At 68.9% G+C, this 111,376-nt stretch carries 112 protein-coding genes, 1 tRNA gene, 2 pseudogenes and 1 riboswitch (2 of these 116 only partly in view); of the genes and pseudogenes, 36 read left to right on the top strand and 79 right to left on the bottom strand.

Annotated features, from left to right (window positions below; all coding sequences use genetic code 11):
- The 3 genes from ygfZ to ACQ3HE_RS05315 form a co-directional block, all read right to left on the bottom strand.
- On the bottom strand, positions 1-85 hold the 5' end (the start) of the coding sequence (gene ygfZ, locus ACQ3HE_RS05305; RefSeq protein WP_430891601.1) for a CAF17-like 4Fe-4S cluster assembly/insertion protein YgfZ. The gene continues 1,082 nt to the left of window position 1, outside the view; only the first 85 of its 1,167 coding nucleotides appear in the window; the start codon lies at positions 83-85; its stop codon lies beyond the left edge, outside the window.
- 1 nt (position 86) lies between these two features.
- Positions 87-791: a heme-binding beta-barrel domain-containing protein gene (locus ACQ3HE_RS05310; protein WP_079705349.1), complete on the bottom strand. Its 705-nt coding sequence runs from the start codon at positions 789-791 to the stop codon at positions 87-89.
- 133 nt (positions 792-924) lie between these two features.
- Positions 925-1,215, bottom strand: coding sequence for a hypothetical protein (locus ACQ3HE_RS05315; protein WP_064296602.1), 291 nt, complete (start codon positions 1,213-1,215; stop codon positions 925-927).
- Positions 1,216-1,325: 110 nt separating this feature from the next.
- Here ACQ3HE_RS05315 and ACQ3HE_RS05320 point away from each other — a divergent pair, with 110 nt between their 5' ends.
- From ACQ3HE_RS05320 to pstB, 8 genes are all read left to right on the top strand, one after another.
- The gene (locus ACQ3HE_RS05320; protein WP_175116223.1) at positions 1,326-2,015 is read left to right on the top strand and encodes a response regulator transcription factor; all 690 of its coding nucleotides are present in this window, start codon (positions 1,326-1,328) and stop codon (positions 2,013-2,015) included.
- Complete coding sequence (mshD, locus tag ACQ3HE_RS05325; RefSeq protein ID WP_430891603.1) at positions 1,987-2,892, top strand: mycothiol synthase; 906 nt, start codon at positions 1,987-1,989, stop codon at positions 2,890-2,892. Before ACQ3HE_RS05320 ends, mshD begins: the two co-directional genes overlap by 29 nt.
- 90 nt (positions 2,893-2,982) lie before the next feature.
- The gene (locus ACQ3HE_RS05330; RefSeq protein ID WP_079705346.1) at positions 2,983-5,178 is read left to right on the top strand and encodes an RNA degradosome polyphosphate kinase; all 2,196 of its coding nucleotides are present in this window, start codon (positions 2,983-2,985) and stop codon (positions 5,176-5,178) included.
- A 52-nt stretch (positions 5,179-5,230) separates the two neighbouring features.
- The gene (locus ACQ3HE_RS05335; RefSeq protein ID WP_085510315.1) at positions 5,231-6,169 is read left to right on the top strand and encodes an NUDIX hydrolase; all 939 of its coding nucleotides are present in this window, start codon (positions 5,231-5,233) and stop codon (positions 6,167-6,169) included.
- A 193-nt stretch (positions 6,170-6,362) separates the two neighbouring features.
- Positions 6,363-7,454: a phosphate ABC transporter substrate-binding protein PstS gene (gene pstS / locus ACQ3HE_RS05340; protein WP_236555389.1), complete on the top strand. Its 1,092-nt coding sequence runs from the start codon at positions 6,363-6,365 to the stop codon at positions 7,452-7,454.
- 130 nt (positions 7,455-7,584) lie between these two features.
- Positions 7,585-8,529 carry a phosphate ABC transporter permease subunit PstC gene (gene pstC, locus ACQ3HE_RS05345; RefSeq protein WP_079705344.1) on the top strand — a complete coding sequence of 315 codons (945 nt, stop codon included), beginning with the start codon at positions 7,585-7,587 and terminating at the stop codon, positions 8,527-8,529.
- Positions 8,529-9,629, top strand: a complete 1,101-nt coding sequence (gene pstA / locus ACQ3HE_RS05350) for a phosphate ABC transporter permease PstA (protein WP_086474391.1) — start codon at positions 8,529-8,531, stop codon at positions 9,627-9,629. Before pstC ends, pstA begins: the two co-directional genes overlap by 1 nt.
- Before the next feature lie 20 nt (positions 9,630-9,649).
- On the top strand, positions 9,650-10,429 hold the full coding sequence (gene pstB / locus ACQ3HE_RS05355; RefSeq protein ID WP_056007815.1) for a phosphate ABC transporter ATP-binding protein PstB: 780 nt from the start codon (positions 9,650-9,652) through the stop codon (positions 10,427-10,429).
- Between the two features lie 128 nt (positions 10,430-10,557).
- Here pstB and ACQ3HE_RS05360 read toward each other — a convergent pair whose 3' ends face one another.
- From ACQ3HE_RS05360 to ACQ3HE_RS05370, 3 genes are all read right to left on the bottom strand, one after another.
- A complete protein-coding gene (locus ACQ3HE_RS05360; protein WP_430891605.1) occupies positions 10,558-11,406 on the bottom strand; it encodes an anti-sigma factor in 849 nt (282 codons plus the stop codon).
- Positions 11,403-11,993, bottom strand: coding sequence for an ECF RNA polymerase sigma factor SigK (gene sigK / locus ACQ3HE_RS05365; RefSeq protein WP_229940357.1), 591 nt, complete (start codon positions 11,991-11,993; stop codon positions 11,403-11,405). Before sigK ends, ACQ3HE_RS05360 begins: the two co-directional genes overlap by 4 nt.
- A 348-nt stretch (positions 11,994-12,341) precedes the next feature.
- Positions 12,342-12,971 carry a DNA-directed RNA polymerase subunit beta gene (locus ACQ3HE_RS05370; protein ID WP_430891607.1) on the bottom strand — a complete coding sequence of 210 codons (630 nt, stop codon included), beginning with the start codon at positions 12,969-12,971 and terminating at the stop codon, positions 12,342-12,344.
- Positions 12,972-13,100: 129 nt separating this feature from the next.
- Between ACQ3HE_RS05370 and ACQ3HE_RS05375 the strand changes: the two genes are divergently transcribed.
- Positions 13,101-13,176 (top strand) — tRNA-Lys (locus ACQ3HE_RS05375).
- A gap of 70 nt (positions 13,177-13,246) precedes the next feature.
- Here the strand turns inward: ACQ3HE_RS05375 and ACQ3HE_RS05380 are convergent.
- The 3 genes from ACQ3HE_RS05380 to ACQ3HE_RS05390 form a co-directional block, all read right to left on the bottom strand.
- Positions 13,247-13,939, bottom strand: coding sequence for a ScbR family autoregulator-binding transcription factor (locus ACQ3HE_RS05380; protein ID WP_430891609.1), 693 nt, complete (start codon positions 13,937-13,939; stop codon positions 13,247-13,249).
- A gap of 301 nt (positions 13,940-14,240) precedes the next feature.
- Positions 14,241-15,044: a hypothetical protein gene (locus ACQ3HE_RS05385; protein ID WP_430891611.1), complete on the bottom strand. Its 804-nt coding sequence runs from the start codon at positions 15,042-15,044 to the stop codon at positions 14,241-14,243.
- A gap of 4 nt (positions 15,045-15,048) precedes the next feature.
- A complete protein-coding gene (locus ACQ3HE_RS05390; RefSeq protein ID WP_430891612.1) occupies positions 15,049-15,660 on the bottom strand; it encodes a TetR/AcrR family transcriptional regulator in 612 nt (203 codons plus the stop codon).
- A gap of 106 nt (positions 15,661-15,766) precedes the next feature.
- On the opposite strand from ACQ3HE_RS05390, the gene ACQ3HE_RS05395 reads away from it, so the two are divergent.
- Positions 15,767-17,263 (top strand): MFS transporter, encoded by a 1,497-nt coding sequence (locus tag ACQ3HE_RS05395; RefSeq protein ID WP_159878047.1) that lies wholly within the window; start codon positions 15,767-15,769, stop codon positions 17,261-17,263.
- Between the two features lie 81 nt (positions 17,264-17,344).
- On the opposite strand, the gene ACQ3HE_RS05400 is transcribed toward ACQ3HE_RS05395, so the two are convergent.
- Positions 17,345-17,701 carry a DUF2200 domain-containing protein gene (locus ACQ3HE_RS05400; protein ID WP_079705322.1) on the bottom strand — a complete coding sequence of 119 codons (357 nt, stop codon included), beginning with the start codon at positions 17,699-17,701 and terminating at the stop codon, positions 17,345-17,347.
- A 117-nt stretch (positions 17,702-17,818) separates the two neighbouring features.
- Between ACQ3HE_RS05400 and ACQ3HE_RS05405 the strand changes: the two genes are divergently transcribed.
- A complete protein-coding gene (locus tag ACQ3HE_RS05405) occupies positions 17,819-18,907 on the top strand; it encodes a CPBP family intramembrane glutamic endopeptidase (RefSeq protein WP_430891614.1) in 1,089 nt (362 codons plus the stop codon).
- Here ACQ3HE_RS05405 and ACQ3HE_RS05410 read toward each other — a convergent pair.
- Positions 18,849-19,364 carry a YbaK/EbsC family protein gene (locus ACQ3HE_RS05410; RefSeq protein ID WP_159878041.1) on the bottom strand — a complete coding sequence of 172 codons (516 nt, stop codon included), beginning with the start codon at positions 19,362-19,364 and terminating at the stop codon, positions 18,849-18,851. The genes ACQ3HE_RS05405 and ACQ3HE_RS05410 overlap by 59 nt on opposite strands.
- A 77-nt stretch (positions 19,365-19,441) precedes the next feature.
- Entirely contained in the window at positions 19,442-20,254 is an 813-nt protein-coding gene (locus tag ACQ3HE_RS05415; protein WP_430891616.1) for a DeoR/GlpR family DNA-binding transcription regulator, read from the bottom strand.
- Positions 20,255-20,337: 83 nt separating this feature from the next.
- Between ACQ3HE_RS05415 and galT the strand changes: the two genes are divergently transcribed.
- The 3 genes from galT to ACQ3HE_RS05430 all read left to right on the top strand — a co-directional run bounded on the left by galT (position 20,338) and on the right by ACQ3HE_RS05430 (position 23,697).
- On the top strand, positions 20,338-21,489 hold the full coding sequence (gene galT, locus ACQ3HE_RS05420) for a galactose-1-phosphate uridylyltransferase (protein WP_430891617.1): 1,152 nt from the start codon (positions 20,338-20,340) through the stop codon (positions 21,487-21,489).
- On the top strand, positions 21,486-22,646 hold the full coding sequence (gene galK / locus ACQ3HE_RS05425; RefSeq protein WP_430891619.1) for a galactokinase: 1,161 nt from the start codon (positions 21,486-21,488) through the stop codon (positions 22,644-22,646). The genes galT and galK overlap by 4 nt, the downstream gene beginning before the upstream one ends.
- A gap of 133 nt (positions 22,647-22,779) precedes the next feature.
- Positions 22,780-23,697 (top strand): hypothetical protein, encoded by a 918-nt coding sequence (locus ACQ3HE_RS05430; protein WP_430891621.1) that lies wholly within the window; start codon positions 22,780-22,782, stop codon positions 23,695-23,697.
- Between the two features lie 26 nt (positions 23,698-23,723).
- Here ACQ3HE_RS05430 and ACQ3HE_RS05435 read toward each other — a convergent pair whose 3' ends face one another.
- Positions 23,724-24,596 carry a bifunctional methylenetetrahydrofolate dehydrogenase/methenyltetrahydrofolate cyclohydrolase gene (locus ACQ3HE_RS05435; protein ID WP_430891622.1) on the bottom strand — a complete coding sequence of 291 codons (873 nt, stop codon included), beginning with the start codon at positions 24,594-24,596 and terminating at the stop codon, positions 23,724-23,726.
- Between the two features lie 11 nt (positions 24,597-24,607).
- Positions 24,608-25,879, bottom strand: coding sequence for a serine hydroxymethyltransferase (gene glyA / locus ACQ3HE_RS05440; RefSeq protein ID WP_064296623.1), 1,272 nt, complete (start codon positions 25,877-25,879; stop codon positions 24,608-24,610).
- A 42-nt stretch (positions 25,880-25,921) separates the two neighbouring features.
- A riboswitch (ZMP/ZTP riboswitch) is annotated at positions 25,922-26,040 on the bottom strand.
- A gap of 159 nt (positions 26,041-26,199) precedes the next feature.
- Here glyA and ACQ3HE_RS05445 point away from each other — a divergent pair.
- Positions 26,200-27,702, top strand: a complete 1,503-nt coding sequence (locus tag ACQ3HE_RS05445) for a beta-N-acetylhexosaminidase (protein WP_430891624.1) — start codon at positions 26,200-26,202, stop codon at positions 27,700-27,702.
- A 404-nt stretch (positions 27,703-28,106) separates the two neighbouring features.
- Complete coding sequence (locus ACQ3HE_RS05450) at positions 28,107-30,350, top strand: sigma-70 family RNA polymerase sigma factor (RefSeq protein WP_430891626.1); 2,244 nt, start codon at positions 28,107-28,109, stop codon at positions 30,348-30,350.
- Between the two features lie 38 nt (positions 30,351-30,388).
- Here ACQ3HE_RS05450 and ACQ3HE_RS05455 read toward each other — a convergent pair whose 3' ends face one another.
- The gene (locus ACQ3HE_RS05455; RefSeq protein WP_430891628.1) at positions 30,389-31,615 is read right to left on the bottom strand and encodes an MFS transporter; all 1,227 of its coding nucleotides are present in this window, start codon (positions 31,613-31,615) and stop codon (positions 30,389-30,391) included.
- A gap of 184 nt (positions 31,616-31,799) precedes the next feature.
- Here ACQ3HE_RS05455 and ACQ3HE_RS05460 point away from each other — a divergent pair, with 184 nt between their 5' ends.
- The 5 genes from ACQ3HE_RS05460 (at position 31,800) to ACQ3HE_RS05480 (ending at position 36,022) form a co-directional block, all read left to right on the top strand.
- Entirely contained in the window at positions 31,800-32,192 is a 393-nt protein-coding gene (locus ACQ3HE_RS05460; RefSeq protein ID WP_159878020.1) for a MerR family transcriptional regulator, read from the top strand.
- 66 nt (positions 32,193-32,258) lie between these two features.
- Positions 32,259-33,116, top strand: coding sequence for a formyltetrahydrofolate deformylase (purU, locus tag ACQ3HE_RS05465; RefSeq protein ID WP_430891917.1), 858 nt, complete (start codon positions 32,259-32,261; stop codon positions 33,114-33,116).
- A gap of 40 nt (positions 33,117-33,156) precedes the next feature.
- Complete coding sequence (locus tag ACQ3HE_RS05470) at positions 33,157-33,513, top strand: YrdB family protein (RefSeq protein WP_234993927.1); 357 nt, start codon at positions 33,157-33,159, stop codon at positions 33,511-33,513.
- Complete coding sequence (gene nagA, locus ACQ3HE_RS05475; RefSeq protein WP_430891630.1) at positions 33,510-34,664, top strand: N-acetylglucosamine-6-phosphate deacetylase; 1,155 nt, start codon at positions 33,510-33,512, stop codon at positions 34,662-34,664. Before ACQ3HE_RS05470 ends, nagA begins: the two co-directional genes overlap by 4 nt.
- 2 nt (positions 34,665-34,666) lie before the next feature.
- Entirely contained in the window at positions 34,667-36,022 is a 1,356-nt protein-coding gene (locus ACQ3HE_RS05480) for an FAD-binding oxidoreductase (RefSeq protein ID WP_430891919.1), read from the top strand.
- Positions 36,023-36,202: 180 nt separating this feature from the next.
- On the opposite strand, the gene ACQ3HE_RS05485 is transcribed toward ACQ3HE_RS05480, so the two are convergent.
- The 6 genes from ACQ3HE_RS05485 to ACQ3HE_RS05510 form a co-directional block, all read right to left on the bottom strand.
- On the bottom strand, positions 36,203-37,357 hold the full coding sequence (locus ACQ3HE_RS05485; RefSeq protein ID WP_430891632.1) for a mannitol-1-phosphate 5-dehydrogenase: 1,155 nt from the start codon (positions 37,355-37,357) through the stop codon (positions 36,203-36,205).
- Entirely contained in the window at positions 37,357-37,791 is a 435-nt protein-coding gene (locus ACQ3HE_RS05490; RefSeq protein ID WP_064296632.1) for a PTS mannitol transporter subunit IIA, read from the bottom strand. Before ACQ3HE_RS05490 ends, ACQ3HE_RS05485 begins: the two co-directional genes overlap by 1 nt.
- 117 nt (positions 37,792-37,908) lie before the next feature.
- Entirely contained in the window at positions 37,909-39,495 is a 1,587-nt protein-coding gene (locus ACQ3HE_RS05495) for a PTS mannitol transporter subunit IIBC (RefSeq protein WP_085510292.1), read from the bottom strand.
- Positions 39,492-41,171 (bottom strand): phosphoenolpyruvate--protein phosphotransferase, encoded by a 1,680-nt coding sequence (gene ptsP, locus ACQ3HE_RS05500; protein WP_082916226.1) that lies wholly within the window; start codon positions 41,169-41,171, stop codon positions 39,492-39,494. Before ptsP ends, ACQ3HE_RS05495 begins: the two co-directional genes overlap by 4 nt.
- A gap of 4 nt (positions 41,172-41,175) precedes the next feature.
- Positions 41,176-41,451: an HPr family phosphocarrier protein gene (locus ACQ3HE_RS05505; RefSeq protein WP_064296634.1), complete on the bottom strand. Its 276-nt coding sequence runs from the start codon at positions 41,449-41,451 to the stop codon at positions 41,176-41,178.
- A 4-nt stretch (positions 41,452-41,455) separates the two neighbouring features.
- Entirely contained in the window at positions 41,456-41,779 is a 324-nt protein-coding gene (locus ACQ3HE_RS05510) for a PTS sugar transporter subunit IIB (protein WP_071259442.1), read from the bottom strand.
- A gap of 187 nt (positions 41,780-41,966) precedes the next feature.
- On the opposite strand from ACQ3HE_RS05510, the gene ACQ3HE_RS05515 reads away from it, so the two are divergent.
- A complete protein-coding gene (locus tag ACQ3HE_RS05515) occupies positions 41,967-43,889 on the top strand; it encodes a BglG family transcription antiterminator (RefSeq protein WP_430891633.1) in 1,923 nt (640 codons plus the stop codon).
- Positions 43,890-43,931: 42 nt separating this feature from the next.
- On the opposite strand, the gene ACQ3HE_RS05520 is transcribed toward ACQ3HE_RS05515, so the two are convergent.
- Positions 43,932-44,504: a helix-turn-helix domain-containing protein gene (locus ACQ3HE_RS05520; protein ID WP_086474425.1), complete on the bottom strand. Its 573-nt coding sequence runs from the start codon at positions 44,502-44,504 to the stop codon at positions 43,932-43,934.
- Between the two features lie 66 nt (positions 44,505-44,570).
- Between ACQ3HE_RS05520 and ACQ3HE_RS05525 the strand changes: the two genes are divergently transcribed.
- Together ACQ3HE_RS05525 and ACQ3HE_RS05530 are read left to right on the top strand one after the other, a co-directional pair.
- Positions 44,571-45,260 (top strand): AzlC family ABC transporter permease, encoded by a 690-nt coding sequence (locus tag ACQ3HE_RS05525; RefSeq protein WP_430891635.1) that lies wholly within the window; start codon positions 44,571-44,573, stop codon positions 45,258-45,260.
- Complete coding sequence (locus ACQ3HE_RS05530; RefSeq protein ID WP_430891637.1) at positions 45,257-45,580, top strand: AzlD domain-containing protein; 324 nt, start codon at positions 45,257-45,259, stop codon at positions 45,578-45,580. Before ACQ3HE_RS05525 ends, ACQ3HE_RS05530 begins: the two co-directional genes overlap by 4 nt.
- A 4-nt stretch (positions 45,581-45,584) precedes the next feature.
- On the opposite strand, the gene ACQ3HE_RS05535 is transcribed toward ACQ3HE_RS05530, so the two are convergent.
- Entirely contained in the window at positions 45,585-46,364 is a 780-nt protein-coding gene (locus ACQ3HE_RS05535; RefSeq protein WP_191940656.1) for a glucosamine-6-phosphate deaminase, read from the bottom strand.
- Positions 46,357-47,268 carry an ROK family protein gene (locus ACQ3HE_RS05540; RefSeq protein ID WP_430891639.1) on the bottom strand — a complete coding sequence of 304 codons (912 nt, stop codon included), beginning with the start codon at positions 47,266-47,268 and terminating at the stop codon, positions 46,357-46,359. The genes ACQ3HE_RS05535 and ACQ3HE_RS05540 overlap by 8 nt, the downstream gene beginning before the upstream one ends.
- 259 nt (positions 47,269-47,527) lie before the next feature.
- Here ACQ3HE_RS05540 and ACQ3HE_RS05545 point away from each other — a divergent pair, with 259 nt between their 5' ends.
- Positions 47,528-47,908, top strand: a complete 381-nt coding sequence (locus ACQ3HE_RS05545) for a hypothetical protein (protein ID WP_430891641.1) — start codon at positions 47,528-47,530, stop codon at positions 47,906-47,908.
- 101 nt (positions 47,909-48,009) lie between these two features.
- Here the strand turns inward: ACQ3HE_RS05545 and ACQ3HE_RS05550 are convergent, their stop codons facing one another.
- From ACQ3HE_RS05550 to ACQ3HE_RS05565, 4 genes are all read right to left on the bottom strand, one after another.
- A complete protein-coding gene (locus ACQ3HE_RS05550; protein WP_430891921.1) occupies positions 48,010-48,834 on the bottom strand; it encodes a carbohydrate ABC transporter permease in 825 nt (274 codons plus the stop codon).
- Between the two features lie 89 nt (positions 48,835-48,923).
- Positions 48,924-49,877 (bottom strand): carbohydrate ABC transporter permease, encoded by a 954-nt coding sequence (locus ACQ3HE_RS05555; protein ID WP_370582582.1) that lies wholly within the window; start codon positions 49,875-49,877, stop codon positions 48,924-48,926.
- The gene (locus ACQ3HE_RS05560) at positions 49,874-51,211 is read right to left on the bottom strand and encodes an ABC transporter substrate-binding protein (protein ID WP_159878005.1); all 1,338 of its coding nucleotides are present in this window, start codon (positions 51,209-51,211) and stop codon (positions 49,874-49,876) included. Before ACQ3HE_RS05560 ends, ACQ3HE_RS05555 begins: the two co-directional genes overlap by 4 nt.
- Before the next feature lie 149 nt (positions 51,212-51,360).
- Positions 51,361-52,575 (bottom strand): NADP-dependent isocitrate dehydrogenase, encoded by a 1,215-nt coding sequence (locus ACQ3HE_RS05565; RefSeq protein ID WP_064296642.1) that lies wholly within the window; start codon positions 52,573-52,575, stop codon positions 51,361-51,363.
- Positions 52,576-52,856: 281 nt separating this feature from the next.
- Here ACQ3HE_RS05565 and ACQ3HE_RS05570 point away from each other — a divergent pair, with 281 nt between their 5' ends.
- Together ACQ3HE_RS05570 and ACQ3HE_RS05575 are read left to right on the top strand one after the other, a co-directional pair.
- Positions 52,857-53,309 (top strand): GNAT family N-acetyltransferase, encoded by a 453-nt coding sequence (locus tag ACQ3HE_RS05570; protein ID WP_430891642.1) that lies wholly within the window; start codon positions 52,857-52,859, stop codon positions 53,307-53,309.
- A gap of 4 nt (positions 53,310-53,313) precedes the next feature.
- Positions 53,314-53,508: pseudogene (locus ACQ3HE_RS05575) on the top strand (MGMT family protein); the annotation flags it as partial.
- 47 nt (positions 53,509-53,555) lie between these two features.
- On the opposite strand, the gene ACQ3HE_RS05580 reads toward ACQ3HE_RS05575, so the two are convergent.
- The 6 genes from ACQ3HE_RS05580 to sucC all read right to left on the bottom strand — a co-directional run bounded on the left by ACQ3HE_RS05580 (position 53,556) and on the right by sucC (position 59,712).
- Positions 53,556-53,891 carry a hypothetical protein gene (locus ACQ3HE_RS05580; RefSeq protein ID WP_430891644.1) on the bottom strand — a complete coding sequence of 112 codons (336 nt, stop codon included), beginning with the start codon at positions 53,889-53,891 and terminating at the stop codon, positions 53,556-53,558.
- A gap of 109 nt (positions 53,892-54,000) precedes the next feature.
- The gene (gene purH / locus ACQ3HE_RS05585) at positions 54,001-55,608 is read right to left on the bottom strand and encodes a bifunctional phosphoribosylaminoimidazolecarboxamide formyltransferase/IMP cyclohydrolase (RefSeq protein WP_159877997.1); all 1,608 of its coding nucleotides are present in this window, start codon (positions 55,606-55,608) and stop codon (positions 54,001-54,003) included.
- On the bottom strand, positions 55,605-56,231 hold the full coding sequence (gene purN, locus ACQ3HE_RS05590) for a phosphoribosylglycinamide formyltransferase (protein WP_085510275.1): 627 nt from the start codon (positions 56,229-56,231) through the stop codon (positions 55,605-55,607). The genes purH and purN overlap by 4 nt, the downstream gene beginning before the upstream one ends.
- Before the next feature lie 9 nt (positions 56,232-56,240).
- Positions 56,241-57,518 carry a cell division protein PerM gene (locus tag ACQ3HE_RS05595; protein ID WP_430891646.1) on the bottom strand — a complete coding sequence of 426 codons (1,278 nt, stop codon included), beginning with the start codon at positions 57,516-57,518 and terminating at the stop codon, positions 56,241-56,243.
- A gap of 125 nt (positions 57,519-57,643) precedes the next feature.
- Positions 57,644-58,534: a succinate--CoA ligase subunit alpha gene (gene sucD / locus ACQ3HE_RS05600; protein WP_064296653.1), complete on the bottom strand. Its 891-nt coding sequence runs from the start codon at positions 58,532-58,534 to the stop codon at positions 57,644-57,646.
- Positions 58,535-58,548: 14 nt separating this feature from the next.
- A complete protein-coding gene (gene sucC / locus ACQ3HE_RS05605) occupies positions 58,549-59,712 on the bottom strand; it encodes an ADP-forming succinate--CoA ligase subunit beta (protein WP_124768842.1) in 1,164 nt (387 codons plus the stop codon).
- A 160-nt stretch (positions 59,713-59,872) separates the two neighbouring features.
- Here sucC and ACQ3HE_RS05610 point away from each other — a divergent pair, with 160 nt between their 5' ends.
- Together ACQ3HE_RS05610 and ACQ3HE_RS05615 are read left to right on the top strand one after the other, a co-directional pair.
- Positions 59,873-60,673, top strand: coding sequence for an oxygenase MpaB family protein (locus ACQ3HE_RS05610; protein ID WP_159877991.1), 801 nt, complete (start codon positions 59,873-59,875; stop codon positions 60,671-60,673).
- Between the two features lie 104 nt (positions 60,674-60,777).
- Positions 60,778-62,352: a hypothetical protein gene (locus tag ACQ3HE_RS05615; protein WP_430891648.1), complete on the top strand. Its 1,575-nt coding sequence runs from the start codon at positions 60,778-60,780 to the stop codon at positions 62,350-62,352.
- On the opposite strand, the gene ACQ3HE_RS05620 is transcribed toward ACQ3HE_RS05615, so the two are convergent.
- The 3 genes from ACQ3HE_RS05620 to ACQ3HE_RS05630 all read right to left on the bottom strand — a co-directional run bounded on the left by ACQ3HE_RS05620 (position 62,279) and on the right by ACQ3HE_RS05630 (position 66,912).
- On the bottom strand, positions 62,279-63,280 hold the full coding sequence (locus tag ACQ3HE_RS05620; protein ID WP_430891650.1) for an SseB family protein: 1,002 nt from the start codon (positions 63,278-63,280) through the stop codon (positions 62,279-62,281). The genes ACQ3HE_RS05615 and ACQ3HE_RS05620 overlap by 74 nt on opposite strands.
- Positions 63,281-63,350: 70 nt before the next feature.
- Positions 63,351-65,819, bottom strand: a complete 2,469-nt coding sequence (locus ACQ3HE_RS05625; RefSeq protein ID WP_079705283.1) for an ATP-dependent helicase — start codon at positions 65,817-65,819, stop codon at positions 63,351-63,353.
- A 13-nt stretch (positions 65,820-65,832) separates the two neighbouring features.
- A complete protein-coding gene (locus ACQ3HE_RS05630; RefSeq protein ID WP_430891923.1) occupies positions 65,833-66,912 on the bottom strand; it encodes a glycerophosphodiester phosphodiesterase family protein in 1,080 nt (359 codons plus the stop codon).
- Positions 66,913-67,106: 194 nt separating this feature from the next.
- Between ACQ3HE_RS05630 and ACQ3HE_RS05635 the strand changes: the two genes are divergently transcribed.
- Positions 67,107-67,964 (top strand): Bax inhibitor-1/YccA family protein, encoded by an 858-nt coding sequence (locus tag ACQ3HE_RS05635; protein ID WP_064296659.1) that lies wholly within the window; start codon positions 67,107-67,109, stop codon positions 67,962-67,964.
- A gap of 240 nt (positions 67,965-68,204) precedes the next feature.
- Here the strand turns inward: ACQ3HE_RS05635 and guaA are convergent, their stop codons facing one another.
- The 8 genes from guaA to guaB all read right to left on the bottom strand — a co-directional run bounded on the left by guaA (position 68,205) and on the right by guaB (position 77,726).
- A complete protein-coding gene (gene guaA, locus ACQ3HE_RS05640) occupies positions 68,205-69,809 on the bottom strand; it encodes a glutamine-hydrolyzing GMP synthase (protein WP_124768837.1) in 1,605 nt (534 codons plus the stop codon).
- Positions 69,806-70,249, bottom strand: a complete 444-nt coding sequence (locus ACQ3HE_RS05645) for a DUF3817 domain-containing protein (protein WP_056778703.1) — start codon at positions 70,247-70,249, stop codon at positions 69,806-69,808. Before ACQ3HE_RS05645 ends, guaA begins: the two co-directional genes overlap by 4 nt.
- 37 nt (positions 70,250-70,286) lie before the next feature.
- On the bottom strand, positions 70,287-71,063 hold the full coding sequence (locus tag ACQ3HE_RS05650; protein ID WP_430891652.1) for an SURF1 family protein: 777 nt from the start codon (positions 71,061-71,063) through the stop codon (positions 70,287-70,289).
- Between the two features lie 64 nt (positions 71,064-71,127).
- Positions 71,128-72,504 (bottom strand): cation:proton antiporter, encoded by a 1,377-nt coding sequence (locus ACQ3HE_RS05655; protein WP_079705280.1) that lies wholly within the window; start codon positions 72,502-72,504, stop codon positions 71,128-71,130.
- 2 nt (positions 72,505-72,506) lie between these two features.
- Positions 72,507-73,034 (bottom strand): cation:proton antiporter regulatory subunit, encoded by a 528-nt coding sequence (locus tag ACQ3HE_RS05660; RefSeq protein WP_056008027.1) that lies wholly within the window; start codon positions 73,032-73,034, stop codon positions 72,507-72,509.
- 109 nt (positions 73,035-73,143) lie between these two features.
- Complete coding sequence (locus ACQ3HE_RS05665) at positions 73,144-74,877, bottom strand: glycerol-3-phosphate dehydrogenase/oxidase (protein ID WP_430891654.1); 1,734 nt, start codon at positions 74,875-74,877, stop codon at positions 73,144-73,146.
- 140 nt (positions 74,878-75,017) lie between these two features.
- Positions 75,018-76,136: a GuaB3 family IMP dehydrogenase-related protein gene (locus ACQ3HE_RS05670; RefSeq protein WP_064296664.1), complete on the bottom strand. Its 1,119-nt coding sequence runs from the start codon at positions 76,134-76,136 to the stop codon at positions 75,018-75,020.
- Between the two features lie 87 nt (positions 76,137-76,223).
- Positions 76,224-77,726 (bottom strand): IMP dehydrogenase, encoded by a 1,503-nt coding sequence (gene guaB, locus ACQ3HE_RS05675; protein WP_079705279.1) that lies wholly within the window; start codon positions 77,724-77,726, stop codon positions 76,224-76,226.
- A 315-nt stretch (positions 77,727-78,041) separates the two neighbouring features.
- Between guaB and ACQ3HE_RS05680 the strand changes: the two genes are divergently transcribed.
- The 5 genes from ACQ3HE_RS05680 (at position 78,042) to ACQ3HE_RS05700 (ending at position 83,406) form a co-directional block, all read left to right on the top strand.
- Positions 78,042-79,259, top strand: a complete 1,218-nt coding sequence (locus ACQ3HE_RS05680) for a branched-chain amino acid ABC transporter permease (protein ID WP_079706237.1) — start codon at positions 78,042-78,044, stop codon at positions 79,257-79,259.
- 10 nt (positions 79,260-79,269) lie between these two features.
- Positions 79,270-80,250: a branched-chain amino acid ABC transporter permease gene (locus ACQ3HE_RS05685; RefSeq protein WP_124768833.1), complete on the top strand. Its 981-nt coding sequence runs from the start codon at positions 79,270-79,272 to the stop codon at positions 80,248-80,250.
- Positions 80,240-81,211 (top strand): ABC transporter ATP-binding protein, encoded by a 972-nt coding sequence (locus ACQ3HE_RS05690; protein WP_064296668.1) that lies wholly within the window; start codon positions 80,240-80,242, stop codon positions 81,209-81,211. The genes ACQ3HE_RS05685 and ACQ3HE_RS05690 overlap by 11 nt, the downstream gene beginning before the upstream one ends.
- The gene (locus ACQ3HE_RS05695; protein WP_064296669.1) at positions 81,208-81,984 is read left to right on the top strand and encodes an ABC transporter ATP-binding protein; all 777 of its coding nucleotides are present in this window, start codon (positions 81,208-81,210) and stop codon (positions 81,982-81,984) included. Before ACQ3HE_RS05690 ends, ACQ3HE_RS05695 begins: the two co-directional genes overlap by 4 nt.
- Positions 81,985-82,461: 477 nt before the next feature.
- Positions 82,462-83,406 (top strand): hypothetical protein, encoded by a 945-nt coding sequence (locus ACQ3HE_RS05700; protein ID WP_426737225.1) that lies wholly within the window; start codon positions 82,462-82,464, stop codon positions 83,404-83,406.
- Positions 83,407-83,746: 340 nt separating this feature from the next.
- Here the strand turns inward: ACQ3HE_RS05700 and ACQ3HE_RS05705 are convergent, their stop codons facing one another.
- From ACQ3HE_RS05705 to groES, 3 genes are all read right to left on the bottom strand, one after another.
- The gene (locus ACQ3HE_RS05705) at positions 83,747-85,024 is read right to left on the bottom strand and encodes an ABC transporter substrate-binding protein (RefSeq protein WP_079705276.1); all 1,278 of its coding nucleotides are present in this window, start codon (positions 85,022-85,024) and stop codon (positions 83,747-83,749) included.
- A 211-nt stretch (positions 85,025-85,235) separates the two neighbouring features.
- Positions 85,236-86,144 (bottom strand): EamA family transporter RarD, encoded by a 909-nt coding sequence (gene rarD, locus ACQ3HE_RS05710; protein ID WP_430891924.1) that lies wholly within the window; start codon positions 86,142-86,144, stop codon positions 85,236-85,238.
- A 201-nt stretch (positions 86,145-86,345) separates the two neighbouring features.
- Complete coding sequence (groES, locus tag ACQ3HE_RS05715; protein ID WP_056008047.1) at positions 86,346-86,642, bottom strand: co-chaperone GroES; 297 nt, start codon at positions 86,640-86,642, stop codon at positions 86,346-86,348.
- Positions 86,643-86,800: 158 nt separating this feature from the next.
- On the opposite strand from groES, the pseudogene ACQ3HE_RS05720 reads away from it, so the two are divergent.
- Positions 86,801-88,005, top strand: a pseudogene (locus ACQ3HE_RS05720) (class I SAM-dependent methyltransferase).
- A 39-nt stretch (positions 88,006-88,044) separates the two neighbouring features.
- On the opposite strand, the gene ACQ3HE_RS05725 reads toward ACQ3HE_RS05720, so the two are convergent.
- From ACQ3HE_RS05725 to rplE, 31 genes are all read right to left on the bottom strand, one after another.
- A complete protein-coding gene (locus ACQ3HE_RS05725) occupies positions 88,045-88,818 on the bottom strand; it encodes a DUF4190 domain-containing protein (RefSeq protein ID WP_430891656.1) in 774 nt (257 codons plus the stop codon).
- Between the two features lie 93 nt (positions 88,819-88,911).
- Positions 88,912-89,970 carry a tRNA (adenosine(37)-N6)-threonylcarbamoyltransferase complex transferase subunit TsaD gene (gene tsaD, locus ACQ3HE_RS05730; RefSeq protein ID WP_430891657.1) on the bottom strand — a complete coding sequence of 353 codons (1,059 nt, stop codon included), beginning with the start codon at positions 89,968-89,970 and terminating at the stop codon, positions 88,912-88,914.
- A complete protein-coding gene (gene rimI, locus ACQ3HE_RS05735; RefSeq protein WP_430891658.1) occupies positions 89,967-90,503 on the bottom strand; it encodes a ribosomal protein S18-alanine N-acetyltransferase in 537 nt (178 codons plus the stop codon). Before rimI ends, tsaD begins: the two co-directional genes overlap by 4 nt.
- Positions 90,500-91,129 (bottom strand): tRNA (adenosine(37)-N6)-threonylcarbamoyltransferase complex dimerization subunit type 1 TsaB, encoded by a 630-nt coding sequence (tsaB, locus tag ACQ3HE_RS05740; protein ID WP_430891660.1) that lies wholly within the window; start codon positions 91,127-91,129, stop codon positions 90,500-90,502. Before tsaB ends, rimI begins: the two co-directional genes overlap by 4 nt.
- A 10-nt stretch (positions 91,130-91,139) precedes the next feature.
- Positions 91,140-91,640 (bottom strand): tRNA (adenosine(37)-N6)-threonylcarbamoyltransferase complex ATPase subunit type 1 TsaE, encoded by a 501-nt coding sequence (tsaE, locus tag ACQ3HE_RS05745; RefSeq protein WP_274499530.1) that lies wholly within the window; start codon positions 91,638-91,640, stop codon positions 91,140-91,142.
- A complete protein-coding gene (gene alr, locus ACQ3HE_RS05750) occupies positions 91,637-92,788 on the bottom strand; it encodes an alanine racemase (protein ID WP_430891662.1) in 1,152 nt (383 codons plus the stop codon). The genes tsaE and alr overlap by 4 nt, the downstream gene beginning before the upstream one ends.
- A gap of 5 nt (positions 92,789-92,793) precedes the next feature.
- Positions 92,794-93,150 (bottom strand): holo-ACP synthase, encoded by a 357-nt coding sequence (locus tag ACQ3HE_RS05755; protein WP_159877967.1) that lies wholly within the window; start codon positions 93,148-93,150, stop codon positions 92,794-92,796.
- Positions 93,151-93,224: 74 nt separating this feature from the next.
- Positions 93,225-95,072, bottom strand: coding sequence for a glutamine--fructose-6-phosphate transaminase (isomerizing) (gene glmS / locus ACQ3HE_RS05760; RefSeq protein WP_430891664.1), 1,848 nt, complete (start codon positions 95,070-95,072; stop codon positions 93,225-93,227).
- Between the two features lie 126 nt (positions 95,073-95,198).
- Positions 95,199-96,152, bottom strand: a complete 954-nt coding sequence (coaA, locus tag ACQ3HE_RS05765; protein WP_064296681.1) for a type I pantothenate kinase — start codon at positions 96,150-96,152, stop codon at positions 95,199-95,201.
- 46 nt (positions 96,153-96,198) lie between these two features.
- The gene (gene glmM, locus ACQ3HE_RS05770; RefSeq protein WP_079705270.1) at positions 96,199-97,560 is read right to left on the bottom strand and encodes a phosphoglucosamine mutase; all 1,362 of its coding nucleotides are present in this window, start codon (positions 97,558-97,560) and stop codon (positions 96,199-96,201) included.
- 25 nt (positions 97,561-97,585) lie between these two features.
- Positions 97,586-98,071, bottom strand: coding sequence for a 30S ribosomal protein S9 (gene rpsI, locus ACQ3HE_RS05775; protein ID WP_064296683.1), 486 nt, complete (start codon positions 98,069-98,071; stop codon positions 97,586-97,588).
- 28 nt (positions 98,072-98,099) lie between these two features.
- Positions 98,100-98,546, bottom strand: coding sequence for a 50S ribosomal protein L13 (gene rplM / locus ACQ3HE_RS05780; protein WP_071259493.1), 447 nt, complete (start codon positions 98,544-98,546; stop codon positions 98,100-98,102).
- Between the two features lie 176 nt (positions 98,547-98,722).
- A complete protein-coding gene (truA, locus tag ACQ3HE_RS05785; RefSeq protein ID WP_159877961.1) occupies positions 98,723-99,667 on the bottom strand; it encodes a tRNA pseudouridine(38-40) synthase TruA in 945 nt (314 codons plus the stop codon).
- Complete coding sequence (locus ACQ3HE_RS05790) at positions 99,657-100,670, bottom strand: GNAT family N-acetyltransferase (protein WP_159877959.1); 1,014 nt, start codon at positions 100,668-100,670, stop codon at positions 99,657-99,659. Before ACQ3HE_RS05790 ends, truA begins: the two co-directional genes overlap by 11 nt.
- Before the next feature lie 94 nt (positions 100,671-100,764).
- Positions 100,765-101,322: a 50S ribosomal protein L17 gene (rplQ, locus tag ACQ3HE_RS05795; RefSeq protein WP_064296687.1), complete on the bottom strand. Its 558-nt coding sequence runs from the start codon at positions 101,320-101,322 to the stop codon at positions 100,765-100,767.
- 44 nt (positions 101,323-101,366) lie between these two features.
- Positions 101,367-102,359, bottom strand: a complete 993-nt coding sequence (locus ACQ3HE_RS05800) for a DNA-directed RNA polymerase subunit alpha (RefSeq protein ID WP_056008091.1) — start codon at positions 102,357-102,359, stop codon at positions 101,367-101,369.
- A 157-nt stretch (positions 102,360-102,516) separates the two neighbouring features.
- On the bottom strand, positions 102,517-102,915 hold the full coding sequence (rpsK, locus tag ACQ3HE_RS05805; RefSeq protein ID WP_056008094.1) for a 30S ribosomal protein S11: 399 nt from the start codon (positions 102,913-102,915) through the stop codon (positions 102,517-102,519).
- A 41-nt stretch (positions 102,916-102,956) separates the two neighbouring features.
- Complete coding sequence (rpsM, locus tag ACQ3HE_RS05810) at positions 102,957-103,331, bottom strand: 30S ribosomal protein S13 (protein WP_064296688.1); 375 nt, start codon at positions 103,329-103,331, stop codon at positions 102,957-102,959.
- Positions 103,332-103,493: 162 nt separating this feature from the next.
- Positions 103,494-103,607: a 50S ribosomal protein L36 gene (gene rpmJ / locus ACQ3HE_RS05815; RefSeq protein WP_021759549.1), complete on the bottom strand. Its 114-nt coding sequence runs from the start codon at positions 103,605-103,607 to the stop codon at positions 103,494-103,496.
- A gap of 80 nt (positions 103,608-103,687) precedes the next feature.
- Positions 103,688-103,909: a translation initiation factor IF-1 gene (infA, locus tag ACQ3HE_RS05820; RefSeq protein ID WP_017885304.1), complete on the bottom strand. Its 222-nt coding sequence runs from the start codon at positions 103,907-103,909 to the stop codon at positions 103,688-103,690.
- A 149-nt stretch (positions 103,910-104,058) separates the two neighbouring features.
- The gene (locus ACQ3HE_RS05825; protein WP_430891666.1) at positions 104,059-104,943 is read right to left on the bottom strand and encodes an aminodeoxychorismate lyase; all 885 of its coding nucleotides are present in this window, start codon (positions 104,941-104,943) and stop codon (positions 104,059-104,061) included.
- Between the two features lie 57 nt (positions 104,944-105,000).
- On the bottom strand, positions 105,001-105,840 hold the full coding sequence (map, locus tag ACQ3HE_RS05830; RefSeq protein ID WP_430891667.1) for a type I methionyl aminopeptidase: 840 nt from the start codon (positions 105,838-105,840) through the stop codon (positions 105,001-105,003).
- 21 nt (positions 105,841-105,861) lie between these two features.
- Positions 105,862-106,470, bottom strand: coding sequence for an adenylate kinase (locus tag ACQ3HE_RS05835; RefSeq protein WP_159877955.1), 609 nt, complete (start codon positions 106,468-106,470; stop codon positions 105,862-105,864).
- Complete coding sequence (gene secY / locus ACQ3HE_RS05840; RefSeq protein ID WP_064296691.1) at positions 106,467-107,795, bottom strand: preprotein translocase subunit SecY; 1,329 nt, start codon at positions 107,793-107,795, stop codon at positions 106,467-106,469. The genes ACQ3HE_RS05835 and secY overlap by 4 nt, the downstream gene beginning before the upstream one ends.
- A gap of 93 nt (positions 107,796-107,888) precedes the next feature.
- Positions 107,889-108,485, bottom strand: a complete 597-nt coding sequence (gene rplO / locus ACQ3HE_RS05845) for a 50S ribosomal protein L15 (protein WP_079705265.1) — start codon at positions 108,483-108,485, stop codon at positions 107,889-107,891.
- Positions 108,485-108,667: a 50S ribosomal protein L30 gene (gene rpmD, locus ACQ3HE_RS05850; protein ID WP_079001710.1), complete on the bottom strand. Its 183-nt coding sequence runs from the start codon at positions 108,665-108,667 to the stop codon at positions 108,485-108,487. The genes rplO and rpmD overlap by 1 nt, the downstream gene beginning before the upstream one ends.
- Positions 108,667-109,335, bottom strand: coding sequence for a 30S ribosomal protein S5 (gene rpsE, locus ACQ3HE_RS05855; protein ID WP_229939737.1), 669 nt, complete (start codon positions 109,333-109,335; stop codon positions 108,667-108,669). The genes rpmD and rpsE overlap by 1 nt, the downstream gene beginning before the upstream one ends.
- A gap of 38 nt (positions 109,336-109,373) precedes the next feature.
- Entirely contained in the window at positions 109,374-109,733 is a 360-nt protein-coding gene (gene rplR, locus ACQ3HE_RS05860; RefSeq protein ID WP_064296693.1) for a 50S ribosomal protein L18, read from the bottom strand.
- 2 nt (positions 109,734-109,735) lie between these two features.
- A complete protein-coding gene (gene rplF, locus ACQ3HE_RS05865) occupies positions 109,736-110,272 on the bottom strand; it encodes a 50S ribosomal protein L6 (RefSeq protein ID WP_064296694.1) in 537 nt (178 codons plus the stop codon).
- Positions 110,273-110,278: 6 nt separating this feature from the next.
- Positions 110,279-110,677: a 30S ribosomal protein S8 gene (rpsH, locus tag ACQ3HE_RS05870; protein ID WP_064296695.1), complete on the bottom strand. Its 399-nt coding sequence runs from the start codon at positions 110,675-110,677 to the stop codon at positions 110,279-110,281.
- 145 nt (positions 110,678-110,822) lie between these two features.
- Positions 110,823-111,376: the 3' portion of a 50S ribosomal protein L5 gene (gene rplE / locus ACQ3HE_RS05875; RefSeq protein ID WP_056008119.1), read on the bottom strand. The gene runs 31 nt beyond the window's last position; only the last 554 of its 585 coding nucleotides appear in the window; its start codon lies beyond the right edge, outside the window — the gene reads right to left on this strand; the stop codon is at positions 110,823-110,825.

Consider the following 111,376-nt stretch of genomic DNA (forward strand, 5'->3'; position numbering starts at 1 on the left):
CCGCCTGTTCGACGGCACCCGGCAGCGTGAGGAAGGGCGAACCCGGAATCGGTTCCGGTGTGACCGCTCCGTTGGGAATGGTCACGTCAGTCGGCTTTGGCCAGGCGCGCCGAGGCGTGCGTCCGGAGGTCCTGTCCCAGGGCGGCGATGTCCCAGGCCCAGAGCAGGTGGTTCTCGACGAGACCGTACAGGCGGGTCGCGGCGGCGTACTCCTTGGCTCCAGCGGTCCGGACGACGGCGTCGGTCGCGAGGTCGATCCGCGGGCCGTCGATCTGGCCGAGGTAGAGCTCGCTCACACCGTTCGGGTGGACGATCGAGACCTGCAGGGGGAAGGCGCCGGTCGACGTACGCAGGGTCTCGACCGATTGCGCTGTGCCGAACGGGCGGGGGCCTTGCCCTGGGAGCATGCCCGGGCCAGGGTCGCCCTCGATCAGCGGGCGTTCGAGGCGCCAGTAGCCCGTCTCGGTGACGAGCGGCTCGGGCACACCGGACTCGTCCGCCGAGGCTCCGTCAGGCGCGACGTCCGCAGCGGTGTCGTCCGACAGGGCGTCCTCGTCCGTGGACGAGGCCCCCTCGGCGTCGCGCGGGGGCTGCTCGGGCAGGAGCCAGGTGTAGGAGTTGTAGTTCAAGTACGGCAGGCCGTCGTGGCTGAAGCTCACGCGCTGACCGAACTCGCGGGTCACGGTCTCGTCGCCGACCTGGTAGTCGATGACGCCGGTGCCCTCCCAGACGCCGATGAGCCACGACAGCGGGACCAGTTCGCTCGGCAGGCCGCTCGGGATCTCGATCATCGAGGGACCCGGACTAGCGCTGACCGCGGTACAGGTTCTTCAGCACGACCACCGCGGTGAACGCGATGGCGAGGCTGGCGAGGACGAGCAAGCCGATGAAGAAGATTTCGAGAGCGAGCAGCATGGGGAAAGTCTACCCCGAGGCCAGGGCGATGAGGCCATACACGGCACCGCCGATGGCGAGGATGAGGACGGCGCCGGTGACGCTGGTGGACATCCGATCGACGAATCCCACCTTCTGTCGCGTCAACAGCTGTGCCGAGAACGCGGCCAGGGTGCAGAGGCCGAGCGTGGCCGACAGCCCGAAGAAGGTCTCCCCCGGGCTCCAGAGCAAGCCGGACACGACGACGCCGACGAGCGCGAGCGCCCAGATGGAGACGACACTGATCCAGCGCAGCCGGGGGGAGAGAGTGGTTTCGCTCACGGACCCATTGTCACAGAGCGGACGCCATCGGACCACCAGCGGGCGCCCGGTGCGACGTGGGGTGCGGTCGTTCGCCTAATATGGTTCCAAACTCAGTCGGGAGGATGCGCGTGGCGCAAATTTTGGTCTTGACCTCCATGGTCGGCACCGAGGTCCTCCCATCCCTCGGGCTCCTGAGCCACCGCACCCGGCAGATCCCAGCCGACCCCGCACAACTCGTGAACGCTCCGAGTTCGGACCTCGTGCTCGTCGACGCCCGCCAGGACCTCGCGAGCGCCAAGTCGCTCTGCAAGATCCTCGGTGCGTCCGGGCTGTCGGTCCCACTCCTCCTCATCCTGACCGAGGGTGGCCTCACCGCCGTCAGCGCCGACTGGGGCGTGAACGACGTCATCCTCGAATCCGCCGGACCCGCCGAGGTCGACGCTCGGATCCGGCTCGCGATCGGCCGCGCCTCCCAGGAGCACTCGGCGAGCAAGATCCAGGCGTCGGGCGTCGTCATCGACGAGGCCAGTTACTCCGCGAAGGTCCACGGCAAGCCGCTGGACCTCACCTTCAAGGAGTTCGAGCTGCTCCGCTTCTTCGCGACCCACCCCTCCCGCGTGTTCACGCGCGAGCAGCTGCTGAGCGAGGTGTGGGGCTACGACTACTTCGGTGGCACGCGAACCGTCGACGTCCACGTCCGCCGGTTGCGCGCCAAGCTCGGCGACCTCGAGCAGCTCATCGGCACCGTGCGCAACGTCGGCTACCGCTTCAACGTCTACGAGGACGATCATGCCCCGGCTGACGCTGTCGGTTCGTAACGTCGACGACGCCCGCACCAGGGATGCGCTCGAGCGCGTCGTGCGCACGGCGTCGCTCGTCGACGGCCAGCCGCCGTTCAGCGACCAGTCGCTCATCGACGCCGCGTCCGGCGCCCGAACACTGATCCTCGCCGTCGAACCACAGGACCCGCCGGTCGACCCCGACGACTTCGCCGTCGTGGGCGCGGCCATCCTCGGCCATGGCGAACTCGAGTTCGTCGTCGAGCCCGAGTGGCGGGGTCACGGCTACGGTCGCGCCGCACTGCGCGGCGTCCTCGCCAACTGTCCTCCGCAGGTGCGCATCTGGGCACACGGCGACCACCCCGCCTCCCGGGTGCTCGCACAGGAGTTCGGCTTCTCTCCGGTCAGGACGCTGCTGCAGCTCCGCCTGACCAAGGCGCCGACGAGCCGCGCACGACCGGCCACCACTGGGCACGCGGATGTCACGGTCGGCACGTTCCGGCCGGGAGTCGACGAGGAGGAGTGGCTCGAGGTCAACGCGCTCGCCTTCGCCGACCACCCCGAGCAGGGACGCATGACCCTCGACGATCTCCGCGCCCGGGAAGCCGAGTCCTGGTTCGACGCCGACGACTTCCTGCTCGCACGAGGCTCCGACGGCGACCTCCTCGGATTCATCTGGTTGAAGGTCGAGGACACGGTCGGCGAGGTCTACGCGGTCGGCGTGCACCCTGCGGCAAGTGGCCGAGGGCTCGGGCGACTCCTGATGGAGGCCGGCCTCGCCCGCCTGCGGGATCGACGCGTCGAGGCGGTCACGCTCTACGTCGAAGCCGACAACCTCCCTGCGGTGTCGCTGTACCGCTCGCTCGGATTCACCGACCACACGATCGACGCGCAGTACGCGAGAACCGACGCCTGATCCCCTCCACAGCGGCGCGGCGCGGCGGCATTTACACAGTGTTCACCGCAGTCGTCGCGACCACCCCCGCCACGGTGTCATGATGAAGACATGCCAGCAGACCCAACCGTGCTCGATGTCGGCCTCGATGGAGACGAAGAGGACTTCGACCCCGCCTTCGAGCGGAACGATCCCGCGCTGCCCGAACACCGCTACCTCGACCGCGAACTCAGCTGGCTCGCCTTCAACCAGCGTGTCCTCGAGCTCGCCGAAGACCCGGCGCTGCCCGTCCTCGAACGCGCCAACTTCCTCGCGATCTTCGCCTCGAACCTCGACGAGTTCTTCATGGTGCGGGTCGCCGGCCTGAAGCGCCGCATCCTCACCGGACTGGCTGTCCCGACGAACGTCGGCAACGCTCCGGCCGACGTCCTGTCCGAGATCTCGCAGCAGGCGCACGTCCTGCAGGAACGGCACGCGCGCGCCTGGCACGACCTCGTCCGTCCCGACCTCGCCGAACGCGGCGTCACGGTCGTCACCTGGGACTCACTCGACGCAGCCGACCGCGAGTACCTCAGCGAGTACTTCAGCAACCAGGTCTTCCCGGTGCTCATGCCGCTCGCTGTCGACCCGGCGCACCCGTTCCCCTACATCTCCGGCCTCTCGTTGAACCTCGCGGTCCGAGTGCGGAACACCCGCACGGGACGCGAGGAGTTCGCCCGACTCAAGGTCCCCCAGATGATGCCGCGCTTCGTCCGCGTCGGTCCGGCGGAGCGCCGTTCCGCGTCGCTGGACACCGCTCCCAGCGTGCGCTACATCGCCCTCGAGGAGGTCATCGCCAACCACCTCGGCCACCTCTTCCCCGGCATGGAGATCGTCGACCACCACGTCTTCCGCGTCACGCGCAACGAGGACATGGTGATCGAGGAGGACGAGACCGAGAACCTCATCCAGGCCCTCGAGAAGGAGCTGCTGCGCCGCCGGTTCGGGCCGCCCATCCGGCTCGAGATCACCGACGACATGGACGATGTCACCCTCGGACTCCTCGTCCGCGAACTCGACATCACCGAGCAGGAGGTCTACCGCCTGCCCTCGCCGCTCGACCTCGGTGGCCTCTTCAGCCTCGCCGGCATCGACCGCCCGGATCTCCAGTACCCGAAACGCGTCCCGACCACGGCGCTGCAGTTCCAGCCCGACGAGCCCAACGGCAAGCCCGACCTCTTCCGGTCGATCGCCCGTGAGGACGTCCTGGTCCACCACCCCTACGAGTCCTTCGCCACGAGCGTTCAGGCGTTCATCGAGCAGGCCGCCGCCGACCCGCACGTGCTCGCGATCAAGCAGACCCTCTACCGGACCTCGGGCGACAGCCCCATCGTCGAAGCACTCATCGACGCGGCCGAGGCCGGCAAGCAGGTCCTCGCGCTGGTCGAGATCAAGGCCCGGTTCGACGAGCAGAACAACATCTCCTGGGCCAGGAAGCTCGAGAAGGCCGGCGTCCACGTCGTCTACGGGCTCGTCGGACTGAAGACGCACTGCAAGCTCGCGCTCGTCGTCCGACAGGAGCGCGGCGTGCTACGCCACTACAGCCACATCGGCACGGGTAACTACAACCCGAAGACGAGCCGCATCTACGAGGACCTCGGTCTGTTCACGGCCGACGACCAGGTCGGCAAAGACCTCACCCGCCTCTTCAACGAGCTGTCCGGGTACGCGATCGAGAAGAAGTTCAAGCGACTCCTGGTCGCGCCGCGCCACCTGCGCAAGGGCCTCCTCAAGCACATCGAGCAGGAGCGCACGAACGCCGAGGAGGGCAAGCCCTCCGGGATCCGCATCAAGGTCAACTCGATGGTGGACGAGTCGATCATCGACGCGCTCTACCGGGCCAGCCAGGCGGGGGTCCCGGTCGACCTGTGGGTTCGCGGGATCTGTGCGCTGAAGCCCGGCCAGCCGGGGATGAGCGAGACGATCCGCGTGCGCTCCATCCTCGGGCGGTACCTCGAACACTCGCGCATCTTCTCGTTCCACAACGACGGCGACCCGCACGTGTTCATCGGCAGCGCCGACATGATGCACCGCAACCTCGACCGCCGCGTCGAGGCGCTCGTCAGGCTCACCGACCCGAAGCACCTCGAGGCGACCGCCGCGATGTTCGAGCAGGCCCTCGACGAGCAGACGTCGTCCTGGTGGCTCGACGCCGACGGCGTCTGGACGCGCCACGCGGTCGACGCTGACGGACGACCGCTCACGGATCTGCAAGACTCCCTCATGCTCGAGACCGCGGCGCGCCGCCGGCCGAGGAACCGTCGCTGACGACTTCGCACCGCGACCCACCCGAGCACCACGACACGACGAGGCAGTGACTATGACGACGACGGCAATCTATGCAGCCGGTGCCGTGTGCTGGCGTCTCATCGACGGCAAGGTCCACCTCCTCGTCATCCACCGGACGGTCTACGGCGACGTCACCATCCCCAAGGGCAAGGTCGATCCCGGAGAGACGCTCGCGCAGACGGCCGTGCGGGAGATCAAGGAGGAGACCGGCCTGAGCGTCCACCTCGGTGTGCCGCTTGGTGTCTCCACGTACCCCTTGTCGAGCGGACGCGAGAAGATCGTCCACTACTGGTCGGCCGAGGTCACCGACCAGGCCGTCCGCGAGAGCACGTTCATCCCCAACGGCGAGGTCGCCGCCCTGGAGTGGGTCACCATCAAGCGGGCACGGAGCTACCTCAGCTACGAACGCGACGTGGAGATCCTCGACGCCTTCGCCGCGCTGGTCGACGAGGGCGTCACAGCGACCTTCGCCCTCATCGCGATGCGCCATGGGAAGGCCACGTCCCCCTCCGAATGGTCCGGCGAGGACGCGACCAGGCCACTGGCGCCGCGCGGCGTCAAGCAGGCTGCGGGGAACGTCCCGACCCTGCTCGCCTTCGGTCCTCGCAAGATCGTGACGAGCACGGCCGTGCGCTGCGTCAGCACCGTCAGCCCGATCGCCGCGGCCGCGGGCATCGAGCCGAAACGCTCCGACCTCATCAGCCAGGACGCCTACGAGCGGGGCGAATCGGACGTCCGCCGGGTCGTCGGCCGCCGCGTCAGGGCGCTCAAGACGGCCATCCTCTGCAGCCACGGGCCGGTCCTCCCCGAGATCCTGCACGAGATCGCGCTCGCCACCGGGTCCACCCGAGGCTCCTACCTCGGGAGCGCCGCCGCACTCGAGACCGGGGCGTTCTCCATCGTGCACCTCTCCCGGACCAACCCGAGCTCCGGCATCATCGCCATCGAGACGCACGAACCCCGCGTCTGACCCATCCGCGCGAACCCCCTGAACAGGGGGCGTTCGTCGCGCATTCGCGGCATCGCCACGTCGGCCGCCATGAAGCCGTCGATATCCGTTCACCCGTTGTTTACCATCACGGGGGATGCTCGTCATGCCACGTGGTTAGCGTCACTGACGAGCCAGCACCGGCTCGCACCCACACCAATGAATGGACATCCCTGTGAAGTTCTCACGTTTCGGCCGCGTCGCGGTCGTAGCAGCAGTCGCAGCCGTCGCACTGACCTCCTGTGCGGCCAACGAAGGCGGCGCCACCGCCACGAGCGCAGCCGCCAGCGACCTCAAGGGCAGCCTGGCCGGTAGCGGCGCATCGTCGCAGGGCAGCGCCCAGGAAGCCTGGGTCGCCGCCTTCCAGACGTCGAACCCGGACGTCACCATCAACTACTCCCCCGACGGCTCCGGCGCCGGCCGCAAGGCGTTCATCGCCGGCGGCGTGCAGTTCGCCGGTTCGGACTCGGCCCTCTCCGACGAAGAGCTCTCGAGCACCTTCGCCGCATGTGCAGCCGACACCAAGGCGATCGACCTCCCGGTCTACATCTCCCCGATCGCGGTCATCTTCAACGTCGAGGGCGTCGACGAGCTCAACCTCGACGCAGCGACCATCGCGAAGATCTTCGCCGGTCAGATCACCAGCTGGGACGACCCGGCGATCGTCGCGCTGAACCCCGAGGCCAAGCTCCCCTCGACCCCCATCACCGCCGTCCACCGCTCGGACGACTCGGGAACGACGAAGAACTTCGCCGACTACCTGAACAAGAACGCTCCGGACGTCTGGACCGCTGAGCCGGCCGACACCTTCCCGTTCCAGTCGGGTGAGGGTGCCAAGGGCACCTCCGGCGTCGTCGACACCGTCAAGGGTGGCACCGGCACCATCGGCTACGCCGACGCGTCGAAGGCCGGCGACCTCGGTGTCGCGAAGATCAAGGTCGGCGAGGAGTTCGTCGAGTACAGCGCCGAGGGTGCTGCCGCCGTCGTCGAGGGCTCGCCGCTCGTCGAAGGCCGCGAGGCGAACGACATCGCGATCAAGCTCGACCGCGAGACCACGGACGCGACCCACTACCCGATCGTGCTCGTGAGCTACCTCATCGCCTGCCAGGAGTACGCCGACCCGAAGGTCGCCGACCTCGTCAAGGCCTACGCCGGCTACATCGCCAGCGACGAGGGCCAGGAAGAGGCTGCGAAGTCGGCCGGTGCTGCGCCGCTCTCCGCCGACCTCGCCAAGAAGGTCCAGGACGCGATCGCGTCCATCAAGTAATCCAACGGTCGAGCGTGCCGGGTCCTGCCCGGCACGCTCGACCTGCGTCACCAGCACTCGCAATACCCGCAGTACCCGCTCCCCGAGTCTGTCGAGGGGCACCACCATCGCATCGAGAGAACGGGAACCCATGGCTGTCGAGGCCCTAGCTGCGAGACCCAAAGCCAAGCAACGAGTCGGCGACCGCGTCTTCTCGACGCTCTCCGTCGTCTCCGGATCACTCATCCTCGTCATCCTGGCGGCGGTCGCGATCTTCCTCATCGTCCAGGCGTTCCCGGCCCTCACGGCCGACTCCTCGTCGTTCACCGGTGCTCCGACGAGCTTCTGGGCCTACGTCGGCCCGTTCGTCTTCGGCACCATCTGGGCGGCCATCCTCGCCCTCGCGATCGCCGTGCCGCTCTCGCTCGGGATCGCCCTCTTCATCACCCACTACGCGCCGCGCCGACTCGCGGTCGCCCTCGGCTACGTCATCGACCTCCTGGCCGCCGTGCCGTCGGTCGTCTACGGCCTCTGGGGTGCGCTCGTCCTCGCGCCGTTCGTTCAGCCCTTCTTCGCCTGGCTGTCCGAGAACCTCGGCTGGATCCCGCTCTTCGGCGGCACGGTGTCCGGCACCGGTCGCACGATCCTCACCGTCGCCCTCGTGCTCGCGGTCATGATCATCCCGATCATCACGGCCATCTCCCGGGAGATCTTCCTCCAGACCCCGAAGCTCCACGAGGAGGCCGCACTCGCGCTCGGCGCCACGCGCTGGGAGATGATCCAGATGGCGGTCCTGCCGTTCGGACGCCCAGGCATCGTGTCCGCCTCCATGCTCGGCCTCGGACGCGCCCTCGGTGAGACGATGGCCGTCGCGCTCGTGCTCTCCCCCGCCGCCGTCTACTCGTTCTTCCTGCTCACCTCGAGCAACCCGAACACCATCGCGGCGAACATCGCCCTGAACTTCCCCGAGTCCTTCGGCATCGACGTGAACAAGCTCATCGCCACCGGCCTGATCCTGTTCATCATCACCTTCGTGGTGAATTTCATCGCCAGACTCATCGTCAACCGTCGTAAAGAATTCTCGGGAGCGAACTGATGACCGCCACGACCGACCGCCGCCAGGCGTCCATCGCCACCCCGTTCTCGAACTCGCTCACCGCGGGCAAGCTGCCGAAGTTCGCGCCGCTCACCATCCTCGCGGGCAGCCTCATCGTCAGCGGCGTCATCTTCCTGCTGCTGCAGCAGTCCACGGCCGACAAGAGCTACAACGTCCCCGGAGCCGTCGTGCTCGGCGCCGCGCTCTACGCGGTGACCGTGTACGTCTCGTCGCTCATGGTGGAGGGACGCCGGAAGGCCAAGGACCGCCTGCTCACCACCCTGGTGACCGCGGCCTTCGTCGTCGCCCTCCTGCCGCTCGTCTCGGTCGCCATCACGGTGATCTCGGCCGGTGCCGCCCGCTTCGACATCGAGTTCTTCTCCCTGTCGATGCGGAACGTCGTCGGTGAGGGCGGTGGAGCACTGCACGCCATCACCGGCACGCTGCTCATCACCCTGGCCACGTCGGTCATCTCCATCCCGATCGGGATCCTGACGGCGATCTACCTCGTCGAGTACGGTCGCGGCAAGCTCTCCCAGGGCATCACCTTCCTCGTCGACGTGATGACCGGTATCCCGTCCATCGTCGCCGGACTGTTCGCCTTCGCCCTGCTGGCGATCTTCTTCGGCCCGGGCGTCCGGCTCGGCATCGGCGGCGCCATCGCGCTGTCGCTGCTCATGATCCCCGTCGTGGTCCGCTCCAGCGAGGAGATGCTGAAGCTCGTGCCGAACGAGCTGCGTGAAGCCTCCTACGCCCTCGGTGTGCCGAAGTGGCTGACCATCCTCAAGATCGTCCTCCCCACCTCGATCGCCGGCATCATCACCGGCGTGACGCTCGCCGTCGCCCGTGTCATCGGTGAGACCGCGCCCCTCCTGATCATCGCCGGCTTCACCCAGAGCATGAACTACAACCTCTTCGACGGCCCGATGATGACCCTCCCCGTCTTCGTGTACACCCAGTACGCGAACCAGGGCACCGACGGGGCCGCCTACGTGGACCGCGCCTGGACCGGCGCACTCGTCCTCATCCTCATCGTCATGGCGCTGAACCTCATCGCCCGACTCATCGCCAAGATCTTCGCCCCCAAGTTCGGCCGCTAGGCCGCGAGCAAAGGAACCCCGTGTCCAAGAGCATCGAAGTCAACGACCTCAACGTCTTCTACGGCAGCTTCATGGCTGTCGAGGGCGTCTCCCTCCAGATCCAGCCCCGCACGGTCACCGCCTTCATCGGCCCCTCCGGCTGCGGCAAGTCCACCTTCCTCCGCACCCTGAACCGCATGCACGAGGTCATCCCCGGCGCACGCGTCGAGGGCGAGGTCCTGATCGACGGCAACAACCTCTACGGCCCGGGCGTCGACCCGGTCCTCGTCCGTCGTCAGGTCGGCATGGTCTTCCAGCGCCCGAACCCGTTCCCGACGATGAGCATCAAGGAGAACGTCCTCGCGGGCGTCAAGCTCAACAACCGCAAGATGTCGAAGTCCGACCAGGACGCGCTCGTCGAGCGTTCGCTGCAGGGCGCCAACCTCTGGAACGAGGTGAAGGACCGCCTCGACAAGCCGGGCTCCGGTCTCTCCGGTGGTCAGCAGCAGCGTCTCTGCATCGCCCGTGCCATCGCCGTCTCCCCCGACGTCGTGCTGATGGACGAGCCGTGCTCGGCCCTCGACCCGATCTCCACGCTCGCCATCGAAGACCTCATCGAGGAACTCAAGCAGGAGTACACGATCGTGATCGTGACGCACAACATGCAGCAGGCGAGCCGCGTCAGCGACAAGACCGCGTTCTTCAACATCGCGGGCACCGGCAAGCCGGGCAAGCTCATCGAGTACGACGACACCACGACGATGTTCTCGAAGCCGTCCGTCCAGGCGACCGAGGACTACGTCTCTGGTCGCTTCGGTTGATCTGACGCCGGCATCACGACAGCCCCGCCCGGGAATCCCGGGCGGGGCTGTCGTCGTCTGCAGCGGCTCCGCGAGTCTGTCGAGGCGAAGGGCCTGCCGACACCCCCTCTCGGGCCGGATGGAACGGACTACGCCGTCTCGATGACCATGATCGGGTCGGTGGTGGGCTGCTTGGAGCCACCCTGCGGCTCGACCGTCACGCCGACCTTGTCGCCCGCGCTCATGGCGCCGTCGAGGACCCGCCAGGTGGTGCCGTTCGCTGCGGAGAAGGTGCCGGCCGAGACTGGGCCTCCCTCGCCGATGTACCAGAGTTCGTAGACCTTGTCTGACGGCAGGGAGCCGAGTCCGTCGACGAGCAGGGCTGACTTGCCGAGCTCGCCCGACCAGACGAGGGTCGCCGTCGCATCGTCCATGGACACCTTCGCGCGCTGGACGTCGGACGCCGCGTTGATCTCCGCGAGCGCGACCGTCTGCGTGAGGGATCCGCCACCGAAGGTGTTCGCGAGTCCGACACCCCCGAAGATGAGGCCGACCGCTGCTGCGGCGCCGACCACCATGCCGACGGCGCTGCGACGCCACCGTGAGGCGGCCTTGCGCTCAGCCGCACCGGCCACCGGGGTGGTCGCTGCTGCGGGGGCCGGCGTGGCGGTCGGTGTCGACACCGGCGTCTCGTCGACCTCTGGGACCGCGGTCGGAAGCGCCCGCACCTCGGCGACAGGAGCCTCGACGGGGGCGTCAGCGGGCAGCTGCGGCAGGTTCTGGATCGCAGCCATGAGCGAGCTCTTGAGCGCTGCCGACGGCTGCACGGGAGGTGCTGCGAGGTCGAGCATGGCGACGGTCTCCTCGAATTCCGCCGCTTCCTCGCGGACGGACTCGTGTTCGGCGCGCAGGCGGTCGAACCGCTCCTGCTCGCGCGGGGTCAGGGTGTGCAGCGCGTTTCCGGCTGCCAGGTCTGTTGCATCGTCTCGCTCGGTCATGTACGCACCCCCAACTCGTCTCGAAGTCTGATCATTCCGTCTCGCAACCTGGTCTTCACCGTACCGATCGGCACGCCGAGCAGGTTCGAGATCTCGCTGTGACTGTAGCCGCCGTAGTAGGCGAGCGAAACAGCTTCGCGTTGCAGCTCGCTCAACCGGACGAAGGCCCGCTTGACGCGTTCATGCTCGATCCGGATCTCGACCGTCTCCTGCACGTTGTCGACACGCTCATCGAAGTCGCGGATGCCGATCTTGAGATCGCGGTCGCGTCCGGCCTGTGAGGCGCGCACGCGGTCGATCGCACGACGGTGGGCCATGGTGAGCACCCAGGTCGTGGCCGTGCCCTTGCCCGCCTCGAACTTCTGAGCGTTCTGCCAGACCTCGAGGAACACCTCCTGGGTGACCTCTTCGGACTGCGCGTGGTCGACGAGCACACGCTTGACGAGTCCGAGGACCCGCGGCGCGATGTGGTCGTACAGCTCGCTGAACGCGACCTGGTCGCCGCCGGCCACGCGGATGAGCAGCGCGTCGAGCACGTTCGCCAAAGACACCTGCGGTGCAGCGTCGGCTTCCGGTCCCGTGGTCACAAGTCTTAGCTTCTCACGGACACCGGCCGTTTGCGCGACGCCCACCCGAGGTTGGGTCTGCGTGTACAGTGCGGCGGTCATACACGGAGTTCGGTGCCGACCCGGGATCCGATTGGAGGAATCGACGCGATTCGACACCCCAGTTCCGGTGTCATCACGGAACGGGCGGCAGGCGACTGAAGACTTCCGCACAAAGTAAGTGCCAGGCCGCAGGAACGCCTCTCGGCGCAAGGCCGCTCGAAGCGGCGATTTTTGGAGCCCGGGGTTACTGCGGCCCGGCTAGAACAGTGTAGCAAGGGATCACCTGTGGACATTCCCAGGCCGAAGGCCTTGACCAGGGCGCCTGGATCAGTCCAGGGAGTCGGTGCGCCACAGTCGGGCGCAGCCGGCGAGCTCCTCGGCGATGGTGCTGAACCGCGCGGCCTTCGTGGTGAGTCTCGCGGCGTCTGCGGGGTCGAGCGCGTCCCGGTCGTTCGCGAGGGAGGTGCAGCCGACCGCGTTGATCCGGCAGAAGGACGCCGCCCGCTCGAGGGCGATCGCGAAGTCGCCGGTGTACAGCCCACGGAGGATCTGGTCGGCGAGGACGATGATCTCCTCCGGCCCGGTCGGCTCGGCCGCGCCGGCGATCACGGGGTCGACGGTGGTGATGAGCTCGGTGCCCCGCTGGAAGCTGAAGCTCGTCCCCGCCGGGTCCTGCCGGATGAGCAGGCGCAGTAGGTAGATCCGCCAGAGGGCTCCTGGGAGGCTCCGCGGGCTGGCGTGCGACCAGAGTTCGGCGATCGCGTCGATCCCGTGCTCGTCCGTGTACGTCACGAGGCGATCGACCACGGCAGGGTCCGGGTCCGCCCGCACCCGGGTAAGAAGGGCGACGGCCGTCTCATGGGTGATCCTCGAGACGGCCTCCGGGTCGAGACCGCCCTGGATCGCTTCGAGCATCGACGGCGGGAGCTTCGTCGGACGATGGAATCCCTCGGTCATGCCTGCTCCTCCCTGCGACGCGCTTCGCGCACCCGACAACGGTACTCGCCCCGGCCCGCGATCCTCCCCTATGGCCCGGACCTGCGCGTCAACGGGTGCCGTCGAAATCTCGTAGAGTAGAGCGCGTATGGGCCTGTAGCTCAGTTGGCAGAGCATCGGACTTTTAATCCGCGGGTCGTGGGTTCGAGCCCCACCGGGCCCACCACAGACGCGGTAGTCGAACGCGTCACGTCGGGATGCAGGGTCGTCGCGCGCCCATCGCCCAGCGTTGAGAGCTACCTCGACGCGGCAGGTCGCGTCGGGCGCACATCGCCCGCAGCGCCGAAGGCGTCCTCCCGGACGCTCGTCGCCGCTGCCCGCCGCGGCTCGGGGACGATCGCGTCGATCGCGAGCCGCCACATGCGGTCGACCGACGCCGCGATGTCCGAGCGCCCGACCGTCGCCTGGGCGGTGAGCTGGACACCGGTGAAGAACCCGATCAGCGTGCGGGCCAGGTCCGGTGCCGACATCGAACTCACCAGGTCCCCGGCTTGCAGCGCCACGTCGAGCTGAGCGGCCGTCCCCGAGATCCAATCCTCGTAGAACGCACCGGCCGGTTGGCTCAGCGAACCCTCATCGAGCGTGAGTCTGATCCCGGCACGGACCACCGGGTCGTTCTCGAGTTGGTCGACGATGGCGCGCGACACCCGGATGAGCCGCTCGAGGACCCCGTCGTACTGTTCCGACACCCGTGCCATCAGGGGCATCGACCGGTCGTGCTGCTCGTGGATGACCGCGAGGGCGATCTGCTCCTTCGACTTGAAGTGGAAGTACATGGACCCCTGCGAGATCCCGGATGCTTCCGCGATCATCGACAGACTCGCGTTCCCGTAGCCGATGCGGTCGAAGACGGTCGCGGCTCCCTCGACGATCGCGTCCTGCGTCACCTGTCCGCGTTCCTGCGTGGGCGTTCGTCGCGTCCCCGGCATCCTGGCCTCCTCGGGCAGCCTGTGTTCCGGCCCCGATCCATCGGCGCCGTGTCCGTCGACCGTGGCCGGTCGGGGCCTCAGCCTAGAGGCTCGGAGCTCGCACAGCCGACCTCTTTTTGATAACTGGTACGAACGACTTATTCATGTCACACTGGTGGAGGTGATGCCGCCGCAGTCCACGCCTCAGTGGGCTGCGTATTCGCGACGGGGGTTTGCGACGCTCACCGCCTCGACCGGTGGGTCACGCAGGGATCGGGGGATCCAGCGCTGCGTGATCCACCCGGCCTCTCGCCCGACGTGATCAGCGCGCGAGCAGCTCCGGGAGGCCGGTCACCGTCGCTTCGTCCGCGAGGCTCGCGTCGACCGAGACGTACGACAGGACCGTGATCGCGACCCCGAGACGCGCGGCTGCTTCGAGCTTGTGGTGGCCGTCGAGGACGAAGTGCACGAGACCCGTGTGGGCGTCGGCGCTGTCGAACGGCTGTGTCCGGTCCAGCACGGAGACCGCGAGCACGGTCGCCGCTCCCCCGGTGCGAAGCCGCTCCTCATACGAGGCCACGCGCTCGCGGTCGTTCCAACCGGGCGGCACCATCGGCACGAGGAACTCGAAGAGGGTCTCGTGCTCGCCGGTCGTCCGGGTCGGGCCGCGGTAGTAGCCGGTCGCAGGGTCCTCCGGCGCCCCGAGCGTGGGGTCGATGCCGCGGTGCGCGACCTGCTCCCGCGAGAAGTAGTCGTGATCGTCACCCGGAGCGACCAGGACGGACTCGATGGACAGCAGGAGCGGCAGATAGGTCCCCTCGGGGAGGATCGTCGACACGAGGCCACGTAATGACGGATCGTCGATCGCGGGCACGCCCTCGTCGAGGTGATCGTGCAGTGCGTCTGCGGCGAGCGCCCGAGCGCCCTCGTCCAGACGACGGAACAGCAGCGCGCAGCTTCCGCAGGGGAAGCTCAACTCGAACGCCTCCGCGCCGTCCACGATGAGGTGGCGTCCGCCCGGCTCACGGAAGCCGGAGAAGCGCAATGCGGCGTCGAGCGTCCCGAGTTGGACCGGCGCCGCGTGATCGAGCAGCCCGATTCGAGATCGGGCGGGTCCGTCGGTCATCGAGCTACTTCCGGACGGCCGGGATGATGACGCCGTCGATCACCGAGATGAGGAAGTCACGCGTCACCGGCTCCCGCAGCATCAGCACGCGATAGCTCACCATCGCCTGGCTGATCAGCGCAAGGGTCTCCACATCGGCGTCCGCGCGGATCTCACCGCGGTCGATCGCGCGCTGCAACAGGTAGCGGTTGACCGCCATGCGGGGCTCCACGATCGCCGCGTGGATGGACTCGGTGAGCTCGGGCGCATCCGAGATCATCGACATCACGCCGGCGAACACTCGCATCTTGCGCTCACCCTCGGCGATGGACGGCGCCTTGATCATCGCGACGAGGTCGCCGCGGAGTGAGCCGGTGTCGGGCAGCTTCGAGAAGTCGGGATCGATCTGCTTCATGCAGGCGACCGCGTCGATCACGAGTTCGGACTTCGACGCCCATCGGCGGTAGAGCGTCGCCTTGCCGGCCTTCGCCCGCGCAGCGACCATGTCGACCGTCATCCCGGCGTAGCCCGTGTCGGCGAGGACGTCGAGCGCGGCGTCGAGGATATCAGCGTCCCGCGTGTGGTCGCGCTTCCGGCCGAGCTTCGGCGCTGCGGGTGGGGTCTCGAGCTGCGTCATCGCGGCTCACCTCCCTTTCGTCTCCGGGAACAGCATAGTTCAGGAACTCGAACGTTCTGGAACTATTCGGTTCCGAAACTGCTCAGTTCCGTATAGAGTCCTCAGCATGACTTCGAATCTCGCCGCCGGAACCCCGGCAGTCTCCTCACGCCGCTGGTGGACGCTCGTCACCGTCGGCCTCGCGCAACTCATGGTCGTGCTCGACGCCACCGTCGTGAACATCGCGATGCCCGCCGCCCAGGCCGACCTCGGGTTCTCCGACGGCGATCGCCAGTGGATCGTCACCGCCTACTCCCTCGCCTTCGGCAGCCTGCTACTGCTCGGCGGACGCCTGTCCGACCTCATGGGCCGGAAGCGGGCCTTCATCATCGGGCTCGTCGGGTTCGCGATCGCCTCGGCCCTCGGAGGCGCAGCGGACTCGTTCGGCACCCTCGTCGCCGCGCGGGCACTCCAGGGCGTCTTCGCCGCCCTCCTCGCACCGACCGCGCTCGCGATGCTCACGACCACCTTCACGATCCCGAAGGAGCGCGCCCGCGCGTTCGGCGTCTTCGGTGCGATCGCCGGCGCAGGTGGCGCGGTCGGTCTCCTCCTCGGCGGATTCCTCACCGAGCAGTTCGACTGGCGCTGGAACCTGTACATCAACGTCGTGATCGCCGTGGTCGCCATCGTCGGGGCGGCCCTCTTCATCACCACCCCGAAGACGACCGGCCCCCGCCCCAAGCTCGACGTTCCGGGCACCGTCCTCGTCTCGGGTGCGTTGTTCAGCCTCGTCTACGGCTTCGCCAATGCCGAGACCGACGGGTGGGACTCGCCGCTCAGCTGGGCCTTCCTCGCCGCCGCAGCCGTGCTCCTCGTCGTGTTCGTCCTCTGGCAGCGCCGGGCCGCGCACCCGCTCCTCCCGTTGTCGATCATCCTCGACCGCAACCGCGGTGCCGCGTTCATCTCGGTCATGATCGCCGGAGCCGGGATGTTCGGCATCTTCCTCTTCGTCACCTACTACCTGCAGGCCTCGCTCGGGTACTCACCACAGCAGACGGGCTTCGCCTTCCTCCCGATGATCGCGATGCTCGTGCTCGCCGCACAGCTGGGGACCAACCTCCTCGTCCCCCGCTTCGGGCCGAAGGTCATGGTGCCGTTCGGCATGACGCTCGGTGCGATCGGCATGCTCCTCCTCACCCGACTCGACCTCGACAGCTCCTATGTCGGCAACGTCATGCCCGCGCTCATGGTGCTCGGCTTCGCGATGGGATCGATCATGCCCGCCTCGATGCAGACCGCGACGCTCGGTGTCGACCGGGCGTTCGCCGGGGTCGCGTCGGCGACGGTCAACACGAGCCAGCAAGTCGGAGGGTCGATCGGTGTGGCGCTGCTCAACACCCTCGCGGCGAGCGCCGCCACGGCTTACGTGACCGACAACGCGCCGCCCACCCCCGAGGTGCTGGCGCAGGCTGCGATCCAGAGCTACCAGACCGCCTATTTCTGGGGCGCCGGGTTCTTCGCGGTCGGCGCCGTGACGGCGGCACTGCTGTTCCGCCGACGCAACCAGGGGCTCGCCCTGCACCACGCCCCGGAGGCGTCCGCGGAACCGGTGCTCGCGCACTGATCCAAGCGGGTCCCGAGCACACGGCCGTCGCGCACTCGCGCGGCGGCCGTCTGCGTCATCGGAGGGGCTCGCGTTCGGCCGTCAGGCGGAGGTGCGGAGGATCGACGTCATCTTCTTCCCCTTCGCGACCTCGTCCACGAGCTTGTCGAGCTGACGGATGCGCTGCATCAGGGGATCCTCGATCTCCTCGACGCGGATGCCGCAGATGAGCCCCGTAATGAGCGACGCGTTGGGGTGCATCGCCGGCGCTTCGGCGAAGAAGGTCTCGAAGTCGGTACCGTCGGCGAGCACCCGTTCGATCGCGGCGTCGTCGTAGCCCGTGAGCCAGGTGATGACCTGGTCCACCTCGTCCTTCGTGTGGCCCTTCCGCTCCGCCTTCGCGACGTAGAGCGGGTACACACTGGCGAAGCTCGTCGTGAAGATGCGGTGTCCGGCCATACCGGTCAGTCTCCCACCGTCGAGCGTTCGGGACCAGGCCGATCACCGGCCATCCGTCGCTCGTCGTCCATCGCTCGGGGGACGCGTCCTGCCGCGACGGCTGCCTACCCTGGCAGCATGACGAATCCTGGACAGCACCCGCAGACGCCTTCGCCATCACCCTCGACGCCAGCCTCGACGCCCGTCGATCCAGCCGTGCCCCAGCGGCAGCTCGCGACCTACGACCACGCCCTCCGCGCCGCACCGGCCTGGTGGCGCGGCGCCCTCGCACTCCTCCTCCTCGTCGTCGGGTTCCTGATCCTCTCGATCGTTCTCGGCGGCATCGCGCTCATCGTGGACGTGGCCACCGGGGCCTACACACTCGACGACGTCGCGAACGGCCTCATGACGCTGACGCCGGTGACGATGCTCGCGAACAACCTGTCGCTCGCCGCGCTCATCCCGGTGTCGATGCTCATCCAGTGGGCGCTCTTCGGCGTCCGGCCGCGGTGGCTGTCCTCGGTGGAGGGTCGCTTCCGCTGGCGCTGGTTCGGGCGTCTCGCGCTCATCATCGTCCCGGTGTGGATCGTGTACGTCGGCGCCTCCGTCCTGCTCTCCCCGCTCGATCCCATCGTGGTCGACGGCACCATGATCGCGATGCTCGCCGTCGTGATCCTCACGACGCCGCTGCAGTCGGCCGGCGAGGAGTACGGTGCGCGCGGCCTCATCCAACGTTCCGTCGGATCCTGGTTCAATCGACCGATGACGGCGTTCCTCGTCGGCACGGTGGTCTCCGGTGCGGTCTTCGCCTCGGTGCACTTCGCCGGCGACCCCTGGCTCATCGCCTACTACTTCGTGTTCGGCGCCTCGATGTCCTTCGCCGCACGCGGGACCGGTGGCCTCGAGGCTCCGGTGCTCATCCATGCGACGAACAACGTCCTGCTCCTCGTGCCCACGGCCCTCATGTCGCAGACCGACCAGGTCTTCGAGCGAGGCGAGGGCGCCGGCGGACCGTTCATGCTCATCCCGATGGCGCTCTGCGTGGCCGCAGCCGTCGTGAGCACCTGGTGGGGGCGCAGGAACGGCGTGACCGCGGCGGCTCCGCTGCCGCCGAGCCGGGTGACGAAGCAGCAGGGGACGCCGCCGGCCGCCATGGCCGCTCCGGTGGCTACACCGACGCAGCTGCCGACGACCCCGCAGGATCCTTCGGCGGCTCCACCGCGATGACCTGCCCGCCGGTCACCCGCACGAGCTCCTCGAAGGTCGTCGGGAACACCGTGTGCGCATGGCCGGCTGCGGCCCAGACCTCAGGGTAGGCGGCGAGCGCCTCGTCCACGTAGGTGCGGATCGGTTCCGGGTGACCGACGGGCGCGACGCCACCGATCACCTGTCCCGTCGCCGCCTTGACGACCTCGGCGTCAGCACGCTTCAGCCGTCCACCGAGCCGCTCGCCGACCCAGGCGGTGTCGACACGGTGGGCGCCGCTCGTGAGGATCAGCGTCGGCTCGCCGTCGAGCGTGAACACGAGGGAGTTCGCGATCGCCCCGACCTCGATCCCCAAGGCCTCCGCTGCGAGCGCTGCCGTTCGAGCAGCATCGTCGAGCCAGGTGACCTCGCCCTGAGCCCCACGATCACGCAGCGTCTGCTCGACGATTGACACGGCAGGATGCGCTCGATCACTCATGCGACCATGCTGCCGCATCGGGCCGTCGGCGCGCGAGTGCCGGGACGCCGCGCGGGACGGCAGGACGCGGCGCGAGGTCAGTCGCCGAGTGGAACCAGCGTCACCGCGAGTCCCGCTTCCCGGAGGAGCGCGATGGTCTCGGGCGCGGCCCCGTCGTCGGTCAGGAGGGCGTCGAAGGCCTCCAGCCCGGCGATCCGGCCGAGCTGCCGCACACCGAGCTTCGAGGCGTCGGCGACCACGACCACCCGCTCGGCGGCGCGCACCATCCTGGCCTTCACCTCGGCCTCGGGCAGGTTGACGTTGGTCACGCCATGGGCTGCGTCGACACCGTTGCACCCGATGAAGGCGAGATCGGCGTGGACCTGGCCGAGCAGTGAGCCGGCGAGCGGATCGACGAGCGAATGCTGGAGCGGCCGGAGCGACCCACCCGTGACGATCACCGAGAACCTCGGGATCTCCGACTCGAGTTCGAGCGCGATGGTCAGGCCGTTCGTGATGACCACGACGTCGACGAGGTCGCGGCGAGCCTTGAGCGCGCGAGCGAGGGCGAGGCCGGTGCTGCCGACGTCGACGATCACGCTCTGACCGGAGCGCACCATCGCGGCCGCCGCCTCACCGATCCGCTGCTTCGCATGCGCCGAGGTCGCGGTCGCGAGTTCGATCGGCGACTCCACGGCGCCGCGTCCCTGGACGGGCATCGCGCCACCGTGCACGCGGACGGCGTCGCCCTGGTCGACGAGGGTGTCGAGGTCCGTCCGGGCGGTCACCCGTGAGACACCGAAGTCGTCGGAGATGTCGGCCACGCGCACGAAGCCGCGCTCATCGAGGAGCTCGCGGATGCGGTCGCGTCGCAGCGGGGCGGGCAACAGCATCGGCTCGTCGTCGGACATGCTTGAATCTTCGCTGACTTGCCTATACTTTTCAAGGCGAAACGTTGTACGTTTCCTTTCGACAACCCGTTCTGAGGATCCCCATGCCCCCACTCGACGACACCTTCGTCATCGACCCGGCGATCGCGAGCTCGACCCAGCGCCTCGCCGACGGTCGCGAACTCATCTACTTCGACGACGTCGACACGACGCTGCCCGCGGAGCGCCTGCCCGACGCACGCGAACTCGCGCCACGACCACCGACCGCGTCCATGCGCCAGGACCCGCTGACGGGTGAGTGGATCTCGATCGCCGCCGCCCGCCAGAACCGGGTGATGCTGCCACCCGCGAACCTCGACCCGCTCGCGCCCGCGAGCCCCTCGAACCCCTCCGAGATCCCCGACCAGTACGACGTCGCGGTCTTCGAGAACAAGTCGCCGTCCTTCGGACCGCTGCTCGAAGACGAGAACGCACCGGTCGACCTCGCCGATCTCGAGGCGATCGGGATCGGCCGGACGCGCACTTCGGTCGGCCGCTGCGAGGTCGTGAGCTTCAGCCCGTCGAGCACCGGCTCCTTCGGTTCGCTGTCCCGCACCCGGGCGCGTACGGTGATCGAGGCGTGGGCCCGCCGGACGCACGCGCTGTCGCAGATCGACTCGATCCAGCAGGTATTCCCCTTCGAGAACCGCGGGGAGCAGATCGGCGTCACGCTCCACCACCCGCACGGACAGATCTACTCCTACCCCTACGTGACCCCGCGCACGCAGCGGCTCATCGCCGCGAGCGAGGCCTACGGTCCCGGGCTCTTCGCCGACATCCTCGCCGCGGAGCAGGCGGACGAGCGCGTCGTCCTCGCCGGCGAGCACTGGACGGCGTTCGTCCCGTTCGCGGCGCGCTGGCCAATCGAGGTGCACCTGCTCCCCCACCGCCACGTGCCCGACTTCGCCGCGACCTCGCTCGAGGAACGGGACGAACTCGCCCTCCTCTACCTGCGGCTGCTGCGCGGCGTCGACGCCCTGTACGACACCCCGACCCCGTACATCGCCGCCTGGCACCAGGCGCCGACCCGCGTCCACCGCGACGAGCTCCGACTCCACCTGCAGCTCACCTCCCCACGTCGTGGAGCCGACCGCCTGAAGTACCTGGCCGGCTCCGAGGCCGCCATGGGCGCCTGGATCGGCGACGTCCCGCCCGAGACCACCGCCACCGCCCTGCGCGCCGCGATCGCCGCAGCCGACGAGGAGAACTCCGTATGACCGACCTGCAGCGCACCGCCACGAGCGGATTCGAGAACGCCTTCGGCAGCGAACCGCACGGCCTCTGGACCGCGCCCGGCCGCGTGAACATCATCGGCGAGCACACCGACTACAACGACGGCTTCGTGTTCCCGATGGCGATCGACCGCCGCACCGTCGCAGCCGTCCAGCGTCGCGACGACGACCGCATCCGGGTGTCGAGCAGCTTCTCACCCGAGATCGTCGAGGTCTCGGTGCGCGCGCTCGATCCCGACGCCCTGCACGGCTGGTCCGCCTACCCGCTCGGCGTCGCGTGGGCGCTCGGCCAGTTCGGGGCGCCCTTGCAGGAGGTGCCCGGGGTCGACATCTACATCGACTCCGACGTCCCGGTCGGGGCCGGCCTCTCCTCCTCCGCGGCCATCGAGGCCTCGGTCGCCGTCGCACTGAACGAGATCTGGCACCTCGACCACGACCGCCGGACGCTCGCGAAGATCTGCCAGCTCGCCGAGAACCGGGCGGTCGGCGCACCGACCGGCATCATGGACCAGTCGGCGTCGCTCCTCGGCCGGCGTGGCTGCGGCGTCTTCCTCGACTGCCGCTCGCTCGAGACCGATGTCATCCCCCTCGGCTTCGAGGAGCACGACCTCGAGCTGCTCGTCATCGACACGCGCGTCGAGCACGCCCACGTCTCCGGCGGGTACGCGGCACGTCGGGCGTCCTGCGAGGCGGGGGCCGCAGCGCTCGGCGCCGACTCGCTGCGCGACGTCACGGTTGGCGACCTCGACCGCGCTCGTGAGCTGCTCGACGACGAGACCTTCCGTCGTGTTCGTCACGTCGTGACCGAGAACCAGCGTGTCCTCGACACCGTCCGGACCCTGCGCGAGCACGGCCCGACGTCGATCGGCGAGCTGCTCGTGGCCTCGCACGCGTCGATGCGTGACGATTTCGAGATCTCGGTTCCGGAACTCGACCTGGCCGTCGAGACGTCGATGGCGGCCGGTGCGATCGGTTCGCGCATGACCGGTGGTGGCTTCGGGGGTGCGGCGATCGCCCTGGTCCCCGTCGCCCTGGCATCGTCCGTGGCCGAGGCGGTCACGGCGGCCTTCGCCGAGGCGTCCTTCACCGCCCCGACCATCTTCCCCGTCCGCCCGGCCGCCGGCGCCACGCGAGAATCCTGACCTTCCCCTCCCCTGCCCGCGAACTGTCACTTCCGGCTAGTCCCGGCCGCTCGGACTAGCGTCGAGTGACAGTTCGCGGGCAGGGTGTGGAGAACTTCCGACGCCGAAGCGCCGCAGTCGGCACCGTGGTGGGATGGTCCGCCGACGTCCCCTCCCCCTCGAACTCAGCAAGCAGCCGTTCTCCATGGCCGACGCCGACGACCTCGGCGTGCCTCGATCGCGGCTACGAGCGGGCGACCTCGCCACGCCGCACCGAGGCGTCCGGGCACCGCTCGACCAGCCCACGGACATCGCCGGACGCTGTCACGCCTATGCCCCGCTCCTGCACGACGGGCAGTTCTTCAGCCACGTGAGCGCGGCGGCCCTGCACGGCCTCCCCGTGCCCACCTGGGAACACGAGGCACCACTCGATGTCGCCTCCATCGCGCCGGCACGCGCGCCTCGAGGAGCGGGGGTGCGCGGGCATCAACTCGACGGGGACCACTGGGAGGTCGTCGCCGTCGAAGGACTGCCGGTACTGACCGCCGTCGACGCCTGGTGTCAGCTCGGAACCCGGCTCCCCTTGGACGACCTGGTGGTCGCCGGCGACGTGCTGCTCCGCCGCAAGCGACCACTGGCCTCGGAGCAGCAGATCGTTCGCGGGCTGGCACGGATGAACGGCCGTCGCGGCGCGAAACGGCTGCGGCTCGCGTTCTCGATGATGCGGCCTCGGACGGATTCGCCGATGGAGACCGCCTTGCGCTTGCTGATCGTCCGCGCGGGCCTTCCGGAACCGCTCGTCAACGAGGTCATCTCAGACGCCCACGGACGGTTTCTGGCCTTGGGCGACCTGGTGTATCCCGAACAGCGGGTCCTCGTCGAATACGACGGCGGCACCCACTTCAGGGATGAACGGCAGATCTTCCACGACATCGATCGCCTCGACCGAGTCATGGCAGCGGGCTGGCGGGTCATCCGGGTGAATCGCTCACACCTGACGGACCCGTCGCCCATCCTCACCGCCCTGGCTCGCGAACTGTCACTTCCGGCTAGTCGCGGGGCGCCGGACTAGCGTCGAGTGACAGTTCGCGGGCTGGGTTAGGGGGTGGCCATGCGGACGACGTTGGCGAGGAGACCAACGCGGGTCATGGGGCCGACACCACCGGGGTTCGGGCTGATCCACGAGGCGACCTCGGCCACGTCAGGGGCGACGTCGCCGACGACCCGGGACTTGCCGGTCTCGGGGTCGGTCTCACGGCTCACACCGACGTCGAGGACGATCACGCCCGGCTTCACGGCATCGCGCGTGACGATCCCGGGGACACCCGCCGCGGCGACGATCACGTCGGCGGTGCGGAGGATGTCGTCGAGTCCGATCGTTCCCGTGTGCGTCAGCGTGACCGTCGCGTTGTATTCGCGACGGGTGAGCAGCGGGCCGATCGCGCGACCGACGGTGACCCCGCGGCCCACGACGACGACGTGCTTGCCCGCCCAGCTGATCCCGTGACGTTCCACCAGCTCGATGACGCCCTTCGGCGTGCACGGCAGCGGCGTGTGGATCGGACGGTTCACGTTGAGCACGAGACGACCGAGGTTGGTCGGGTGGAGCCCGTCGGCGTCCTTCTCGGGATCGATGCGCTCGAGGATCGCGTCGGTGTCGATGTGCTTCGGCAACGGCAGCTGCACGATGTAGCCGGTGCAGCTCTCGTCGGCGTTGAGCTCGTCGAGGACGGCCTCGAGCTCCTCCTGCGAGACCGTCTCGGGCAGGTCGCGTCGGATCGACTCCATGCCGACCTCGGCACAGTCGCGGTGCTTCCCGGCGACGTACCACTGCGAACCCGGGTCGGACCCGACGAGGACGGTGCCCAGCCCGACCGAGATGCCGCGCTCCTTGAGCGCGGCCACCTCGATCGCGAGTTCGGACTTGATGACGGCGGCCGTGGCCTTACCGTCGAGGATCTGTGCGGTCATGCGCCAGCGCCCTACTGCTGGAGGCCGGGGTAGAGCGGGAAGCGCTCGGCGAGCGCCGTGACGCGCTCTCGGAGGGCCCCGGCCTCGGCACCGTTGCGCAGCGCGAGAGCGATGATGTCGGCGACCTCGGCGAACTCGGTGTCGCCGAAGCCACGCGTCGCGAGTGCCGGCGTACCGATCCGCAGACCGGAGGTGACCATCGGCGGGCGCGGGTCGAACGGCACCGAGTTGCGGTTGACCGTGATGCCGACCTCGTGGAGGAGGTCTTCGGCCTGCTGGCCGTCGAGCTCGGAGGTGCGGAGGTCGGCGAGCACGAGGTGCACGTCGGTGCCGCCGGTGAGGACGTCGATGCCGGCGGCCTTCGACGCCTCGGAGGTGAGCGCCTCGGCGAGGAGCTTGGCACCGCGGAGCGTGCGCTCCTGGCGGTCCTTGAACTCCGCCGTGGCTGCGAGCTTGAACGCCGTCGCCTTGGCTGCGATGACGTGCATGAGCGGCCCGCCCTGCTGGCCGGGGAACACGTTCGAGTTGAGCTTCTTGGCGAGTTCCATGTCGCGGCTCACGATGAAGCCGGAGCGCGGGCCGCCGATCGTCTTGTGCACGGTGGAGGACACGACGTCGGCGAACGGCACGGGCGACGGGTGGACACCTGCGGCGACCAGGCCGGCGAAGTGCGCCATGTCGACCCAGAGCTTCGCGCCGACCTCGTCGGCGATCGCGCGGAACGCGGCGAAGTCGAGCTGGCGCGGGTAGGCGGACCAACCGGCGATGATGACCTGCGGCTTGTGCTCGAGTGCCTTGTCGCGGACGACGTCCATGTCGACGAGGAAGGTCTCGGGGTCGACGCCGTAGGAGACGGCGTTGTAGAGCTTGCCGGAGAAGTTGAGCTTCATGCCGTGGGTGAGGTGACCACCGTGGGCGAGCTCGAGACCGAGGATGGTGTCGCCGGGGGTGGCGATCGCCGAGAGGACCGCGGCGTTGGCCGTGGCGCCCGAGTGCGGCTGGACGTTCGCGTACGCGGCACCGAACAGGCTCTTGGCCCGCTCGATCGCGAGAGACTCGGCGATGTCGACGAACTCGCAGCCGCCGTAGTAGCGACGACCCGGGTAGCCCTCGGCGTACTTGTTGGTGAGGACGCTGCCCTGCGACTGCAGGACGGAGACGGGCACGAAGTTCTCGCTCGCGATCATCTCGAGGGTGTTGCGCTGGCGACCGAGCTCCTGCTCGAGGACCGCTGCGATCTCGGGATCGACCTCGGAGAGTGGCGCGTTGAAGGTGTCGGACAAGACTGGCTCCCTTTTGTGACAGAACGGATGTCGGTGATGTGCCGTTTCGGCCCAGGCGTGCGGCCGAATCCGCCCTTGTCTTCAAGGTGCAGGGTCGCTCCCCGATGGTGAACCATCTGAGGCGGAGCGGAACTCCGTCTATACGCCAGTTGCGACTGCTAGCAGCATAGCAACGGGACGCCCGACGCGCACCGTCCTGTGGAGAGGTCGGGCAGCGGTGGGGGCCGGTGTGTCAGGATGGCCCGACGCTTGTTCACCCTCCGAACAAACCCCGTTCCAGCCCCCACGATCCCGCGTCGCCGACGCCGAAGGAACCGCCCATGAGCCTGCTGCCCCGCCCCGTCTCGCAGACCACCGACGCCTCCGCTCCCCCGTTCCGGTTGTCGGCGGAGTCGGTGATCCGTACCGACCCGTCGGTTGCGACCACGGCTCTGATCCTCGCCGACGGCCTGCGCACCTCGACGGGGTTCGCCCTCCCGGTCGAGACAACCGACACGGAGGAGGTCGTGGACTCCGCGGGTACGGTCATCACGCTGTCGATCGACCCCAGCCTGTCGACGACGAGCGGGGCCTATCGATTGACCGCCGCGGCCTCCGGTGTCGAGATCGTCGGCGCGGACGCCGACGGGGTCCACCACGGCACGCAGACGCTCAGGCAGCTCCTCCCGCCGGCCAACTGGGCACCGACGGCCGGCGCACAGGACTGGATCGTCTCCGCGACCGTCATCGACGACGCTCCACGCTTCGCCTACCGCGGCGCGATGCTCGACGTCGCGAGGCACTTCTTCACGGTCGCGCAGGTGCAGCGGTTCATCGACCAGATCGCCGCACTCAAGCTCAACCACCTGCATCTGCATCTCACCGACGACCAGGGGTGGCGCCTCGAGATCGCCGAGTGGCCGGAGCTCACCGGGATCGGTGCGGCGACCGCCGTCGGTGGAGGCACGGGTGGCTCGTACAGCGCCGACGACTACCGGGCGATCATCGAGTACGCCGCCGATCGCCGCGTCACGATCGTCCCCGAGATCGACGTCCCCGGACATACGAACGCGGTCCTCTCGGCGTATCCCGAACTCAACCCGGACGGCGTCGCCCGCGAGCCCTACACCGGCACGGAGGTCGGCTTCTCGAGCCTCGACATCCATGCCGAGTCCACTTACACGTTCCTCGAGGACGTGTTCACCCAGCTCGCCGCGATGACCCCGGGCCCCTATCTCCACCTGGGCGGCGATGAAGCGCTCGCCACCACTGAGGAGGACTTCCTCCACTTCGCCCGTCGGGTCTCCGAGTTGGTCGCCACGACGGGGAAGACCGCCATCGCCTGGCACGAGTTCGGTGCGTCACGCGACCTCGACCCCGGCACCATCGGCCAGTACTGGAACTACGTCTCCCCCGAGGACGGTCACGCCGACAAGCTGCGCTCGTTCGTGGATCAGGGCGGGCAGGTCATCATGTCTCCGGCGGACGCCGCCTACCTCGACATGCAGTACCCCGACGTCGCGACGGCCGGCCTCACCTGGGCGGACGGCCCCACGAGTGTCGAACGCTCCGCCGTCTGGGAGCCGACCGAGATCGTCGAAGGCGTCGGTGAGCAGGACATCCTCGGCGTCGAGGCCCCACTCTGGACGGAGACCGTGGCCGACGTGCAGACGCTCGAGTTCCTCGTCTTCCCCCGGGTCGCGTCCATCGCGGAGATCGGTTGGTCGGAGCGACGCGCGCCGGACTGGAGCGACTTCCGGGTCCGACTGGCCGAGCTTGCCCAGGGCTGGTCGGCCGCGGGCATCGCCTTCCACCGCTCCCCCGAGGTCAGCTGGCTCGACTGATCCGAGCGACGGTCGGAAAAGCGGCCGGGAGTGATGCTCGCCCCCGAGCACCACTCCCGGCCTGTCGACGGGTACGCACGAAGGCGCCCCCTCCCGTCGAGATCTGCAACGTTTCGGGTCCGTTGCCCGATGCACACCGGCCGTGGCGCGCATCGTGGCCGTCCGAGGACGACCCAGCAGGGTCCCCGTCGCCGGGAATCCTGCTGTTCATCCTGAGAGAGTGCCTCCCGAGCAAGTCATGACGCGGTTTCCCAGAACAATCGAAACGGATCTTCCTCGGCGCCAGCGGTTGTCCGCGAGACACCTCGTGCCAAGATGAGGAATCGGCGTCATGATCCCGCTTCACCCGACTCTCTTGAGCGGGCACGGTGCCCGGTAGTGCGCAGCTCGCAGACGGAGGCATCATGAGCCTGGACACATCCCCGGCTTCATCGCTCGCCGAGCGATCGGATGCCGAGCTCATCGAGCACACCCGCACGGGCTCGCAGGACGCCTACGCGGAGCTGTGGCGACGGCACTCGAACGCCGGACGGACCGTCGCCCGGTCCGTCACCTCGAGCCTCGATCCCGACGACCTCGTCTCGGAATCCTTCGCCCGCATCTATCAGGCGGTCCGTCGCGGGAAGGGACCCACCGGCGCCTTCCGCCCGTACCTGTTCACCACCATCCGGAACACGGCGGCCGCATGGGGCCGGTCGCGTCGGGAGACCTCACTCGACACCCTGGACTCCTTCGAGGACCCGGACACGAACGAGGCGTCCTCGATCGAGGCCCTCGACCGCAGCCTCAGTGCTCGAGCGTTCCGAAGCCTGCCGACCCGGTGGCAGGAGGTGCTCTGGTACACGGAGATCGAGGCGATGACGCCTGCGGAGGTCGCGCCGCTCCTCGGGATGAAGGCCAACTCGGTGGCCGCGCTCGCCTACCGAGCACGCGAGGGGCTGCGCGAAGCGTGGATCCAGGCGCACCTGCAGGCCGTCGACGACGATTCGGAGCACGCCTTCACGATCAGCAGGCTCGGATCGTACGCGCGCGGGAACCTCTCCGCGCGGGACACGGCCAAGGTCGAGTCGCACCTGGACGCCTGTCAGCGGTGCACCATCGTGGCCGCTGAGGCGAAGGAGGTCGGCTCGCGCATGGCGCTCGTCCTCCTCCCCCTCGTGGCAGGCGCCGCCGGTGCGGCCGGCTACACCGCGTGGTTGCAGACGAACGGTGCGTCGACGACCGCGGTCGCCGCGATGCCGGCCGGCGTCACCGGCGGGGTCGCACTGACGGCGCACCTGAGCACCTCGGTGGCGACCTCCGGCGGAGCAGCGGCTCCCGGTGCAGTCGGTTCCAGTGGCGCCGCGTCCGGTGCCGGCGTCGCGTCGGGTGCGGGCGTCGCGGGTGCTGCGACGGCAGGTCTCTCCGGTGGCCTCATCGCCGCGATCGGCGTCGGCGTCATCGCGGTGGTGACCGCCGCCGCGCTCGTCCTGGGTCCGGTGGTGTTCCCGCCCGGAGCAGACTCGGCGACCTCCGTCTCCGCCGACGAGACCAGCGACCCCGTCGCCGTGCCGACACCGGGCGCGACTCCGACCACGGGTCCGACGACGTCACCGTCCGCGCCGACGACCCCGACACCCTCGGCACCGGTGCCCACTCCCCGGCCGACGCCCGGCACGGGAGCAACGCCGCCTCCGGTCGCCGAGCCGCAGGTCCCGTCGCCGACGGCTCCGCCCGTCGCCCCTCCCGTCGATCCCGTCGACCCGGTGGACCCCGTGGATCCGACTGACCCCGAGGAGCTCCCGGCGCCGACGATGGCCGCCGACACCGGTGGCGGCTTCCTGTGGCCTGCCTTCAGCGGCACCGCCGCGGCCGGCGCCACCGTCGACATCCTCGACGGAGACGTGGTCGTCACGTCGACAGTCGTGCCGGCCTCCGCTCGGCGGGCGTCCGCGACAGCCCCTCCCGAGACCGGGACCTGGTCGACCGGCCCGGTCGACCTCGGCCGCACGGGCACCTTCGTCCTGACCGTCCGGCAGACCCTGGGCGACGAGGTCTCCGTGTCCGCCGAACCGGCCACCATGTCGATCAGCGGGCCGGCCGTCACCGGGCTCCGGACGGTGCTGTCGGTGCAGTTCCTCGATCCGACCGGCCCGCTCGTGGTCGTCGGTGCTCCCAACGGCGCGGTCGGATACACGGTCGACGGTGGTGACGAGCAACGCGTCGCGCTCGACGCCGACGGTCGAGCGACGCTCACCGGCGCCGCCGTCGCCGTCGGGTTCCACGAGCTCAGCGTCTGGAGCGTCGACCCGTCCGACCCATCGCGCGTGGGACCTGCGACCTCCGTCGAGTACCTCTCGCTGACCGGGCTCCTGAGTACCGACGCCGCCGTCGATCCGGCGACGGCCCCGCTCACGGAAGCGGTTCTGGACACCGCACCGGAGGCGGTTCCCGCTCCGGTCCCGGCTCAGGTCGTCGTCGACCCGATCGCGGACCAGACCCCGGTGGAAGCGGCTCCCCCGACGGAGACGGACGTGCCGAGTACGACCGAACCGGCTCCGACGACGGAGACAGAGACGCCGGTGGAGACCGCGCCCGACGTCACCGCGCCCACCGATGGCGCAGACGCCTCACCGGCGCCGACGACGGACGAACCGGCTGTACCGTAAGCGGTCCGCTCAACGCGTCCGCAACGGGTCGTGCTCGATCAGACGGACTCGCGCCTGCGTGTGCGCAGCACGTCCGCCGCGAGGAGCGAGGTCGCGACCACGGCCAGGGACACGTACACCCACGGCAGCACGCCGAGACCGATCTCGGCGAGGAGCAACGCGCCGAGCGCTGAGCCGCCACCGATACCCGTGTTGAACGCCGTCGTGTAGAACGCGTTCGCGGTGTCGCGAATGCGGGGGCTCGCCGCGTGCAGGAGGCGCGTCTGCATGAGCGGCGGCAGCATGCCGAAGGCCGTCCCCCAGAGGAAGAACGCGACGAGTGCGCCGGGAAGCCACCCTGCCGAGAGGGCGAGGACGCTCACCATGGCGGCAGACACGGTCAGGGCGACGAACAGGCCCGTGGTCGCACGCCTCGCGAAGACGCTGCCGGTGAGGATGAGGCCGATCGCGCCCGCGACGCCGTAGACGAGGAGGAGGATGCTGAGCTGGCCGGCCGGGACACCGACCTCGCCGATGAGGAACGGTGCGATGTAGGTGTAGAACGCGTAATGGCCCGCCATGATGACGCCGACCGCGATGCAGACGATCGCGACCGGGACGATGCTCGGATCACGGCCCGTCGCACCCGAGGCGGCCGCGTGCGACTCCTCCCGACCGACGGGCGGCAGCTTCCACCACACGACGAGGGCGCCGAGGAGCATGGCCGCGGCGAGGACGCCGAACGCGAGGCGCCAGCCGAGCGCGTGCCCGAGCGCGGTGCTGAGCGGGACGCCGAGGACGAAGGCGAGCGTGCCTCCCGCGATCGTCACTGACACGGCACGCGCGAGCTGCTCCTTCGGGACCAGGTGACCGGCGTACGCGCCGACGACCGCCCAGAAGACGCCATGGGCGAGCCCGCCGAGCACCCGGGTGGCGACGAGGAGTTCGTAGTTCGGGGCGAGCGCGCCGAGACCGGTGCTCACGCCGAGGACGACGATGACGGCCACGAGCAACGCGTGTCGCGGGACACGCCTGGTGAGGTGGATGAGCGCGGTGCTCGACAGCACCACCGTGAACGCGAACACGCTGACGAGGAGCCCGATCTGCGACTCGGTGACGCCGAGCGAGGTGCTCATCTCCGGGAGGAGGCCGGTCGGGATCATCTCGCCGGTGACGGAGAGGAAGGTGCCCGCCGCGAGCGCGATCAGGCCGACCCAGGGGAACGGCGGTGACGACGGCTTGGAGGGTTCGGCGGCGCGCGCCGAGGAGGGCGAAGAGGAGGTCATCGGATTGCTCCAACGATGGCGTTCACTCGTCGGCTGACGTGGCGGACGAGTTCGTCTACGCGCTGATGTGCGCGCCCAGGGTCAACCGACATCCGGCGACCGCGGACGAGTCTACCCGAGGGCGGGAATGCGGAGGGCTCGATCCGACGTTGCAGCTGACGTGAAGGTGACAGAGAGGCCGCTCATGCGCATTGCAGAACTCGCTGAACGAACGGGTGTCCCGGCCACCCGGCTCCGCTCCTACGAGGAGGAGGGACTCCTGGCGCCCGTGCGCGCGTCGCAGGCGCCCGACGAGTACGAACCGTCCGCCATCGACCACGTCGTCACGGTCGACAACCTGTTCGACGCGGGGCTCACGACCCGCCTCGTGCGCGTGGTCCTCGATCTCGACGACGCACGCACCTCGCGCGCCGTGCCCGACTGCTCCCGCGCGACGGCCGAGTCGCTCCACGCGCAGATCGCCTCGATCGACGCCCGCATCGACTGCCTGCGGCAGAGCCGCGAGACGGTGCGGTCGTACCTGCGTCAGTCCTCCCACGCCGACCTCGTCGACGAGCGGTCCGTCCCTGCGGCTTGAGCGGTCGGGTCCAGGTAACCTGAGTCGGTGACGAACTCGACCGATCCCTCCGCTGTGCCCTCGACCATGCACGAGCGCTCCGTCCACTGGGTGCTCTCGATCATCTGCGAGGACCGGCCCGGCATCGTGCACGCCATCAGCGGTGCGATCGTCGAAGCCGCCGGCAACATCACCGAGAGCCAGCAGTTCTCGAGCGATGACACCGGACGGTTCTTCATGCGGCTCCAGGTCGAGGCGGCGGTCTCGCGCGAGCGGTTCGAGGCGGCCATCGCACCCGTCGTCGAGCGATACGCCCTCCAGTGGCGGCTCGACGTCGTCGGTCGTCCGCTCCGGACGCTCGTCCTGGCCTCGACGGCGGCGCACTGCGTCAACGACCTCCTCTTCCGCCAGCGGGCCGGCCAGCTCCCGGTCGAGATCCCCCTCGTGCTCAGCAACCACGGTTCGCTCCGCGATCTCGCCTCCTTCTACGGCGTGCCCTTCGAGGCGCTGCCCGTGACGGACGCCGCATCGAAGGCGGCGTTCGAGGCCAGGGTCGTCGAGGCCGTCGAGGAACACGACATCGAGCTCGTCGTCCTCGCCAGGTACATGCAGATCCTCTCCCCCGAGCTCTGCGAGCGCCTCGCCGGTCGCGCCATCAACATCCACCACTCCTTCCTGCCCGGTTTCAAGGGCGCGAACCCGTACAAGCAGGCGCACGCGCGCGGCGTCAAGCTCATCGGTGCGACGGCGCACTTCGTGACGAGCGACCTCGACGAGGGACCGATCATCGAGCAGAACGTCGTCCGCGTGGACCACTCCCGCTCCCCCGCGGAGCTCGTCGCCATCGGTCAGGACGAGGAGAGCCGCACCCTCACCCAGGCGGTGAAGTGGTTCGCCGAGGACCGCGTTCTCCTCGACGGTGCGCGGACGATCATCTTCCGCTGACCCGGAGCGGGCTCGCGGCCACGCGCCGTAGAATCGTGTGGTGTCTGAACGAACTCCCGCCGACGTGAAGATCGGCCCCAACGAGATCCTGCGGTTCTTCCTCGAACTCTTCGCCTTCTTCTCGCTCGGCTTCTGGGGCGTCGCGGTGTGGCCGTTCCCGCTGAACGTGGTCGTCGGGATCGCCGCCCCGGTCGTGGCGATCATCCTCTGGGCGCTGTTCCTCTCGCCGCGCGCCGTGATCCGCATCGACCTCTACGGCCAGGCGGTCGTCGAGCTCCTCATCTTCGCGGCGGCGGCGCTCGCCTGGTTGCACCTCGGGCAGCCGATCATCGCGACCGTCTTCGCCGTGGTGGCCGTCGCCAGTGGTGTCGTCCGCGGACGGAAGCAGCTCGCATGACCGAGCTCCTGATCCACTCCGCCACCAAGGTCGACGTCGACGGCCACCAGGACGCTTTCTGGCTGCACGCGGTCGACGGCGTCATCCGCTCCACCGGCACCGGCGACGACTGGCGGTCCATCCCCGTCGGCGACGGCGCATCCGTCCACGACGCACACGGCGGCCACCTCACGCCGGGGTTCATCGACCTCCACGTCCACGGCGGCGGCGGTTCGTCCTTCGACGACGGACGCGACGCCATCGGACGCGCGCTCGCGGTGCACCGGGCACACGGGACCACGAGGACGCTCATCAGTCTCGTGTCGAACCCGGTCGACGCCCTCGTCGCGAGTCTCGAGGGGATCGCCGACCTCGTCGCCGAGGATCCCCTGGTCTTCGGCGCCCACCTCGAAGGTCCGTTCCTCTCACCGGCCAAGAAGGGCGCGCACGACCCCGGGGCGCTCATCGACCCGAGCCCGGCGGTCGTCGAACGCCTCATCGACGCGAGCCGCGGCACGCTGCGGCAGATCACGATCGCCCCTGAGCTGCCGAACGCCCTCGAGGCGATCCAGGTCCTCGTCGAGGCCGGCGTCATCGTCGCCGTGGGTCACACCGACGCCGACGAGGCACTGACGAAGACGGCGTTCGATCTCGGTGCCCGACTCGTCACCCACGTGTTCAACGCGATGAACGGGATCCACCACCGTGCACCCGGACCGATCATCGCCTCCTTCGCCGACGAGCGGGTCACGGTCGAGCTCATCCTCGACGGCGAACACGTGCACCCCGACGTCGCCAAGCTCGCCTTCGAGCAGGCCCCGGGCCGCGTCGCACTCATCACCGACGCGATGGCCGCAGCCGGCTCTTCCGACGGCCGTTACCTCCTGGGCGCGCTCGAAGTCCAGGTGACGGACGGTCTGGCGCGGCTCGTGGAAGGCGACTCGATCGCCGGCTCCACGCTGACGCTCGACCGGGCGCTCCGACTCGCCGTCGCGAGCGGTGTGGCGGCGGACGCGGCGGTCGGTGCCCTCACGAGCACCCCGGCCCGTGTCCTCGGCCTCGCCGACCGCTTCGGTCGGCTGGCCCCGGGATACGCCGCGGACGCCGTCCTCCTCGACCACCAGTGGAACGTCCAGGCGGTCTGGGCCGACGGATCAGCCCTGCCGCGATGACGATGCAGACCGTCCTCGACGCCCTCCGTGACGCCCTCGGCGACGCGGTCTCGACGACGGACGCCGTCCTGACGGACGCACGGTCCGATAAATCGGGTCACGTGTCCGACGCCCCACCGATCGCCGTGGTCTCCGCGCGTTCCATCGAAGACGTCCAGACGGTGATGCGCATCGCCACCGCGACCGGGACGCCGGTCGTGACGCGCGGCGCCGGTACCGGACTGGCGGGCGGCGCGCTCGGCGGCGCGGGTGAGATCGTCCTGTCGACGCTCGTGATGCAGCGCGTCCTGGAGATCAACGAACCCGACCTCCTCGCGGTCGTCGAACCGGGCATCATCAACGGCGCCTTCAACGACCTCCTGCTCGCCCGTGGACTCTGGTTCGCGCCCGACCCGGCGAGCCGCGCGATCTCGACCGTGGGTGGGAACATCGCGACCGGCGCCGGCGGCCTGCTGTGCGCCAAGTACGGCGTGACACGCGACGCCGTCCTCGCCCTCAAGGTCGTCCTGGCCGACGGACGGCTCATCAGCGTCGGGCACCGGAGCGTGAAGGGGGTCACCGGCCTCGACCTCACGAGTCTCATGGTCGGCTCCGAGGGCGTCCTCGGCGTCATCGTCGAGGCGACCGTCCGCATCCGGCGCGTGACGCCGGGCACCGTCGCGACCATCGCCGGGTACTTCCCGAGCGTGGTCTCGGCAGCGGAGGCCACCGCCGCCGTCACCGCGTCCGGTGTCCAGCCGTCGATCATGGAACTGCTCGACCCCGTCGCGCTCGTCGCCGTGCACCGCTACCTGCAGCTGCCGACCCCGACCAGCGGCGAGGCGCACGTCGTGATCCAGACCGACGGCCCGAACGCCGAGGCGGAGGCCGCCGCGATCCTCGAGGTGCTCCACGCCGGCGGCGGGCGTGCCGAGATGTCCACCGACCACGCGACGGGTGAGCACCTGTTGGCCGTCCGCCGCGCCCTGCATCCCTCGCTCGAGCAGTTCGGCACCCCGCTCATCGAAGACGTGTCGGTCCCCCGCAGTCAGTTGGCGGCGATGTTCACGGCGATCGGCGAGATCGAGCGCCGGTACGGCATCTCCATCCCCACGGTCGCGCACGCGGGCGACGGCAACCTCCACCCGAACTTCGTCTTCGAGGGTGTCGAGGTACCAGACCTCATCTGGCAGGCCGCCGACGACCTCTTCACCACCGCACTGCGGCTCGGCGGTACCCTCACCGGCGAGCACGGCATCGGCCTGCTCAAGAAGCGCTGGCTCGGCGACGAGCTCGGCGAGGATCAGCTCGCGCTCCAGCACGGGATCAAGCGGCTCTTCGACCCGGAGAACCTCCTCAACCCGGGCAAGATGTTCTGAGACCCTTCGACAGGCTCAGGGACCGGAATGAGGGGCGCTCAGGGACCGGAATGGGGCGCGCTCAGGGACCGACGACGGGCGGCCGGAGGCAGGCTCAGGGACCGGAACAGGCTCCGGGAACGGCGACAGGCCCAGGGTCCGGGTCCGGACGGATCCGGTCCCTGAGCCTGTCGAAGGGTGTTACGCGAGCGATGCCTGTTGGGCGACGACCTGCGCGAGCACCGCGGGAGCCAGCGGGTGCTCGGGAGCGAGGCCGGTGACCTCCTCGACGAAGGTGCCCGGCGCGAGCTCGTGGAGCTTCGCCTGCAGGTGGACACTCTGCTCGTCGTCGGCGACGTCGAACTCGAGCGCGGCACCGATGGCCGAGACGAGGGCGTCGTGGGCCATGCCGCGCTCCGCCAGCTCTGCGGCGGGTCCGATGAACCGCTCGGTCCGGCTCAGCTTGCGCAGCGGCTGCCGACCGACGCGTTCCACGGTGTCGGGCAGGTGCACGTTCGCGAAGCGACGGAGGATCGTCTCGCGGTACTCGCGTTGCGCGTCGACGTCGAGCCCGTGCTTGGCGACGAGCAGCGCGGAGGTCTCCTCCAGCACCGCACCGACGGCGACGGCGATGGACGGCTCGGCGAGTGCTTCGGCGATGGTCCCGATACCGGCGCGCGCACCGAAGTAGGCGACGGAGGCGTGGCCGGTGTTCACGGTGAAGAGCTTCCGCTCGATGTACGGCGCGAGCTCATCGACGAAGTGGGCACCGGGGATCGACGGCAGCGAGCCGTTGAACGCCGGGGTCTCGATGGCCCACTCGTAGAAGGTCTCGACGGTCACGTCGATGCCCTGCCCGGCGGGCTGGCCCGGGACGATGCGGTCCACGGCCGTGTTCGCGAACACGGCCCGGGTCGACAGCGACGCCCAGGCCTCGTCACCGACCGCCTGGCGCACCTCGGTGGCGAGGAGGTCGGTGGCGTTGATCGCGTTCTCGCAGGCCATGACGGCGAGCGGAGCGGCGTCGGCCGGACGGGCGGCGATCCCACGCGCGATGACCGGAGCGACGAAGCGCAGGATGGTCGGCCCGACGGCGGTGGTCACCACCTCGGCGGCGGCGATCTCCTGGACGAGGGCCTCCTCGTCGGTGGCGCTGTTGATCGCGCGGAACCCGGTGACGACCGTGTCCTTCGCGCCGTCGCCCACCTCGTGCACCGTGTAGCTGTCGGCCGCGGCGATCGCATCGATGAGCTCGGCGTTGACGTCCGCGAAGACGACCTCGTAGCCGCCCTCGTGGAGGAGCAGGCCGACGAAGCCGCGCCCGATGTTGCCGGCGCCGAAGTGGACGGCTCGCATCACTCGTTGACCTCGCTCAGGAGCGCGTAGAGCTCCTCAGGCGTCTCGGCTGCGAGCAGCTTGGCGACCTCGTCGTCCTCGGAGAAGATGATGGCGATCTTGGAGAGGATCTCCATGTGCCCGCCGTCCTTGCCGGCGATGCCGACGACGAAGCGGACCTCGTCGCCGTCCCAGTCGATGGGGGTCTCGTAGCGGGTGAACGATAGGGCGGAATCGCGGACCGCCTCCTTCGCGTCGTTCGTCCCGTGCGGGATGGCGAGGAGGTTGCCCATGTAGGTCGACACGGACTGCTCGCGGGCGAGCATGGCCTCGAAGTACTCGTCGGTCACGGCTCCGGCTGCTTCGAGGGCGTCGGCAGCGCGGCGGATGGCCTCCTCCTGCGTCACCGTCCCGGTGACGATGGTGATCCGATCCTGGGTCAGTACCTGCGACATGTCTTCCTCTGCATTCGTCGTGCGGGGCTCCGCCGGTGCGGTCCGGAGCCGGGTGAAGGGCGTTGGATGGAGCCCGGGGCGCACGCCCTTCGCGTGCGCCCCGGGATCGTTCCGTTGCTAGTGTGCTCCCTCTCCGCGGAGCAACTCCACCACTTCGTCGTACTTCGGAGAGTTCATGAAGTTGTCGACCGACATGTGCACGGCACTCGGGGTCTTCTCCTTCGCGCGCTCCGTCAGCTCGCGCTGGGTGATGACGAGGTCGACGTCGTCGGCGAGGTTCGCGATCGCCTTGTTGGTGACGGTGATCTCGTCGATGCCGGCCTTCTTGATCTTGTTGCGGAGCACCGAGGCGCCCATCGCACTCGAACCCATACCGGCGTCGCAGGCGAAGACGATGTTCCGGATCGGGCCGCGCTCGAGCGTCGTGACGACGCCCTCGTCGACGACGTCCGCACCGGCTGCGGCGCTTCCGGCGGAGAGGTTGCCGAGCACGCTCGACTTCTTGCCCTTGGCGGCTTCGGTCGCGGCGACGGCGGCCGAGAGGTCACCGGCGTTCTCGTTCTCGAGGTCGCGCTTCCGGCTGGCCCGCAGGATGATCGCGGAGATCCCGAACGAGACGGCTGCGGCGACGATGACCGACAGGATCACGCCGAAGTAGCTGTCGGGTGCGGTCTGGATGAGCACGGCGATGATGCTGCCGGGCGAGGCAGGGGCGCGGAGACCCGTGTTGAACGCGACGTTCGTCGCCACACCGGCCATGCCGCCACCGATCGCGGCCAGGACCAGCATCGGCTTCATGAGCACGTACGGGAAGTAGATCTCGTGGATGCCACCGAAGAACTGGATGATGACCGCGCCGGGGGCCGACGCCTTCGCGAGACCGATGCCGAAGAAGCAGAACGCGAGCAGGATGCCGAGGCCCGGACCGGGGTTCGCCTCGAGGAGGAACAGGATCGACTTGCCGGTCTCCTCGGACTGCTGGACACCGAGCGGGGTCAGCACACCGTGGTTGATGGCGTTGTTGAGGAAGAGGATCTTGCCGGGCTCGATGAAGATGCTCGCGATCGGCAGGAGCGAGTTGGCGACGAGCCAGTCGACGATGCCCTCGAGGAAGCTGCTGAGCGCGGTGACGATCGGTGCGATACCGAAGAAGCCGCCGATGGCGAGGAGGGCTCCGAGGATACCCGCGGAGAAGTTGTTGACCAGCATCTCGAAGCCGGCCTTGATCTTGCCGTCCCAGATGCGGTCCACCTGCTTCATGAGCCACGCGGCGAGCGGGCCCATGATCATCGCACCGATGAACATCGGGATCGCGCTGCCGACGATGACACCCATGGTCGCGATGGAGGCGACGACGCCGCCACGCTCACCGTAGATCATGCGGCCACCGGTGTTCGCGATGAGCAGTGGGAGCAGGTACGTGATCATCGGGCCGACGAGGCCGACGTACTGCGGGAAGGTCGTGCCGTCGTCGGCCTGCGCGAGCGCCGTCGCGGCACCCTGCCAGCCGATGAGGTCGGCGTTGCCGAAGCCGCCGAGGATCCCGTTCGGGAACCAGCCGGTCGCGATGAAGAACGCGGTGATGAGGCCCCAGGCGATGAAGGCCGCGATGTTCGGCATGACCATGCCGGAGAGGAAGGTGCCGAATCGCTGAACGCCGACTCGTGCACCTCCCGGCTTCTTGGGAGTAGACGTCGTTGTCATGATGATGTTGCCTCTTTCATTTCGGGAGTCGTTGCAGCGGTGGCCGCTGCCCTGGCTTCGGCCGCACCGTCGGCGGCCAGTGCTGCTGCTGCGATGCGCCGGGCATCGTCGAGCGTGTACTGCTGGAGGGAGTGACGGACGTCGGCGAGCGCCGACGGTGACATGGACAGGGTGGTGGCGCCGAGTCCGACGAGGACGACGGCGAGGAGCGGGTCGGCGGCTGCTTCGCCGCAGATGCCGACCGGCTTGCCGTGGTGCTGGCCGGCTTCGCCGACGAGCTGCACGAGGCGGAGGACCGCCGGGTGCCACGGGTCCTGGAACGCGCCGACGGAACCGAGCAGGCGGTCCGCGGCGAGCGTGTACTGCGTGAGGTCGTTGGTGCCGATCGACGCGAATCCGGCGTGGGCGAGGACGCGGTCGGCGAGGAGGGCGCTCGACGGCACCTCCACCATGACGCCGGGCGTCTTCAGGCCGTACTCGGCGGCGATCGCCATGAAGTACTTCGTCTCCTCGACGGTCGACACCATCGGGGCCATGACCCAGAGGTCGGCGTCCGTCGCGGCGTCGGCCTGGGCGAGCGCCGTGAGCTGCTCGCGCAGGATGTCCTCGCTCGCCCGCAACGCACGGAGGCCGCGGAGTCCGAGCGCCGGGTTGTCCTCGTGCGCGTCGTTCAGGAACGCCAACGGCTTGTCGGCACCGGCGTCGAGGACGCGCACGACGACCTTCTGGCCGGGGAAGGCGTTCAGGAGCTTCTCGTAGTGCGCCCGCTGCTGCTCGACCGTCGGCGCGAGCGCCTGGTCGAGGAAGAGGAACTCGGTGCGGAAGAGGCCGACGCCCTCGGCGCCGAGCTCCGCGGCGGCGTCGGCGTGCTCGGCCGAGCCCAGGTTCGCGAGCAGCGGCACGGGGGTGCCGTCGGCCAACGCACCGGGGACGACCGGTGCGTTCACGAGCGCGAGGCGGTCGGCGATGCGCTGCTCCGTGGCGGCGACGAGCTCGGGGGTCGGATCGACCGTGACTTCACCGGCTGCCGCGTCGACGACGAGGGTCGTGCCGTCGGTCAGCTCGGCTGCTCCGACGACGCCGACGATCGCGACGATCGACTTCTCGCGGGCGAGGATCGCCGTGTGCGAAGTCGGGCCGCCGTCGCTGGTGACGAGGCCGAGGACCAGGTCGAGGTCGAGCAGTGCGGTGTCGGCCGGCGCGAGGTCGCGGGCGACGAGGATGAACGGGTGGCCGGGCGAGGGGACGCCGGGGGCCGGCACGCCCATGAGGTCGGCGATGACCCGCTGCGACACGTCGTCGAGGTCGGCGGCGCGCTCCCCGAGGTAGCCGCCCATCGCAGCGAGCTGGTCGCGGAACGAGGCGAAGGCCGCGTGGACGGCCCACTCGGCGGTCTTGCCGTCCGCGAGCCGCGTGGCGATCTCCTCGGCGAGGGTCGGGTCCTCCGCCATCATCGCCTGGGCCTCGAGGACGTCACGAGCGGCACCACCGGCGGCGGCGCCTCGGGCCTCGAGCTCGCGGGCGACCGCGGCGAGGGAGGTGTTCGCGCGCTCGGTCTCGGTCGCGAGGTCGAGGGTGCTGGCGACGTCGGCGGGCGCGGGGAGCGGGTCGGCCATCCGGGCCACCGGGCCGACGGCGACGCCCTGGCCGATACCGATGCCCTGGAACGCGGTCATCGGACTACTGCTCGTCATGGTCGGTCACCAGGAGCTCGGAGAGCGTGTCGAGGGTGCCCTCGGCTGCGGCGCCCTCGCCGTCGACGGACAGGGTCACGTAGTCGCCGTGCTCGACGGCGAGCGCGATTACGCCGAGGATGCTCGCCGCGTTGACGGGCTTGCCGCTGCCCTTCGCGATCGTCACCGGGACCCCGGCGTCCTTCGCAGCCTGCGTGAACAGCTTCGCGGGCCTGGCATGCAGGCCGTGCGACGAGCCGATGCGGACGGTTCGAGTTGCCATGGGGTTACCTCCTGGTTGGTGATTGGATCGAGAGGACGAGTTCGAGGGCTCGCGCGCCACCCTCGACGCCGAAGACGTCGCCGGGCAGGACGGCGACCGCGGTGCCGGTGGGCTCGGCCGCAGCGCGCAGCGCGGCTTCGTGGTCGGCGAGGTGGGCGCCGACGAGCAGGACGTCGACACCGTCGAGGGCGATCGTGCCGCCGAGGACCTGTGATTCGGCACCGGCTGCGACGGAGACGTCGATCGATCGGTCGGCTGCTGCGCGACGCAGGCGTTGGGCCATGAACGTGCTCGACGCACCCGCGCCGCAAATCACCAGGATCTTCATCGAACCTTCTCCAGAACCGCCGATTGCCTACCAACCCATCATTCCGTCGCGCCCCTCGCGGCTCCACCAGAAGCTCTTCCGCCGGGGCGGAAAGGTCGTCGAACGCGCGGAAGCAGCCGGGAAGGTGGTTGACTCGGTGGAGCGGTTCGCCCGGACCGCGCGACGGCCGACCGACGGAGAGGGCATCGTGGCACGCGAGAAACACGACCGCATGCTCGGCTACCTCGCGGGACGGGACGGTTGGACGACGGCCACGGAGGTCGCGGAGGTGCTCGGCGTCACACCGCGCAGCGTCCGCAGCTACGTCACGGCGGTCAACACGCGCACCGCTCCGCACGATGTCGTCGAGTCCGGGCCGAACGGGTATCGGCTGAACGCCGACGGCTATGCGGTCTACCGGCGACGAGCCGCATCGGCGTTCGAATCGGAGACCCCGCGGGATCGGCTGTACGGGCTCGTCCGGCTGCTCATCAGTGCCCCCTCGGGAATCGACGTGCACGAGACGGCACAGCGGCTCCACGTCAGCGAGTCGACCGTCGAGGGCGACCTGGGCCGGGTCCGTGCCATGCTCGCCGACACCTCCCTCACGCTCGACCGTTCCGGATCGACGGTGACGATGGCGGGCGGCGAGACGGAGCGGAGACGTCTCCTCAGCCGGATGTTCCGCGACGAGACCGATCGCGGCATCGTCGAACTCGAGGCGCTCCAACGCGCGTTCGCGCCGAACGAGTTCAGCCCGTTCAAGGGCGAGCTGCTCGAGGCGTTGACCGCGCGCGGGTACTACGTCAACGAGTACGGCATCGCGAACGTCCTGCTCCACATCGCGATCGCCATCGACCGGGTCACGAAGGACCGTCCGGCGGAACCCGCAGACCATGCTCCGCGCTCCCCGGAGGTCGAGGCGGTCGCGGAGGATCTGGCGCGGCTCGTCGACGCCCACTTCCACGTCACACTCGGCGAGGGCGACCTCGTCTACCTCAGCTACCTGCTCGTGACGCGGGTGGTCACGCCGGGCAGCGGGGCTCCCGCCGAGGTCCTCGTCGACGACTACGTCAACCAGGACGACCTCGCCGCCGTCCGTCAGGCCGTCGACCGTGCCGGCCGCGAGTACCTCGTCGACCTCTCCGACGAGGACTTCATCGTCCGGCTCACCCTCCACGTCCAGAACCTCATCCGTCGTGCGCAGGACCAGTCCTACTCGCGCAATCCGCTGACCCGCTCGATCAAGACCTCGTACCCGATGATCTACGAGCTCGCGGTCTTCATCGCCAGCCAACTGCAGCGGCACGGCTCGATCATCATCAACGACGACGAGATCGCCTACATCGCGATGCACGTCGGCGCCCAGCTCGAGCAGAAGGCCCGCAAGGAGGCCCTGCTCGGCTCCACGATCGTCTCCGCCGGCTACTACGACATGCACGAGGTGCTGCGCCGACGCGTCGAATCGCAGCTGGGCGACGTCCTCGACGTCCGATCCGTCATCACCCGCACCGATGTCGACTGGGCCGCCATCGACACCGACCTCGTGCTCACGACGATCGAGCCACCAGCCCCTGCCGACGGCATCGTCGTCATCCAACCGTTCCTCACCGCGGCCGACGTTGAGCGCGTCCGCACCGCGGTCAGCCGCGTCCGTCGATCGTCCCGCTTGTCGGAGATCACCGACGAACTGCTGCAGTACTTCCACCCGGACCTCTTCCTCCGGAACGCGCATGCCGAGGACGAGGAGGGCATGATCCGCCTGCTCGGCGAGCGCATGATCGCCCGGGGGATCATCGACGAGAGCTACCTCACCGCGGCGATCGAGCGGGAGCGCATGTCGTCGACGGCGTTCACCGACACCCTGGCCGTGCCGCACGCCATGGCCATGACCGCGCACTCGACGGCCATCGCGATCGCCGTGAACGAGACGCCGATGGAGTGGGGCGGAGCGCGCGTGAGCGTCGTCGCACTCGTGGCGTTCAGCGAATCGGGTCGTGCCGCGTTCCAGACGGTGTTCGACCAGTTCGTCGAGGTGTTCTCCGAGCGCTCGAGCGTCGCCCGGATCATCCGCCGTTCCGAGGACTTCGCCGGCTTCATCGACGAGCTCGTGCACGTCATCGACGGCTGAGCACCCGTCGCGCGGTCCCGGTCACCGAGCTTGTCGAGGTGCTCAGACGTGCTCGGTGACCACCACCGCGGTCGTACCCGGCTCGAGTGCCTCGAAGACGTGCGGCACGTCCCCGGCGTGGGCGAGGTAGTCCCCCGGTCCGAGTTCGACCTCCTCGCCGACGGGTCCGACGGACGCGCGACCGGTGCTGAGGATCCAGTGCTCGACGACGCCCGGCATGTGCGGCTCCGAACGCCTCGGCTCCCCCGGTTCGACGACGATGCGGTAGATATCGCGTCGGGCGTTCGGCGGGCACGCGGACAGCACCGTCGCGACGTAATCCGCCCCGGACGCGGCGAGGGTCGGCCCCTCACCGGCACGGATCACCTGGACCGGTCGCCGCACCGGCTCGACCAGGCGGGCGAACGGGACGTCGAGGGTGACGCTGAGCGCCCAGAGGGTCTCGAGACTCGGGTTCCCGAGCCCCGCCTCCAGCTGCGACAAGGTCGACTTCGCGATCCCGGCCCGACGGGCCACCTCGGCGAGTGACAGGCCGGTGCGCTGCCGCTCGCGGGTCAGCGCCGCCGCGACCGCGGCGTGCGGTGCTCCGTCGTCGGATGGTTCGACCTGCGTCATGCGTTCGCTCCAGAGTGTTACGCGTTCGATTTGACGAACGCTTGATCGACGTTCAATATAGTGTACGTGCGTTCGATATGGAGTCACCTCGGTCGGCCGACCACGCGGGCCATCGCGCTGGTCTGCATCGCCGACGGGCTGGTCGGCATCTCCTACGGAGCCGTCGCCGTGCACTCGGGAATCCAGCCCTGGGTCGTGCTGGCGCTCGCCCTGCTCGTCCTCGCCGGCGCATCGGAGATCCTGTTCGTCGGGATCGTCGCGGCCGGCGGGAGTCCGCTCACCGCCGCCCTGGCAGGGTTGCTCGTGAACGCCCGTCACCTGCCGTTCGGCCTCGCGATCCACGAGGTCGTCGGTACGGGCTGGCGTCGCGTGCTCGGGACGCACCTCCTCAACGACGAGTCCGTCGTCTTCGCGCTCGACCAGGACACCCTGGATCGGAAGCGCGCCGCGTTCTGGGCGTGTGGCCTCGGCATCCTCCTCTGCTGGCCGGCGGGCGCGGCACTCGGAGCCTTCGCCGGCACGGTGATCGAGGACACGGACGCCTTCGGACTCGACGTGATGTTCCCCGCCGTCCTGCTCGCCCTCATCTTCCCCGCCCTCCGCGAGCGCCGGACGCGCCGAGCCGCGCTCGTCGGCGCCGTCGTCGCCGTCGCCGCGACGCCGTTCCTCCCTTCGGGGATCCCCGTCCTGTTGTCGCTCGTCGGTCTCCTCTTCGGCTTCGGCCGGAAGCAGCCGAAGGCGGAGGTCACCGCGTGAACCAGTCGATGCTCGTGCTGGTCGGGATCCTGATCCTCGCGGTGGGCACCTACACGTTCCGCCTGGCCGGGCCACTCCTGCGGACCCGCGCCGAGGTCTCGGAACGGGTCGAGACGCTGCTCGCGGACGCCGCCATCGTCCTGCTCATGGCGGTGCTCACGACCACGGCCCTGACCCAGGACCAGCAGTTCGCGGGATTCGCGCGACTTTCGGGCGTCCTGATCGCCGGCGTCCTCGCCTGGAGGAACGCGCCGTTCGTCGTCATCGTCCTCGCGGCAGCCCTCACCACGGCGCTCCTCCGCCTGGCGGGCGTCGCCTGAGCCGTCAGATGCCCTGCCAGGCGGGCTTGTTGGCGTACGCGTAGCGGTAGTAGTCGGCGTGCTGCAGCTCGGACGCCGCCGCTTCGTCGAGGACCACCGTGGCGCGCGGGTGCAGCTGCACCGCCGAACCGGGGAGGTTCGCGGAGAGCGGCCCCTCGAGCGCAGCGGCGATCGCAGCGGCCTTCCCCGCACCGAAGGCGAGGAGGACGAGGTGTCTCGCACGGAGGATGGTGCCGAGTCCCTGAGTGATGCAGTGCATGGGTACGTCGTCGATCGAGTCGAAGAACCGTGCGTTGTCCCGGCGGGTCTGCTCTGTCAGGGTCTTCACGCGGGTGAGCGAGGCGAACGACGAGCCCGGCTCGTTGAACCCGATGTGGCCGTCGGTGCCGATGCCGAGGATCTGCAGGTCGACGCCGCCGGCGGCCTGGATCGCCGCTTCGTAGTCGGCGCCGGCGTGCTGGATGGTCTCGGCCGCACCGTTCGGCACCTGGATGCGCTCGGGCGCGAGGCCGAGCGGCTCGACGACCTCACGCGTGATGACGGAACGGTACGACTCGGGGTGCCCGGCCGGCAGGCCGACGTACTCGTCGAGGGCGAACCCGCGCACCTGCGAGAGATCGAGGCCCTGCGAGCGTGCGGCGAGCGCCTCATAGACGGGGAGCGGTGTCGAACCCGTCGCCAGTCCGAGGACGGCGTCTGGACGCTCCTCGATCAGGGCGACGATCGCCTCCGCGACGAGGGCGCCTGCGGCACCGCTGTCCCCCACGATCACGACTTCAGCCATGCGACGATTCTCCTCTTCCCACGAGCGCTGCGCCGATGGCCGCGACGGGGGATCCCGTCGGCACGAGGCGCACGCGCTGTTCCAGTTGCAATGATGCGACGAATCGAGACCCGGCGGCGGATTCGGCCAGAGCCTCGCGGATGACGGCGAGCAGTCGCTCGCCGAGAGCGGTGAGTCCTCCTCCGAGGACGATGTCGTCGGCGTCGACGGTGAGGGTCAGGATGCGGACGGCCGCGGCCGCTCCGTGACCGAGGCGTGCGCGGAGCGCGATGGCCCGCGGGTCACCGGCGTCGGCATGGTCGAAGAGGTCGAGCACCGGCAGCGCCACGTCGGCTCCCCAGGCGGCGGAGACCGCACCACCGGCGGCCATGGTCTCGACGCACCCGCGCTGCCCGCACCCGCAGCGGTCGCCGAGCGGATCGACCGACAGATGCCCGACCTCGCCGGCGACCCCGCTCGAGCCCTGCCAGAGCCGGCCGTCCGTGACGATGCCGGCGGCGACGCCCGTGCCCAGATTGAGGTAGGCCATCGTGCCGGAACCGTCGAGCAGCTGCCAGGCGCCGAGCGCGGCCGCCTTCACATCGTTCTCCACGGCGACGGGGACGCCGAGGCGCTGGGCGAGGATCGCACCGAGCTCGAGTTCCTCCACGTCGAGGTTGACGGCGTGGGTCACGCGGCCGGTGCCCGGGACGATGAGGCCGGGGATACCGACGCCGACCGACGTGAACGCGTCGATCGGACGCGCGACGGCGTCGGAGAGCCGACTGACGGCCTCGACGGCGGTTTCGACGACCGCTTCCGGACCGCGTCCGGTGCCCAGCCTGAGCCGGTGCAGGAGCGCGCCGTCATCCGTCACGACGACGGCATCGGTCTTCGTGCCGCCGATGTCGAGTCCCACCCTCACGCGGTTCGTCTCCGGAGGGCGTCGTGGCGCGTCTGCATGCTGTGGTTCCTTCGATCCGTGATGCGACCCGCTCGCACCACCGGTTTGTTCGCCAAGCTTACAAATAAACGGGGCTCGCGTCCATGCCGACGACGACCACACATGATGATCGGGCCGCGCACGCCTGCGGGTGGCGGGCTCGACCGGGTAGCCTGGAGGCCGACCCGCAGCGCGCGGGCGGGCCCGCCACGGGCACCGAACACGGGGGAATCACACCACCATGAAGAAGAACGCAGCAGCATTCCTCGGCGCGATCGCCGTCTCGGGCCTGCTCCTCACCGGCTGTGCCGGCGGCGCCCAGAGCAAAGAGGATGCATGCAAGCTCATCCAGTCCGAGGTGACGGAGTCGGCTTCGCAGCTGCAGTCGGGCCTGAGCTCGCTGTCCTCCGACCCCGAGGCGGCCGTCACCCAGCTCGACGACTTCTCCGGAACGTTCAAGGCGGCGGCCGACAAGGTCACCAACGACGAGGTGAAGACCGCGGCGAACGACTCGGTGAAGGCGCTCAACGACTTCATCGACGTCGCGAAGACGGCTGTCGACGACCCGCAGAACGTCGACCAGACGGGGCTCACCGATTCACTCACGAAGCTCCAGGACTAGTTCACCACGCTCGGCAACACCTGCAGCCTCTAGCTCGACACGACTGACGACGGGCCCCGGATCGGCTGATCCGGGGCCCGTCGCCGTCTCCGGTCCGACGGCTACTTCACGGATCCCTCGGTGAGCCCGCCACGCCAGAAGCGTTGCAGCACGATCATCGCGATCGCCAACGGGATGATCGACAACAGCGCGCCGCCGGTCGTCAGCTCGTAGAACTCCGGCAGGCGGTCGACCTGGCTCCGCCAGTTGTTGAGGCCCAGCGTGATCGGGTACAGCGTGCTGTCGGACAGCATGACGAGCGGCAGGAAGTAGTTGTTCCAGATGCCGACCAGCTGGAAGAGGAAGACGGTCACGAGCGCGGGCGTGAGGATCTTCAGCCCCACGGTGTGGAAGATCCGCAGCTCGCTCGCGCCGTCGATCCGTGCCGCCTCGATGAGCGAGTCGTCGATCGTCGCTTCGGCGTAGATCCGGCAGAGGAACAACCCGAACGGCGAGACGAGCGACGGCAGGAGCACCGACCAGTACGTGTTCGCGAGCCCCATCTGACTGAAGAGCAGGAACAGCGGGAGCGCGGTGGCCGTCCCCGGCACGAGGACCCCACCGAGGATGGCGCCGAAGACGAGGTTGCGCCCGCGGAACCGGTACTTCGCGAGCGCGTATCCCCCTGCGGCGGCGAGGTACGTCGCGATGAGTGCTCCCACGCCCGCGTACAGCACCGAGTTGCCGAACCAGCGGACGAAGATGCCGCCGTCGTAGGTGAGCACCTCGTGGAGGTTCGACCACAATGAGAACTCGGAGCCGAGGAGGAAGCCGTTGCTGCCGAACAGATCCTCGGTGCTCTTGGTCGCAGCGATCACCACCCAGTACACCGGCACCAGGAAGTAGACCGCGACGACGACGAGGATGCCCGTCACGAGCACCCGCATCGCCCTGGATCCACCCGGCCGACCCTGCTGATCGCTCAGCCGCTGGGCTCGCTTCGACGAGGTCGCGGTCGTGATGCTCCGGGTCTCGCTCATGATGCCCTCCTCGACGTCAGACGCAGGAAGATGAACGACAGCGCGAACGCGACAACGGCGATGAGCACCGCCTGCGCTGCGGCGACGTTGTAGTCGTTGTAGGCGAACGCGGTCGTGTAGGCGCTGAGGTTCGGCGTGTACTCGTTGTCGATCGCGGGCGACACGGTCTGCAGCACCTGGGGCTCGGCGAAGAGCTGGAGCGTGCCGATGATGGAGAACACGGTCGTGAGGATGAGCGCCGGCCGGATGAGCGGGAGCTGGATGCTCATCGCGACGCGGAACGGGCCGGCGCCGTCGACCTTCGCGGCTTCGTACACCTCGCCGGGGATGGCCTTCAACTGGGCGACGATGATCATCATGTTGTAGCCGGTGTAGGTCCACGTCACGATGTTGGCGATGGACCAGAGCACGGTGCCTGCGCCGAGGAAGTCGAGCTCGATCCCCATCGCCCCGGCGATGTCGATGATCGGGCTGAGTCCCGGGACGTAGAGGAACGACCAGAGGATCGTCGCGATCACGCCGGGGATGCCGTAGGGCAGGAAGTACACGGCCCGGAAGAAGCCCGGCCATTTCGCGGAGGCGGACTCGAGGAGGAGCGCCAGCAGGGTGCACAGGGCGATCATGACCGTGACCTGCACGACGCCGAAGAGGAGCATCCGGCCGATCGAGGCGATGAAGTTGCCGTTCTCCAGGGCCTGGGCGTAGTTGGAGAACCACGCGAACTCGGTCGTGACACCTTCCTCGCCGAAGACGCCCTTCCGTGAGACCCGGAGGAAGCTGCTGCCGATCGCGACGATGATCGGCAGGATGAAGGTGAGGACGAAGAGCGCCAGGAACGGTCCGAGGAGCACCCACGGAGCCGCGACCGAGGTCCGGCGTCGTCGTTGCGCTCCCGACCGCGACGGGTCGTCCGCCACACCTCGCGCCGGGCGTTCCGTGACGGCGCTCACGACGCCGCCTCGATCCGGAGGCCCTTGTTGCGGAAGGCGGTGATGACGTCGCGCTGTCCCTGGACCACGGCGTCCACGAGGGTGCCGCCCGAGGCCTTGGCCCGGAACCCGTCGGCGAGGATGTTGAAGGTCTGCTGGGTGAGTGGCCACCACTGCCACTCGTTGTTCTGTTCCTTGGCCGCCGGCACGAAGACCTCCTCGTTGTAGTTCTGGCCACCGAAGAACTCGCTCGGTTGCTGTCGGCGGGCACCGATGTAGGCGTCGTTCGGCGACCACCCGATGCCGGAGTGCTCGATCATGGCGTCGATGCCGGCGTCGCTCGTGGTCATCCACACGGCGAATTCGAGCGCCTCCCTCGGGTGGGCGCTGTTCGCCAGGACGGCAGCCGTGGACCCGCCCTGGAAAGTCGAGCCGTACCCCTCGCTCCCCCACCGGGGCAACGGCGCGACCCGCCACTTGCCCTCGGCCCCCGAGACGCCCTGCAGGAGGGCGTCTCCCCAGCTGGCTCCGGCGAGCGACGCGATCGAGTCCTTCGCCGCAGCGGCGAACCAGGCCGGTGAGAATTGACTGTAGGAGGTGGTCATGACGCCCTCGTCGATGGCCCGGTCGAAGAATCTGGCCGTCTCCAGGGTCGCGTCGTCCGTCATGTCCACGATCCACCGGTCGCCGTCGACGCGGAACCAGGACGCGCCGGCCTGGGTCGCCATGGCCGCGAACCACGAGGCGTCGTCGAGGGCGAAGCAATCCAGGTACATGTCGGCCTCGCGCACCGCCCCCGCCACCTGCAACCACTCGTCCCAGGTGGCCGGGGGCTTCGCGCCCACCCGGTCGAGCAGGTCCGGGCGGTAATAGAGCGCCATCGGACCGGAGTCCTGTGGGATCCCGTAGACCCCGTCGACGTAGGAGACCTGGTTCCAGAGGGTCTCGTTGTACCGCGACGCGACCTCGTCCGCGCCGTAGCGCCGGAGGTCGACCAACCCGTTCACGAGCAGGAACTCGGGGAGCGTCCGCATCTCGACCTGCGCGAGGTCCGGACCACCACCCGCGGCGAGCGCCGAGTAGAGCTTCTGATACCCGCCGTCGTTGCCTCCGGGGATCCAGACCGCCTCGACCTGCACGTTCGGGTGGTCGGCGTTCCAGACGTCCGCGACCTTCTGGAGGTCCTTCAACCAGGCCCAGTACGTGAGCGTGATCCGTTCGCCGGCGGCTGCCGGGGCGATCGTCGGACCGGTGTTCGGCGACACCGTCCCCGGGGTGGAACAGCCCGCCAGGAGCGCGGTCGCACCACCCGCTGCAGCCCAGGCGAGCAACTGTCTTCTCGTCATCGGTGACATCGATGGTCCTCACTTCGTCGTCGAGGTGGTCCATCGACGCTAACACGACCGTCCGGACCGGCGTCGAGACCCGAACGGCGGACGGGGCCCGGGAGCGTGTGCTCCCGGACCCCGTCCGTGTGGTGCTGCTGTCGGTCAGGCCGACGTCATCAGGCCAGGCGTGCCTTGAGGTTCGCCGAGATGGTCTCGAGGAACTCCTCGGTCGTCTGGTAGGCCTGGTCGGGGCCGACGAGGAGCGCGAGGTCCTTCGTCATGGCGCCGGACTCGACCGTCTTGATGACGACGTCCTCGAGGGTCGCCGCGAACTCGATGAGCTCCTGGTTGCCGTCGAGCACGCCTCGGTGCTGCAGGCCACGGGTCCACGCGAAGATCGAGGCGATCGGGTTCGTCGACGTGGGCTTGCCCTGCTGGTGCTGGCGGTAGTGGCGCGTGACGGTGCCGTGTGCCGCCTCCGCCTCCACGATCTTGCCGTCGGGCGTGGCCAGCACGCTCGTCATGAGACCGAGCGAGCCGAAGCCCTGCGCCACGGTGTCGGACTGCACGTCGCCGTCGTAGTTCTTGCAGGCCCAGACGTAACCGCCCTCCCACTTCATGGCCGAGGCGACCATGTCATCGATGAGTCGGTGCTCGTAGGTGATGCCGGCAGCCTCGAACCGCTCCTTGAACTCCGCGTCGAAGATCTCCTGGAAGATGTCCTTGAACCGGCCGTCGTAGGCCTTGAGGATGGTGTTCTTCGTGGAGAGGTACACCGGGTAGTTGCGGTTCAGGCCGTAGTTGAGGCTCGCACGCGCGAAGTCGCGGATCGACGCGTCGAGGTTGTACTGCACCTGTGCGATGCCGTCGCCGGGCGACTGGAAGACCTCGAACTTCTGCGGCTCCGAACCGTCGTCGGGCGTGAACTCGACCGTGAGCTTGCCCTCGCCCTTGAACAGGAAGTCGGTCGCGCGGTACTGGTCGCCGAACGCGTGGCGGCCGATGATGATCGGCTTGTTCCACCCGGGCACGAGACGCGGGATGTTCGAGATGATGATGGGCTCGCGGAAGATGACGCCGCCGAGGATGTTGCGGATGGTGCCGTTCGGGCTCCGCCACATCTTCTTGAGACCGAACTCCTCGACACGGGCCTCGTCGGGGGTGATGGTCGCGCACTTGACGCCGACGCCGTGCTTCTGGATGGCGTGTGCGGCGTCGATCGTGATCTGGTCGTCCGTCTCGTCACGCTTCTCGATGCCGAGGTCGTAGTACTCGAGGTTCACATCGAGGTAGGGGTGGATGAGCGAGTCCTTGATGAACTGCCAGATGATGCGAGTCATCTCATCGCCGTCGAGTTCGACGACGGTGCCTTCGACCTTGATCTTCGACACTGGTTGTCCTTTCTGATGCCGCCCTGAGCCGAGCGGCCTACGGAGGTGCGCACGCGGTGGAGTGCTCCGCATGGCATGGAGGAGACCGCATCCGAAAGGTGGACGGCACGGCCACGCCCTAGCTTACAAGACCCGCCAGGTCTCTTGACATCGAGACAGTTGCGGATGGCCTGGTTCCGTCCACGACCCCAGCTGTGGGTCGGCCGTGGAAGTCGGCGGTCACCGCGTGTCGCCCGGGGGCCGGACTATCCGCGGTCGGCTCGACCGGTTAGCCTAAGGACATGGCTGAGCTGCGTCTGGAAGAACTGTCCGCATCGAAGATCGTGGCGGTCAACGCGCTCACCATGAAACCCGGGCAGGAGCAGTTCATCGCCCCGGTGTCCTACGCGGTCGCCGCCGCGGTCGTGAACCCCGCCACCTCCTGGCAGCGCGTCATCCTCGACGGCGACGAGGTCGTCGGCTTCATCTCCGCCAACTTCGACCACGAGTCGACGCAGGAGGAGTTCCGCTCCGCCCTGTGGCGCATCAACGTCGACGCCGACGACCAGGGCCGGGGCGTCGGCCGGTTCGCGGTGGCCTCGCTCATCGAGGAGGCCAAGCAGCGTGACTTCGACCACGTCAACGTCATCTACGAGCCCGGTGATCTCGGTCCGGAGGCGTTCTTCCTCCGCGTCGGGTTCACCCCCGTCGGCGAGACCCAGTACGGCGAGACCATCGGCAGCATCAGTCTCTGAGGCCGTGAGCGGGTCGTCACCGACGGACTCGGCTGAGGCGTTCGCCGAGGCCGTACTGGCCGTCGTCGCCGACATCCCCGAGGGTTGCGCCCTGAGCTACGGCCAGGTCGCGTCGATCATCGGGTCGAAGTCCGCGCGCGGCGTCGGTCGTGTGATGGCGCAGTACGGGCACGCCGTGCCCTGGTGGCGGGTCGTCCGGTCGGGCGGTCTCCCTCCGACGGGGCACGAGGATCGCGCGCTCGAGCACTACGAGGCAGAAGGCAGCACGGTGCTGTCGATGGGCTGCCCCGTCGTCGCCACCTGGACGATGAGCCCGAGGAGCGCTCCGATGACGGCGAGGGCGGCGCCGCCCAGCAGGGCGAGGAGTCGGTACCGGTAGAGGCCGACGACGCCCACGATCAGCAGCAGCACGAAGGTGATGATCGTGCTCTCGAAGAAGTACGGACTCGCCTGGGCGAAGATCGTCCCGGCGAACTGGTAGCCGACGAACGTGACGAACATGACCCCCAGGAAGCCCACGACGATGGTCGCGACGGCGGCGGCGGCGGATGCGATGAGCTTGCGGCTCCAGGTGGCAGTCATTCGACAACCGTAGCTCAACGACACAGCGGCGTCGGGCCACGGGGGCCCGACGCCGCTGGGAGATCACCAGGAGCCTGCCCAGAACCCCCACAGGGGCGGGCGGCACGGCCTAGTGGAAGAAGTGACGCTCCCCCGTGAAGTACATGGTCACGCCGGCGGCTTCGGCCGCAGCGATGACCTCTTCGTCGCGGACGGAACCACCGGGCTGCACGACCGCGCGCACACCGGCGTCGAGCAGGACCTGCAGGCCGTCGGCGAACGGGAAGAAGGCGTCCGAGGCCGCGACGGAACCCGCGGCACGGTCACCGGCTCGGCTCACGGCGAGGTGGCAGGAGTCGACGCGGTTGACCTGCCCCATGCCGACGCCCACGCTCGCGCTCCCCTTGGCGAGCAGGATGCCGTTGGACTTCACCGAGCGGCACGCCTTCCACGCGAAGATGAGGTCGAGCAGGGTGTCGTCGTCGGCGGGTTCGCCAGTGACGAGCGTCCAGCCCTTGGCGGTGTCCTGGGGGTCGTCGGCGAAGCGGTCCGCGTCCTGGTAGAGCAGGCCACCCGAGATCTGCCGGACCTCGCGGTCCTCGCGCACGAAGTCCTCCGGCAGCTGCAGGAGCCGCAGGTTCTTCTTCGTCTTGAGCACCTCGAGCGCGGCGTCCTCGAACCCCGGGGCGACGAGCACCTCGGTGAAGATCTCCTTGACCGTCTCGGCCATGCCGAGGGTCACGACGCGGTTGGCCGCGATGACGCCGCCGAAGGCGGAGACCGGGTCGCACTCGTGCGCCCGACGGTGGGCCGAGGCGATCGGGTCGGGTGCCTTCGGGTTCGCGAAGGCGATACCGCACGGGTTCGCGTGCTTGATGATCGCGACGGCGGGGTTGGCGAAGTCGTAGGCCGCGCGGACTGCCGCGTCGGCGTCGACGTAGTTGTTGTACGACATCTCCTTGCCGTGCAACTGCGTCGCCTGGGCGATCCCGGCACCGCCCGGACGGACGTACAGCGCCGCGGCCTGGTGCGAGTTCTCGCCGTAGCGCAGCACCGCCTCGCGACGACCGGTGACGGTCAGCGTGCTGGGGAAGGCCTCGGCTGCGGTCGTCTCCGTGCTCGCGAACCACGCGGACACAGCCGCGTCGTAGGAGGCGGTGTGGTCGAAGGCCTGCGCGGCGAGCGAGCGACGCTGAGCGAGCGTGGTGCCGCCGGCGGCGACGGCCTCGGTGATCAGCCCGTAGCGCTCGGGAGAGACCACGATCGCGACGTTGGCGTGGTTCTTCGCCGAGGCGCGCACCATCGCCGGTCCACCGATGTCGATCTGCTCGACGACGTCGTCACCGGCTGCGCCGCTCGCGACCGTCTCGACGAAGGGGTACAGGTTCACGACGACGAGCTGGAACGGCTCGATGCCGAGCTCGGCGAGCTGGGCCTCGTGGGATTCGAGCCGCAGGTCGGCGAGGAGTCCGGCGTGCACCGAGGGGTGCAGGGTCTTGACCCGACCGTCGAGCGACTCGGGGAATCCGGTGACCTCGGACACATCGGTCACCGTGTGGCCCGCACCGCGGATGGTCGCCGCGGTGGACCCGGTGGAGACGATCTCGACGCCCGCTGCGGCGAGTGCGCCGGCGAGCTCGAGCAGCCCGGTCTTGTCGCTGACCGAGATCAGCGCCCGGCGGACGGGGACGAGGTCGCGTTCGCGGTAGAGGCTGTGGTCGTGGCTGGGACCGCTCATGACTGGGGTGCTCCTTCTGCTGGCGGGCGGGACGCCGTGGAGAGCGCCTCGAGGTCGATGGTTCCGGTGGCGAGGTCGCGGACGGCCTGGACGAGGAGTCGACGCTCCACCGGCTTGATCCGCTCGTGGAGGCTGTGCTCCGTGTCTTCGGGCAGGACGGGGACGCGCTCCTGCGAGATGATCGGTCCCGCGTCGACGCCGTTGTCGACGACGATGATCGATGCCCCGGTCTGCGAGGCGCCTGCCGCCAGGGCGTCCCGGACGCCGTGCGCACCCGGGAACTCGGGGAGGTACGCGGGGTGCGTGTTGATGATGCGCGGCGAGAGGGCGTCGACGACCACGGGTGGCAGGAGGCGCATGAGGCCGCTGAGGACGAGGACGTCCGGGTTCCAGACCCGGATCTGCTCGAGGAGGGCTGCGCCCCACTCCGCCCGTGAGTCGAAGGACGAGTAGGGGACGGTGAACGACGGGATGCCGAACTCCTCGGCGTGAGCGAGACCGTCAGCCTCCCGATCGGCACCGACGGCGATGACGCGAGCGGGGAAATCCGCGTCGCGTGAGGCTTCGAGGAGGGCGCGGAGATTGGATCCGCCACCGGAGATCAGCACGACGAGTGACAGCACCAGAGCATCCTATCGGTCGCGGGCACCCTGGCCGCTCGGCTGGGCGTGCAGCTCCGGGAGGCGGTCCTCCTCGGCGAGATGCGTCGGACCGGCCGCCATGCCGACCACGGCCGCGATCCCGACCGTCAGCGTGGTCCACAGGCCCGTCGCCCAACCGTTCGGGCCGACCTCGATGAGGCGGCCTGGGCCTGCCGCGCCCGCCGAGAGGGCGGCGAGGACACCGACGATGATGCCCGCTGTGACCCCGACGCCGAGACCGACGACCGCCAGCCGCGCGAGCCCGCCACGCCCGTCGAGGTCGACGAGCAGACGACGGCGCAGGACCACGGCAGCGGCGAATCCGATGACGACCGGGACCACGAGGACCGCGAACCCGAGCGGGCTCTCCCCCGTCGGGATGGCGCCGAGGACCGGCACGGCCGGCATGGGCCCGACGAGCGTGCCGATCGGCGAGATCGCCGTGCCGCTCCCGATGGCGAAGCCCGCGCCGGTGATCCAGCTCATGGCCCAGATCACGAGGTTCGGCAGGTACAGGAGTTCGGCGCCGGTGACGATGGCACCGCCCAGGACGCCGAACTGCGCGCTCTCATGCAGGGAGATGATGGCGCCGTAGCCGACGGCGATGAGGATGGCGGTCAGGACCGCGGAGACCGCCACGAGTCCGGTGGCGGCGAGTGCTCCACCACGCAGCGCCGCGACGACCATCGACCAGGTCCCGTCCGGCATCCGGTCCCGCATCGCGCGGAGTCCGTCGAGGATCGGATCGACCGCGTCCTGCTCTCGGAACCGGACCCACAGCGCGGCGACCACGACCCCGCCTGCGAAGCGCACGGTCGGCGCGAGGGTCCCCTGGACGATCGAGGGACGCACCGCCGGGTGGAGGGCGGTGAGGGTCACGAGGAACGAGAGCAGGGCGAACACGAGCACCGACAGCACGACGCCACCCTGCCACCAAGTGCTGCGTGCCGCGCGGGCCCCGGTGCGCAGGCCGAACAGGACCGTGCCGATCGTGAAGGCGAGGGGCGCCAGGGAGACGAGGAACGGTTCCATCCCGGCAGGCAGGCCGAGCTGCGTGACGAGGGCCGTGTCGAGGGAGATGCGCATGCTCGAGCCGTTGCCGAGCGCCCAGATGTCGACGGCCCCCCGCCAGAGCGCGGCGGGGTCGACGTCCAACTGGAAGTGCAGGGCCCACAGGGCGAGGAGTGGGACGAGTGCGACACCGATGCCGATGGCCACGGCGAGGGTGGCATCGAGGGCGGCGAGGAGGGCGACGGTCAGACGGTTCATGCGCCTTCGACCCTACCTGGAGCCGCGCGTGCGGACGGTCAGGCACACGGCGTGCGTGGGCCGAAACGCCACGACGCGACGCCCGATCCGGGCGTCGCGTCGTGGTCGCAGTCGAGCTGCGGGTGTTACAGCGAGGCGATGATCTCGCGCATGAGGTCGGCGGTCTCGCTCGGCGTCTTGCCGACCTTGACGCCGGCGGCCTCGAGGGCCTCCTTCTTCGCCTGCGCGGTACCTGCGGAGCCCGAGACGATCGCGCCGGCGTGGCCCATCGTCTTGCCCTCGGGCGCGGTGAAGCCCGCGACGTAACCGACGACCGGCTTCGTGACGTTCGCCTTGATGAAGTCGGCCGCGCGCTCCTCGGCGTCGCCACCGATCTCGCCGATCATGACGATGGCCTTGGTCTCGGGGTCGGCCTCGAACGCGGCGAGCGCGTCGATGTGCGTCGTGCCGATGATCGGGTCGCCGCCGATGCCGATCGCCGTCGAGAAGCCGATCTCGCGCAGCTCGTACATCATCTGGTACGTGAGGGTGCCCGACTTCGACACGAGGCCGATCGGTCCCTTGCCGGCGATGTTCGCGGGCGTGATGCCCACGAGCGACTCCCCCGGCGTGATGATGCCGGGGCAGTTCGGGCCGATGATGCGGGTCTTCGAGCCCTTCGACTGGGCGTAGGCCCAGAACTCGGCGGAGTCGCCGACCGGCACACCTTCGGTGATGATGACGAGCAGCGGGATCTCGGCGTCGATGGCCTCGATGACCGCGTCCTTGGTGAATGCCGGGGGCACGAAGGCGATCGACACGTCTGCGCCGGTCTCCTTGATGGCCTCGGCGACCGTGCCGAACACGGGCAGCTCGACGCCGCCGTCGTGGGTCACGGTCGTGCCGGCCTTGCGGGCGTTCACGCCACCGACCACCTGGGTGCCGGCCTTCAGCATGAGCGCCGTGTGCTTGGTGCCCTCACCGCCGGTGATGCCCTGGACGATGACCTTGGAGTCCTTGTTGAGGAAGATTGACATGCTTGTGCGATCCCTTACTTCGAAGCCAGCTCGGCGGCCTTGTCGGCGCCTTCGTCCATGGTTGCGGCGAGCGTGATGAGCGGGTGCGCGGCGGCGGCGAGGATCTCGCGGCCCTCCGCGACCTTGTTGCCGTCGAGGCGGACCACGAGCGGCTTCGTCGCTGCGTCACCGAGGATCTCGAGCGCCTTCACGATACCGTTCGCGACCGCGTCGCAGGCGGTGATGCCACCGAAGACGTTGACGAACACGCTCTTCACCTGGGCGTCGCCGAGGATGACGTCGAGGCCTGCTGCCATGACCTCGGCCGAGGCGCCGCCGCCGATGTCGAGGAAGTTGGCCGGCTTCACGCCGCCGTGCTGCTCGCCCGCGTAGGCGACGACGTCGAGCGTGGACATGACGAGTCCAGCGCCGTTGCCGATGATGCCGACCTCGCCGTCGAGCTTGACGTAGTTGAGGTCGTTCTCCTTGGCCTTGAGCTCCAGGGGGTCCTCGGCTGCGGTGTCTTCGAGTTCGGCGTGGTTCGGGTGACGGAAGGCGGCGTTCTCGTCGAGCGAGACCTTGCCGTCGAGGGCGACGATGCGCCCCTCTTCCGTGAGGACGAGCGGGTTGACCTCGACGAGCGTCGCGTCCTCACCCTTGTAGACGTCGTAGAGCTTCACGAAGACGTCGGAGACCTGGTCGACGAGCTCCTCGGGGAAGTTCGCAGCCTTCGCGATCTCGACCGCGGCCGCCTTGTCGACACCGGTGAGCGGGTTCACCTCGATGCGCGCGAGCGCCTCGGGCTTCTCGACCGCGAGCTGCTCGATCTCCATGCCGCCCTCGACGCTCGTGAGCGACAGGTAGGACCGGTTGGCGCGGTCGAGCAGCACCGAGAAGTAGAACTCCTGGGCGATGCGTGCGCCGGCCGCGACCATCACGCGCTTGACGACGTGACCCTTGATGTCGAGTCCGAGGATGGCCTTCGCCGCCTCGTAGGCCTCGTCGGGGGTCTTGGCGACCTTGACGCCACCGGCCTTGCCGCGGCCTCCGACCTTCACCTGGGCCTTGACGACGACCACGCCGCCGAGACGCTCGGCCGCGGCACGCACCTCGTCCGGGGTGTCGGCGATGATGCCGGCGAGGACCGGCACCTCGTACTGCTCGAACAGGTCTCGTGCCTGATACTCGTAAAGATCCACGTGTCATTCCCATCCGCGCTTCGCGCGTTCTGCTGTGATTGTCGTGGCGATTTTCGGCCGCGCGTTATCTCGGCGGCGAGAGAAAAAGGGCCAGTGACGACTCTACCCCCAGCGCTGCGCCGCAACCGGACGTTCACAGTGAACGACTAAGGTCGGGTCCATGACCGGCATGGCGGACCTCGCTCGCGAGGGCATCCTCGTCGCCGGCGCCGGGCGGGCCATCCTGCTGCAGATCGCGGACCCCTCGGTCGCCGCCGGGGTGGCGCGGCACAGCGACTTCGGTTCCCGCCCGCTCGACCGGCTGCACGCCACCCTCACCTTCGTGTACGCGCTCGCCCTCGGCACGCCGGAGGAGCAGCGCAGCGTGGCACGGCGGGTGAACCACGCCCACGCGCCGGTCCGTGCCCGGCCGGGCGAGGCCGCTCCCGGGTACTCGGCGTTCGACCACGACGCGCAACTCTGGGTCGCGGCGACGCTGTACGACACCGCCGTCCAGGTCTACGAGCTCGTGCTCGGTCCGCTCGACGAGGAGTCGCGGGAGCGCCTGCACCGTGAGTACGCGATCGTGGGGACGAGCCTGCAGCTCCCGCCCGACCGCTGGCCTCCGACCCGGGCCGCGTTCGACGAGTACTTCGCAGCCCGGGTCGCGGGACTCCACGTCACCGCGGAGGCGCGCCGCGTCTCGATCGAGCTCCTGACCGCTCGCGCGGCACCGCTCCCCGTCCGGTGCCTGCTCCCGCTCGTCCGGCTCGTGACGGCGGGACTGCTGCCCGACGGCTTGCGGAGCGCCTACGGGTTCCGCTGGACGCCGCGGCAGCAGCGTCGCTTCGCGCGGCGGGTCGCCGTCGCGCGGGCCGTCTGGCCGCGTCTTCCGCAGCGACTCCGTGCGGCACCCTCCGCCTGGTACCTCCGGGTGATGCGAGAGCGGGATCGCACGGAGGCGGCCCGCCACCTCGGCTGACGACGTTCCAGCACCGCCCTCCACAGCCCATTGGCGGAGCCGTCCCGTCCACATTCGGATTCCCGCCCGGCTGACCGAGGTGCCGTGGTTCGCACGATGGGGGCATGACAACACACCACCTCCCCCAGACCGGCCGCCTCCTCGGCGGCAGACCGCGGATCCTCCGGCTCCTGGCAGCCGTCCCGATCCTGCTCACGCTCGTCCTCGGCATCGTCCTCGGCGGCGCGACCGCATCCTCCGCACTGACCGCCACCGGCGCCGCCTACGGTCACCGCGACGCGTCGAACGGCCGCTGGCTCGGCTCGTGGGCCTTCGACGACGGGACGGTCGGGTTCTGCATCAACCTCGACCTCCCGATCCCGCCGGGTCACGCCTACGAGCACGTCGACGGATCATCGCTCGGGTGGTTCACCCCCGAGGACGCCGCCCGCCTGGCCTACCTGTCGCGGCACTGGGGCGCCAGCCAGGACGCCGACGAGGCAGCTGCGGGCCAGCTCGCCACCTGGATCATCACCGGCCTGAACGGGTGGACGCCGGCGCAGATCGCCGCTCGGGCAGGAGCGAGCGCCGACCGCGTGCTCTCCCGGGCCCATCAGATGCTCGCCGAGGCCGACGGCCCCGGCGGCGCGAGTCGGGGAGCGAGCGCCACCATGTCCATCGAACGCGGCGAGGACGGATTCGACCTCGTCCGAACCGAACTCGCCGTCGACTTCATCTCCTCCGGCGTCACCACCCTGCCACCGGGCACCCACACCGGGACCGTCACCCTCGACGGCGCTACCTTCGAGGACGGCACGTCCGAGCGGGCCGTCGGGAACGGTGAGAGCCTGCGGATCCTGCCGAGCACCGATGCCGCCGTCGTGGCGTTCTCAGCGAACGCCACGTTCGGTGAGCTGCCCTACGGTGCCGGCCTCACGATCGCTCGAAGCGCCGCCAACGTGCAGAGCGTCCTCATCGCCCGCCCGATCACGGTCGCGGCCGGAGCGAGCGCCGACCGCGAGCGCCCCACGCCACTCCCCTTCCAGCCGGTCGTCGTCACCACCACCTCGCACGCGACGGCGACACCGGGAACAGAGGTCACCGACCGGCTGTCCGTCGGGATCGCGACCGACACCGGCCTCGCAGCGGAGTGGGGCCTCATCGGGCCGGAGGGTGGACCGTACACGCCGATCCCGGTGACCGTCCGAAGCCAGTTGCTCGGTCCGTTCGCGGAGCGCCCGGTCGAGGCACCGGAGGTCCCGCTCGGAGCACCGGTGGTCTGCGAGGTCGAGACGCTCGTGGATGCAGGCCCCGGCGAGTACACGACGCCGTCCTGCGTCCTCCCTGAGGACGGCTACTACGTCTGGGTCGAGCGCATCGAGCCGAGCGACACCCTGCCGGAGAACGGCGGCACGATGATCCGGCCCTGGCGATCCGCCTTCGGCGTCGCCTCGGAGATCACCCTCGCCTCGACGCCGACCGTGCCCGAAGCGCGCCTCGCCGAGACCGGCGCCGACGACCGCTCCCTGCTCCTGGCCGGCTCCGCGGCGATCGGAGCGCTCGCGCTCGGCGGCATCCTGCTCACCCTCCGTGGGCGGATCACTCCGAGTGGTGCGGGTGCGGCGCTCAGCGCACGTCGAGGAGGGGTGCGAGCTGGGCGCGGTCGACGTCCAGCCACGGCGCCGCAGGGTTCACGATGATGCCGGTGATGCCCTCGTCGCTGCGGAGCGCGGCCGCGAGTTCCGCTGCGGTGACCGGGTACGCGTCATCCCCTCGTCCCAGTGCGGCGATCTCGATGGGCGAGGTGAAGACCTCCAGCAGTCGACGGTCGCCGAGGCGGGTCTCCGCGATGCCGACGGTCTTGCGGTTGCCGTCCTCGTCGACCTCGGCGCGACCGGCTACGAACCCGCCATGTGCAGCGAGCGCGGCGACCAGCCGCTGGAGGGCATCGGGTTCTCGCGGCTGGGCGAGCGCCTGCTTCGCGAGGTCGTTGTTCCGGCCGTCCCCGAACAGACGCACGATCAGCGTCTTCGGGACGACCGCACTCGCCTTGCCGTCGGCGGGGTTCAGGACGATGCCGGCGTACCCTTCGCCGGTCGCCTGACGGAGTGCCCAGACGGCGTCCACCGCGACCCCGGTGACCGGCCCGTCCGCCGTCCGCGTCTTCTCGAGCTCACGCGACGAGGTGAAGGCGAGGAGGTAGACGGCGCCCTCCGGGTCGCGGTGGACGCCGAGCGGGATGCGCCCGGCAGCCTTGTCTTCCTCCGAGACGCCGTCGAGGCTGGTGGACAACAGCAGCTTGCCCTGGATGCTCTGCCGCAACACGTGCATCATCGCCCGTTCATCGCCACCCTCCGCCAGGGCCGTGAGCGCCTGCGCGAGGTCGACGTTGGAGTCAGGCTCGACGGGAGCGGACGCCCGGGCCGGCGCCGGGGCCGCAGCAGGCACGGAGACAGGCGCCTCCGGTGTCCGAGCGGCTGCGTTGACCGTCGTGACCGAGATCGACACCTGCGGCACGGTCTCCGGGGCTTCCGCGGCCGGATCCACCTCATCCTCAGGTGCCGATGTCTCGGCCTCCACGGCTGCAGATCGGGCATCGGACGCGTTGCGCTTGGAGAACAGACCCATGATGCATCAGCCTAGATGCTGGATTCCGCTCAGGGAACCGGCCGGACCGACGGTGCGCGCCTCAGCGCAGTCAGTCGAGCTTCTCGATGGGCGCGATCTTGATCAGCAGCTTCTTCGCTCCGGCTGACTCGAACTGGACATGGGCGATGCGCTTCGCGCCTTCACCGGTCACCGCGTTCACCCGGCCCGGTCCGAAGTCGGCGTGGGAGATGCGGTCGCCGGGAACGAGCTCGAGGTCGCCGTTGTCGCGGACCTTCGCGGTGATGCGATTGGCCCAGGCCGTCTCCGGCTTGCTCGAACCGCCGGAGAACCGCGTGTCGCCCGCGGAGGCGCCCTCGGGGAGCGAGCGGACCGACCAGCGGTCGCTCGAGGGGGCACGGCGGGCGTTCAGGGCACGCGACTGCGTGCCACCACGACCGTTGACGTTGCCGGGCGACTGACGCCACTCGATCAGTTCGGCCGGGATCTCCTGCAGGTAGCGGCTGGGCATGGCGACGGCCGTCTCGCCGTACTGGGCACGCGTCATCGCCAGCGAGAGGTACAGGCGCTTGCGGGCGCGCGTGATGCCGACGTAGAACAGGCGTCGCTCCTCGGCCGGGCCACCCGGCTCGTTCGCCGACATCCGGTGCGGGAGGAGGTCTTCCTCGATGCCGGTCAGGAAGACCGCGTCGTACTCGAGGCCCTTCGCCGTGTGCAGGGTCATGAGCGACACGCTGCCCGTCGCGTCGTCGAGGTCGTCGGCCGCGGCGACGAGCGAGACCTCGGTCAGGAAGTCGACGATGCCGCCGTCGGGGTTGTTCTTGGCGAACTCCTTGGTGACGGCGATGAGCTCGTCGACGTTCTCGGCGCGTGCCTCATCCTGCGGGTCGCGACTGTTGCGCAGCGAGTCGAGGTAACCGCTCTTCGTCATGAGGAGCGACAGGACGTCGCCGACGGCGGTCGCGGACGCCGTCGGGCGGTCGGCCGCGGCGGCGTCGTCGAGCGCGGCCTGCGCTTCGTCGAGGAGAGCCGACAGCTGCAGGATCGCGCTCGTGACCTTCGGCCCGAGCCCGAGGGCGTCGGCGCGCCGCATGGCCTCGCGGAAGGTGACGCCGTTGTTCTCGGCGAAGCTCGCGAGTGCCGTCTCCGTCGCCGGCCCGATGCCACGCTTGGGCGTGTTCAGGATGCGTCGCAGCGCCATGATGTCGGCCGGGTTCGCGACCGACACGAGGTAGGCGAGGGCGTCCTTGATCTCGGCGCGTTCGTAGAACTTGGTGCCGCCCATGATCCGGTACGGGAGGGCCGCACGGATGAAGATCTCCTCGAGCGCACGGGTCTGGGCGTTCGTCCGGTAGAACACCGCGATGTCGCTGTAGGCCGTTCCCGCGTTCCGGAGCTTCTCGATCTCGTCGGCGATGAACTGCGCCTCGTCGTGCCCGGAGTACCCGGTGAAGCCGACGATCTTCTCCCCGTCGCCGACGGCCGTCCAGAGCTTCTTGTCCTTGCGGTCGAAGTTGTTGGAGATGACCGCGTTCGCCGCCGAGAGGATGTTCTGCGTGGAGCGGTAGTTCTGCTCGAGCAGCACCACCTTGGCACCCGGGAAGTCGCGCTCGAACTCGGTGATGTTCCGGATGTCGGCCCCGCGGAACGCGTAGATCGACTGGTCCGAGTCACCGACGACGGTGAGCGAGGCACCCTCGGTGCGGGTGGTGGCGAGCTGATCCGTGCCGGCCTCAGGCGCGCGGGTGAGCTCCCGGATGAGCGAGTACTGGGCGTGGTTGGTGTCCTGGTACTCGTCGACGAGGATGTGGCGGAACCGCTGCTGGTACTGCGCCGCGACGTGCGGGAACGCCCGGAAGAGGAACACCGTCTGGCTGATGAGGTCGTCGAAGTCGAAGGCGTTCGCGTCGGCCAGCGCGCGCGTGTACTTCCGGAAGACCTGCAGGAACACGAGTTCCTGCGGGTCGTTCGTGTTGATCGTGCGGGAGTACGACTCGACGTCCGACAGCTCGTTCTTGAGCTTCGAGATCTTCGCCGAGGTGTTCGACGGCGTGAAGCCGTATGCGTCGGCCTCGAGCTCCTTGATGATGCGCTTCAGGAGGGCACGTTGGTCGCCGCTGTCGTAGATCGTGAAGTTCTTGGTGAAGCCGAAGTGCTCGGCCTCGCGGCGGAGGATGCGGACGCAGGCGGAGTGGAAGGTGGATATCCACATGCCCTGCGCGGCCTGGCCGACGAGCGCCTGCACCCGCTCGCGCATCTCGGCGGCGGCCTTGTTGGTGAACGTGATCGCCAGGATCTGGCTCGGCCAGGCCTCCCGCTGCTCGAGCAGCAGCGCAACGCGGCGGGTGAGCACACTCGTCTTGCCGGACCCGGCACCGGCGACGATGAGCAGGGCCTGGCCCCGGTACTCCACCGCGATCCGTTGCTGCGGGTTGAGCCCCTCCAGCAGCCGACTCCCGCCGGCACGCTCGTCGGAGGACGACTCGGGAACGGTTGCCGTGGGCCAGCCGACGATCACCGGTTGCACGGCGTCGGCGTTCGAAGAAGGAGAGCTCGCCATATCGCCTGCAAGTCTAGGCGCTGCCTCCGACATCGCTCGGCCGAGCACCGCCGTCGCGGTGATCCGCACGGTCGCCGACCGCCGACCGCGCGGCGACACCGAGGTCGGCCTGGTCGACGAAGCAGCCGTCGACCCCTGAGGAGAGCACCAGGACGAACTCCTCGAGCCAGCGGCCGACCGCTGCCGGATCGGACCCGTCCCGGAAGGGTGGCGCGAGGAACCGGTTCTCGGGGCGGAGCGTCCAGGTGTAGACGCGCAGGCCCACCGCGTGGGCGCGCTCCACGAGGTCCGTCGGGTGTGCGCCGTCGTCGTCGCCCAGGTCGATGAGCATCGCCTTGTCCACGCTGATGGCGTCGACTTCGAGGGCGAGTGCCGCGAGTCCTGCGTCGGTCATCGCGTCGGCGTAGGACGGGGCTGAATCCCCCAGCCGGGCGACGAGATCGCTCGGCCTGCCGGACCGCTCGATGAGGTACACGAACTCCGCCTGCACCCGACGGGCCTGCAACGCCATGAGGACCGACTGCTCGAACGACTCGACGATGAGCGGCTCCGCATCGGGATCGGTGCCGAACTCCAGGGCGGCGAGCTCCTCGGCGAGGAGCCGATCGAGCGGGAGGCCGATCGACGCGAAGTAGTCGGCGTGCTTCACCTCGGCCACGATGCCGACGGGTCGTCGGTGCGCTTCGGCCGCGCTGCGCACGACCGCGACGAGGTCGGCGAACCGCAGGATGCCCTCGGTACCGTCGAATCCCGCACTCACCGTCCGTACCTCGGGGATCCGCTCGCGTGCGGTCAGGGTCGACAGCTCGGCCCAGGTGAAGTCCTCGGTGAACCACCCGGTCAGCTCGTGGCCGTCGACGCGCTTCGTCGTCCGCCGGTCGGCGAACTCCGCTCGGGCGGCGACGTCGGTCGTCCCGGAGATCTCGTTCTCGTGTCGGACCACGAGGACTCCGTCCTTCGACGCGACGAGATCGGGCTCGACGGCGTCCGCACCGAGCGCGACGGCCAATCGGTAGGAGGACTCGGTGTGCTCGGGGCGGTAACCGGGAGCCCCGCGGTGTCCGATGACGAGCGGGTTGGGCAGGGAGTCGATGCGCACGCCATCAGCCTAGGACGACGCTCCGGCGTGCGCGCAGGGTGCCGGCTGTCAGCCCGCCGCGAACATCGGCGTCCGTTCGGGGTTTTCCACGCGCGACCCGGCTGATTCAAAGGGAACTCGGATACTCTGGGTGTCAGCAGCGCCGCTTGGCGCGACACAGCCTCCACGACTGAGAGTAGGAATCAGCCATGGCCCTCGACAATCCCGCGTTCTCGAAGAACCCGGCATTCGCGAAGCAGGGAGGCGGGACGCTGCAGGCAGCTCAAGCAGCGAACCCCTCGCTGACCGCCGAACAGCTCCGCAAGATGTACGAGCAGCCCACCGCACCGGCGGGCGTCGGCACCGCCGACCGCATGACGATCGAGAACACGCTCGTCAAGACCCTCGGCTCGTTCGCCGTCCTCGTCGTGTTCGCCGTCATCTCCTGGATGTGGACGACCTCCCTCCTGCAGGCAGGCAGCGGCTACGCCCTCCCCATGATCATCGGCATGATCGGCGGCCTCGGCCTCGGTCTCGTCAACTCCTTCAAGAAGGAGCCGGTCCCGGCGCTCATCCTCGGGTACGCGGTCTTCCAGGGACTCTTCGTCGGTGGCATCTCGCGCGTCTTCGAGGCGAACCCGGCCTGGTCCGGCGTCGTCGTCCAGGCGGTCCTCGCGACCCTCGCCGTCGTCGGCGTGACCCTCGCCCTCTTCGCGAGCGGCAAGGTCCGCGCCTCGAAGAAGCTGACGAAGGTCTTCCTCGTCGCCATCATCGGCTACGGCGTCTTCCAGCTCCTCAACCTCGTGCTCATGTTCACGGGCGTGCTGAACAACCCGTTCGGCCTCTACGGCGCGACGATCTTCGGCATCCCGCTCGGGATCGTCATCGGCATCTTCGCGGTGCTGATGGGTGCGTACTCGCTGGTGCTCGACTTCGACTTCATCCAGCGTGGCGTGCAGAACCGCGCACCCGCAAAGTACGGCTGGACCGGCGCCTTCGGCATCATGGTCACGGTCATCTGGATCTACGTCGAGATCCTGCGTCTGCTGGCCATCTCCCGCAACTAGGAGCGCACGCACTGCAAGGCCCGTCCCGTTCGCGGGGCGGGCCTTCGTCGTTCCCCGGGCCGGTCGAGGTACTGCCCTTCGACAGGCTCAGGGACCGAACCCCTCGGACCGAGGCACCATCCCCGGTCCCACCCACCCCGGTCCCTGAGCCACCCACCCGGTCCCTGAGCCTGTCGAAGGGCGCGGACGATGGAAGGCCGCCCCGCGAACGGGACGGCCTTCCGATGACTCAGGGAGCGATCACTCCCACTCGATGGTCCCCGGTGGCTTCGACGTGACGTCGAGCACGACGCGGTTGACGTCCTTCACCTCGTTGGTGATGCGGTTGCTGATGCGCGCGAGGACGTCGTACGGCAGGCGGGTCCAGTCGGCGGTCATGGCGTCTTCAGACGAGACCGGTCGCAGCACGATCGGGTGGCCGTAGGTGCGGCCGTCGCCCTGCACGCCCACGGAACGGACGTCCGCCAGCAGGACCACGGGGCACTGCCAGATCTCCTGGTCGAGCCCGGCCGCGGTCAGTTCCTCGCGGACGATCGCGTCGGCATCGCGAAGGAGGTCGAGACGCTCGGCCGTGACCTCACCGACGATGCGGATACCGAGTCCGGGACCGGGGAACGGCTGACGTCCGACGATCTCCTCCGGGAGGCCCAGCTCGCGACCGATCGCCCTGACCTCGTCCTTGAACAGGGTGCGCAGGGGCTCGACGAGTTCGAACTGGAGGTCTTCCGGCAGGCCGCCGACGTTGTGGTGGCTCTTGATGTTGGCCGTACCGGATCCGCCGCCGGACTCGACGACGTCGGGGTACAGCGTGCCCTGGACGAGGAAGCGGATGGGCTCACCCTCGCTCTGGGCCTCCTTCACGAGGTCGATCTCGGCCTGTTCGAAGGACCGGATGAACTCGCGGCCGATGATCTTGCGCTTCTGCTCCGGGTCGCTGACGCCGGCGAGCGCCGACAGGAACTGCTCGCGGGCGTCGACCGTGACCAGCCGGACGCCGGTCGAGGCGACGAAGTCCTCCTCGACCTGGCGTCGCTCGTCCTTCCGGAGCAGGCCGTGGTCGACGAAGATGCAGACGAGCTGGTCGCCGACGGCCTTGTGCACGAGCGCCGCGGCGACGGCCGAGTCGACACCGCCGGAGAGTCCGCAGATGACCTTGGCGTCGCCCACCTGGGCGCGGATGCGGTCGACCTGTTCGGCGATGACGTTGCCGCTGTTCCAGTCGGCCGGGATGCCGGCCGCCCGGTGGAGGAAGTTCTCGAGCACCTGCTGGCCGTAAGCGGAGTGCTTGACCTCGGGGTGCCACTGGACGCCGTAGAGGCCGCGTTCCGCGTTCGCGAAGGCGGCGACCGGGGTCGAGGCGGTCGAGGCGAGGACCTCGAAGCCCTCGGGGGCCTTGGAGACGGAGTCGCCGTGGCTCATCCAGACGTTCTGCTCGGTCGGGACGCCGTGCAGGAGGGTGCCAGGGACGTCGACGACGCTGGTCGCGTCGGTGGCGCCGTACTCCCGGAGACCGGTGTGCGCGACCTCTCCACCGAGCTGCTTGGCCATGACCTGGAAGCCGTAGCAGATGCCGAAGGTCGGGACGCCGAGCTCGAGGATGCCCTCGTCGAGCGACGGAGCGCCCGGCTCGTACACGCTGGACGGACCACCGGACAAGACGATCCCGACGGGGTTCTTGGCGGCGACCTCGGCGGCGGACACGGTGTGCGGCACGATCTCGGAGTACACGCCGGCTTCGCGGACGCGACGCGCGATCAGCTGCGCGTACTGCGCACCGAAGTCGACGACGAGGACCGGTCGGGCGGCGGTCTGCTCCGCTGCGGCGGCGGGGGTGGTTTCACTCACTGCATGGACTCCACGGGTTCGGCGGCCGCTGCTGCTTCGCGGCCGGAGAGGTAGCCCTTCACTTCCCGCGGGATGCGGCTCTCGAAGAAGAAGGACAGGAACGGGATGATGCCGCCGAGCGCGAGCCAGAGCAGACGCAGGACGTTCCACCGCATGAGGCTCCAGAGCCGGAACGCGGCGAACAGGTACACGACGTAGAACCAGCCGTGGATGATGAGGATGCCCGTGCTGAGGTTGACCGCGGTGGCGGTGCCGGAGGGCACGAAGGCGAGGAAGCCGTAAGCACCGCCGAGCTCGAGCTCGAGGCCGAACGCGTACTTCATGAGCATCTCGGCGCAGAGCGACAGGAGCAGCACACCGGTGATGGGGGCGGCCACCTGGTAGAACTTCAGCGCGCCTCGGATCGCGGGAAACGTCGACGGTTTCGGCTGGAGGGGCATGCCCCCATCTTACCCGCGGCCGCCAGGCGACCGGACATCACTGACGGAGCGCTGCGGCCTCCTCCTCGGCGTCCTCGAGCTCCTCGATCTCGCGCTCCCAGGCGTCCTTGGCGAGCCGGAACCAGAGGAACACGGCGAAGCACGCGAAGACGACCCACTCGGCCGCGTAGAAGATGTTCAACCAGTTGAGCTGGATCTCCTGGCTGGGCGCGGGCGACGAGATGGGCTCGAGTCCCTCGACGGCGACGTCGTCCACGACGAACGCGCTGAACACCCGCAGGCCGTCGGCGTCGTTCCAGCGGTTCAGCAGTGCGGCGACCGACATGTTGTCGAGGTCGGTCGGTGCGGCGTCCGCTGCCGGCTCCTCCGGGCCCTCCGGCGGGTTCAGCCGCCCTTCGAGCTCGACGGCGCCGGTGGGGGCGTCAGCGTTCAACGCCTCGGCGACGCGGTCGGCGGTCTCGCGGTCCTTCGTCCAGCCGAGCGCGACCGCGAGGCCGGCCTGGTCGGGGCGGTCCGTCGCGAGGTGGCCCGTCACCCAGTACCCGAGCGTGCCGTCGTTCACCCGGTTGCCCACCACGAGGTAGTCCTCCGGCACCCAGGTTCCCGACACGCTCACCCGCTGACCGGCGTCCGCCTCTCGGATCCCCACACCCGGTTCGAGGACGTCCGCGAGCGGCCTGACCGACTCGGTCTCGGTCGGCACCACCTGCCCGGATTCGATGGCGCGTGCGAGCTGCCACTGCCCGAGCGCGGCGAACGCGCCCGCGACGGCGAGACAGAGGACGAGGACGCCGATCCACCGGGGACGCAGCATGACGGAGCGGAGCGTCGGACGGACCTGTCCGTGGTTGTCGGGGCCTGGTGCCGACGGGGCGGTGCTAGTAATCGGGCTCTCGCTTTCGTGCTGGTGGTTCCTGGTCGTTCATGGCCTGTTCGACGAGTCGGTCGATGGCCGCCTGATCGGTGTCGGCGGGCGTCGTGTCCTGGTCGTCGCCTGCACCCTCGACGAGCGCGATGGCCTCCTCCGCCGTCGTGTCGACCTGCTCAGCTCGGCGCGCCTTCCGGCGACGCGGACGCAGGATGACGGCGCCGATCTGCTCGGAGCGACCGGCGACGATCGGGCCCATCACGGCCATGATGAGCACGTAGAGCCCGGCGAACGGCTGGATGAGCGGATTGAGCCCCGCGCTCAGCGAGAGCGTCGCGAGGATGAGGGCGAACTCGCCGCGATTCTGCAGGATGACCGCGGCGTTGATTCCGGCTTGCGGCCCGAGTCCGTTGAGCCAGGCGACGAACTGACCGGCCAGGACGTTGAGGACCACCGTCATGAGGACGGCGAGGAGCACCGGGACGAGGACGCTGCCGAACTTCGTCGCGTCGAGCGCGAGCCCGAAGTTCAGGAAGAAGAACGCACCGAACACGTCGCGGAGCGGGATCGCGATCTGCTCGATCTTGTTGCGGAACCGGGTGGCACCGAGGACCAGGCCGATGAGGAAGGCGCCGATCGCGTCGGTGACCCCCAGGAGCTCGCCGATCCCGCCGAACGCGACCGCGAGGCCGAAGAAGAGGATCGTGAAGAGCTCGTCGTCCTTGGTGCGGAACAGCCGCGACACGAACCGACCGCCGAACCGGGCGATCGCGAACATCACGAGGATGAACGTGAAGGCGATCGCGAGCTTGCCGATGACCGGCCACACCTCGGTCTCGCCGCTCAGGACGACACCGACGATGGCGAGGTAGATCGCGATGAAGATGTCCTCCACCACGGTGACGCCCAGGATCATCGGCGTCTCGTCGTTCGTCAGGCGTTTGAGCTCGATGAGGAGCTTCGTGACGATCGCGCTCGAGCTCGTCGCCGTGATGCCGGCGATGATGAGCGCCTCCCGCGTGCCCCACCCGACCAGGAACCCGAACACCAGCCCGGCGGCCATGTTGACGAGGATGTAGGAGCCGCCGGAGACGATGAGCTTTCCGGCGTTGCCGAAGAACTCGTCTTGATCGAACTCCAGGCCGAGGTTGAACAGCAGGAGCACGAGGCCGAAGACGGCGATGAGTTCGATCTGCGCGCTGGCGAAGTCGAGCGGGAACCAGCCCGTGTACGGACTCGCCAGCAGGCCGACGAGCATGTAGACGGGGATCGACGGGAGGCCGATCAGCTTGCCGAGGCGGCCGAGGATGTAGGCGATGACGAACAGGACGCCGAGGATGAGCAGATCCTGGCCGAGGTGGGGGTTGTCGGTCGCGGCGTGCAGCATGCCTACCCTCCGGGCGGAGCGTCGACGGCGACCTTCTTGACGGCGCCCGAACGGAAGTAGGCGAAGGCCTTGGCGACCTTCTCGGGACTGCCCGCGACGACGAGGGTGTCTCCCGGGAAGACCCGGAAGTCCGCAGCAGGGGCCGGGTTGGCGGAGTCGCCGCGCACGACTGCGACGACGGTCAGCCCGACCATACCCTTCTCGGCGGGGTTGCCGAGCGGCTGCCCGGCGATGTGGTCTTCGTAGTCGACGGTGAACCAGTCGATGCTGAGCCCGGGGATCTGGTCGAGCGCGCTGAGCGACTCGGTGATCTGCGTGCCACCGAGGAGTTCGGCCAGCGTGTGCGCCTCGTCCTCGTTGAGCCGGAGCGACACCTTGCCGGCATCGGCACCGTCCTCGTGGTCGGCGAAGGTGATGAGGTCGCTGTGGCCGGACCGGTGGGCGATGACGCCGACCTTGCCGCCGTCGTCCGTGACGAAGGTGTGGAGCACACCGACCCCGGGAAGTTTGACCCGCCGAACATCCACCATGGCTGTACTCCTCAGGCTTGTTGTGGCAGTCCTCCTAGTCTATCCGCCACACCTGGCCCGCTCGCCCGAGGCGCCCGCAGCCGTTGCGCTGCGGGCGATCACCGCCGGTTCAGGCCCCTGGGACGATGTCCGGTGCCTCCAGGCGCACGCGGTCGGCGGCCTCGTCGTTCGGCTGCTCCTGCGAGGCCCGCTCCGCCGCGACGCGCGTGAGGTAGTACGAGACCTCCTTCTCGATGCGCTCCTCGTCCCACCCCAGGACCCCACCCATGAGCTTCGCCGCGACCGGGGCCGCCGAGACACCGCGGTCCCAGGCCTCGATGGAGATGCGGGTCCGACGGGCGAGGACGTCGTCGAGGTGGAGGGCACCCTCGTGGGAGGCCGCGTAGACGACCTCCGCCCCGATGTAGTCGTCCGCCCCCGGCAGCGCTTCGGCGAGCGTCGGGTCCTCCTTGATGAGGTCGAGCAGTTCGTCCGTCAGCACGCCGTAGCGGTTCAGCAGGTGCTCGATGCGAGCAGTGTGCACCCCGAAGGCCCGCGCGATCTTGCCACGCTTGTTCCAGGCCGCCTGGTACCCCTCGGCTCCGAGGAGGGCGATGTTCTCCGTCGCACTGGCCGGGATCTTGCCGTCGAGTGCGTCCACCGCGGCGTCGATCGCGTCCTTCGCCATGACCCGGTAGGTGGTCCACTTGCCGCCGGCGATGACCACGAGACCGGGCACGGAGTGCGCGACCAGGTGCTCGCGCGACAACTTCGACGTCTGCTCCGATTCGCCGGCCAGCAGCGGACGGAGGCCGGCGTAGACGCCCTCGACGTCCTCTCGGGTCAGCGGCACGGCGAGGATCGTGTTCACGTGGTCGAGCAGGTAGTCGATGTCGGCCGCGGTCGCCGCCGGGTGCGCCTTGTCGAGGTGCCAGTCCGTGTCCGTCGTGCCGATGAGCCAGTGCCGGCCCCAGGGGATGACGAAGAGGACGCTCTTCTCCGTGCGCAGCAGGAGACCCATGTTCGACTGGAAGCGGTCGCGCGGGACGACGAGGTGGATGCCCTTCGACGCGCGGACCTTGAACTGGCCCCGCTCCCCCACCATCGACTGCGTGTCGTCGGTCCACACCCCGGTCGCGTTGACGACCTGCTTGGCACGGATCTCGAAGCGCTCGTCGGTCTGCAGGTCGTGCGCCTTGACGCCCACGACGCGCTGTCCGACCTTGACGAACCCCTCGACCCGCACGCGGCTCGCGACGTGCGCGCCGTAGGCCGACGCCGTCCGCGCGAGGGACGAGACGTATCGGGCGTCGTCGACCTGGGCGTCGTAGTAGGTGAGTCCGCCGACGAACGCGTCCGACTTGAGGCTCGGGATCGAGGTCAGGACCTGACGCTTGGACAGGTGCCGGTGGTGCGGGACGCCGGGCGGACGGCCACCGCTCCAGCTGAAGAGGTCGTAGAGCAGCATGCCGGCGCCGATGTAGAGGCGTTCGAAGACCGGCTTGTTGAGCGGGTACAGGAACCGGACCGGCTTCACGAGGTGCGGCGCGATGCGCTGCAGCAGCAACCCGCGCTCGATGAGCGCCTCCCGGACGAGTCGGAAGTCGAGTTGTTCGAGGTAGCGGATACCCCCGTGCACGAGCTTCGAGGAGCGGCTCGAGGTGCCGCTCGCCCAGTCACGCGCCTCGAGCAGACCGGTGCTCAGACCGCGCGTGACGGCGTCGAGCGCAGCACCGGTGCCCACGATGCCACCACCGACGACGAGGATGTCGAGCTCTTTCGACTTCAACGCGTCGATCGCGGCGTCGCGCTCCTCCATCCCCAGCTTGGTGGAACGTGACACGTTGTTGTGGGTGGTGGCCATCGTCGAACTCCGCTCGCTGGAACCGCCCTCGCGATGATCCTGCCGGAGGCAGGTGCTCGTCCACGAGGCTCTGCCTCAGAGGCTAGTCGGCGCGATGCGACCCGACAACCGCTTGCGGAAGCGACTCGCTTCCGGCAGCGCTAAGCGCCCTGGTACGGCGCGACGACGACCTCGACCCGCTGGAACTCCTTGAGGTCGGAGTAGCCGGTGGTGGCCATCGAGCGACGGAGCGCGCCGATGAGGTTGGCCGTGCCGTCCGACTTCGGCGACGGGCCGTAGAGGATCTCCTCGAGGGTCGCGACGGTGCCGACCTCGACACGTCGTCCGCGCGGCAGGTGCAGGTGGTGCGCCTCGGCACCCCAGTGCCAACCACCACCGGGTGCGTCCGTGGCGCGGGCCAATGCGGTCCCGAGCATGACGGCGTCGGCACCCATCGCGACGGCCTTGACGATGTCGCCCGAGGTTCCGAGACCGCCGTCGGCGATGACGTGCACGTAGCGGCCGCCGGACTCGTCGAGGTAGTCGCGACGCGCACCGGCGACGTCGGCCACGGCGGTCGCCATCGGGGCGTGGATGCCGAGCGAGGCCCGCGTGGTGGAGGCGGCACCGCCGCCGAAGCCGACGAGCACACCGGCCGCCCCGGTCCGCATGAGGTGCAGGGCCGCGGTGTAGGTGGCCGCGCCGCCGACGATCACGGGGACGTCGAGCTCGTAGATGAACTTCTTGAGGTTGAGCGGCTCCTGGTTCTTGGAGACGTGCTCGGCGGACACGGTGGTGCCGCGGATGACGAAGAGGTCGACCCCTGCGGCGACGACCGTCTCGTAGAGCTCCTGCGTGCGCTGCGGCGAGAGGGCGGCGGCGACGGTTACTCCGGCCGCGCGGATCTCGGCGAGCCGGGCCGTGACGAGTTCGGGCTTGATGGGCTCCGAGTAGATCTCCTGCATGCGCGCGGTCGCGCGGCCGACCGGCAACGACCGGATCTCAGCGAGCAGCGGCTCAGGGTCTTCGTACCGCGTCCAGAGGCCCTCGAGGTCGAGGACGCCGACGCCGCCGAGCTGGCCCATCATGATCGCGGTCGTCGGCGAGACGACGGAGTCCATCGGTGCTGCGAGCACCGGGATCTCGAACTGGTAGGCGTCGATCGACCAGGACACCGAGACGTCCTGTGGGTCGCGGGTCCGCCGCGACGGGACGACGGCGATGTCGTCGAACGCGTAGGCGCGCCGTGCGCGCTTTGACCGGCCGATCTCAATATCCATGCTCACCGCACCAGCCTACCGGTCGCCTGGAACGAGGACGGTCCGGCAGGCGGAAGCCTGCCGGACCGTCGGCGTTCGTGCGGGTGCTTACTTGCGGTAGTTGGGCGCCTCGACGACGATCTGCACGTCGTGCGGGTGCGACTCCTTGAGGCCCGCCGAGGTGATGCGGACGAACTTGCCCTTGGCCTTCAGCTCGCCGATGTTGCGCGCACCGACATAGAACATCGACTGACGCAGCCCGCCGATGAGCTGGTACGCGACGGCCGACACCGGGCCGCGGTAGGGCACCTGGCCCTCGATGCCCTCGGGGATCAGCTTGTCGTCGCTCGGCACGTCGGCCTGGAAGTAGCGGTCCTTCGAGTACGAGGTCTTCTCGCCTCGCGTCTGCATGGCTCCGAGCGATCCCATACCGCGGTAGTTCTTGAACTGCTTGCCGCCCACGAACACGAGGTCGCCGGGGCTCTCGTCGGTGCCGGCGAGGAGCGAGCCGAGCATGACGGTGTCGGCACCCGCGACGAGTGCCTTCGCGATGTCGCCCGAGTACTGCAGACCGCCGTCGGCGATGACCGGGACGTTCGCCTCGCGCGCCGCGAGCGACGCCTCGTAGACGGCCGTGACCTGCGGGACACCGACACCGGCGACGACGCGCGTGGTGCAGATGGAACCCGGACCGACGCCGACCTTGATCGCGTCCGCGCCGGCCTCGATGAGGGCCTGCGCGCCGGAGCGGGTCGCGACGTTGCCGCCGATGACGTCGACACCGGCGAACGCCGGGTCGGCCTTGAGCTTGCGGATGATATCGAGCACGCCGGCACTCTCACCGTTGGCAGTGTCTACCACGATGACGTCGACGCCGGCGTCGAGCAGCTGGCCCGCACGGGACCAGGCGTCGCCGAAGAAGCCGATGGCCGCACCGACCCGCAGACGACCGGTGTCGTCCTTCGTGGCCAGCGGGTACTTCTCGCTCTTGTCGAAGTCCTTGACGGTGATGAGGCCCTTGAGCTTGCCCGCCTCGTCGACGAGGGGCAGCTTCTCGATGCGGTGCTGCGCGAGGAGCGCCATCACCGCGTTGCGGTCGGTGCCGACGGGAGCGGTCACGAGACCGGTGCTCGTCATGACCTCGCTGACGCGGGTCGTGGCCTTCTCGAACGGCGACACGAAGCGCATGTCGCGGTTCGTGATGATACCGACGAGCACACCCTTGTCGTCGACGACCGGGAGGCCCGAGATGCGGAACTGACCGCACAGTTCGTCGACCTCGGCGACGGTGGCGTCGGCCGTGGTGGTGATCGGGTTCGTGATCATGCCCGACTCGCTCCGCTTCACGCGGTCGACCTGTTCGGCCTGGTCGGAGATCGACAGGTTGCGGTGCAGGATGCCGATGCCGCCCTCGCGAGCCATCGCGATCGCCATGCGGGCCTCGGTCACGGTGTCCATCGCGCTCGACAGCAGCGGCGTGTTCACGGTGATCCGCTTCGTCAGGCGGGACGAGGTCTCCGCCTCGCTCGGGATGACGTCGGTGTGCCCGGGCAGCAGCAGCACATCGTCATACGTGAGTCCTACGAATCCGAACGGATCAGGCTGGTCCATTTATCCCTCTCATAGCCACGAACACACCGGAGAAACGCAGACCTGCCGGTATCACCATCGTAACCGAGCAGGGCCTACCCCTATTCCACGATCCCGACAAATCGATGCGGAGAAATACGCACGGGCGAAACATGTAGGCAATAATCAGGTTCTATCGTCGAACAGCGTTGTCCGACGCAGGAGAACGGTCCACGGAAGTGGCCCGGCACTGGAGGTGCAGTGAAGTTCGCTGGAACGACCCGAAACCCGAGACTGGCACGGAGATTCGTGCTCCTCATCGCCCTGTTGTTCGGGGCCATCACCCTCACGTCCGTCATGAGCGCCGTCCCGGCCCATGCTGACGAGGTGGGCGAGGAGTACGACTTCTACTTCGCTGGGAACGTCAAGTACGACGACAAACCACTCGAAGGCGTGAACATCACGGTCGACGGCAACGGCTACAAGGCCGATGTCGACACCGACGCCGACGGCAAGTGGAAGATCGGCGTCCCCGAGAAAGGTACGTACAAGGTAACGCTCGACGAGGAGACCCTCCCGAAGGGCGTCATCGTCGCCGAGGGCGGCTCGACCATCGAGGCCGAGTTCGGTCTCACCCAATCGAAGTCGGTGAACTTCTTCCTCGGCGAGGGCGTCCGCGTCACCGTCAGCTTCTGGGATCAACTCGCAGAGCGACTCGTCAACGGCCTGAACTTCGGGCTCATGCTGGCCCTCGCTGCCATCGGAGCCTCCCTGGTGTTCGGCACCACCGGACTCAGCAACTTCGCCCACGCGGAGATGGTGACCTTCGGCGCGATCATGGCGCTCGTGTTCGGGGTGTTCCTGCAATGGCCGATCTGGTTGGCCATCATCATCGCCCTCGCGTTGAGTGCCGCGTTCGGCTTCGCGCTCGACGCCGGCATCTGGAGACCCTTGAGACGCAAGGGCGTCGGCATCGTGCAGGTGATGATCGTCTCGATCGGCCTGTCGCTGGCGCTCCGCTACGTCTTCCTCTACTTCGTCGGCGGCGGCACGTTCCAGCTGCCCGGTTCGGGAGAGGAGAACATCAAGCTGTTCGGCACGGTCTCGCTCAGCGTGACCGACATGATCAGCATGGCGGTCAGCGTCGTGGTGCTCCTCGGTGTGGCCTGGTGGCTCATCAAGACGAAGACCGGCAAGGCGACGCGAGCCATCTCGGACAACCCGAGCCTCGCAGCGGCCAGCGGCATCGACGTCGACCGCGTGGTCCGCATCGTCTGGATCCTCGCAGCGACCCTCGCCGGCCTCTCCGGCATCCTGTGGGCGTACTTCCGACCGGGCATCAAGTGGGACATGGGAGCGCAGCTGCTCCTCCTCATCTTCGCGGCCATCACCCTCGGCGGGCTCGGAACCGCCTTCGGCGCCATGGTCGGCGCCCTCATCATCGGCATCCTCGTCGAGGTCTCGACGCTCTGGATCCCGTCTGACATCAAGTACGTCGGCGCCCTCGTGGTGCTCATCGCGGTGCTCCTCGTGAGACCGCAGGGCATCCTCGGACGTCGCGAGAGAATCGGTTAGGGGCACGCGCATGGACTGGGGAAGCATTCTCTCGAACACGCTCGCTTGGGTCATCAGCCCGGAGACGATCGCGTACGCGCTCGCAGCACTCGGCTTGGCCGTGCACTTCGGCTACGGCGGTCTGTTGAACTTCGGTATGGCGGGGTTCATGGCGCTCGGCGCCTACGGCTACGCCATCTCGATCCTGAGCTTCAACCTCCCGTGGTGGGCGGGCATCATCGTCGGCTGTCTGGCCTCGGTGGTCTTCGCCTTCATCCTCGGCATCCCGACCCTGCGACTGCGGGCGGACTATCTGGCCATCGTCACCATCGCGGCGGCCGAGATCGTCCGACTCCTCTTCACCACGCAGGTCTTCGACGAGTTCACGAACTCGGCCGACGGACTCGGTAACTACCACGCAGGGTTCCGGGCCGCGAACCCGATCCCGGAGGGCATCTACGGCTTCGGCCCGTGGGAGCTCAACGCGAACCAGTGGTGGGTCCGCATCTTCGGCATCCTGCTGCTCGCCGTCGCCGCACTCCTCGTGTTCCTCCTCATGCGCAGCCCGTGGGGCCGTGTGCTGAAGGGCATCCGCGAGGATGAGGACGCCGTGCGCGCCCTCGGCAAGAACGTGTTCGCCTACAAGATGCAGGCGCTCGTCGTCGGTGGTGTCTTCGGCGCACTCGGCGGGGTGGTGCTGGCACTCCCCTCCGCGGTCGTGCCGAGCGTGTACGTCACGAGTCTCACCTTCTTCATCTGGACGATCCTCCTCCTCGGTGGAGCCGCGACGGTCTTCGGGCCGCTGCTCGGCTCGGTGATCTTCTGGGTGATCATGGCGTTCCTCTCGAACGTCCTCCCGGCGCTCGTGAAGGCGGACGTCCTGCCGTTCATGAGCTCGACGCAGGCGTCGACGCTCCGCTACGTGCTGGTCGGTGTCGCGCTCATGCTGATCGTCATCTTCAGGCCGCAAGGCATCCTCGGAAACAAGAAGGAGCTGACCTTTGTCAAGTAACAGCTCACCCACCTCGCGACCGGTCAAGACCACCGGCCTCCACGTCGGGGAGATCGTCCCGGGCGTCAAGAAGGTCGACCCGATCCTCATCGCGGACCAGGTCACCCGGACCTTCGGCGGCCTGCAGGCGGTGAACGTGGAGCACCTGGAGGTGCCCCGCAACGCGATCACCGCCCTCATCGGCCCGAACGGTGCCGGTAAGACCACGCTGTTCAACCTGCTGACCGGCTTCGACAAGCCGAACACCGGGACGTGGAACTTCGACGGCAAGAGCCTCGGAGGCGTCCCGGCGTTCAAGGTCGCCCGCATGGGCCAGGTCCGGACCTTCCAGCTGACGAAGGCGCTCGGCCTGCTCACGGTGCTCGAGAACATGAAGCTCGGCGCGACCGGCCAGACCGGCGAGGGCATCTTCTCCAGCCTGGTGAAGCCGCTCTGGCGGAAGCAGGAGGAGGACCTCGAGGTCAAGGCGATGGACCTCCTGCGCCGCTTCAAGCTCGACACCAAGCGTGACGACTACGCGGCCAGCCTGTCCGGTGGGCAGCGGAAGCTGCTCGAGATGGCGCGGGCGCTCATGAGCGATCCGAAGCTCGTCATGCTCGACGAGCCGATGGCCGGCGTCAACCCGGCGCTCACGCAGTCCCTGCTCGACCACATCCTGGCGTTGAAGGACGAAGGCATGACCGTGCTGTTCGTCGAGCACGACATGCAGATGGTCCGGCACATCGCCGACTGGGTGGTCGTCATGGCCGAGGGTCGCGTCGTCGCCGAGGGCCCGCCCGACACCGTCATGGAGGATCCCGCCGTCATCGACGCCTACCTCGGGAGCCACCAGGACGTCGACCTCGGGGTCGTGACCGGCAGGATCGCCGGAGAGGACAGCGCTGCGGCCGAGGAGCTGCTCGCCGAGATCGAGGACGAACGGCTCGCGGCTGGTGCCGAGCCCGAGGAGGAGCGGAAATGAGCGACGTGAAGGGTGCGCCGGTCGGCGGCACTGCGGTCAAGACCGCCGAGATGGTCGTGGAGGTCACCGATCTGACCGCCGGGTACCTCCCCGGCGTGAACATCCTGAACAGCGCCAACTTGACCGCCCGGAAGGGCGAGCTCATCGGCATCATCGGACCGAACGGTGCGGGGAAGTCGACCCTGTTGAAGGCGATCTTCGGACAGGTGAAGGTGCGCAGCGGACAGGTGCTGCTGAACGGCGAGGACATCACGGGGCTCCGGGCGAACAAGCTCGTGGCCCGCGGCGTCGGGTTCGTCCCGCAGACGAACAACGTGTTCCCGAGCCTCACCATCGAGGACAACCTCAAGATGGGGCTGTTCCAGAAGCCGAAGCAGTACAACGAGCGCCTCGAGTTCGTCACCGGGATCTTCAGCGAACTCGGCAAGCGGCTCAAGCAGCGCGCCGGTTCGCTGTCGGGTGGTGAGCGCCAGATGGTCGCGATGTCGCGGGCCCTCATGATGGATCCGCACGTGCTGCTCCTCGACGAGCCGTCCGCGGGATTGTCGCCGGTGCGCCAGGACGACGCGTTCATCCGGGTCTCGGACATCAACAAGGCCGGCGTCACCACGATCATGGTGGAGCAGAACGCACGTCGCTGTCTGCAGATCTGCGACCGCGGGTACGTGCTCGACCAGGGTCGTGACGCCTACACCGGGACGGGCCGCGAGCTCCTCTCGGATGACAAGGTGATCGGCCTCTACCTGGGCACGCTCGGCCAGGACGAGGACTGATCAGGGCGATCCCCACTCGCGGGTCGGCGGGTACTTCGGTACCCTCGAACATGCTCGTCCCGGCCGCGTGCCGAGCGACGGGCCAGAAGCCACCGGATCCCGACCGGTGAACGAACCACAACTCCTCCCTCCCCCGAGGGGCACCGTCGTACCAAGACGGCCTCCTGAGACGGGGACGGAGGAGTTGTGCATTCCCCCTCCTCCTTTCGCCAGCGCGGTGCGCTGACGCGAGCGCGGTCCTGGCGCGTGAGCGCGGGTCTCCGGAGGCGCGCGCTCACGCGCTGGACCCGCGCTCACGCCGAATCCCCGCCCCCGCGGCACAGCGACCCGCGCTGAGACCTACGACCCGCGCTGGCGTCAGCGCACCGCGCTGGGCGCCGCTCCACCCTCGCTCCACCGGAGGCCGGATGGGAGCAGTTCTCCACATCGCTTTCACGACACGAGGTGACGGCGGAGGCGAACGGGCACGGTGAGGCGATGGAATCCTTCGATCTCAACCTGCTCCTCCGCCCGAACGGACTCCTCCTCGTCCGCGACGCACGTCGGGTCGGTGCCGAGCGCCTGGTGAGCGCCGCCCACCGCGACGGCGACCTGGTGCGTCTGCGGAAGGGCATCTACGTCCCTGAACCGATATGGAGTTCCCTGTCCCCCGATGACCGCTACCGGGTCCGGATCGATGCGGCGGCCGTCGCGCTCCGCAAGGACGCTCTGTTCAGCCACTACTCGGCGGCGCGGTTGTGGGGACTTCCGATCGTGGGTCCGTGGCCTCCCGAGGTGCACACGCTGACGAGCGGTGATCGCGGAGGACGTTCGGCCCCCGGCATCATCCGTCACACGACGCAGGGCTCCGTCGCCCGACGGATGCGGTACGGGCTCGCGGTCACGGACCCGGCACGGACCGTCGTCGATCTCGCTCGGATCGCCCGCCTCGAGGACGCCGTCGCCGTCGCCGACGCTGCCCTCCGGCTCAAGCTCACCGACGAGACGGCGCTCCGCTCGCTCGCGCGAGACCTGCCGGGCCGTCGGGGAGGACGGCAGGTGCGCTTTGCGATCGAATTCGCGGACCCCCTCGCCGCGAACGGTGGTGAATCGAAGATGCGGGTCGTGATCGCGCAGCTCGGTTTCGCCCTGCCGGTGCTCCAGCAGGCGTTCTCCGACGCGGACGGACCAGTCGGTGTGGTCGATGCGGTCTGGCCGGACGAGCGCATCATCCTCGAACTCGACGGCCGGCAGAAGTATGTGCGGGAGGAGTTCACGCAAGGACGGGACGTGGCCGACATCGTCCTGGCGGAGAAGCATCGGGAGGATCGGCTGCGCGCGCTCGGCTACACGGTCGTCCGCGCCACCTGGGAGGACCTCGTCCATCCGAGCCGGCTCGCCGCGAAGCTCGAGCGCGCGGGACTGCAACGCGCATTCCGTTGACCCGGGCGCCCATCTGGTCGCTGTCAGCGCGGTGCGCCGGCGCGACCGCACCGCACCCTCCGTCAGCGCGGTGCGCTGGCAGGCGCCCCTCCCGTCGCCAGCGCGGTGCGTCGGCGTGAGCGCGCCCCGCTGTGCCGCATGGGCTCGGAATCGGCGTGAGCGCGACCTAGGCGCGTGGGCGCGGGTCTCTGGAGACCCGCGCTCACGCGCTGGACCCGCGCTCGCGTCAGCGCACCGCGCTGGCACCACCACACACGGCACACCACACGCGGGGTGCATCTGGGGCCGGGCACGACGAAGGCCCCGGATCACTCCGGGGCCTCGTCAGTCGCGTGGGCGACTAGTTGGTGCGGGTGTACTTGTTGTCGTCACCGTACTGGTAGATACCGATGGTCGCCTCGGTCGGGTCACCGTTCTCGTCGAACGTGATCGGACCGGAGTTGCCGTCGTAGTCGATCTTCTTGCCGTCGGCGATGGCCTTCGCACCCTCTTCGAAGGTGGTCACCTTCTCGCCCTTGTCCTTACCACCGGACACGGACTGGAGCTGGGCCGCCATGTCGGCACCCTCGGTCGAACCGGCCTGCAGCGCCGCGAGGGCGAGCAGGATGACGGCGTCGTAGGATTCAGCCGCGTAGCTGTAGTCCTTCAGCGGCTCGCCACCCTCGTCCTTCACGAACGCCTGGAGGCGGTCGGTGAAGTCACCGAGCTTCGCGGTGTCGAGACCGGGCAGCGTGCCCTTGGCGCCCGTCAGGGTGCCCGGAGCGAAGTCCGCGCTGTAGTCGGCGAGGTTGCCGTCGACGAAGTAGAGCTTGTCCGACGGGAAGCCTGCGAGACCGGGGACGATCGTCTTGGTCTCCTCGAACGCGATGATCGCGATCGCGTCGGGGTTCTCCGCCTTGACCGCGCTGATCTGCGCGTCGAACGAGGTGTCACCGGTGTTGTACGACTGCTCGGCGACCACTTCACCGCCGGCGCTCTCGAACGCCTCCTTGGTGAACTTGGCGAGGCCGGTGCCGTACGAGTCGTTCAGGTAGATGATGCCGAGGGTGGCGTTGCCGTCCTCTGCGATCAGGTTCCCGAGGACCTCGCCCTGCAGCACGTCGGACGGCGCCGTCCGCCAGTAGAGACCGTTGTCGTCCCACGTCGTGAAGTCCGCGGAGGTGTTCGCCGGGGAGAACTGGATGACGCCTGCGCCGGTGACTTCGTCGATGAAGAGCTTCGACACACCCGAGGACGCTGCACCGATGATGGCCGTGACACCCTCGGAGAGCAGACGGGGGACCTCGGTCGCGTACGCCTTGTTGTCGGAGTCACCCGAGTCGCCGAGCGTCAGGTCGATCTTGATGCCGAGATCGGCGTCGTTGACCTCCTTGACCGCGAGACCGACACCGGCCTCCTCGGGCGGGCCGAGGAACGCGAGGTTACCGGTCTGCGGCAACGCCGTGCCGAGCTTCAGGGTCAGGTCGCCAGCAGGCTTGCTGCTGCTGCCGCTGTCGCCGCTACCACTTGAGGCGCAACCGCTCAGAACCAGCGCGCTGGCTCCGATCAGTGCAATACCACCGAGAACGATGGAACGTGGGCGGGAGCGAGCGGCCGTGGCCTTCGAAAAGACGCTCATGGTACTCCTTGCTTGTCAGAAGAGTGGCAGCTCCAGGGGCTGCCGTTGAGTCAAGTTATCCGCTGGACGTGCGCTGGACAATGTCGTTGACGTTACAAGCGTGTAACACGACCAAATCGTTACCTCAGGAGGGCCTGTTTCGCGCTTTTCCTGCAGTGGTCGCGCGATCAGCGCTGGAATCCGCTGTTCAGACCCTCATCGAGCGGCGCCGTTAGGCCCCGGCGGCCCGACGACCCCGGGTGGAGGCGACGAGCATGTCGACGGTGAGGATCGCGAGCGCCAGCCACACGAGACCGAAGCCCAACCAGCGCTCCGGCGGCATCGCCTCGTGCAGGACCGCGACACCGACGACGAACTGGATGATCGGTGCGAAGTACTGGATGAAACCCATCCAGGTGAGCGGGAGGCGGCGGGCTGCCGCCGCGAACAGGAGGAGCGGGACGGCGGTGATGACGCCGGCGCCGACGAGCAGCAGTGCGTGCCCGACGCCCGCGGTGCCGATGGTCAGCCCACCGGTCACGCCGACCGCGATGAGCTGGGCGATCGCGACCGGCATCAGCCACACGGTCTCGAGCGTCAATCCGGACACGGCGTCGACCGAGCCGCCCACCAGCTTCTTGATGTAGCCGTAGAGGCCGAACGAGAAGGCCAGGATGAGGGCGATCCACGGGACGCTGCCGTGTCCGATCGCGAGGACCAGGACCGCGATCACGCTCACGACCACCGCAGCCCATTGGGCTGGACGCAGCCGCTCGCGGAGGAAGAAGACGCCGAGGAAGACGGTCACGATCGGGTTGATGAAGTACCCGAGCGACGCCTCGACCACTTGGCCGTTGAGCGCACCGTAGACGTACGTCTGCCAGTTGACGTAGATGAGCGCCCCGGCGAGACCCATCGTCAGGACGATGCGGCGCTGGCGGAGGATGCCGAACAGCCGACGCCAGGAACGGGTCGCCAGAATGAGGACGGCACAGAAGACGAGGGAGAAGAGGATCCGCCACGCCACCACCTCGAAGGCGCCGGCCGGTGCGAGGGCGATGAAGTAGAGCGGGAGCGCTCCCCAGAGGCAGTAGGCGGCGACCGCCGAGAGCAGTCCGGACCGGCTCCCCTGCTGGGGCACGGCGACGCTCGCACGTCGATCCCCTCCCCCGTCGACGGTGACGGGGTGGATGTCGACGTCGGCTGGATCGCTGGGGTTCTGCACTGGTCCAGGCTAGACCCGCGACTCCCCGCGACACCCTCCGGAAACGGACACAGCCCGAACGGCGAATGCCATTCGGGCTGTTGAGCGGCCTGAGCCGCCGGATCCGTGCGCTGGTGACTAGCGGACGACGACTGCGAGGACGTCGCGCGCGGACAGGACGAGGTAGTCCTCACCGGCGTACTTGACCTCGGTGCCACCGTACTTGGAGTAGATCACCTTGTCGCCGACGGCGACGTCGAGCGGGACGCGGTTGCCGTTGTCGTCGATGCGACCGGGTCCGACCGCCACGACCTCGCCCTCCTGGGGCTTCTCCTTGGCGGTGTCGGGGATGACCAGACCGGAAGCGGTGGTCTGCTCTGCCTCGACCTGCTTGATGACGATGCGATCCTCGAGCGGCTTGATGGAGACCGACACGGTTGACCTCTTTCTTGAAACGAAGACGTGGTTAGCACTCACACTGCGAGAGTGCTGATTCCAGTGTAGGCATGTTCTGGCACTCATGCAATGCGAGTGCCAATCAGCGACTGCTACCGTTGCCGGATGCATCCAGCTCCGCCCGAGGCCCGCTGACCATGGACCGTTCGGAACTCGTCGAACTCCTCACGGCCGACGGCCTCAGGCTCCTCGACTCCCTCCCGCCCTACCCGACGAAGGACGAGGCCGTCCGCCTGGTCGGGCGCCTGCGCAAGGAGGGCCACTCCCCCGAGCTGGTCGCGGCGGTCCTCACGCAGTCGCGATTGAGGCAGAAGGCTGTCGGCAAGTTCGGACCGTTCGCCGGCCGCATGCTGTTCACCGAGGCCGGGCTCGAACAGGCCACGCGCCTTCCCGTCGCCGCGCTGCACGCCGGGCGGTTCGCCCGGGCCGGCCTCACGCGCATCGCCGACCTCGGCAGCGGCATCGGCGCCGACTCGATGGCCATGGCCTCGCTCGACCTGGAGGTCACGGCGGTCGACATCGACGAGGTCACCGCGGCCATCGCCAGCTACAACCTCGCTCCGTTCCCCACGGCGACCGTGCGGAACGCCGCCGCCGAGGACGTCTCCCTCGACGACTTCGACGCGGTCTGGTTCGATCCCGCGCGGCGCACCGCAGGACACGCCGACACCGCGCGGCTGTCGAGTGCCGCCGACTACACCCCGTCCCTCGACCTGGTCTTCGGTGCGGCGACCCGCCTTCCCACAGGCGTCAAGCTCGGGCCCGGATTCGACCGCTCCCTCATCCCCGACGACGCCGAGGCGCAGTGGGTGTCGGTCGACGGACAGCTCGTCGAGATGGCGCTCTGGTTCGGCCCGCTGGCCCGTCCGGATGTCCGACGGTCCGCGCTCCTCCTCGCGGACGGCGTCCACCAGAGTTGCACGCCGAGGCCGACGCCGACGACGCCCCGGTGCGGGAGCTCGGCGACTACGTGCACGAACCCGACGGATCCGTGATCCGGGCCCGACTCATCGGCGACCTCGCCATCCGGTTGGAGGCCGGCATGCTCGGCCAGGGTATCGCCTACCTGACCTCCGACACGGCGACGAGCTCGCCGTTCGCCACGACCTTCCGGGTGCTCGAACGGCTGCCGATGGACGAGAAGGTCCTCAAGCGCACGATGCGTGATCGCGGGATCGGTGTCCTCGAGATCAAGAAACGCGGCGTCGACGTCGACCCCGCGGCGTTCCGGAAGCGCCTCGCGCTGAAGGGCGACGGCTCGGCCTCGATCATCCTCACGAGGATCGCCGGCAAACACAGTGCGCTGCTCGTCGAACGGGTGACGCCGGCCGCCGACGCCTGACCCGACGGCGTCCGTCGGGCCGCAGCGCCCCGAGGAGGATCAGGTCGAGACGTACCCGATGATCACGACGACGCTGTAGGCGAGCCAGCCGACCGAGCAGGCGAGGCCGACGAACCCGGTCACGAGGCCGGTGAGGGCGCGACCTCGGCCCCGCGGCTCGCGACGCCTGGCCCCGAACCCGAGCACGATCGCGGCGATCGACAGGGGGAAGCCCCAACCGACGAAGACGGAGACGACGAGCCCGACGACACCGGTGATGAGCGACCAGGTGCTCCGCGAGGTCCCGGTCGACGCGGCAGGGGTCTGCGTCTGCGACTGCTGGTACGCGGCGTAGCCACCCTGGCTCGGTGCCTGGTAGACCGCCGTCGGCACCGTCTGGAGATAGGTCGCGTGATCGCCCTGCCAACCCGCCGGAGGCGCCGAGGGGGACGCCCCCTGCTGGGCAGGGTGCGTCGGCGGCGCGACGGGCGCGTCCGAGCCGCGCTGCCAGTCCGTGGGCGGCGGGGAGGCCTGGCCCTGAGGCTGGTACGGCTGCTGGGGCTGAGGCTGATACGGCTGCTGCTGGGGCTGGGGCTGGGGCTGGGCCTGAGGCTGGTACGGCTGCTGCTGGGCCTGCGGCGCGACGCCGGCCTGCTGAGAGGGCTGTGGCGGCTGGTACGGCGACCAGGGCTGCTGGGCCTGGGGCTGGGGCTGCTGCCCCCACGGCTGCTGCGGCTGCCCGTTCGGCTGCTCGGCCTGCGGCGGGCGTGACTGCCCGTCCGCCGCACCGTCCTGGTGCTGAGGTCGTCCGTCGGGGTGCTCATGCTGATCCATCGCCGCTCCTTCGATCCGTGACCGGGTACCGGCCCATCCTATGCGCCGACGTCCGCGCACCCGGTCGAGGGCAGGACACGGCTGGTCGAGCGGTCAGTGCACCTGGATATCGGTGACCGGCAGGGTCGAGTCGGCGCCGAAATCGAGCGAGGACGGCTCGTGTCCGGCGGAGATGAGCTGCGCGGCGAGCGCGGCGATCATCGCGCCGTTGTCGGTGCACAGCTGCAACGGCGGGATGCGGAGTTCGATCCCGGCCGAGGCGGTGCGTTCGGCGGCCACCTCGCGGAGCCGCGCGTTCGCGATGACGCCACCCCCCAGCAGCAGGCGGGGCACGCCGAGCTCGGTGCACGCCTTGACCGCCTTCGAGACGAGCACGTCGACGACGGCCTCGCGGAAGCTGGCGGCGACGTCCGCGACAGGAACCGGCTCCCCAGCATCCTGCTTCGCCTCGACCCAGCGTGCCACGGCCGTCTTCAAGCCGGAGAAGGAGAAGTCGTAGCGATGCCGCTCCATGTCCTTCGGCAGGCTGAGTCCACGGGGGAACCGGATCGCCTTCGGGTCGCCGCCGACGGCCGCCCGGTCGATCTGCGGCCCGCCCGGGTAGGGCAGACCCAGGATGCGCGCGACCTTGTCGAAGGCCTCGCCCGCCGCGTCGTCGATGGTCTCGCCGAGCAGTTCGACATCCGACACGAGGTCCCGTACGAGGAGCAGCGAGGTGTGCCCACCGGATACGAGCAGGGCGATCGTCGGGTACTCGATCGTCCCGTCTTCGGAGTCGAGGACGTCCGCGCCGACGTGACCGACGAGGTGGTTCACGGCGTACAGCGGTTTGCCGAGGGACACGGCGAGCGCCTTCGCTGCGCCGACGCCGACCATGAGCGCGCCGGACAGGCCGGGGCCACTCGTCACCGCGACCGCGTCGAGGTCGGCCAGGGCGATGCCGGCCTCGGCGAGCGCCGCCGTGAGCGTCGGCTCGAGGGCCTCGAGGTGGGCGCGTGCGGCGACCTCCGGGACGACGCCGCCGTACCGTGCGTGCTCGTCCATGCTCGAGGCGATGGTGTTCGCCAGCAGGTGGTGTCCGCGGACGATGCCGATCCCGGTCTCGTCGCAGCTCGTCTCGATGCCGAGGACGAGCGGTTCTGCACGGTTCACGCGATGCTCCCGGGGTGCTGGTCGGTCTGGTCGAGCGGGGGCTGGCCGTGGGCGGGCATGGGTGGCCTCGGCTGGACCGTGAGTCGCATGACGATGGCGTCGACGTCGTCCGGCTGGTAATAGCCGGGGCGGACGCCGAGTTCCTCGAAGCCGAGACTCCGGTACAGCGCGATCGCCACGGGGTTGTCGGCCCTGACCTCGAGGAACACCTGGGTGACGTCCTGCTGCCGGGCCTGCTCGATGAGCGCCTGCATGAGGAGTCGTCCGAGCCCTCGTCCTCTGGCGCGCCCGGCGACGGCGATGGTCTGGATGTCGGCGTCGTCGGACCGGGACGGTGCGAAGAGCCCGCCGTAACCGGCGAGTGTCGCGTCGTCGGCGTCGACCTCCGTCGCGACGAGGTAGTACCCGTGCGGCGACGACAGTTCGGCGCGCATCATGTCCGCCGACCAGGCGTCGTTCACGAAGACGGTGTGCTCGAGCTCCATGATCGCGTCGAGATCGGCGACACCGGCGCGGCGCAGCGACCAGCTCACGCCGTCACCCGCTTGGCGCCCGCGGACATCGTGACGTCGGGCGAGCGGAGGTACAACGGCTCCTCCCCCGCGAACGCGCCATCGGTGGCGAGGAGTGCTGCGGCGACCTGGCCCAACGCCCCGGCGGGGACGACCAGCGCGTCGAGGCGCGCGGACTCGGAGGTCGGGAGGTTGTCGGGTCTCGCGAGGGCCGGCCCCTGCACGCGGATAGGGAGGCCGGCTGTGTCGAGTCCGGCGTAGCTCGTCCAGTAGCGTTCGCGACGGCGGGCGTCGGTGACGACGAGGAGCGTGGCGCCGGGTGCGGCGGAACCGGAACGGTAGGCGTCGAGCGCGATCGCATCGTGGCTCACCACGGGGTGCACCGGGAGGCCTGCGCCGATCCCGAAGCTGCGAGCCGCGGCGATCCCGATCCGGAGTCCGGTGAACGGCCCAGGGCCCATGCCCGCGACCAGCCCGGTGAGCGCGGCGACCTCGATACCGGCGTTGTCGAGGCATCCGGCGATGAGCGTCCCGATGACCTCGGCGTGCCGCATCGGGTCGTCGGAGGACCGTTCGGCCAACACCTCGCCACCCAGGGTGACGACGGCGACGCTCGAACCCGCGGATGTATCGATCGCCAACAGCACGTCGTCCAGCCTACCCGGCGTCGATGGCGGGGTGCCGCGAGAGCGTGAGGGTCCGGCGCTCGATCGGCTCCTCACCGGCGTCGTCCGTCGCGGGCTCGTCGCCGGCTCCGGTCGGACGCTCGATGACGAGCTCGAACCACGTGGGGACCACGCCGTCGAGCAATCCGGCTCCCCACTCCACGACGACGACGGACCGGGCGAAGTCGATGTCGAGGTCGTCGAGTTCGAGCGCCGAGCCGAGCCGGTAGGCGTCCACGTGGACGAGCGGCGGACCGCCGACGAGGCTCGGGTGCGTCCTGGCGAGCACGAAGGTGGGGCTGGTGACGGGGCCGCGGACGCCGAGTCCCTCGCCGATCCCGCGCGTGAGGGTCGTCTTGCCCGCTCCGAGCGGCCCGGTCAGGACCAGGAGCTGCCCGGCACGCAGTTCTGCGCCGAGCCGGACGCCGTACGCGTGCATCTCTTCGGGCGTCGCCACCTCGACGGTGCCCGGTGTGAGGACGTGATCGGTCATGACCGCTCCCCGGTCGTCCGGACCACGCGCGGCCCGATCCGGGTGACGAGTTCGTAGTTGATGGTGCCGGCGGCCTCCGCCCACTCCTCGACGCGCGGCGCGCCGGACACCGGATCGCCGAAGAGCACGGCGTCGTCACCCACGGCGACCGCGTCGTCACCGACGTCGACGACGAACTGGTCCATCGCGATCCGCCCGCACACCCGGTAGCGGCGTCCGTTGATCACGACCGGACCGGCGTTCGAGGCGCTTCGCGGCACACCGTCGGCGTATCCGAGCGGGATGAGGGCGAGCGTCGTCGGCGTGCTGGTCCGATAGCTGTAGTCGTAGGACACCCCGGCACCCGGTTCGACCCGACGCACGGCGGCGACCGTCGCCCGGAGGGTCATGACGGGCCGGAGGCCGAAGGCGGCGGCCGAGCGGTCGGCGTCCTCGGTGGGTTCGAAGGGCGAGAGACCGTACACGGCGAGTCCGAGGCGGACGGCGTCGTAGCGGAGGGACGGCTCGCCGAGCGCTGCCGCCGACGCGGCGAGGTGCAGACTCCGCGGGGCGAGACCGGCTTCCGTGGCGAGGGCCACACCGCGCTCGAAGCGCACGGCGGCGGCCCGGTCGTCGTCGGTGGAGGTGTTGGAGACGTGCGAGAACAGCCCGTCGACCCGGACGAGCCCGGCGGCCTCGGCGGCTGCGGCGGCTTGGAAGAGCTCCGGCCAGTCGGCTTCGGCCGCGCCGTTCCGACTGAGCCCGGTCTCGAGTTTGAACTGGACGACCGGCACGACGGACGACCGATCCCGAGCGGCCTCGATCACGCGGTCGAGCTGCGCGACCGACGACAGACCGAGGTCGATCCCGGCGTCGAGTGCGGCGCCGAAAGCGGCCTGCGGGCCGTGCAGCCAGGCGAGGATCGGTGCCGTGACACCGGCAGCGCGCAGCGCGACGCCCTCCGTGATGTCGGCGACGCCCAGGCGATCGGCCCCGGCCTCGACCGCCGCGCGGGCGATCGCCTCGGCACCGTGCCCGTAGGCGTCGGCCTTGACGACGACGATGAGTTCACCGACGCCGGTCAGCTCACGCAGACGACGGACGTTGTGGCGCAGGGCGTCGAGGTCGATGATCGCCTCGCGGGTCGGTCGCTCGTCGTGCTCGGACACGGGCGTCATCCCTCCCGCTCCGCGACGACGAACGCGACGGCGACCCCGGCGTCGTGCGTCATGCTCAGGTGCATGCTCGTGATCCCCCGCTCGGCCACGACACCCGCCGTTACGCCGGACAGCGCGAAGTCGGGCTTCCCCTCCGGGCCGTTCACGATCGCCATCTCCTGCCACCGGATACCGTCCGAGGAACCCAGTGCTTTGATGAGCGCCTCCTTGGCGGCGAACCGTCCGGCGAGGGACCGCAGCGGCAGGTCGCGTTCCGACGGGACGAAGAGCCTGGCCAGCAGGTTCGGGGTGCGCGTGATCGCCCGTTCGAACCGTGCGAGGTCGACCAGGTCCACCCCGATGCCGATGATCATCCCTCTACTCTACGGCCGTCCTGCGCGGCCCGGTGGCCCGCTCGACGGGCCACCTCGGACCCAGCGGACCGCCCCTACTCGACCGTGACGGACTTCGCGAGGTTGCGCGGCTGGTCGACGTCGAGGCCCTTCGCCGTCGCGAGCTCCATCGCGAAGATGTGCAGCGGGATGACGGCGAGCAGGGGCTCGAACAGCGGACCGGCGAGCGGGATCGGGATGACCTCGTCGGCCGAGGGCAGGACGGCGGCGTCGCCCTGCTCCGCGATCGCGATGACCCGGGCACCACGTGCGCGGATCTCCTCGATGGTCGAGATGACCTTCGGGTGCAGGATCGCCGAGCCACGTGGGCTCGGGACGACGACGAAGACGGGCTGGCCCGGCTCGATCAGGGCGATCGGGCCGTGCTTGAGCTCGCCACCGGCGAAGCCTTCAGCGTGGATGTACGCGAGCTCCTTGAGCTTCAGCGCACCCTCGAGCGCGATCGGGTACCCGACGTGGCGACCGAGGAAGAGCACCGCGCGGGAGTCGGCCATCCAGTGGGCGAGCTGCGCGATCTTCTCGGAGGCGCCGAGGATGCTGGCGATCTTGTCGGGCACGGCCTGCAGCTCCTCGACCTGCGACGCCAGGAACTGCGGAGTCTGGGTGCCGCGGACCCGCGCGAGGTGCAGCCCGAACAGGTACAGCGCCGTGATCTGAGCGGTGAACGCCTTCGTGGACGCGACCGCGACCTCGGGCCCCGCGTGGGTGTACACCACGGCGTCCGACTCGCGCGCGATCGTGGCGCCCTGGGTGTTGCAGATCGACAGGGTCTTCGCGCCGGACTCGCTCGCGAAACGCACCGCCATGAGCGTGTCCATGGTCTCGCCCGACTGGCTCACCGAGATGACGAGCGTGCGCGCGTCGATGACCGGGTCGCGGTAGCGGAACTCGTGGCTCAGCTCGACGGTGACCGGGATCCCGGCCCAGCGCTCGATCGCGTAGGTGCCGACCGTGCCCGCGTAGGCGGCGGTGCCACACGCGATGATCACGATGCGGTTGATGTCGAGGAAGAGCTCGTCGAGACCGGCGAGTTCGGGGATGACGACCTGGCCACCGTCGACCCGCCCGCGGATCGTGTTCGCGACCGCGTCGGGCTCCTCGCTGATCTCCTTCGCCATGAAGCTCGACCAGCCGCCCTTGTCGGCCGCCGAAGCGTCCCACTGGATCTCGAACGGCTCGGTCACGACGTGGTTGCCGGAGAAGTCGGTGACCGTCACGTCGTCGGGCGTGATGACGACCATCTGGTCCTGGCCGATCGCGACCGCGCGCTGGGTGTACTGCACGAACGCGGCGACGTCCGACCCGAGGAAGTTCTCGCCGTCGCCGAGCCCGATGACGAGCGGCGAGTTCCGACGTGCACCGATGACGACGCCGGGCAGGTCCTGGTGCATGGCGAGCAGCGTGAAGGCGCCGTCCAGGCGAGCGACGACGCGACGGAAGGCTTCGGTGAGGTCGCCGGTGGAACGGTACTCGCGGCCGATCAGCACAGCGGCGATCTCAGTGTCGGTGTCGCTCTCGAAGGTGAAGCCGTCTGCGAGGAGCTCTGCGCGCAACTCGGCGAAGTTCTCGATGATGCCGTTGTGGATGAGCGCGAGGCGTCCTTCGTCACCGAGGTGCGGGTGCGCGTTGCGGTCCGTCGGTCCACCATGGGTCGCCCAACGGGTGTGACCGATACCGGTCGAGCCCGGCGCGATGGGGTTCGCGGCGAGGTCCTCGGTGAGGACGGCCAGCTTCCCGGCGCGCTTCCGCGTGTTCAGCGAACCCGTCGCGTCGAGCACGGCGATCCCGGCGGAGTCGTACCCCCGGTACTCGAGCCGCTTGAGTCCGCCCATGAGGACGTCCACCGTCTTGTCGTTCCCGACGTACCCTACGATTCCACACATGTAGAGCAGCATAATCGGGCGATTTTGCGAGGATCCTGCACCAACCTCGAGGTGCCGGCGCTCAGCCTCGGAGCAGGACGGTCTTGCCGAGATCCACCGGTTCCCGGGCCCTTCCCCTGCCGCGGGTCAGAGCTTGCGGAGCAGCACCGAGGACACCGTGTGATCGGAGTCCTTCCGCAGCACCAGCTTGGCGCGTGAGCGGGTCGGGCGGATGTTGTCGATGAGGTTCGGCTCGTTGATCGAGCGCCAGAACCCACGCGCCTGATCGGCCGCCTCCTCATCGGAGAGCTCGGCGAACACGTTGAAGAAGGAGTTCGGGTTCGAGAACGCGCCCCGCTTGAGCGCCATGAAGCGGTCGACGTACCAGGACTCGATGTCGCGCGTCCGTGCGTCGACGTAGATGCTGAAGTCGAACAGGTCGCTGATCGCGAGTCCGCTCGCCGTCGCAGCCGGCTGCAGCACGTTCAAGCCCTCGACGATCAGGACGTCGGGGCGCCGGACGACGACCTGCGCCGTCGGGATGATGTCGTAACGCAGGTGCGAGTAGAACGGTGCCCGCACCTCGGCGGCACCGCTCTTCACCGCGGTGATGAACCGCAGGAGCGCGCGCCGGTCGTACGACTCGGGGAAGCCCTTGCGATCCATGATGCCGCGCCGCTGGAGCTCCTCGTTCGGGTAGAGGAAGCCATCGGTCGTCACGAGTTCGACGTGCGGGGTGTCCGGCCAGCGCGACAGCAGTTCGCGCAGCAGCCGCGCGATGGTCGACTTGCCCACGGCCACGGAACCCGCCACACCGATCACGAACGGCGTCCGGAGCGCCTGGTCGCCGAGGAACCGGCTCGTCGCTCGCCCGAGGTCCTGGGTGCCCTTCGCGTACAGGCTCAGCAGCCGGCTGAGCGGCACGTAGACCTCCTCGACCTCCCGCATGTCGAGACGGTCGCCGAGGCCACGGATCTGCACGACCTCGGTCTCGCTGAGCGGTGTGGCCGTCTCCGGAGCGAGTCGCGCCCATTCGGCACGGTCGATCTCCACGTAGGGCGTCGGCTGCCCGGAGGCACCGCCCGTCGTCGTCGAAGTCATGCGATCACTCTTCCACAGCTGAGGTGCCGACCCGCCGCCGGACGACTCAGATGGCGAGTCGCTCGCGGACGACGTCGGCGAGGCGGTGCGCCAGGCGATCGGCGGTCGGCTGGTCGGCCGCCTCGACCATGACCCGGACGAGCTGCTCGGTGCCGGACGGCCGCAACAGCACGCGTCCGTCGTCTCCGAGCTCGGCTTCGGCAGCCTGTACGGCAGCGTCGACGACCTCGTCGCCGACGAGGCGCGTGCGGTCGACACCCGTGACGTTGACGAGGATCTGCGGGTACACCTGCATCACCGCGGCGAGCTCCGCCAGCGTCTTCCCGGTGCGCGCCATCTCGGCCACGATGTGCAGGCCGGTGAGGATGCCGTCGCCGGTGGTCGCGTAGTCGGCCATGATCACGTGGCCCGACTGCTCACCGCCGAGCGAATAGGCGTTCGCGTTCATCGCCTCGAGGACGTAGCGGTCGCCGACCCCGGTCTGGACGACGTTGATGCCGTGCTCGCGCATCGCGACGTGCAGGCCGAGGTTGCTCATCACCGTGGCGACGAGCGTGTCGTCCTTGAGCTTGCCGCGCTCCTGCATCGACACCGCGAGGATGGCCATGATCTGGTCGCCGTCGACGACCTTGCCCGCAGCGTCGACCGCGAGGCAACGGTCGGCGTCGCCGTCGTGTGCGATGCCGAGGTCGGCACCGTGCTCGAGGACCGCCTTGGACAGGAGGTCGAGGTGCGTGGAGCCGACGCCGTCGTTGATGTTCATGCCGTCGGGGTCGTTGCCGATGATCGTGACCTTGGCCCCGGCGTCGCGGAAGGTCTCCGGCGACACTCCCGCGGCCGCGCCGTGCGCGCAGTCGAGGACGACATGGATCCCGTCCAGGCGATTCGGGAGGCTGCCGAGCAGGTGGAGGACGTAGCGGTCCTCGGCGTCGGCGAAGCGGATGATCCGGCCGACGTCTGCGCCGGTCGGGCTGAGCTTGGGGCGGTCGAGGTACTCCTCGATCCGGCGTTCCACGGCGTCGGGCAGCTTCGTGCCGCCGCGGGCGAAGATCTTGATCCCGTTGTCGGGCGCGGGGTTGTGCGAGGCGGAGATCATCACACCGAAGTCGGCGTCGATGTCGGCGATGAGGAACGCCGTCGCGGGCGTGGGCAGCACGCCTGCCTCGAGCACGTCGACGCCCGAGGACGCCAGGCCCGCCGCGACGGCGGCGGACAGGAACTCGCCGGAGATACGTGGGTCGCGTGCGAGCACGGCGACCGGACGCTTCCCGGCGGCACGGCGGGCCTCAGCACTACGGCCTTGCCCAAGCACCACTGCGGTGGCTTGGGCAAGGCCGAGAGCGAGGTCTGCCGTCAGGTCGGCGTTCGCGAGTCCGCGTACGCCGTCGGTACCAAACAGCTGAGGCATCGAGCTTCGCTTGTCCTGAGAGCGCTTAGCGCTTCGAGAACTGCGGAGCCTTACGGGCCTTCTTGAGTCCGGCCTTCTTGCGCTCCTTGACGCGAGCGTCACGGGAGAGGAAGCCGGCCTTCTTCAGGGTGGCGCGGTTGTTCTCCTCGTCGATCTGGTTCAGCGAGCGAGCGATGCCGAGGCGCAGCGCGCCGGCCTGGCCCGAGGGGCCACCACCGGAGATGCGTGCGATGACGTCGTAGCCGCCGGCCAGGTCGAGGACGGTGAACGGGTCGTTGATGAGCTGCTGGTGCAGCTTGTTCGGGAAGTAGTCCTCGAGCGTGCGGCCGTTGACCGTGATGGTGCCGCTGCCGGGGACGAGACGCACGCGGGCGATGGCCTGCTTGCGACGGCCGACGGCTGCGCCGGGGACGCTCAGCACGGCGCGAGGCGCGGTGACTGCTGCTTCAGGAGCCGACTCGGTGGAGTAGCTCTGCGGGGTCTCTTCGATGGAATCTGCGATGTTCGCCACTGTGTAATCCTTTTTTCTTGTCCGGTGCTTACTGGGCGACCTGGTCGAGCGTGAACGGCTTGGGCTGCTGAGCGGCGTGCGGGTGCTCGCTGCCCGTGTAGACCTTGAGCTTCTTCAGCTGGTCGCGGCCGAGCGTGTTCTTCGGCAGCATGCCGCGGATCGCCTTCTCGACGGCGCGGATCGGGTTCTTCTCGAGGAGCTCGGCGTAGGTGACGGCCGAGAGCCCGCCCGGGTAACCGGAGTGGCGGTAGGCCTTCTTCTGCAGGAGCTTGGCGCCGGTGAGGGCCACCTTGTCGGCGTTGATGATGATGACGAAGTCGCCACCGTCCATGTGAGGGGAGAAGGTCGCCTTGTGCTTGCCGCGCAGGAGCGCTGCAGCGTGGCTGGCCAGGCGGCCGAGGACCACGTCGGTGGCGTCGATGACGACCCAGTCGTGCGTGATCTCACTGGCCTTCGGGGAATACGTGCGCGTCACAATAGTGCTGCTTTCTGGTCGGAGTTGGTCGTTCGTGAATCCCGCTCCTGTTGGGTGTTCCGAACGGAACGCCCGAGGTGGAGGGCTCAACTTCGGGTACCGCGCCGCAGAAGGCGCAGGCACCAACGGGAAAGTCTACGCGACGACGTCCCGGCGGTCAATTCCCACCGGGAACCTCACTCGGCGCTCGCCTCCACCTGCTCGTGGCTCCGCCGCTGACGGGTCTCGGCGGCCCGCGCGTGCAGCAGCCCCGGCTCGGGGTAACCGATCTCGACGAGGGTGAGTCCGCGCGCCGGCATCACCCGGAAATCGATCTCCCGCCGCCCGCCGTCGCGGAGCCGGACGACCTCCTCGAGCGACATGCGCCCCTCCCCCACGGCGACGCAAGCGCCGACGAGCGCCCGCACCATGCTGTGGCAGAACGCGTCGGCGGTGAGGCTCGCCACGAGCACGCCCGCTTCGTCCCGCGCCCAGCTGAAGGACTGCAGGGTTCGGATGGTCGTCGCGCGTGGTCTCGGTTTGCAGTACGCCTGGAAGTCGTGGAGCCCGACGAGCGAGGTGGCCGCCCGGTGGAGCAGCTCGACGTCGAGCGACGCCGTCGTCCAACTCGTTGTCCGCCGGAGGATCGGGTCCTTGCGGACGTCGGCGTCCGCGAGGCGGTAACGGTAGTGACGCCAGACCGCCGAGAAGCGCGCGTCGAATCCCTCCGGCGCCGGTTCCGCCGTGTGGATCACGACGTCGCGGTCCATCCCGAGCACGCCGTTCAGTCGACGCACGAGGAGCGAGCTCGCGGTCTCGTTCCGCGGCGTACCGTCGTGGAACTCGGCGTGGCGCCCCTGCAATCGCGTGATCTTCGCGAGCTGCGGCTCGGTGAGGTCGAGGTGCGCCACCTGACCGGCCGCGTGCACCCCGGCATCCGTCCGTCCTGCCACCACGAACCGCGGCATCGGCGGGACGGTCTTGCCGAGCACGCGATACAGCGCCTCCTCCAGGACCCCCTCGACCGTCCGGAGCCCCGGCTGCTTCGCCCATCCGGCGAAGTCCGTGCCGTCGTAGGCGATGGCGAGCCGGAACCGCTGGGTCGGGAGGACGTCCGCTGCCGCGACCTGCTCAGCGCTCACGGACGTACGCCAGATCACGCGTCGTCGCGACGAAGCCCTGTCGTTCGTACAGCCCGAGTGCACCCGTGGGGCTGGCCGTGTCGACCTCCAGGGTCGCCCGCTCGAGGCCGGCTGCCTGGATCCGGCGAAGCGCGGTGGCCAGCAGAGCCGGTGCGAGTCGTCGGCCACGCCAATCGCGCACGGTCCCGACGAGGGCGATGTACGCGCTGGTGAACCCCTGCGCGGACCAGCTGTCCTCGTCCACCTCGGCCAGCGTGAAGCCGACGACCCGTCCATCGTCGTCGATCGCTACCACCGAGAGGTCGTCGCGGAAGTGGGATCCGCCGACGAACTGCGCCCACATCGCCGGGACCGTCTCCAGGCTGCCCCAGTGGTCCCGGAACGAGTCGTTCCGAGCCTCCCTCGTGCGTTCGGCCACGTCCGGGTGGTACGCCTCGAGTCGGACACCGTCGGGCACGTCGATCTCGTCGATGGGCGCGGAGAGGTCGCGTTCCATGATCGTGAAGTACCGCGCCACGCCGAAGCCGAACCGCTCCAACAGGCGCGCCGCCCCCGGGTTCCGTTCGTCGACGTAGGCACGGGAGGAAGCTGGAGCACCCGTCTCGACGGAGGCCAGCTGCTGCTTGGATCGTTCCAGCGACCACGCGAGCAGCACTCGGCCGATCCCCCGCTCACGCCATGCGGGATGCACGCCGCCGAAGACGTACGAATACACGGACACGTCTCGCGAGGGCGACAGGACCACCATCGCGTAGGCGACCAGCGTGCCGTCGGCGGCGATCGCCAGCAGGCTGTCCGCAGCCATGTCGATCCACGCGTGGTCGAACTGGTCCGCGATCTCATCGCGGCTCGTCACCCGGTGGGGGTTGTCGAACGGATCCATGGCACGGCACAGCGCCACGATGTCGTCGATGTCCGCGCGGACCGCCGGACGCCAGTGATCGACGTCGGGGTGCTGTGGCAGGGCCGGCAGGCCGGCCGGAACGGCGGGAGTGGTACTCATGTCTCCAGCCTAGGACACCGTCGCAGCGCCGCCAGGAACGACGGAACCCCGCCCTCCAGGTGGAGAGCGGGGTTCCGTTCGTGTGTCGCTGAACCTACTTGGCGTCCTTCGCGGGAGCCTCGTCGGTGGTCTCGCCGGCGTCGACGGACTCGCCGTCGGTCTCGGTCGCCTCGACGGCTTCCGTCGCCTCTGCGTCGGCTTCGACCTCGGCGGGGGTCTCCTCGGCCGGAGCCTCGTCGACCGGCGCTGCGGCGTGCTTCGCGGACTGCTTGGCCGGCTTCGCCTTCGGCGTGACGGGCTCGAGGACGAGCTCGATCACGGCCATCGGAGCGTTGTCGCCCTTGCGGTAACCGGTCTTGATGATGCGCGTGTAGCCACCCTGGCGGTCGGCGACGAGGGGCGCGATCTCCGTGAAGAGCTCGTGGACGACGCTCTTGTCGGTGATCGTCGCGAGCACCCGACGGCGGGCGTGCAGGTCGCCGCGCTTCGCGAAGGTGATCAGGCGCTCAGCGAGCGGACGCAGGCGCTTCGCCTTGGTCTCGGTGGTCTGGATGCGCTTGTGGGTGAACAGCGCAGCAGCGAGGTTGGCGAGCAGGAGACGCTCGTGGGCAGGTCCGCCTCCGAGGCGGGGTCCCTTGGTGGGAGTAGGCATTCTTGTCTCTCTTCAGGTTGGAAAGTCGTCAGGTGGATCGCGTGCTAGGAGACGGTCTCGTCGTCGTAGCCGCTGTAGAAGTGGGCGCCGTCGAACCCGGGAACCGAGTCCTTCAGGGAGAGGCCCATTTCGGTGAGCTTGTCGCGAACTTCATCCACCGACTTCTGTCCGAAGTTGCGGATGTTCATGAGCTGCGTCTCCGACAGCGCGACGAGCTCGCTGACGTTGTTGATGCCCTCGCGCTTGAGGCAGTTGTACGAGCGCACGGAGAGGTCGAGGTCCTCGATCGGGATCGAGAGCTCGCCCGGCAGCACGGCGTCGACCGGCGCGGGGCCGATCTCGATGCCCTCTGCGGCGGTGTTGAGCTCACGAGCCAGGCCGAACAGCTCGGTCAGCGTACGACCGGCCGACGCGATGGCGTCGCGCGGCGTGATGGCCGGCTTCGACTCGACGTCGACGACCAGGCGGTCGAAGTCGGTGCGCTCACCGGCACGAGTCGCCTCGACGCGGTAGGTCACCTTGAGGACGGGCGAGTAGATCGAGTCGACGGGGATCTGACCGGCTTCGCTGAACTCGTTGCGGTTCTGCGTGGCCGACACGTAGCCGCGGCCACGCTCGATCGTGAGCTCGAGCTCGAACTTCGCCTTGTCGTTGAGGGTCGCGATGACGAGGTCCGGGTTGTGGACCTCGACGCCGGCCGGAGCCGAGATGTCGGCTGCGGTGACCTGGCCTGCGCCGGTCTTGCGGAGGTACGCCGTGATCGGCTCGTCGTGCTCGCTGGAGACGACGAGGCCCTTGATGTTCAGGATGATCTCGGTGACGTCTTCCTTGACACCGGGGATCGTGCTGAACTCGTGCAGCACGCCGTCGATGCGGATGCTGGTGACGGCTGCACCCGGGATGGACGACAACAGGGTGCGACGGAGCGAGTTCCCGAGGGTGTACCCGAAGCCTGGCTCGAGCGGCTCGATGATGAACCGGCTGCGGAACTCCGAGATGGATTCTTCGGTGAGCGTAGGGCGCTGTGCGATGAGCACTATGGATTCCTTTCGGCTAAGTGTCCGCTATATGACACTTGCGTTGGCGAGGTAGTGAATGGTGTTCGCTGGCCCTGGTCACCAGGACCATGCCGTGATCCGTCCGCGGCGATCAGACGATCGCTACGGACGGATCACGGCCGGTGAACCGAAGGAATTAGACGCGGCGACGCTTCGGGGGGCGGCAGCCGTTGTGTGCCTGAGGCGTGACGTCGTTGATCGAGCCGACCTCGAGGCCTGCGGCCTGGAGGGAACGGATCGCGGTCTCGCGGCCGGAGCCGGGTCCCTTGACGAAGACGTCGACCTTCTTCATCCCGTGCTCCTGCGCCTGACGCGCAGCCGACTCGGCGGCGAGCTGTGCGGCGAACGGGGTCGACTTGCGCGAACCCTTGAAGCCGACGCCGCCGGACGAAGCCCAGCTGATGACCGCGCCCGAGGGGTCGGTGATCGAGACGATCGTGTTGTTGAACGTCGACTTGATGTGGGCCTGGCCCACGGCGATGTTCTTCTTTTCCTTCTTACGCGGCTTCCGAACGGCCGACTTTGGTGCTGCCATGAATATCTCCTGAGTCCTATGACGAGGCGACTAGGCGGGGCCTAGCGAGCCTTCTTCTTGCCGGCGACGGTGCGCTTCGGGCCCTTGCGGGTGCGCGCGTTGGTCTTGGTGCGCTGGCCGCGGACCGGAAGTCCACGACGGTGACGGATGCCCTGGTAGGACCCGATCTCCACCTTGCGGCGGATGTCGGCGGCGACCTCACGGCGGAGGTCACCCTCGACCTTGAAGGTGCCCTCGATGTAATCGCGCAGGGCGATCAGCTGGTCATCGGTGAGATCCTTCACGCGGATGTCTCCGCTGATGCCGGTGTCGGCGAGGGTCTTGAGTGACCGCGTGCGGCCAACACCGTAGATGTACGTCAGTGCAACTTCCACGCGCTTGTCGCGTGGGATGTCTACGCCGGCGAGACGTGCCATGGTGGCTTCTCCTAGGAGTTGTGGAGGTGTGGAGCAGTTCCGGTGCTCGGGCCTCCGACCCGAGGTGTCACCCGCGGCGCACGATGTGCTGCGGGATCTGGAACTGCCGTTAGAGGGGTGGTGCTGTGTTGCTCAGGGCTGCGTGCTGCAGATCCTCTGAGATCAACCCTGGCGCTGCTTGTGGCGCGGGTTCTCGCAGATGACCATGACGCGGCCGTTGCGACGGATGACCTTGCACTTGTCGCAGATCTTCTTGACGCTGGGCTTGACCTTCATAGTTCTCTCTTTTCGCTGTCATCGTGCCGGGCCCACCACCGGATGGTGGCGGCGCGTCCGGCCGTTACTTACAGCGCGACCTACTTGTAGCGGTAGACGATCCGACCACGGGTCAGGTCGTAGGGGGTCAGTTCCACGATCACGCGGTCCTCTGGGAGGATGCGGATGTAGTGCTGACGCATTTTGCCCGAAATGTGGGCAAGTACCTTGTGTCCGTTGGTCAGCTCAACGCGGAACATCGCGTTGGGCAGAGCCTCGACCACTTGGCCCTCGATCTCGATGACGCCGTCTTTTTTGGCCATAGCCTCACTGTCGCTCAGGTTGAGTCGCACTGGTCGTGCGGATGGATTGCGGTGCGGATGTCGGCTCGCCGAAGGCATGCAGAAAGCACCAAAGATCGATTCTATGCTATGTTTCCGGGTTTCGCCAACTCGACGTCGGCCAGGGCCCGTCAGTCGGTACGGGAGCGCAGCGCGTCGTTGATCTGCGCCGTGAGACCGGCGTCCATCGGCAGCGGACGTCCGTCCACGCCACGCACCGGCGCGGCCAGTCGGACGCTGGAGAGCAGCCAAGCCGCTTCCGCGTCGAGCACGTCCTCCGGTGTCAGCATCCGGTACTCGTGCGGGAGCCCCTGCTCCTCGAGATGGGCCCAGAGCGCGAGCTGCGTGGTGCCGGGCAGGATGCCACTGGACGGAGGCGGTGTCACGAATGTTCCGCCGATCCGGACGACCACGGTGGAGGTGGGGCCCTCGAGGACGAAGCCGTCGCTGCTGACGAAGAGCACGTCGTCCGCTCCACGTCGGTGCGCCTCACGGAGCGCGGCCATGTTGACCGCGTACGACAGCGTCTTGGCGCCGGCGAGCAGCCACGGCGAACGCTCCTGCACGTCGCTCGCGAGACCGCGGTCGAGCAGGACGACCTCGATGCCGTTCTCACGCTCGGGGAAGCCGTCAGCCGGTGTCGCCGAGATCCACGCGGTCGGGCGTCCGCCACTCCCCCGCGTCACGACGAGTCGGACGGCGCTCTGATCGACGTCGGGGAGTTCCGCGATCGCGCGCGAGATCGCGAGGCGCCACTGTGCGTGGTTCGGCGCGGGCAGATCGAGGATGGCCGCCGACTCGGTCAGCCGATCGAGATGCGCGTCGACCGACTGCGGGTGCCGGCCGACGACACCGATCGTCTCGAAGATCCCGTCCCCCCGCGCGGGGCCCAGATCGAAGACGCTCAAGACGCCGGACCCGTCGCCGGCCGGCGTGATCGTGGCCGCGAGGTCGGCGTCGTCGATGACGGTGTCCGCGGGGAGGACGTCGAGAAGGAACACGATCGGCACGCTCATGCCGAGCAACTCTACCGGGACGGACGAGGTCCGGACGGCGACCGGGCTGCCGCTCGGTCAGGCGGGACGGACGGGGGTGACGCCGAACGCGGCGAGAGCCGCGGCGCCGCCGTCGTGAGCGGTCAGGACCCAGATGCCGTCGCGGTGCACGGCGACGCTGTGCTCCCAGTGCGCAGCCGAACCACCGTCGAGCGTGGCGACGGTCCATTCGTCGTCGCGGACGAAGGTGTCGGCGCTCCCGGCGACCACCATCGGTTCGATGGCCACCACGAGTCCGGGCTTCACTTCGGGTCCACGCTGGCGGACCCGGTAGTTGAAGACCGGCGGTGCCTCGTGCATCGTGCGTCCGATGCCGTGCCCGACGTAGTCCGTGAGGATCCCGTAGGGCTTCCCCTCGGGTGAGTGGTCCTCGACGTACTCCTCGATCGCGGCACCGATCTGGTTGAGGTGTCGGGCGGTCGCGAGCTCGGCGATCCCGGCCCACAGCGAACCCTCCGTCACCGCCGAGAGGCGCTCGCGCTCGGTGACGAGCTCCGGGCGCGTGGGGTCGGGCAGCACGATGGTCATCGCGGAGTCGCCGTTCCAGCCGTCGATCTCGGCGCCGCTGTCGATCGACACGATGTCGCCCGCCTGCAGCACGCGAGACCCGGGGATGCCGTGGACCACGTCCTCGTTGACCGAGGCGCAGACCGTGTGGCGATAGCCGGGGACGAGCTTGAAGTTGGAGTGCCCGCCGGCCGCGACGATGGCCGCCTCGGCAGCCGCGTCGAGTTGCAGCGTCGTCACCCCGGGGGCGACGAGCGCGCGCACTGCATCGAGCGAGGCCGCGGTGGCCAGCCCCGGCGCGATCATGGCGCGGATCTGGTCAGGGGTCTTGTAGATCGACTTCCGGAACACCGTGGTTGACGTGTCGGTGCGTCAGACGGCCGGGACGATGATGCCGCGGGCAGCAAGGGCGGCGTCGATCCGCGCGGTGACCTCGTCGACCTCACCGAGGCCGTCGACCGCCACGACGAGCCCGCGAGCGGTGAAGACCTCGATCAGCGGCGCGGTCTCCTGTGCGTAGAGGTCGAGCCGGTGGCGGATGACCTCCTCCGTGTCGTCGGTGCGACCCTGCTCGGCGGCACGCTTGAGGAGTCGAGCGACGACCTCTTCTGTGTCGGCCTGCAGCTGCACGACAGCGTTGAGGCTCGCGTCGTTCTCCGCGAGTAGCGCGTCGAGCGCCACCACCTGGTCGGTGGTCCGCGGATACCCGTCGAGCAAGAACCCCTCGACGGCGTCGGGCTGGTGGAGCCGGTCGCGGACGATCTCGTTCGTCAACGAGTCGGGAACGTACCCGCCCTCGCTCACGATCGCCTGGACCTGCTTCCCGAGCGCCGTACCCTCCTTGATGTTCGCGCGGAAGATGTCGCCCGTCGAGATCGCGGGGATGTCGAAGCGCTCCGCGAGGAAGGCCGCCTGTGTGCCCTTGCCGGATCCCGGAGGACCGACGATGAGCAGACGGGGCTTGCCGGCTGCCGCGCTCAACGCAGGAGCCCTTCGTAGTGACGCTGCTGGAGCTGCGAGTCGATCTGCTTGACCGTCTCGAGCCCGACACCGACGATGATGAGGATCGATGCGCCGCCGAACGGGAAGTTGGCGTTCGCGCCCACCAGCGCCAGGGCGATGAGCGGAAGGAGGGCGATCAACCCCAGGTAGATCGATCCGGGCAGGGTCACGCGGGTCAGGACGTAGTCGAGGTATTCGGCCGTCGGGCGGCCGGCACGGATGCCGGGGATGAACCCGCCGTACTTCTTCATGTTGTCGGCGACCTCTTCGGGGTTGAAGGTGATCGCGACGTAGAAGTAGGTGAAGCCGACGATGAGCAGGAAGTACATCAGCATGTACAGCGGGTGGTCACCCTTGGTGAGGTACTGCTGGATCCACAGGACCCAGGGCGCCGGGGTGCCGGTCGTCGGCTGGTTGAACTGCGCGATGAGGGCCGGCAGGTACAGGATCGACGACGCGAAGATGACGGGCACCACACCGGCCATGTTGACCTTGATGGGGATGTACGTGTTGTTGCCGCCGTACGTCCTGCGTCCGACCATCCGCTTCGCGTACTGCACCGGGATGCGACGTTGCGACTGCTCGACGAAGACGACGAGTCCGACGATCACGAGGCCGACTGCGAGCACGAGGAGGAAGACCTCCGGGCCCTTCGCGGTCCAGATGGCGGCCAGCGAGCCCGGGAAGGTGGCTGCGATCGAGGTGAAGATGAGGAGCGACATGCCATTGCCGACGCCGCGCTCGGTGACGAGCTCGGCCATCCACATGACGAGGCCGGTGCCCGCGGTCATGGTGACGACCATGAGGAGCATGCCGTACCAGGTGCCGCCTTGGGCGGTGATGAGGTCGGCGCAGACGCCGCCCTGGTTGCCGAACAGTGCACCGCTCTTGGCGACCGTGATGAGCGTCGTCGACTGGAGGATGCCGAGGAAGATCGTGAGGTAACGCGTGTACTGCGTCAGCTTGCCCTGGCCGGCCTGGCCTTCTTTGTGCAGCGTCTCGAAGTGCGGAATGACCACGCGGAGGAGCTGGACGATGATCGACGCGGTGATGTAGGGCATGATGCCCAGCGCGAAGATGGAGAGTTGGAGGAGCGCGCCACCGCTGAAGAGGTTGACGAGCTCGTAGAGGCCTGACGCGCCGGCGGCCTGCTGGTTCGCGAGGCACTGCTGCACGTTCGGGAAGTTCACGAACGGAGCGGGGATGAAGGACCCCAGCCGGTAGATGGCGATGATCCCGAGCGTGAACCCGATCTTGCGACGAAGATCCGGGGTCCGGAAGATCCGGCCGATGGCGCTGAACAAAAGGGGCCTCCTGTGAGATGTTGCGGGGTCGGCCCGGGTGACCGGCATGATGCCGGCCACCCGAGTGAGCTCCTGTGCGGAGCCGGCCGAGGGCTACTTGACGCTGCCCCCGGCTGCCACGATCTTCTGCTCAGCTGAGCCGGAGACCTTGTCAACCGCGACATTCAGCTTAACCGAGATGTCACCGTTTCCGAGAACCTTGACCTTCTCGTTCTTCCGGACGGCACCCTTGGCGACGAGGTCGACCGTGGTCACGTCGCCACCCTTCGGGTACAGCTCGGCGAGCTTCTCCAGGTTCACGACCTGGTACTCGACGCGGAAGGGGTTCTTGAAGCCACGGAGCTTCGGGGTGCGCATGTGCAGCGGCATCTGCCCACCCTCGAAGCCGACCTTGACGTTGTAACGCGCCTTCGTACCCTTGGTACCGCGACCCGCGGTCTTACCCTTGGACGCCTCACCACGGCCCACGCGCATCCGGGACTTCTTGGCCCCGGCGGCCGGACGCAGGTGGTGCACCTTCAGGACCTGCTCGCGCTTCTCAGCGGGCTCGTCCTTCGCGGGCTTCTTGGCTGCAGCGGCCTTGGGGGCCGCCTTCGCCTTGGGCTCGGCCTTCGCGGCAGCCGTCTTCGGAGCTGCCTTGGCAGCGGCCTTGGGGGCCTTCTCCTCAGTGGTTTCGTTCTTCTCAGCCATTAGTCGATCTCCTCAACCTGTACGAGGTGAGCAACAGTGTTCACGTAGCCGCGGTTCTGCGCGTTGTCCGGACGGACGACGACAGCACCGATGCGACGGAGACCCAGGCTGCGAAGCGTGTCGCGCTGGTTCTGCTTCTCACTAATTCTGCCCTTGATCTGGGTGATCCTCAGCTGGGCCATCAGGCACCTACCTTCGCAGCAGCGGCCGCCTGAACGGCCTCTGCCTCTGCACGGAGCAGGCGGGCCGGAGCGACCTGGTCGAACTCGAGACCACGACGGGCTGCGACGGCACGAGGTTCCTCGAGCTGCTTCAGCGCCGTGACGGTCGCGTGGACGATGTTGATCGTGTTGGACGAACCGAGCGACTTGCTCAGCACGTCGTGGATGCCGGCGCACTCGAGGACGGCGCGGACGGGACCGCCGGCGATGACACCGGTACCAGCGGCGGCGGGGCGCAGGAGCACCACACCGGCTGCTGCCTCACCCTGGGTGGGGTGCGGGATGGTCGAGCCGACGCGCGGGACGCGGAAGAAGTTCTTCTTCGCCTCTTCGACGCCCTTCGCGATCGCGAGCGGGACTTCGCGAGCCTTGCCGTAGCCGACGCCGACCATGCCGTTGCCGTCACCGACGACCACGAGGGCGGTGAAGCTGAAGCGACGACCACCCTTCACGACCTTCGAGACACGGTTGATGGTCACGACGCGCTCCAGGAACTGGCTCTTGTCGCTGTCGCGGCTACCGCGGTCGCGGTTGGGGTTGCGCTCGCGGCCTCCGCGGCGCGCCTCGCGCGGCTCGCGGTCGCCGGTGGGCGCCGTCGATGCCGCGGTCTCGACCGGGGCCTCGGCCACGGTCGCCACAGGCTCTTGCTGCTGCTTGTTGTCTTCGCTCACAGGTTCAATCCGCCCTCTCGAGCACCATCGGCAATTGCTGCCACGCGACCTGCGTAGCGGTTGCCTCCACGGTCAAATACGACATCGTCGATGCCGGCTGCCTTGGCACGCTCGGCGATGAGTTCGCCGACCTTGCGCGACTTGGCGGTCTTGTCGCCGTCGAACGTCCGGAGGGTGTCCTCCATGGTCGAGGCGGAGACGAGGGTGTGACCCTTCGTGTCATCGACAACCTGCACGAACACGTGACGGGCTGAACGGTTGACGACGAGGCGCGGACGGACCGCGGTGCCCTCGACCTTCTTGCGCAGACGCGTGTGGCGACGGCCACGTGCGGCAGTCTTCGTTGGACGAGCCATGGTTACTTACCAGCCTTTCCGGCCTTGCGACGCACGATCTCGCCGGCGTAGCGCACACCCTTGCCCTTGTACGGCTCGGGCTTGCGGATCTTACGGATGTTGGCGGCGACCTCGCCGACGGCCTGCTTGTCGATACCGGCGACCGTGAGCTTGTTGTTGCCCTCGACGGTCAGCGTGATGCCGACCGGCGGCTCGACGGTGACGGGGTGCGAGAAGCCGAGCGCGAACTCGACGGCGCTGCCCTTCTGAGCGACGCGGTAACCGGTACCGACGACCTCGAGGCCCTTGGTGTAGCCCTGGGTGACGCCGATGATCTGGTTCGCGATGAGCGTGCGGGTCAGGCCGTGGAGCGAGCGCGAGTTGCGCTCGTCGTCGGGACGCGTGACGAGCAGCTGTGCGTCTTCGAGCTTGACCTCGATGGGGCTCGCGACGGTGAGCTGGAGCTCACCCTTCGGGCCCTTGACGGTGACGTTCTGACCGGCGACGTCGATGGTGACGCCTGCCGGGATGTCGATGGGGAGTCTTCCAATACGAGACATGACTGGCTACCACACGTAGGCGAGGACTTCCCCACCCACGCCCTTCTTCTCGGCCTGGCGGTCCGTGAGGAGGCCGCTGGAGGTGGACAGGATGACGACGCCGAGGCCGCCGAGGACCTTGGGGATCTCGTTCGACTTCGCGTAGACGCGGAGGCCGGGCTTCGAGACGCGCTTGATGCCGGCGATGGAACGCTCGCGGTTCGGGCCGAACTTGAGGCTCAGCGAGAGCGTCTGTCCGACGGCCGCGTCAGCGACCTCCCAGCCGGAGATGTAGCCCTCGGACTTGAGGATCTCGGCGATGTTCACCTTGAGCTTGGAGTGCGGCATCGACACGGTGTCGTGGTGCGCCGAGTTCGCATTGCGCAGTCTGGTCAGCATGTCTGCGACCGGATCTGTCATGGTCATATCGAGTGTTTCCTTTGTTCACCAGGTTTCGACATCCTGTGCAAGGGTGCCGACCTGTGGTGGTTGAACCGTTCTGGGCAGGAGTGCCCCGAACGGGCGGAAGCCCGGTCCTCGACATACACCGAGGACCGGGCAGAAGCTCAGCCTACTTGGACTCAGCCGCCTTGAACGGGAAGCCGAGCGCCTTGAGCAGCGCGCGACCCTCGTCGTCGTTCTTGGCCGTGGTCACGACGGTGATGTCGAAGCCGCGGACACGATCGATCTTGTCCTGGTCGATCTCGTGGAACATGGACTGCTCCTGGAGACCGAAGGTGTAGTTGCCGTTGCCGTCGAACTGCTTGTCCGAGAGACCGCGGAAGTCGCGGATACGCGGAAGAGCGAGGCTCAGCAGGCGGTCGAGGAACTCCCAAGCGCGGTCGCCACGAAGCGTGACGTGGGCGCCGATGGGCTGACCCTCGCGCAGCTTGAACTGCGCGATGGACTTGCGTGCCTTGGTGACCTGCGGCTTCTGGCCGGTGATCTTGGTGAGGTCCGAAACAGCGCCGTCGATGACCTTGCTGTCGCGAGCGGCCTCGCCCACACCGGTGTTGACGACGACCTTCACGAGTCCGGGCACCTGGTGCACGTTCGTGAAGCCGAAGTCCTTCTGCAGCTGCGGAAGGATCTCAGCGCGGTACTTCTGCTTGAGACGGGGCTGGA

The sequence above is a fragment of the Plantibacter auratus genome (assembly GCF_050587365.1).
In the GTDB taxonomy this organism is placed as follows: Bacteria; Actinomycetota; Actinomycetes; order Actinomycetales; family Microbacteriaceae; genus Plantibacter; species Plantibacter auratus.

Excerpts from the sequence above, each read along its gene's own strand:
- ACQ3HE_RS05310 (WP_079705349.1), bottom strand. The coding sequence starts at position 791 with ATGATCGAGATCCCGAGCGGCCTGCCGAGCGAACTGGTCCCGCTGTCG.
- mshD (WP_430891603.1), top strand. The coding sequence starts at position 1,987 with ATGCCCCGGCTGACGCTGTCGGTTCGTAACGTCGACGACGCCCGCACC.
- ACQ3HE_RS05330 (WP_079705346.1), top strand. The coding sequence starts at position 2,983 with ATGCCAGCAGACCCAACCGTGCTCGATGTCGGCCTCGATGGAGACGAA.
- ACQ3HE_RS05335 (WP_085510315.1), top strand. The coding sequence starts at position 5,231 with ATGACGACGACGGCAATCTATGCAGCCGGTGCCGTGTGCTGGCGTCTC.
- pstC (WP_079705344.1), top strand. The coding sequence starts at position 7,585 with ATGGCTGTCGAGGCCCTAGCTGCGAGACCCAAAGCCAAGCAACGAGTC.
- pstA (WP_086474391.1), top strand. The coding sequence starts at position 8,529 with ATGACCGCCACGACCGACCGCCGCCAGGCGTCCATCGCCACCCCGTTC.
- ACQ3HE_RS05360 (WP_430891605.1), bottom strand. The coding sequence starts at position 11,406 with ATGACCGAGCGAGACGATGCAACAGACCTGGCAGCCGGAAACGCGCTG.
- ACQ3HE_RS05370 (WP_430891607.1), bottom strand. The coding sequence starts at position 12,971 with ATGACCGAGGGATTCCATCGTCCGACGAAGCTCCCGCCGTCGATGCTC.
- ACQ3HE_RS05380 (WP_430891609.1), bottom strand. The coding sequence starts at position 13,939 with ATGCCGGGGACGCGACGAACGCCCACGCAGGAACGCGGACAGGTGACG.
- ACQ3HE_RS05385 (WP_430891611.1), bottom strand. The coding sequence starts at position 15,044 with ATGACCGACGGACCCGCCCGATCTCGAATCGGGCTGCTCGATCACGCG.
- ACQ3HE_RS05390 (WP_430891612.1), bottom strand. The coding sequence starts at position 15,660 with ATGACGCAGCTCGAGACCCCACCCGCAGCGCCGAAGCTCGGCCGGAAG.
- ACQ3HE_RS05395 (WP_159878047.1), top strand. The coding sequence starts at position 15,767 with ATGACTTCGAATCTCGCCGCCGGAACCCCGGCAGTCTCCTCACGCCGC.
- ACQ3HE_RS05400 (WP_079705322.1), bottom strand. The coding sequence starts at position 17,701 with ATGGCCGGACACCGCATCTTCACGACGAGCTTCGCCAGTGTGTACCCG.
- ACQ3HE_RS05405 (WP_430891614.1), top strand. The coding sequence starts at position 17,819 with ATGACGAATCCTGGACAGCACCCGCAGACGCCTTCGCCATCACCCTCG.
- ACQ3HE_RS05410 (WP_159878041.1), bottom strand. The coding sequence starts at position 19,364 with ATGAGTGATCGAGCGCATCCTGCCGTGTCAATCGTCGAGCAGACGCTG.
- ACQ3HE_RS05415 (WP_430891616.1), bottom strand. The coding sequence starts at position 20,254 with ATGTCCGACGACGAGCCGATGCTGTTGCCCGCCCCGCTGCGACGCGAC.
- galT (WP_430891617.1), top strand. The coding sequence starts at position 20,338 with ATGCCCCCACTCGACGACACCTTCGTCATCGACCCGGCGATCGCGAGC.
- galK (WP_430891619.1), top strand. The coding sequence starts at position 21,486 with ATGACCGACCTGCAGCGCACCGCCACGAGCGGATTCGAGAACGCCTTC.
- ACQ3HE_RS05430 (WP_430891621.1), top strand. The coding sequence starts at position 22,780 with ATGGTCCGCCGACGTCCCCTCCCCCTCGAACTCAGCAAGCAGCCGTTC.
- ACQ3HE_RS05435 (WP_430891622.1), bottom strand. The coding sequence starts at position 24,596 with ATGACCGCACAGATCCTCGACGGTAAGGCCACGGCCGCCGTCATCAAG.
- ACQ3HE_RS05445 (WP_430891624.1), top strand. The coding sequence starts at position 26,200 with ATGAGCCTGCTGCCCCGCCCCGTCTCGCAGACCACCGACGCCTCCGCT.
- ACQ3HE_RS05450 (WP_430891626.1), top strand. The coding sequence starts at position 28,107 with ATGAGCCTGGACACATCCCCGGCTTCATCGCTCGCCGAGCGATCGGAT.
- ACQ3HE_RS05455 (WP_430891628.1), bottom strand. The coding sequence starts at position 31,615 with ATGACCTCCTCTTCGCCCTCCTCGGCGCGCGCCGCCGAACCCTCCAAG.
- ACQ3HE_RS05460 (WP_159878020.1), top strand. The coding sequence starts at position 31,800 with ATGCGCATTGCAGAACTCGCTGAACGAACGGGTGTCCCGGCCACCCGG.
- purU (WP_430891917.1), top strand. The coding sequence starts at position 32,259 with ATGCACGAGCGCTCCGTCCACTGGGTGCTCTCGATCATCTGCGAGGAC.
- nagA (WP_430891630.1), top strand. The coding sequence starts at position 33,510 with ATGACCGAGCTCCTGATCCACTCCGCCACCAAGGTCGACGTCGACGGC.
- ACQ3HE_RS05480 (WP_430891919.1), top strand. The coding sequence starts at position 34,667 with ATGCAGACCGTCCTCGACGCCCTCCGTGACGCCCTCGGCGACGCGGTC.
- ACQ3HE_RS05485 (WP_430891632.1), bottom strand. The coding sequence starts at position 37,357 with ATGCGAGCCGTCCACTTCGGCGCCGGCAACATCGGGCGCGGCTTCGTC.
- ACQ3HE_RS05490 (WP_064296632.1), bottom strand. The coding sequence starts at position 37,791 with ATGTCGCAGGTACTGACCCAGGATCGGATCACCATCGTCACCGGGACG.
- ACQ3HE_RS05495 (WP_085510292.1), bottom strand. The coding sequence starts at position 39,495 with ATGACAACGACGTCTACTCCCAAGAAGCCGGGAGGTGCACGAGTCGGC.
- ptsP (WP_082916226.1), bottom strand. The coding sequence starts at position 41,171 with ATGACCGCGTTCCAGGGCATCGGTATCGGCCAGGGCGTCGCCGTCGGC.
- ACQ3HE_RS05505 (WP_064296634.1), bottom strand. The coding sequence starts at position 41,451 with ATGGCAACTCGAACCGTCCGCATCGGCTCGTCGCACGGCCTGCATGCC.
- ACQ3HE_RS05510 (WP_071259442.1), bottom strand. The coding sequence starts at position 41,779 with ATGAAGATCCTGGTGATTTGCGGCGCGGGTGCGTCGAGCACGTTCATG.
- ACQ3HE_RS05520 (WP_086474425.1), bottom strand. The coding sequence starts at position 44,504 with ATGACGCAGGTCGAACCATCCGACGACGGAGCACCGCACGCCGCGGTC.
- ACQ3HE_RS05535 (WP_191940656.1), bottom strand. The coding sequence starts at position 46,364 with ATGGCTGAAGTCGTGATCGTGGGGGACAGCGGTGCCGCAGGCGCCCTC.
- ACQ3HE_RS05545 (WP_430891641.1), top strand. The coding sequence starts at position 47,528 with ATGAAGAAGAACGCAGCAGCATTCCTCGGCGCGATCGCCGTCTCGGGC.
- ACQ3HE_RS05550 (WP_430891921.1), bottom strand. The coding sequence starts at position 48,834 with ATGCGGGTGCTCGTGACGGGCATCCTCGTCGTCGTCGCGGTCTACTTC.
- ACQ3HE_RS05560 (WP_159878005.1), bottom strand. The coding sequence starts at position 51,211 with ATGTCACCGATGACGAGAAGACAGTTGCTCGCCTGGGCTGCAGCGGGT.
- ACQ3HE_RS05570 (WP_430891642.1), top strand. The coding sequence starts at position 52,857 with ATGGCTGAGCTGCGTCTGGAAGAACTGTCCGCATCGAAGATCGTGGCG.
- ACQ3HE_RS05580 (WP_430891644.1), bottom strand. The coding sequence starts at position 53,891 with ATGACTGCCACCTGGAGCCGCAAGCTCATCGCATCCGCCGCCGCCGCC.
- purH (WP_159877997.1), bottom strand. The coding sequence starts at position 55,608 with ATGAGCGGTCCCAGCCACGACCACAGCCTCTACCGCGAACGCGACCTC.
- ACQ3HE_RS05595 (WP_430891646.1), bottom strand. The coding sequence starts at position 57,518 with ATGAACCGTCTGACCGTCGCCCTCCTCGCCGCCCTCGATGCCACCCTC.
- sucD (WP_064296653.1), bottom strand. The coding sequence starts at position 58,534 with ATGTCAATCTTCCTCAACAAGGACTCCAAGGTCATCGTCCAGGGCATC.
- ACQ3HE_RS05610 (WP_159877991.1), top strand. The coding sequence starts at position 59,873 with ATGACCGGCATGGCGGACCTCGCTCGCGAGGGCATCCTCGTCGCCGGC.
- ACQ3HE_RS05615 (WP_430891648.1), top strand. The coding sequence starts at position 60,778 with ATGACAACACACCACCTCCCCCAGACCGGCCGCCTCCTCGGCGGCAGA.
- ACQ3HE_RS05620 (WP_430891650.1), bottom strand. The coding sequence starts at position 63,280 with ATGGGTCTGTTCTCCAAGCGCAACGCGTCCGATGCCCGATCTGCAGCC.
- ACQ3HE_RS05625 (WP_079705283.1), bottom strand. The coding sequence starts at position 65,819 with ATGGCGAGCTCTCCTTCTTCGAACGCCGACGCCGTGCAACCGGTGATC.
- ACQ3HE_RS05635 (WP_064296659.1), top strand. The coding sequence starts at position 67,107 with ATGGCCCTCGACAATCCCGCGTTCTCGAAGAACCCGGCATTCGCGAAG.
- ACQ3HE_RS05645 (WP_056778703.1), bottom strand. The coding sequence starts at position 70,249 with ATGCCCCTCCAGCCGAAACCGTCGACGTTTCCCGCGATCCGAGGCGCG.
- ACQ3HE_RS05650 (WP_430891652.1), bottom strand. The coding sequence starts at position 71,063 with ATGCTGCGTCCCCGGTGGATCGGCGTCCTCGTCCTCTGTCTCGCCGTC.
- ACQ3HE_RS05655 (WP_079705280.1), bottom strand. The coding sequence starts at position 72,504 with ATGCTGCACGCCGCGACCGACAACCCCCACCTCGGCCAGGATCTGCTC.
- ACQ3HE_RS05660 (WP_056008027.1), bottom strand. The coding sequence starts at position 73,034 with ATGGTGGATGTTCGGCGGGTCAAACTTCCCGGGGTCGGTGTGCTCCAC.
- ACQ3HE_RS05665 (WP_430891654.1), bottom strand. The coding sequence starts at position 74,877 with ATGGCCACCACCCACAACAACGTGTCACGTTCCACCAAGCTGGGGATG.
- ACQ3HE_RS05670 (WP_064296664.1), bottom strand. The coding sequence starts at position 76,136 with ATGGATATTGAGATCGGCCGGTCAAAGCGCGCACGGCGCGCCTACGCG.
- guaB (WP_079705279.1), bottom strand. The coding sequence starts at position 77,726 with ATGGACCAGCCTGATCCGTTCGGATTCGTAGGACTCACGTATGACGAT.
- ACQ3HE_RS05680 (WP_079706237.1), top strand. The coding sequence starts at position 78,042 with ATGAGCGCCGTCCCGGCCCATGCTGACGAGGTGGGCGAGGAGTACGAC.
- ACQ3HE_RS05685 (WP_124768833.1), top strand. The coding sequence starts at position 79,270 with ATGGACTGGGGAAGCATTCTCTCGAACACGCTCGCTTGGGTCATCAGC.
- ACQ3HE_RS05695 (WP_064296669.1), top strand. The coding sequence starts at position 81,208 with ATGAGCGACGTGAAGGGTGCGCCGGTCGGCGGCACTGCGGTCAAGACC.
- ACQ3HE_RS05700 (WP_426737225.1), top strand. The coding sequence starts at position 82,462 with ATGGAATCCTTCGATCTCAACCTGCTCCTCCGCCCGAACGGACTCCTC.
- ACQ3HE_RS05705 (WP_079705276.1), bottom strand. The coding sequence starts at position 85,024 with ATGAGCGTCTTTTCGAAGGCCACGGCCGCTCGCTCCCGCCCACGTTCC.
- ACQ3HE_RS05725 (WP_430891656.1), bottom strand. The coding sequence starts at position 88,818 with ATGGATCAGCATGAGCACCCCGACGGACGACCTCAGCACCAGGACGGT.
- tsaE (WP_274499530.1), bottom strand. The coding sequence starts at position 91,640 with ATGACCGATCACGTCCTCACACCGGGCACCGTCGAGGTGGCGACGCCC.
- ACQ3HE_RS05755 (WP_159877967.1), bottom strand. The coding sequence starts at position 93,150 with ATGATCATCGGCATCGGGGTGGACCTGGTCGACCTCGCACGGTTCGAA.
- glmS (WP_430891664.1), bottom strand. The coding sequence starts at position 95,072 with ATGTGTGGAATCGTAGGGTACGTCGGGAACGACAAGACGGTGGACGTC.
- coaA (WP_064296681.1), bottom strand. The coding sequence starts at position 96,152 with ATGACTTCGACGACGACGGGCGGTGCCTCCGGGCAGCCGACGCCCTAC.
- glmM (WP_079705270.1), bottom strand. The coding sequence starts at position 97,560 with ATGCCTCAGCTGTTTGGTACCGACGGCGTACGCGGACTCGCGAACGCC.
- ACQ3HE_RS05790 (WP_159877959.1), bottom strand. The coding sequence starts at position 100,670 with ATGAGTACCACTCCCGCCGTTCCGGCCGGCCTGCCGGCCCTGCCACAG.
- rplQ (WP_064296687.1), bottom strand. The coding sequence starts at position 101,322 with ATGCCTACTCCCACCAAGGGACCCCGCCTCGGAGGCGGACCTGCCCAC.
- rpsK (WP_056008094.1), bottom strand. The coding sequence starts at position 102,915 with ATGGCAGCACCAAAGTCGGCCGTTCGGAAGCCGCGTAAGAAGGAAAAG.
- rpsM (WP_064296688.1), bottom strand. The coding sequence starts at position 103,331 with ATGGCACGTCTCGCCGGCGTAGACATCCCACGCGACAAGCGCGTGGAA.
- rpmJ (WP_021759549.1), bottom strand. The coding sequence starts at position 103,607 with ATGAAGGTCAAGCCCAGCGTCAAGAAGATCTGCGACAAGTGCAAGGTC.
- infA (WP_017885304.1), bottom strand. The coding sequence starts at position 103,909 with ATGGCCAAAAAAGACGGCGTCATCGAGATCGAGGGCCAAGTGGTCGAG.
- ACQ3HE_RS05825 (WP_430891666.1), bottom strand. The coding sequence starts at position 104,943 with ATGAGCGTGCCGATCGTGTTCCTTCTCGACGTCCTCCCCGCGGACACC.
- rplO (WP_079705265.1), bottom strand. The coding sequence starts at position 108,485 with ATGGCTGAGAAGAACGAAACCACTGAGGAGAAGGCCCCCAAGGCCGCT.
- rpmD (WP_079001710.1), bottom strand. The coding sequence starts at position 108,667 with ATGGCCCAGCTGAGGATCACCCAGATCAAGGGCAGAATTAGTGAGAAG.
- rplR (WP_064296693.1), bottom strand. The coding sequence starts at position 109,733 with ATGGCTCGTCCAACGAAGACTGCCGCACGTGGCCGTCGCCACACGCGT.
- rplF (WP_064296694.1), bottom strand. The coding sequence starts at position 110,272 with ATGTCTCGTATTGGAAGACTCCCCATCGACATCCCGGCAGGCGTCACC.
- rpsH (WP_064296695.1), bottom strand. The coding sequence starts at position 110,677 with ATGACCATGACAGATCCGGTCGCAGACATGCTGACCAGACTGCGCAAT.